This window comes from Streptomyces sp. NPDC047853 (assembly GCF_043204535.1).
GTDB lineage: Bacteria > Actinomycetota > Actinomycetes > Streptomycetales > Streptomycetaceae > Streptomyces.
The window spans coordinates 1-113,888 of sequence record NZ_JBIDCI010000006.1 but is presented as its reverse complement, the minus strand read 5'-3'; the positions used below and the strand labels follow the sequence as shown (position 1 = coordinate 113,888).

Annotated in this window: 92 protein-coding genes, 1 tRNA gene and 4 pseudogenes (1 of these 97 running past the window's edge); 44 read left to right on the top strand and 53 right to left on the bottom strand. The window is 73.1% G+C overall.

Annotated elements, in window-relative coordinates:
- On the top strand, positions 1-707 hold the 3' portion of the coding sequence (locus tag ACGF5T_RS14015) for a HAMP domain-containing sensor histidine kinase (RefSeq protein WP_366767278.1). 730 nt of this gene lie to the left of the window's left edge; 707 of the gene's 1,437 nt are visible here — the last part of the coding sequence; its start codon lies off the left edge, out of view; the stop codon is at positions 705-707.
- Positions 708-849: 142 nt separating this feature from the next.
- On the opposite strand, the gene ACGF5T_RS14010 is transcribed toward ACGF5T_RS14015, so the two are convergent.
- The 4 genes from ACGF5T_RS14010 to ACGF5T_RS13995 all read right to left on the bottom strand — a co-directional run bounded on the left by ACGF5T_RS14010 (position 850) and on the right by ACGF5T_RS13995 (position 5,680).
- Positions 850-2,289 carry a GH1 family beta-glucosidase gene (locus ACGF5T_RS14010; protein ID WP_356603684.1) on the bottom strand — a complete coding sequence of 480 codons (1,440 nt, stop codon included), beginning with the start codon at positions 2,287-2,289 and terminating at the stop codon, positions 850-852.
- 125 nt (positions 2,290-2,414) lie between these two features.
- Positions 2,415-3,326: a carbohydrate ABC transporter permease gene (locus ACGF5T_RS14005; RefSeq protein ID WP_356603682.1), complete on the bottom strand. Its 912-nt coding sequence runs from the start codon at positions 3,324-3,326 to the stop codon at positions 2,415-2,417.
- Between the two features lie 12 nt (positions 3,327-3,338).
- Complete coding sequence (locus ACGF5T_RS14000; RefSeq protein ID WP_356603977.1) at positions 3,339-4,349, bottom strand: sugar ABC transporter permease; 1,011 nt, start codon at positions 4,347-4,349, stop codon at positions 3,339-3,341.
- A 5-nt stretch (positions 4,350-4,354) separates the two neighbouring features.
- On the bottom strand, positions 4,355-5,680 hold the full coding sequence (locus ACGF5T_RS13995; protein WP_356603680.1) for an extracellular solute-binding protein: 1,326 nt from the start codon (positions 5,678-5,680) through the stop codon (positions 4,355-4,357).
- Between the two features lie 364 nt (positions 5,681-6,044).
- Between ACGF5T_RS13995 and ACGF5T_RS13990 the strand changes: the two genes are divergently transcribed.
- Positions 6,045-7,100 carry a LacI family DNA-binding transcriptional regulator gene (locus ACGF5T_RS13990; protein WP_356603678.1) on the top strand — a complete coding sequence of 352 codons (1,056 nt, stop codon included), beginning with the start codon at positions 6,045-6,047 and terminating at the stop codon, positions 7,098-7,100.
- A 97-nt stretch (positions 7,101-7,197) separates the two neighbouring features.
- Here the strand turns inward: ACGF5T_RS13990 and ACGF5T_RS13985 are convergent.
- The 4 genes from ACGF5T_RS13985 to ACGF5T_RS13970 form a co-directional block, all read right to left on the bottom strand.
- Positions 7,198-7,270 (bottom strand) — tRNA-His (locus ACGF5T_RS13985).
- Between the two features lie 123 nt (positions 7,271-7,393).
- Positions 7,394-7,996: an oligoribonuclease gene (orn, locus tag ACGF5T_RS13980; RefSeq protein ID WP_356603676.1), complete on the bottom strand. Its 603-nt coding sequence runs from the start codon at positions 7,994-7,996 to the stop codon at positions 7,394-7,396.
- Positions 7,997-8,441: 445 nt separating this feature from the next.
- The gene (locus tag ACGF5T_RS13975) at positions 8,442-9,632 is read right to left on the bottom strand and encodes a helix-turn-helix domain-containing protein (protein WP_356603674.1); all 1,191 of its coding nucleotides are present in this window, start codon (positions 9,630-9,632) and stop codon (positions 8,442-8,444) included.
- Positions 9,633-10,019: 387 nt separating this feature from the next.
- Positions 10,020-10,370, bottom strand: a complete 351-nt coding sequence (locus ACGF5T_RS13970) for a hypothetical protein (RefSeq protein WP_356603672.1) — start codon at positions 10,368-10,370, stop codon at positions 10,020-10,022.
- 293 nt (positions 10,371-10,663) lie between these two features.
- Between ACGF5T_RS13970 and ACGF5T_RS13965 the strand changes: the two genes are divergently transcribed.
- Both ACGF5T_RS13965 and ACGF5T_RS13960 read left to right on the top strand, forming a co-directional pair.
- Positions 10,664-11,191 carry a universal stress protein gene (locus ACGF5T_RS13965; protein WP_053131343.1) on the top strand — a complete coding sequence of 176 codons (528 nt, stop codon included), beginning with the start codon at positions 10,664-10,666 and terminating at the stop codon, positions 11,189-11,191.
- 127 nt (positions 11,192-11,318) lie between these two features.
- A complete protein-coding gene (locus ACGF5T_RS13960) occupies positions 11,319-11,888 on the top strand; it encodes a GPR1/FUN34/YaaH family transporter (RefSeq protein ID WP_356603670.1) in 570 nt (189 codons plus the stop codon).
- A gap of 120 nt (positions 11,889-12,008) precedes the next feature.
- Here ACGF5T_RS13960 and glmS read toward each other — a convergent pair whose 3' ends face one another.
- From glmS to ACGF5T_RS13945, 3 genes are all read right to left on the bottom strand, one after another.
- The gene (gene glmS, locus ACGF5T_RS13955) at positions 12,009-13,826 is read right to left on the bottom strand and encodes a glutamine--fructose-6-phosphate transaminase (isomerizing) (RefSeq protein ID WP_356603668.1); all 1,818 of its coding nucleotides are present in this window, start codon (positions 13,824-13,826) and stop codon (positions 12,009-12,011) included.
- Between the two features lie 33 nt (positions 13,827-13,859).
- A complete protein-coding gene (locus tag ACGF5T_RS13950; protein WP_004987724.1) occupies positions 13,860-14,117 on the bottom strand; it encodes a hypothetical protein in 258 nt (85 codons plus the stop codon).
- 88 nt (positions 14,118-14,205) lie between these two features.
- Positions 14,206-15,090, bottom strand: coding sequence for a DUF4429 domain-containing protein (locus tag ACGF5T_RS13945; RefSeq protein ID WP_356603666.1), 885 nt, complete (start codon positions 15,088-15,090; stop codon positions 14,206-14,208).
- Between the two features lie 98 nt (positions 15,091-15,188).
- Between ACGF5T_RS13945 and ACGF5T_RS13940 the strand changes: the two genes are divergently transcribed.
- Positions 15,189-16,793, top strand: coding sequence for a beta-N-acetylhexosaminidase (locus tag ACGF5T_RS13940; RefSeq protein ID WP_366767279.1), 1,605 nt, complete (start codon positions 15,189-15,191; stop codon positions 16,791-16,793).
- A gap of 69 nt (positions 16,794-16,862) precedes the next feature.
- Here ACGF5T_RS13940 and ACGF5T_RS13935 read toward each other — a convergent pair whose 3' ends face one another.
- From ACGF5T_RS13935 to ACGF5T_RS13890, 10 genes are all read right to left on the bottom strand, one after another.
- Positions 16,863-18,635: an IucA/IucC family siderophore biosynthesis protein gene (locus ACGF5T_RS13935; protein WP_361010851.1), complete on the bottom strand. Its 1,773-nt coding sequence runs from the start codon at positions 18,633-18,635 to the stop codon at positions 16,863-16,865.
- Positions 18,632-19,186, bottom strand: coding sequence for a GNAT family N-acetyltransferase (locus tag ACGF5T_RS13930; protein ID WP_356603660.1), 555 nt, complete (start codon positions 19,184-19,186; stop codon positions 18,632-18,634). Before ACGF5T_RS13930 ends, ACGF5T_RS13935 begins: the two co-directional genes overlap by 4 nt.
- On the bottom strand, positions 19,183-20,463 hold the full coding sequence (locus ACGF5T_RS13925; protein WP_356603658.1) for a lysine N(6)-hydroxylase/L-ornithine N(5)-oxygenase family protein: 1,281 nt from the start codon (positions 20,461-20,463) through the stop codon (positions 19,183-19,185). Before ACGF5T_RS13925 ends, ACGF5T_RS13930 begins: the two co-directional genes overlap by 4 nt.
- The gene (gene desA, locus ACGF5T_RS13920; RefSeq protein ID WP_356603656.1) at positions 20,447-21,889 is read right to left on the bottom strand and encodes a lysine decarboxylase DesA; all 1,443 of its coding nucleotides are present in this window, start codon (positions 21,887-21,889) and stop codon (positions 20,447-20,449) included. The genes ACGF5T_RS13925 and desA overlap by 17 nt, the downstream gene beginning before the upstream one ends.
- A gap of 182 nt (positions 21,890-22,071) precedes the next feature.
- A complete protein-coding gene (locus ACGF5T_RS13915; RefSeq protein ID WP_366767280.1) occupies positions 22,072-22,932 on the bottom strand; it encodes a siderophore-interacting protein in 861 nt (286 codons plus the stop codon).
- A gap of 26 nt (positions 22,933-22,958) precedes the next feature.
- Positions 22,959-24,002, bottom strand: coding sequence for an ABC transporter substrate-binding protein (locus ACGF5T_RS13910; protein ID WP_366767281.1), 1,044 nt, complete (start codon positions 24,000-24,002; stop codon positions 22,959-22,961).
- Positions 24,003-24,120: 118 nt separating this feature from the next.
- Positions 24,121-25,281, bottom strand: coding sequence for an acyl-CoA dehydrogenase family protein (locus ACGF5T_RS13905; RefSeq protein ID WP_356603651.1), 1,161 nt, complete (start codon positions 25,279-25,281; stop codon positions 24,121-24,123).
- 4 nt (positions 25,282-25,285) lie between these two features.
- Positions 25,286-26,233: a hydroxymethylglutaryl-CoA lyase gene (locus ACGF5T_RS13900; protein WP_356603649.1), complete on the bottom strand. Its 948-nt coding sequence runs from the start codon at positions 26,231-26,233 to the stop codon at positions 25,286-25,288.
- The gene (locus tag ACGF5T_RS13895) at positions 26,230-28,170 is read right to left on the bottom strand and encodes an acetyl-CoA carboxylase biotin carboxylase subunit (RefSeq protein ID WP_366767282.1); all 1,941 of its coding nucleotides are present in this window, start codon (positions 28,168-28,170) and stop codon (positions 26,230-26,232) included. Before ACGF5T_RS13895 ends, ACGF5T_RS13900 begins: the two co-directional genes overlap by 4 nt.
- Positions 28,171-28,207: 37 nt before the next feature.
- A complete protein-coding gene (locus ACGF5T_RS13890) occupies positions 28,208-29,824 on the bottom strand; it encodes a carboxyl transferase domain-containing protein (RefSeq protein ID WP_356603645.1) in 1,617 nt (538 codons plus the stop codon).
- A gap of 98 nt (positions 29,825-29,922) precedes the next feature.
- On the opposite strand from ACGF5T_RS13890, the gene ACGF5T_RS13885 reads away from it, so the two are divergent.
- The 4 genes from ACGF5T_RS13885 (at position 29,923) to ACGF5T_RS13870 (ending at position 33,745) form a co-directional block, all read left to right on the top strand.
- A complete protein-coding gene (locus tag ACGF5T_RS13885) occupies positions 29,923-30,588 on the top strand; it encodes a TetR/AcrR family transcriptional regulator (protein ID WP_356603643.1) in 666 nt (221 codons plus the stop codon).
- A 97-nt stretch (positions 30,589-30,685) separates the two neighbouring features.
- The gene (locus tag ACGF5T_RS13880) at positions 30,686-31,843 is read left to right on the top strand and encodes an acyl-CoA dehydrogenase family protein (RefSeq protein WP_356603641.1); all 1,158 of its coding nucleotides are present in this window, start codon (positions 30,686-30,688) and stop codon (positions 31,841-31,843) included.
- Positions 31,844-31,887: 44 nt separating this feature from the next.
- The gene (locus ACGF5T_RS13875; RefSeq protein ID WP_356603639.1) at positions 31,888-32,760 is read left to right on the top strand and encodes an acyl-CoA thioesterase II; all 873 of its coding nucleotides are present in this window, start codon (positions 31,888-31,890) and stop codon (positions 32,758-32,760) included.
- 4 nt (positions 32,761-32,764) lie between these two features.
- Positions 32,765-33,745, top strand: coding sequence for a cation diffusion facilitator family transporter (locus tag ACGF5T_RS13870; RefSeq protein WP_366767283.1), 981 nt, complete (start codon positions 32,765-32,767; stop codon positions 33,743-33,745).
- 24 nt (positions 33,746-33,769) lie between these two features.
- Here the strand turns inward: ACGF5T_RS13870 and ACGF5T_RS13865 are convergent, their stop codons facing one another.
- Both ACGF5T_RS13865 and ACGF5T_RS13860 read right to left on the bottom strand, forming a co-directional pair.
- A complete protein-coding gene (locus tag ACGF5T_RS13865; RefSeq protein ID WP_356603635.1) occupies positions 33,770-34,558 on the bottom strand; it encodes a phosphatase in 789 nt (262 codons plus the stop codon).
- 82 nt (positions 34,559-34,640) lie between these two features.
- Positions 34,641-36,344: a helix-turn-helix domain-containing protein gene (locus ACGF5T_RS13860; protein ID WP_366767284.1), complete on the bottom strand. Its 1,704-nt coding sequence runs from the start codon at positions 36,342-36,344 to the stop codon at positions 34,641-34,643.
- A gap of 195 nt (positions 36,345-36,539) precedes the next feature.
- Between ACGF5T_RS13860 and ACGF5T_RS13855 the strand changes: the two genes are divergently transcribed.
- From ACGF5T_RS13855 to ACGF5T_RS13845, 3 genes are read left to right on the top strand one after another with little or no spacing between them, the layout of a single operon-like run.
- Positions 36,540-38,015, top strand: a complete 1,476-nt coding sequence (locus ACGF5T_RS13855) for a sodium:solute symporter (protein ID WP_361010824.1) — start codon at positions 36,540-36,542, stop codon at positions 38,013-38,015.
- Positions 38,016-38,067: 52 nt separating this feature from the next.
- Complete coding sequence (gene speB / locus ACGF5T_RS13850) at positions 38,068-39,039, top strand: agmatinase (protein WP_366767285.1); 972 nt, start codon at positions 38,068-38,070, stop codon at positions 39,037-39,039.
- Positions 39,036-40,721, top strand: coding sequence for a thiamine pyrophosphate-binding protein (locus ACGF5T_RS13845; RefSeq protein WP_366767286.1), 1,686 nt, complete (start codon positions 39,036-39,038; stop codon positions 40,719-40,721). Before speB ends, ACGF5T_RS13845 begins: the two co-directional genes overlap by 4 nt.
- Positions 40,722-40,737: 16 nt before the next feature.
- Here the strand turns inward: ACGF5T_RS13845 and ACGF5T_RS13840 are convergent, their stop codons facing one another.
- From ACGF5T_RS13840 to ACGF5T_RS13825, 4 genes are all read right to left on the bottom strand, one after another.
- Entirely contained in the window at positions 40,738-41,571 is an 834-nt protein-coding gene (locus tag ACGF5T_RS13840) for an endonuclease (protein WP_366767287.1), read from the bottom strand.
- Between the two features lie 148 nt (positions 41,572-41,719).
- Positions 41,720-43,849 (bottom strand): glycosyltransferase family 39 protein, encoded by a 2,130-nt coding sequence (locus ACGF5T_RS13835; RefSeq protein WP_366767288.1) that lies wholly within the window; start codon positions 43,847-43,849, stop codon positions 41,720-41,722.
- Positions 43,850-43,924: 75 nt separating this feature from the next.
- A complete protein-coding gene (locus tag ACGF5T_RS13830) occupies positions 43,925-44,536 on the bottom strand; it encodes a hypothetical protein (RefSeq protein WP_356603621.1) in 612 nt (203 codons plus the stop codon).
- 174 nt (positions 44,537-44,710) lie between these two features.
- On the bottom strand, positions 44,711-45,082 hold the full coding sequence (locus ACGF5T_RS13825) for a hypothetical protein (RefSeq protein WP_356603619.1): 372 nt from the start codon (positions 45,080-45,082) through the stop codon (positions 44,711-44,713).
- Positions 45,083-45,172: 90 nt separating this feature from the next.
- Between ACGF5T_RS13825 and ACGF5T_RS13820 the strand changes: the two genes are divergently transcribed.
- The 4 genes from ACGF5T_RS13820 (at position 45,173) to ACGF5T_RS13805 (ending at position 52,069) form a co-directional block, all read left to right on the top strand.
- Entirely contained in the window at positions 45,173-46,186 is a 1,014-nt protein-coding gene (locus ACGF5T_RS13820) for an esterase-like activity of phytase family protein (RefSeq protein ID WP_366767289.1), read from the top strand.
- Positions 46,187-46,299: 113 nt separating this feature from the next.
- Positions 46,300-50,040 carry an ABC transporter ATP-binding protein gene (locus tag ACGF5T_RS13815; RefSeq protein ID WP_366767290.1) on the top strand — a complete coding sequence of 1,247 codons (3,741 nt, stop codon included), beginning with the start codon at positions 46,300-46,302 and terminating at the stop codon, positions 50,038-50,040.
- A gap of 95 nt (positions 50,041-50,135) precedes the next feature.
- A complete protein-coding gene (locus ACGF5T_RS13810; RefSeq protein WP_366767291.1) occupies positions 50,136-50,528 on the top strand; it encodes a hypothetical protein in 393 nt (130 codons plus the stop codon).
- 116 nt (positions 50,529-50,644) lie between these two features.
- Entirely contained in the window at positions 50,645-52,069 is a 1,425-nt protein-coding gene (locus tag ACGF5T_RS13805; RefSeq protein ID WP_366767292.1) for a S28 family serine protease, read from the top strand.
- A gap of 43 nt (positions 52,070-52,112) precedes the next feature.
- Here the strand turns inward: ACGF5T_RS13805 and ACGF5T_RS13800 are convergent, their stop codons facing one another.
- The 3 genes from ACGF5T_RS13800 to ACGF5T_RS13790 form a co-directional block, all read right to left on the bottom strand.
- The gene (locus ACGF5T_RS13800) at positions 52,113-52,778 is read right to left on the bottom strand and encodes a hypothetical protein (RefSeq protein ID WP_366767293.1); all 666 of its coding nucleotides are present in this window, start codon (positions 52,776-52,778) and stop codon (positions 52,113-52,115) included.
- Positions 52,779-52,901: 123 nt separating this feature from the next.
- Positions 52,902-54,749, bottom strand: coding sequence for a glycoside hydrolase family 3 protein (locus ACGF5T_RS13795; RefSeq protein WP_366767294.1), 1,848 nt, complete (start codon positions 54,747-54,749; stop codon positions 52,902-52,904).
- Positions 54,750-55,133: 384 nt separating this feature from the next.
- Positions 55,134-56,087: a LysR family transcriptional regulator gene (locus tag ACGF5T_RS13790; protein ID WP_366767295.1), complete on the bottom strand. Its 954-nt coding sequence runs from the start codon at positions 56,085-56,087 to the stop codon at positions 55,134-55,136.
- A gap of 125 nt (positions 56,088-56,212) precedes the next feature.
- On the opposite strand from ACGF5T_RS13790, the gene ACGF5T_RS13785 reads away from it, so the two are divergent.
- Positions 56,213-57,181: an EamA family transporter gene (locus tag ACGF5T_RS13785; protein ID WP_356603606.1), complete on the top strand. Its 969-nt coding sequence runs from the start codon at positions 56,213-56,215 to the stop codon at positions 57,179-57,181.
- Entirely contained in the window at positions 57,178-57,864 is a 687-nt protein-coding gene (locus tag ACGF5T_RS13780; protein WP_366767296.1) for a GNAT family protein, read from the top strand. Before ACGF5T_RS13785 ends, ACGF5T_RS13780 begins: the two co-directional genes overlap by 4 nt.
- Here ACGF5T_RS13780 and ACGF5T_RS13775 read toward each other — a convergent pair.
- Together ACGF5T_RS13775 and ACGF5T_RS13770 are read right to left on the bottom strand one after the other, a co-directional pair.
- Positions 57,848-58,648 (bottom strand): sugar phosphate isomerase/epimerase family protein, encoded by an 801-nt coding sequence (locus tag ACGF5T_RS13775; protein ID WP_356603602.1) that lies wholly within the window; start codon positions 58,646-58,648, stop codon positions 57,848-57,850. The genes ACGF5T_RS13780 and ACGF5T_RS13775 overlap by 17 nt on opposite strands.
- 168 nt (positions 58,649-58,816) lie before the next feature.
- A complete protein-coding gene (locus ACGF5T_RS13770) occupies positions 58,817-59,863 on the bottom strand; it encodes a LacI family DNA-binding transcriptional regulator (protein ID WP_356603600.1) in 1,047 nt (348 codons plus the stop codon).
- Positions 59,864-60,067: 204 nt separating this feature from the next.
- Between ACGF5T_RS13770 and ACGF5T_RS13765 the strand changes: the two genes are divergently transcribed.
- From ACGF5T_RS13765 to ACGF5T_RS13755, 3 genes are read left to right on the top strand one after another with little or no spacing between them, the layout of a single operon-like run.
- The gene (locus ACGF5T_RS13765; RefSeq protein WP_356603598.1) at positions 60,068-61,219 is read left to right on the top strand and encodes a Gfo/Idh/MocA family oxidoreductase; all 1,152 of its coding nucleotides are present in this window, start codon (positions 60,068-60,070) and stop codon (positions 61,217-61,219) included.
- On the top strand, positions 61,216-62,367 hold the full coding sequence (locus ACGF5T_RS13760) for a dihydrodipicolinate synthase family protein (protein WP_366767297.1): 1,152 nt from the start codon (positions 61,216-61,218) through the stop codon (positions 62,365-62,367). Before ACGF5T_RS13765 ends, ACGF5T_RS13760 begins: the two co-directional genes overlap by 4 nt.
- 32 nt (positions 62,368-62,399) lie before the next feature.
- Positions 62,400-63,215 carry a sugar phosphate isomerase/epimerase family protein gene (locus ACGF5T_RS13755; protein ID WP_356603973.1) on the top strand — a complete coding sequence of 272 codons (816 nt, stop codon included), beginning with the start codon at positions 62,400-62,402 and terminating at the stop codon, positions 63,213-63,215.
- A 212-nt stretch (positions 63,216-63,427) separates the two neighbouring features.
- Here ACGF5T_RS13755 and rbsD read toward each other — a convergent pair whose 3' ends face one another.
- The 6 genes from rbsD to ACGF5T_RS13725 all read right to left on the bottom strand — a co-directional run bounded on the left by rbsD (position 63,428) and on the right by ACGF5T_RS13725 (position 70,157).
- Entirely contained in the window at positions 63,428-63,817 is a 390-nt protein-coding gene (rbsD, locus tag ACGF5T_RS13750) for a D-ribose pyranase (RefSeq protein WP_356603594.1), read from the bottom strand.
- A complete protein-coding gene (locus ACGF5T_RS13745; RefSeq protein ID WP_366767298.1) occupies positions 63,814-64,719 on the bottom strand; it encodes a ribokinase in 906 nt (301 codons plus the stop codon). Before ACGF5T_RS13745 ends, rbsD begins: the two co-directional genes overlap by 4 nt.
- 112 nt (positions 64,720-64,831) lie before the next feature.
- Positions 64,832-66,787 (bottom strand): substrate-binding domain-containing protein, encoded by a 1,956-nt coding sequence (locus tag ACGF5T_RS13740; protein ID WP_366767299.1) that lies wholly within the window; start codon positions 66,785-66,787, stop codon positions 64,832-64,834.
- Positions 66,777-68,381 (bottom strand): sugar ABC transporter ATP-binding protein, encoded by a 1,605-nt coding sequence (locus tag ACGF5T_RS13735; protein WP_366767300.1) that lies wholly within the window; start codon positions 68,379-68,381, stop codon positions 66,777-66,779. Before ACGF5T_RS13735 ends, ACGF5T_RS13740 begins: the two co-directional genes overlap by 11 nt.
- Positions 68,378-69,466 (bottom strand): LacI family DNA-binding transcriptional regulator, encoded by a 1,089-nt coding sequence (locus tag ACGF5T_RS13730; RefSeq protein WP_356603586.1) that lies wholly within the window; start codon positions 69,464-69,466, stop codon positions 68,378-68,380. Before ACGF5T_RS13730 ends, ACGF5T_RS13735 begins: the two co-directional genes overlap by 4 nt.
- Positions 69,467-69,668: 202 nt before the next feature.
- On the bottom strand, positions 69,669-70,157 hold the full coding sequence (locus ACGF5T_RS13725; protein ID WP_356603584.1) for a carboxymuconolactone decarboxylase family protein: 489 nt from the start codon (positions 70,155-70,157) through the stop codon (positions 69,669-69,671).
- A gap of 183 nt (positions 70,158-70,340) precedes the next feature.
- Here ACGF5T_RS13725 and ACGF5T_RS13720 point away from each other — a divergent pair, with 183 nt between their 5' ends.
- Together ACGF5T_RS13720 and ACGF5T_RS13715 are read left to right on the top strand one after the other, a co-directional pair.
- The gene (locus ACGF5T_RS13720) at positions 70,341-71,291 is read left to right on the top strand and encodes an RNA polymerase sigma-70 factor (protein ID WP_392888042.1); all 951 of its coding nucleotides are present in this window, start codon (positions 70,341-70,343) and stop codon (positions 71,289-71,291) included.
- Positions 71,292-71,365: 74 nt separating this feature from the next.
- Positions 71,366-71,983: a TOPRIM nucleotidyl transferase/hydrolase domain-containing protein gene (locus ACGF5T_RS13715; protein ID WP_356603580.1), complete on the top strand. Its 618-nt coding sequence runs from the start codon at positions 71,366-71,368 to the stop codon at positions 71,981-71,983.
- A gap of 141 nt (positions 71,984-72,124) precedes the next feature.
- Here ACGF5T_RS13715 and ACGF5T_RS13710 read toward each other — a convergent pair.
- Positions 72,125-72,367, bottom strand: a pseudogene (locus tag ACGF5T_RS13710) (ATP-binding protein); the annotation flags it as partial.
- Between the two features lie 94 nt (positions 72,368-72,461).
- On the opposite strand from ACGF5T_RS13710, the gene ACGF5T_RS13705 reads away from it, so the two are divergent.
- Positions 72,462-74,714, top strand: coding sequence for an ATP-dependent RecD-like DNA helicase (locus ACGF5T_RS13705; RefSeq protein WP_366767302.1), 2,253 nt, complete (start codon positions 72,462-72,464; stop codon positions 74,712-74,714).
- 241 nt (positions 74,715-74,955) lie between these two features.
- Positions 74,956-76,245: a citrate synthase gene (locus ACGF5T_RS13700; protein WP_053131172.1), complete on the top strand. Its 1,290-nt coding sequence runs from the start codon at positions 74,956-74,958 to the stop codon at positions 76,243-76,245.
- 638 nt (positions 76,246-76,883) lie between these two features.
- Here the strand turns inward: ACGF5T_RS13700 and ACGF5T_RS13695 are convergent.
- Both ACGF5T_RS13695 and ACGF5T_RS13690 read right to left on the bottom strand, forming a co-directional pair.
- Positions 76,884-79,232 carry a heavy metal translocating P-type ATPase gene (locus tag ACGF5T_RS13695; RefSeq protein ID WP_366767303.1) on the bottom strand — a complete coding sequence of 783 codons (2,349 nt, stop codon included), beginning with the start codon at positions 79,230-79,232 and terminating at the stop codon, positions 76,884-76,886.
- Positions 79,233-79,315: 83 nt separating this feature from the next.
- The gene (locus ACGF5T_RS13690) at positions 79,316-79,555 is read right to left on the bottom strand and encodes a heavy-metal-associated domain-containing protein (protein ID WP_356603573.1); all 240 of its coding nucleotides are present in this window, start codon (positions 79,553-79,555) and stop codon (positions 79,316-79,318) included.
- Positions 79,556-79,711: 156 nt separating this feature from the next.
- Between ACGF5T_RS13690 and ACGF5T_RS13685 the strand changes: the two genes are divergently transcribed.
- Positions 79,712-80,749: a zinc-dependent alcohol dehydrogenase family protein gene (locus ACGF5T_RS13685; protein WP_366767304.1), complete on the top strand. Its 1,038-nt coding sequence runs from the start codon at positions 79,712-79,714 to the stop codon at positions 80,747-80,749.
- A 292-nt stretch (positions 80,750-81,041) separates the two neighbouring features.
- Here the strand turns inward: ACGF5T_RS13685 and ACGF5T_RS13680 are convergent, their stop codons facing one another.
- Entirely contained in the window at positions 81,042-81,233 is a 192-nt protein-coding gene (locus ACGF5T_RS13680; protein ID WP_366768979.1) for a MerR family transcriptional regulator, read from the bottom strand.
- A 560-nt stretch (positions 81,234-81,793) separates the two neighbouring features.
- Here ACGF5T_RS13680 and ACGF5T_RS13675 point away from each other — a divergent pair.
- From ACGF5T_RS13675 to mmsA, 3 genes and pseudogenes are all read left to right on the top strand, one after another.
- Positions 81,794-81,938: pseudogene (locus ACGF5T_RS13675) on the top strand (5-deoxy-glucuronate isomerase); the annotation flags it as partial.
- Positions 81,937-82,137 (top strand): annotated as a pseudogene (locus ACGF5T_RS13670) (hypothetical protein); the annotation flags it as partial. The pseudogenes ACGF5T_RS13675 and ACGF5T_RS13670, both read left to right, overlap by 2 nt.
- 14 nt (positions 82,138-82,151) lie before the next feature.
- Entirely contained in the window at positions 82,152-83,654 is a 1,503-nt protein-coding gene (gene mmsA, locus ACGF5T_RS13665; protein WP_356603569.1) for a CoA-acylating methylmalonate-semialdehyde dehydrogenase, read from the top strand.
- Positions 83,655-83,706: 52 nt separating this feature from the next.
- Here mmsA and ACGF5T_RS13660 read toward each other — a convergent pair whose 3' ends face one another.
- The gene (locus ACGF5T_RS13660; RefSeq protein WP_366768980.1) at positions 83,707-84,570 is read right to left on the bottom strand and encodes a hypothetical protein; all 864 of its coding nucleotides are present in this window, start codon (positions 84,568-84,570) and stop codon (positions 83,707-83,709) included.
- A 344-nt stretch (positions 84,571-84,914) separates the two neighbouring features.
- Between ACGF5T_RS13660 and ACGF5T_RS13655 the strand changes: the two genes are divergently transcribed.
- The 5 genes from ACGF5T_RS13655 to ACGF5T_RS13635 all read left to right on the top strand — a co-directional run bounded on the left by ACGF5T_RS13655 (position 84,915) and on the right by ACGF5T_RS13635 (position 93,854).
- Positions 84,915-86,339, top strand: coding sequence for an APC family permease (locus ACGF5T_RS13655; RefSeq protein ID WP_366768981.1), 1,425 nt, complete (start codon positions 84,915-84,917; stop codon positions 86,337-86,339).
- A 125-nt stretch (positions 86,340-86,464) separates the two neighbouring features.
- Positions 86,465-89,122, top strand: coding sequence for an alpha/beta fold hydrolase (locus tag ACGF5T_RS13650; RefSeq protein WP_366768982.1), 2,658 nt, complete (start codon positions 86,465-86,467; stop codon positions 89,120-89,122).
- Positions 89,119-90,000: an ABC transporter permease gene (locus ACGF5T_RS13645; protein ID WP_356603545.1), complete on the top strand. Its 882-nt coding sequence runs from the start codon at positions 89,119-89,121 to the stop codon at positions 89,998-90,000. The genes ACGF5T_RS13650 and ACGF5T_RS13645 overlap by 4 nt, the downstream gene beginning before the upstream one ends.
- Before the next feature lie 247 nt (positions 90,001-90,247).
- Entirely contained in the window at positions 90,248-91,810 is a 1,563-nt protein-coding gene (locus ACGF5T_RS13640; protein ID WP_366768983.1) for a von Willebrand factor type A domain-containing protein, read from the top strand.
- Positions 91,811-91,925: 115 nt separating this feature from the next.
- Positions 91,926-93,854 carry an AMP-dependent synthetase/ligase gene (locus ACGF5T_RS13635; RefSeq protein WP_366768984.1) on the top strand — a complete coding sequence of 643 codons (1,929 nt, stop codon included), beginning with the start codon at positions 91,926-91,928 and terminating at the stop codon, positions 93,852-93,854.
- An 88-nt stretch (positions 93,855-93,942) separates the two neighbouring features.
- Here the strand turns inward: ACGF5T_RS13635 and rdlB are convergent, their stop codons facing one another.
- The gene (gene rdlB / locus ACGF5T_RS13630; RefSeq protein WP_356603539.1) at positions 93,943-94,344 is read right to left on the bottom strand and encodes a rodlin RdlB; all 402 of its coding nucleotides are present in this window, start codon (positions 94,342-94,344) and stop codon (positions 93,943-93,945) included.
- A gap of 260 nt (positions 94,345-94,604) precedes the next feature.
- Here rdlB and rdlA point away from each other — a divergent pair, with 260 nt between their 5' ends.
- From rdlA to ACGF5T_RS13615, 3 genes are all read left to right on the top strand, one after another.
- A complete protein-coding gene (gene rdlA / locus ACGF5T_RS13625; RefSeq protein WP_356603537.1) occupies positions 94,605-94,997 on the top strand; it encodes a rodlin RdlA in 393 nt (130 codons plus the stop codon).
- A 287-nt stretch (positions 94,998-95,284) separates the two neighbouring features.
- Complete coding sequence (chpD, locus tag ACGF5T_RS13620) at positions 95,285-95,512, top strand: chaplin ChpD (protein WP_356603971.1); 228 nt, start codon at positions 95,285-95,287, stop codon at positions 95,510-95,512.
- A gap of 124 nt (positions 95,513-95,636) precedes the next feature.
- Positions 95,637-96,410 (top strand): chaplin, encoded by a 774-nt coding sequence (locus ACGF5T_RS13615; RefSeq protein WP_361016603.1) that lies wholly within the window; start codon positions 95,637-95,639, stop codon positions 96,408-96,410.
- Positions 96,411-96,503: 93 nt separating this feature from the next.
- Here the strand turns inward: ACGF5T_RS13615 and ACGF5T_RS13610 are convergent, their stop codons facing one another.
- Positions 96,504-97,805 carry an ATP-grasp domain-containing protein gene (locus tag ACGF5T_RS13610; protein ID WP_356603533.1) on the bottom strand — a complete coding sequence of 434 codons (1,302 nt, stop codon included), beginning with the start codon at positions 97,803-97,805 and terminating at the stop codon, positions 96,504-96,506.
- Between the two features lie 142 nt (positions 97,806-97,947).
- On the opposite strand from ACGF5T_RS13610, the gene ACGF5T_RS13605 reads away from it, so the two are divergent.
- Positions 97,948-99,177: a glycosyl hydrolase gene (locus ACGF5T_RS13605; RefSeq protein WP_366768985.1), complete on the top strand. Its 1,230-nt coding sequence runs from the start codon at positions 97,948-97,950 to the stop codon at positions 99,175-99,177.
- Between the two features lie 25 nt (positions 99,178-99,202).
- Here the strand turns inward: ACGF5T_RS13605 and ACGF5T_RS13600 are convergent, their stop codons facing one another.
- From ACGF5T_RS13600 to ACGF5T_RS13565, 8 genes and pseudogenes are all read right to left on the bottom strand, one after another.
- Entirely contained in the window at positions 99,203-100,297 is a 1,095-nt protein-coding gene (locus tag ACGF5T_RS13600; protein ID WP_356603969.1) for a GNAT family N-acetyltransferase, read from the bottom strand.
- 83 nt (positions 100,298-100,380) lie between these two features.
- Positions 100,381-101,112: a lipopolysaccharide biosynthesis protein gene (locus ACGF5T_RS13595; protein ID WP_366768986.1), complete on the bottom strand. Its 732-nt coding sequence runs from the start codon at positions 101,110-101,112 to the stop codon at positions 100,381-100,383.
- The gene (locus tag ACGF5T_RS13590; protein WP_366768987.1) at positions 101,109-102,269 is read right to left on the bottom strand and encodes a glycosyltransferase; all 1,161 of its coding nucleotides are present in this window, start codon (positions 102,267-102,269) and stop codon (positions 101,109-101,111) included. The genes ACGF5T_RS13595 and ACGF5T_RS13590 overlap by 4 nt, the downstream gene beginning before the upstream one ends.
- 1 nt (position 102,270) lies before the next feature.
- Positions 102,271-102,960 carry a polysaccharide deacetylase family protein gene (locus tag ACGF5T_RS13585; protein ID WP_356603967.1) on the bottom strand — a complete coding sequence of 230 codons (690 nt, stop codon included), beginning with the start codon at positions 102,958-102,960 and terminating at the stop codon, positions 102,271-102,273.
- 58 nt (positions 102,961-103,018) lie between these two features.
- The gene (gene murJ, locus ACGF5T_RS13580; protein WP_392887868.1) at positions 103,019-104,842 is read right to left on the bottom strand and encodes a murein biosynthesis integral membrane protein MurJ; all 1,824 of its coding nucleotides are present in this window, start codon (positions 104,840-104,842) and stop codon (positions 103,019-103,021) included.
- Positions 104,839-106,311: an O-antigen ligase family protein gene (locus tag ACGF5T_RS13575; RefSeq protein WP_366768988.1), complete on the bottom strand. Its 1,473-nt coding sequence runs from the start codon at positions 106,309-106,311 to the stop codon at positions 104,839-104,841. The genes murJ and ACGF5T_RS13575 overlap by 4 nt, the downstream gene beginning before the upstream one ends.
- A 5-nt stretch (positions 106,312-106,316) precedes the next feature.
- Positions 106,317-107,765 (bottom strand): exopolysaccharide biosynthesis polyprenyl glycosylphosphotransferase, encoded by a 1,449-nt coding sequence (locus tag ACGF5T_RS13570; RefSeq protein WP_366768989.1) that lies wholly within the window; start codon positions 107,763-107,765, stop codon positions 106,317-106,319.
- 290 nt (positions 107,766-108,055) lie between these two features.
- A pseudogene (locus ACGF5T_RS13565) lies at positions 108,056-109,375 on the bottom strand (glycosyltransferase); the annotation flags it as partial.
- 391 nt (positions 109,376-109,766) lie between these two features.
- Between ACGF5T_RS13565 and chpG the strand changes: the two are divergent.
- The 6 genes from chpG (at position 109,767) to ACGF5T_RS13535 (ending at position 113,772) form a co-directional block, all read left to right on the top strand.
- Positions 109,767-110,006, top strand: coding sequence for a chaplin ChpG (gene chpG, locus ACGF5T_RS13560; protein WP_356603521.1), 240 nt, complete (start codon positions 109,767-109,769; stop codon positions 110,004-110,006).
- A 273-nt stretch (positions 110,007-110,279) separates the two neighbouring features.
- On the top strand, positions 110,280-111,020 hold the full coding sequence (locus ACGF5T_RS13555; RefSeq protein WP_356603519.1) for a hypothetical protein: 741 nt from the start codon (positions 110,280-110,282) through the stop codon (positions 111,018-111,020).
- Between the two features lie 251 nt (positions 111,021-111,271).
- On the top strand, positions 111,272-111,553 hold the full coding sequence (locus tag ACGF5T_RS13550; RefSeq protein WP_356603517.1) for a hypothetical protein: 282 nt from the start codon (positions 111,272-111,274) through the stop codon (positions 111,551-111,553).
- Between the two features lie 64 nt (positions 111,554-111,617).
- Positions 111,618-112,133, top strand: coding sequence for a hypothetical protein (locus ACGF5T_RS13545; protein ID WP_366768990.1), 516 nt, complete (start codon positions 111,618-111,620; stop codon positions 112,131-112,133).
- A 261-nt stretch (positions 112,134-112,394) separates the two neighbouring features.
- A complete protein-coding gene (locus ACGF5T_RS13540) occupies positions 112,395-112,922 on the top strand; it encodes a tyrosinase family oxidase copper chaperone (protein WP_361016577.1) in 528 nt (175 codons plus the stop codon).
- Positions 112,906-113,772: a tyrosinase family protein gene (locus tag ACGF5T_RS13535; RefSeq protein ID WP_366768991.1), complete on the top strand. Its 867-nt coding sequence runs from the start codon at positions 112,906-112,908 to the stop codon at positions 113,770-113,772. The genes ACGF5T_RS13540 and ACGF5T_RS13535 overlap by 17 nt, the downstream gene beginning before the upstream one ends.
- Positions 113,773-113,888: the final 116 nt, after the last annotated feature.

Here is a 113,888-nt window from a genome sequence, read left to right as displayed (position 1 = left end):
ACCGCCTGCGCACCCCGCTGACCGTGCTGCGGCTCAACGCGGCCTCGCTCGGCGAGGGTCCGGCCGCCGAGCAGACCCGGGCCGCCGTCGAACAACTGGAGCGCGAGGTCGACACGATCATCCGCACCGCCCGGGACGCCAAGCCGCAGACGGCCGCGGCCGGTCCCGGCGCCGGGTGCGACGCGGCCGAGGTGGTGCGGGAGCGGATGGGGTTCTGGTCCGCGCTCGCCGAGGACGAGGGCCGCAAGTGGCGCGTGGCCGGGGCCGACCGGCCGGTGCGCATCCCCGTGGCCCGCGCCGATCTGGCCGCCTCCCTCGACGCCCTGCTCGGCAACGTCTTCCGGCACACCGCCGAGGGCACGGCCTTCGCCGTCGACCTGCACAACGGGGAGGACGCGGTGATCGTGCTGGTCTCGGACGCGGGGCCCGGCATACCCGACCCCGAGGCGGCGATGGCCCGCGGCCGGGGTTCGGGCCACGACGGGTCGACCGGCCTCGGCCTGGACATCGTGCGCGGGCTGGCGGAGTCCACGGGCGGCGACGTCCGGATCGGCTCCTCCGTGCTCGGCGGCACCGAAGTACGCATCTGGATACAGCTGGACGGACGGGCGGCGCCGGCCCGGCGCGGGCACCGGGGCACCGTCCGACGCCGCCGCACCCCCCGGCTGATCCCCTCCCTCAGGTCGACGACGCCACCCAGCTCGTGAGGTTCGCCGAGCCACAGGGGACTCGGCCGGCTGTCGAAGAAGGCCCTCGCCGCCCATGAGTGAGCGCGGAGCACGCACAGCGGGGCGCGGCACCCCCCGGATGCCGCGCCCCGCCACCGCTCCCCCCCTCGGGTGCGGTGGTCTACTCGGTCGCGTCCACCGGCGGCAGCGTCCCCGTGCGGGCCGCCCGCCCGTACCAGAGGGCGCTCGACTTCGGGGTGCGCTGCTGGGAGGCGTAGTCGACGTACACCGCGCCGAACCGCTTCTCGTAGCCGTAGGCCCACTCGAAGTTGTCCAGCAGCGACCACAGGTAGTAGCCGCGCACGTCGGCGCCGTCGGCGATGGCCCGGCGCACCGCCCTCAGGTGGCCGTCGAGGTAGGCGACCCGCTCGGGGTCGTGCACCGTACCGTCCGCGCCGGGCTTGTCGTCGTAGGCGGCACCGTTCTCGCTGATGTACAGCGGCAGGCCCGGGGCCTCCCGGCTGTAGCGCATGATCAGCTCGTGCAGACCGGTCGGGTCGACGCTCCAGCCCATCTCCGTGCGCTCGCCCGGCGGCTGGTGGAAGGCGACGTCCTCGGCGGCGGGCCACGGCGAGTGGTCGCTCGCGCCGTGGCCGTCGGCCCGCGGGGCGCGCGAGTCGGCGTCGGCGGCCGACACCACGGTGGGCGTGTAGTAGTTGAGGCAGATCGCGTCGATCGGCTGGCGGATCAGGCCCAGGTCGCCGTCCTCGACGAAGGACCAGTCGGTGACCGGCGCCGTCGCCTCCAGCAGCGTCTGCGGATAGGCGCCGTGCAGGATCGGGCCGTGGAAGATCCCGCCGGAGAGGTCGTCGATCTTCCGCGCCGCCGCCAGGTCCGCGGGCTGCCGCGACAGCGGCCGGACGACGGAGGTGTTGAGGCTGATCGCCACCGAGTTGCGGGCCGGCATCACCGAGCGCAGGGCCACCGTGCCCAGGCCGTGGGCCAGGTTCAGGTGGTGCGCGGCGCGCAGCGAGGCCAGCGGGTCGGTCCGGCCGGGCGCGTGCACCCCGGAGGCGTAGCCCAGGAAGGCCGCGCACCAGGGCTCGTTGAGCGTGATCCACTGCTCCACCCGGTCGCCGAGCGCCTCGCCGACGATCTGCGCGTACTCGGCGAACCGGTACGCCGTGTCCCGCGCGGGCCAGCCGCCCGCGTCCTCCAGCTCCTGCGGCAGGTCCCAGTGGTAGAGGGTGACGGCCGGCTTGATCCCGGCGGCCAGCAGCTCGTCCACCAGGCGGCGGTAGAAGTCCAGGCCCCGCTGGACGGCGGGCCCGCGGCCGGTCGGCTGCACCCGCGGCCAGGAGATGGAGAAGCGGTACGCGCCCAGCCCCAGCTCCGCCATCAGGGCCACGTCGTCGCGGTAGCGGTGGTAGTGGTCGACAGCGATGTCACCGTGGTCCCCGCCGGCGGTCTTCCCTGGCGTATGGCTGAAGGTGTCCCAGATCGAGGGGGTACGGCCGTCCTCCCGCACCGCGCCCTCGATCTGGTACGCCGAGGTGGCGGCTCCCCAGAGGAAGGCGGGCGGGAAGGTCACCGGGGTCACCGGCGTTGCGGACTCAAGCATGGAAGCGCTCCCATAGCAGGTCGTGACGGGTCGTGGAAGACCGACGGGTGGGAAGGACGAGGGGGGAGGACGGGGCCGGGGGGACGGGGCCGGGACGACGGTGACCCGGCCCCCGGGGTGGGGTGTCAGCCCTTGACGGCGCCCTGCATGATGCCGCCCACGATCTGCTTGCCGAAGATCGCGAAGACCAGCAGCAGGGGCAGCGTGCCGAGCAGCGCGCCACCCATGATCAGTGCCTGGTCCGGGGTGAAGCCGCGGCCGAGGCCCGCCACCGCCACCTGCACGGTCGGGTTGCCGTTCTGCGTCAGCACCAGGAACGGCCACAGGAAGTCGTTCCACACCTGCACGAACATCAGCATGCCCAGCACGGCCATCGCGGGCCGCGCCGCCGGGAACACCACGTGCCAGATCACGCGCCAGCTGCCGGCCCCGTCCACGCGCGCGGCCTCGATGATCTCGTCCGGCAGCGCCTGGAGCAGGTACTGCCGCATGAAGAACACGCCGAACGCGCTGACCAGCGACGGGAAGATCACCGCCTGGAGCTGGTCGGTCCAGTCCAGCTCGGCCACCATCATGTACAGCGGAATGATGCTGAGCTGCGGCGGGATCATCATCGTGCCGACCACGGTCAGCATCAGCGCGTTGCGGCCGCGGAACTTCAGCTTGGCGAAGGCGAAGCCGGCGATCGTCGACAGGAAGACGACGGTGACCGCCGAGATCCCCGCGACGATCGTGGTGTTGAGGATCGCCTCGCCCATGTTGGCGTCGGTCCAGGCGATCTCGATCTTGTCGAAGAGGTTGCCGCCGAACCAGAACGGCGGCGGCGTCTGGGCCAGCCGCTGGTTGTCGCGGGACGCGGCGATCGCCGTCCACACCAGCGGGAACAGTGAGCCCAGGGTGAACAGGGCGAGGATGATGTACGCGATCGGACCGGCGTGCATCTGGCCGCCGGCCCGGGCCGACTTGGACCGGCGCCGGCCCCGCCTGGGCGGCTCGGGCACCGGCTCGGCCGGGGGTTTCGTCAGGGTCGTCGTCACGGCCGGTTCTCCTTAACTACTGGCGCGCAACCGGCGCGAGATGACGTAGTTGACGATCCCGATCACGATGAGGATCAGGAACATCGTCCAGGCGATCGCGGAGGCGCGGCCCAGGTGCTGGTTGATCCAGCCCTGCTCGTACAGGTACAGGCCGAGCGTCTGGAACTGGTGCTGGGAGCCGCCCGAGGCGCCCTTGTTGGCGTCGAACAGCAGCGGCTCGCCGAACAGCTGCGAGGCGCCGATGGTCGACACGACGACCGTGAAGAGGATCGTCGGACGCAGCTGGGGCAACGTGACGTGGATGAACTGCCGCCACCTACTGGCCCCGTCCAGCGCCGCCGACTCGTACAGGTCCTGCGGGATCGCCTGCATCGCGGCCAGGTAGATCAGCGCGTTGTAGCCGGTCCAGCGCCAGATGACGATCGACGAGACGGCGATCTGGGACGGCCACTTGTCGCTCTGCCAGTCGATCTTGTCGAGGCCGACCAGGTCGAGCGCCCAGTTGATCATGCCGTAGTCGCGGCCGAAGAGCAGCACGAAGACCAGCGACGCGGCGGCGATGGACGTCGCGTACGGCGCCAGCATCACGACGCGGTAGAACGTGGAACCGCGCAGCTTGTAGTTGAGGATGTGCGCCAGGCCCATCGCCATCAGCAGCTGGGGCACCGTGGAGATGACGCCGATGGTCAGCGTGTTCTGCGCGGCGTTCCAGAAGAACTCGTCGTCGAAGATCCTGGTGAAGTTGTCCAGGCCCACCCACTTCATGTCGGTGGGCGCGGTCAGCTCCACCGTGTGCAGCGAGGCCCAGCCGGTGTAGAGCAGCGGGAACAGGCCGAAGGCCGCGAAGAGCAGGAAGAACGGGGAGACGAAGGCGTACGGGCTCCAGCGCAGGTCCCGCTGCCAGCGGCGGGAGAGCCGGGCCCGTTTCCTCGCCTCCTCGGGGGAGGCCGCGTCACCGGGCGGCCGGCCCGGGGCCGCGCCCCCCTTGTCGGGGGGCGCGGCGGTGTCGTGCCGGGTGGTCATTCCGGTCACTTCTCCAGGTTGTTGTCGATGGTCTTGGTGGCGTTCTCCCAGGCCTCCTTGGGCGACTTGCCCTGGGTGACGAGGATGACGCCGTTGTCCGTCAGACCCTGCTGGATGATCTGGTCCTTCGGGCCGATCACCTGGGCCGGGATGGCCTCGGCGGCCTTGGCGAAGATGTCGCCGATCGGCGAGTCACCGGTCATCTCGTTCTTGGCGCTCTTCACCTGCGGCATCTCGTACGCGGCCGGCGCGCTCGGGAAGCTGCCCTGCACGGCGAAGAGCTTGGCCTGCTGCTCCGGCGCGGTCAGCCAGGCGACGAACTTCTGCGCCTCCTCGACGTTCTTGCCGCTCTTGGGCACGCCCAGGAAGGAGCCGCCCCAGTTGCCGGCGGTGGGTGCCGCGGCCACGTCCCACTTGCCGGCCGCGTCGGGCTGGGACTTGCCCTTGATGGTGCCGATCATCCACGGCGGGCAGGCCACGGTGGCGAACAGGTTGTTGGAGATGGTCTGCTCCCAGGACGGCTGGAACTGGGTCTGCGCCTGGACCAGGTCCTTCTCGGCCGCCTCCGCGGTCAGGTCGAAGGCCTCCTTGACGGCGGGGTTGTCCTTGTAGATGACCTTGCCCGAGGCGTCGTAGAACTTCTCCTCTTCACCGCCGAGGATGGCGTTGATCAGGCCGCCGGGCGAGTCCATGAAGTAGGTGTCCTTGCCGGCGCCCTTCTTGTACTTCTCACCGGCCGCGATGAACTTCTTCCAGTCGCCCGCCCACAGCGCGCTGACCTCGTCCCGGTCGGTCGGCAGACCCGCCTTCTCGAAGAGGTCCTTGCGGTAGCAGATGGCCATCGGGCCGATGTCGGTGCCCAGGCCGACCGCCTGGCCGTCCTTGGTGACACCCTGCTTCCACTTCCAGTCCAGCCAGCCGGCGGGCTGCACGCCCTCGACCTTGGACAGGTCGACGAACTTGTCGGCCTGGGTGTTGACGACCTCGGCTATGTTGCCGACCTCGATGGCCTGGACGTCCTGGAGGCCGCTGTCGGTGGTGAGGTGGTTGACCAGAGCGGGGTAGTAGTTCTCGTTCCGCTCGGTGACCGTCTCCTCGATGTTGATGTCCGGGTTGAGCTTCTCGTACTCCTCGTAGAGCCCGGCCTCCTTGAAGCCCATGGTGCCGAACAGGCCGAGGGTGATGGTGGTCTTGCCGCTGCTGTCGCCCGAGGAAGACTTGTCCTCGTCCTTGCCGTCGTCGGCACAGCCGGCCAGCAGCCCGGCGCCCAGCGACGCGACGGCCGCGATGACCACCGCTCTGCGGGCGGTTCGTGTGCGTGCTGCTCGCATTGCGTCCTCCTGTTGCCCTGACGTGCCGACCCCCCGGCCAACTCCTGGGTTGGACCCGCTGCTTCATGTGGTTCGTTCGACGCTGCGGCTCGGGCGGGGAACGTGCGGGATGTGTATGTGCCAGGTAGTGTGGGAGCGCTCCCACAAGTGATGTGTTGAAGAGTCGTCGGTCCGGGCGGGGGTGTCAAGGGAACGGACGCGACGAAGTGCGTTCAGTTATCGGCCTGTTAACTGGACGTTGCGAGCGGCGATGGGACACCTCCCGGCGACGGGTGACGGGCCCGGAGCCGGTCATTAGACCCGACCGGCCTGTTAAATTCCAGGCCAGCCGCAGAGTGCGGGGTCTCGACGGGAGGCGGAGCCGATGGCAAGCCACGGAGCGCGTGGGCGGAGCGGTGGCCGGCCCACCCTCGAAGAGGTGGCGGCACGGGCGGGCGTCGGCCGCGGCACGGTCTCCCGGGTGATCAACGGCTCCCCCCGGGTCAGCGACGCGACCCGGGCGGCCGTCGAGGCGGCGGTCGCGGAGCTGGGCTACGTCCCGAACACGGCGGCCCGTGCGCTGGCCGCCAACCGCACGGACGCGATCGCGCTGGTCGTGCCCGAGCCGGAGACGCGCTTCTTCGCGGAACCGTACTTCTCGGACATGCTGAAGGGTGTCGGCTCCGAGCTGGCCGACACCGAGATGCAACTGCTGCTGATCTTCGCGGGCAGTGACCGGGAGCGGCAGCGCCTCGCCCAGTACCTGGCGGCACACCGGGTGGACGGGGTGCTGCTGGTCTCGGTGCACGCCGACGACCCGCTGCCCGACCTGCTGTCCCAGCTGGAGATCCCGGCGGTGATCAGCGGCCCGCGCTCGGCCGCGGAGTCGCTGGCGTCGGTGGACTCGGACAACTTCGGCGGCGCCCGCTCGGCCGTCGAGCACCTGCTGGCCCGGGGGCGTCGCCGCATAGCGCACATCACCGGCCGCCTCGACGTCTACGGCGCCCAGCGGCGCGTCGACGGCTACCGGGAAGCCCTGCGCGACGCGGGCCACGAGCCGGACGAGGGGCTGATCGAGGCGGGGGACTTCACCGAGGAGGGCGGGCGCCGCGCCATGGCGGAGCTGCTGCGCCGCCGCCCCGACGTGGACGCGGTCTTCGCCGCCTCGGACGTCACCGCGGCCGGCGCGGGTCAGGTCCTGCGCGAGGCGGGCCGGCGCATCCCGGACGACGTGGCGCTGGTCGGCTACGACGACTCGGCCATCGCCCGCCACATGGAGCCGCCGCTGACCAGTGTGCGGCAGCCCATCGAGGAGATGGGCCGCGCGATGATCGACCTGCTGCTGACCGAGATCGCGGACCGCCGGCCGGCGGCCTCGCGCGGCCTGGACCGCCATCAGGTGGTGCTGGCGACGGAGCTGGTGGAGCGCAGGTCGTCGTGAGGGCGGGGGAGGGGGCCGCGCGGCGCCGCGGCCCCGGCGGCCCGGGAACGCGATCAGCCGGTGCCCCTCTTGCGAGGGGCACCGGCTGATCTTTCAGGGTGAGTGACGGGACTTGAACCCGCGGCCACCTGGACCACAACCAGGTGCTCTACCAACTGAGCTACACCCACCGAGGCCGGTGCTGGAATCCCGTGTGGTGGGCTTCCCCGACCGGCTGAGAAAAAGTGTACAGGGTCCGAAGGGGTGCTCGCGCCAGCCTTTTCCCGGCGCCGCCGCGCGCCGGGCCGGTGCTCCTACGGGGCGCGCACCACGTGCTTGGCGGCGATCGCCTTCGCGGTGTCGGAGTCGGGGCCCGGCTGCGGGACGAAGACGGCCTCGCGGTAGTAGCGGAGCTCGGCGATGGACTCGCGGATGTCGGCGAGCGCGCGGTGGTTGCCGTTCTTCTCGGGGCTGTTGAAGTACGCCCGCGGGTACCAGCGGCGGGCCAGCTCCTTGATCGAGGAGACGTCGACGATGCGGTAGTGGAGGTAGCTCTCCAGCGTGGCCATGTCCCGCAGCAGGAAGCCGCGGTCGGTGCCGACGGAGTTGCCGCACAGCGGGGCCTTGCCCGGTTCCTTCACGTGTTCGCGCACGTACGCGAGGACCTGCGCCTCGGCGTCGGCGAGGGTCGTGCCGCCGTCGAGCTCGGCGAGCAGGCCGGACGCGGTGTGCATCTGACGCACCACCTCCGGCATCGTCTCCAGCGCCCGCTCCGGCGGACGGATGACGATGTCGACACCCTCGCCGAGGATGTTCAGCTCGGAGTCGGTGACGAGGGCGGCAACCTCGATGAGCGCGTCGTCGGACAGCGAGAGGCCGGTCATCTCGCAGTCGATCCACACCATGCGATCGTTCATGCGGACACCCTACGGCGGGCGCCCGCGGTCCGGTCCCCCGGCGTCGGCGTCGGCCTGGGCCGAGGCCGACGCCCCGGGTCCCCAGTCCCGGTCCCGCCCCTGTGCCGCACCCCGGGTACCGCCCCCGCGCCCCTGCCCCGCATCCCGCCGCGAGCGGGCGGAGTACCCGAAGGACTGAGGGCGCCGGACGGGCCGGGTGCCCGACGAGCCGGGGTGCCGGATGCGCGGGGCACCCGATGGGCCGGGGTGCCCCACGAGCCGGGGTGCCCGACGGGCCGGGAATGCCGGACGGCCCGGGTGCCCGAAGGGCCGGGCCCCCGACGGCCGGGGGTGCCCGACCGGGCCGTAGCCCTCTACGGGCCGTAACCCCCAACGGGCCATAGCCCCCCACAAGCCGCCGTGCCGGACGGCCCGGGTGGGGTCGTCCGGCGTGGGCGGTGTCATGTCACGGTGCGCTGCGTGGCCCCGGCAGGCCGGCCGCCGCCGGCATCGGTGGTGCCGTGCGGCGGGTCTGGTACGGGACCGCGCCCTCCGACGGCAGGGCCCCGTTCTCCGGTGGCACGGGGGCCCGGGAGACCCCCTCGGCGCCGGACTCCGGGTCCACCGGACGCTCGCCCTGGGGGCGGCGCGCCCGGTAGGCGGCCCGGTAGGCGGCCGGGGACGAGCCGAGCTGCCGGCGGAAGTGGCCGCGCAGGGCGACCGGTGAGCGGAAGCCGCAGCGGCCCGCGACCTCGTCGACCGAGTAGTCCGACGTCTCCAGCAGGCGCTGCGCCTGGAGCACCCGCTGGGTGATCAGCCACTGCAACGGCGCGCTGCCGGTCAGCGAACGGAACCGCCGGTCGAAGGTGCGCCGGCTCATGTACGCGCGGGCCGCCAGCGTCTCCACGTCGAACTGCTCGTGGAGGTGCTCCAGCGCCCAGGCGACGACCTCGGCGAGCGGGTCGGCGCCGATCTCCTCCGGTAAAGACCGGTCGAGGTAGCGCTCCTGCCCGCCCGCGCGGCGCGGCGGTACGACCAGGCGGCGGGCCAGCGCGCCGGCCGCCTCGTTGCCGTGGTCGGTGCGCACGATGTGCAGGCACAGGTCGATGCCCGCGGCCGTGCCCGCCGACGTCAGCACGTCCCCGTCGTCCACGAACAGCTCGCGCGGATCGACATGGACCGACGGATAGCGCTTGGCCAGCGTCGGCGCGTACATCCAGTGGGTGGTGGCGGGCCGGCCGTCGAGCAGCCCGGCCGCCGCCAGCACGAACGCGCCGGTGCACAGGCCGACGATGCGGGCACCCTCCTCGTGCGCCCTGCGCAGGGCGTCGAGGGCTTCCTCGGGTGGCGGCGAGGTGATCGACCGCCAGGCGGGCACGACGACCGTCCCGGCGCGGGCGATCGCCTCCAGCCCCTGGGGCGCGGTGAGTTCCAGTCCCCCTGTGGTCCGCAGGGGGCCTTCCTCACCGGCGCACACCAGGAGTCGGTAGCGCGGTACGCCGGCGTCCTGGCGGTCGATCCCGAACACCGACAGCGGTATGGAACTCTCGAAGATGGGACCGCCGCTGAACAGCAGCACTGCGACGATCTCCTTGCGGCGTCGCCCGGAGAGCTTCCGGGCCGCGGCTTCCGGCGCGGCAGTGGAGTCGTGGCTCATAACTGCTAAGCCCCCCTCGGTGGTCGCGGCGCCCCTAACTGGTCGGGCCTGTCGCTCCAGCACGTTTCCCCTCGGTCCTGCACGAGTCCCCCGCCGTAGACAGTCAAGATCGAATCTACTGTGTCCGGTCGTGCCGAGGTGGCCGGTTCGGCACTTGGGACATTGTCGACATGGCAACTTGGCGTGAAGCAGTCGATCACGAAGCGTTGCACTCCGGGGCGCCACAGGGAAGTGCGCCTTGTGTCAGTGGCCAATCCCCGTAGGGTGCGCAGGGCCCCTGAGACCCTTTCCGTGCAGGTGGAACGGGGGATGGGGGGTGGTGAGGGGCAGGGATGAGCCACCCCTGGAAGTTGGCTGAAAAGGAGCGGACGTGTGCGCGGAAACCGGTCAGTCGACCGGTGTGTTTTCCCCGGCGTGCCGTCCGCCCCGTCGCGCGGCCGGTGCGGCGCGGTGCCGGTGCCCGGCCCGCGCACCGCGGGCCGGCCCCGTCTGCCGGGCCGCGACCCGTTCGGACCGGCGCAGCAGCAGACGGCAGGCGCCGGTGACGGCGGCCAGGCCCAGGGCCGTGCCGGCGGTGCCGGCCAAGGAGGCGCCGTACCAGAGGAGCACCAGCGGGACGAGGAAGCAGCTGAAGGCCGCCCAGCGGACGAGATCGGTGACGCCGTCCCGGGGCGGCGCGGCGGGCGCGGGTGCGGTCGCTCCGGAGGGCGGCCGGGCGGTGCGGTGCGGTCCGGACATGCGTGCTCCCTGGGGCTGGCGGCACGGAGATCAACGCCCGGGGAGTGCGTCGGTCACGATCGATCACGGACAGTTGAATCCTGCGCAAACCGCCTGTACAGCGCAGCAACCATTGCGTTACGGGCGCCCCTCGTGCATGCTCCGGTGAACCCCGCGGCGGACCATCCGCGGGATCCGGGCGAAGGAGGCGTGGCCCCGTACCCTTGGGGGTATGGGCTTGGGAAGACCATTCCCGGACACAGCTCCGCCGCTCACTCTCGTCCCCCATAGAGGATAAAAACGCCGAGACAGCCATGGCCGGTCACTCATTCTTCGAACCCGCGGACCGCAAGCGGCCCGTCGCCGAGCCCACGGCGGCCGAGCCCCTGGCGGCCGAAGAGCCACGCCAGTCCTGCGACCCAGCCTTCAAGCACGGTGTCGTCGTGGGCTTCGACGGCTCCACGTCCAGTGAGCGAGCCCTCGCCTACGCCATCGGCATGGCCTGCCGGCTCGGCTCGGGTCTGGTCATCGTGCATGTCGCCAACCGGCTGCCCACCACGGTGTGGGCCGGCTGCGAGCCGCCCGTCTTCGTCGACGTGCCGGACCACCGCACCGAGGTGCTGGGTCTGGAGCTGGCGTGCGCGGACTACCTCTCCGAGGTGCCCTGGATCCTGGTCGAGCGCGGCGGCGACATCTGCCACGAGCTCGAGGAGGTGGGCCGGGAGTACGAGGCGGACGCCATCGTCGTCGGGTCCAGCCACGGCCTGGTGGGCCGGCTGTTCGGCTCCGTCGCCGGACGGCTCGCCAAGCGGGCGCAGCGGCCCGTGGTGGTCATCCCGTAGCGGACTCGGCGGCGAGCCGGTCCCTTCCCGTCATGCAGCGTGAACCTACCGACGCGTAGGGGTGTTTGTGCCCTTGTGAAGGGCATATGGTGCACCGCACCACGCACCTGCACGAAGGGAGCCCGCCGTGGACAACGACGTCTCCGCGGGAAGCACCACCACCACCATCGTCGTCGGCCGACTCGCCCTCGGCATCACCCTGCTGGCCTTCGGCCTCGGTCACACCGGCGTGATCGACGGCGTGACGGCGGCGGACGCCGTGACCCTCGCTCAGTACGTCGGCGGGGTCGCGCTGTTCGTCGCCGGTCTGCTGGCCCTGCGCTACCGGGACACCGTCACCGGCACGGCCTTCGCCGTACTCGGCGCGCTCTGGTTCACCTGGGCCGTCTCGGCCGGCCACCAGGCCTCCGCCAACGCCTCGGGGCTCTTCCTGCTCCTGTTCGCGCTGGTCGCCCTCTCCCTGACGGCCGCAGGCGGCGACCTGCTCGGGCAGGCGACGCACGGGCTGCTCGGCGTGTCCCTGCTGCTCCTCGCGATCGCCGTCCTCGCGGACGGCGAGGTGCTGGGCAAGGCGGGCGGCTGGCTCGCGGTCGCCGCGGGGGCGGTCGCCTGGTACGCGGCGACCGCGGCCCTGGCCCACTGGCCGACGGCCGTCCCGCGACGCGCCGGGCGCCGGGGTGTGACGGCCACCGGCTAGCCGCGCGGGCCGGGGGGCGGGCGGCTCCCCGGCGACGAGGACGGGCCCCCGGTGCGTGGTGGCGCACACGGGGGCCCGTTCCGGGCGGCCGGCCGGTTCGGGAGGGCCGGTCGGGGAGACCTACTCCACCGTCACCGACTTGGCGAGGTTGCGCGGCTTGTCGATGTCCCGGCCGAGGGCCAGGGCCGTGTGGTAGGCGAGGAGTTGCAGCGGGATGCCCATCAGGATGGGGTCCAGCTCGTCCTCGTTCTTCGGGACGACGATGGTGTGGTCGGCCTTCTCCTGCTCCTGGTGGGCGACCGCGAGGATCTGGCCGCTGCGGGCCTTGATCTCCTCCATCGCCGCGCGGTTCTTCTCCAGCAGGTCGTCGTCCGGCACGATCGCGACCGTCGGCAGGGCCGGCTCGATCAGCGCGAGCGGGCCGTGCTTCAGCTCGGAGGCCGGGTAGGCCTCGGCGTGGATGTAGGAGACCTCCTTGAGCTTCAGGGAGGCCTCGCGGGCGACCGGGTAGCCCCGGACGCGGCCGATGAAGAGCATCGAGCGGGCGTCGGCGTACTGCGCGGCCAGCTTCTTGACGTCCTCCTCCTGCTCCAGCATCTCGGCGATCTGCGCGGGCAGCTTGCGCAGGCCCTCGATGATCCGCTTGCCGTCGCGCACCGAGAGGTCGCGGGTGCGGCCGAGGTGCAGGGCGAGCAGCGCGAAGGCCACGCAGGTGTTGGTGAAGCACTTGGTGGAGACGACGCAGACCTCGGGGCCGGCGTGCACGTACATGCCGCCGTCGGCCTCGCGGGCGATCGCCGAACCGACCACGTTGACGATGCCGAGGACGCGGGCGCCCTTGCGCTTCAGCTCCTGGACGGCGGCCAGCACGTCGTACGTCTCACCGGACTGGGAGACCGCGATGTACAGGGTGTCGGGGTCGACCACCGCGTTGCGGTAGCGGAACTCGGAGGCGGGCTCGGCGTCCGCGGGGATGCGGGCCAGCTCCTCGATCATCTGGGCGCCGATCTGGCCCGCGTGGTACGAGGTGCCGCAGCCGAGGATCTTCACCCGGCGCACGGCCCGCGCGTCGCGGGCGTCCAGGTTGAGGCCGCCGAGGTGCACGGTGGAGAAGCGGTCGTCGATCCGGCCGCGCAGCACGCGGTCCACGGCCTCCGCCTGCTCGTGGATCTCCTTGTGCATGTAGGTGTCGTGGCCGCCCATGTCGTAGGAGGCGGCCTCCCACTCCACGGTGGTCGGCTCGGCGGTGGTGCGGGTGCCCTCGGTGGTGTAGGTGCGGAAGTCGTCCGCCTTGAGGGTGGCCATCTCGCCGTCGTCGAGGGTGACTATCTGGCGGGTGTGGGCGACCAGCGCGGCGATGTCCGAGGCGACGAACATCTCCTTCTCGCCGATGCCGAGGACGACCGGCGAACCGTTGCGGGCGACGACGATGCGCTCGGGGAAGTCGGCGTGCATCACGGCGATGCCGTAGGTGCCCTCGATGACCCGCAGGGTCTCGCGGACCTTGTCCTCCAGCTTCGCCGCCTCGGAACGGGCGATGAGGTGGACGAGGACCTCGGTGTCGGTCTCGGAGAGGAACTCGACGCCGTCCGCCTCCAGCTTGCGGCGCAGGTCGGCGGCGTTGTCGATGATGCCGTTGTGGACGACGGCGACCTTCTGGTCGGCCGACATGTGCGGGTGGGCGTTGGCGTCGGACGGGGCGCCGTGGGTGGCCCAGCGGGTGTGGGCGATGCCGGTGGTGCCCTTGAAGCGCGCCGGGACCTTGGCCTCCAGGTCGCGGACCCGGCCCTTGGCCTTGACCATCTTCAGGCCGGTCGCCTTCGGGGAGGTGACGACGATGCCCGCCGAGTCGTAGCCGCGGTACTCCAGTCGCTGGAGGCCCTCGAGGAGCAGGGGCGCGACGTCACGCTTGCCGATGTATCCGACGATTCCGCACATGTATACGTAAACCTCGTGTTCCTCTTCGGCTTCTCAGCCGTAGACGATGCGGCGCAGCTGGCGGAGCGACAGCTCCGGCGGTGCGACCGCCCGGTATTTCAGGTCCGCCTCGATCCGTTCGAAGATCGTCGCGTTCACCAGGCCCTGGGCCTGGAGTTCGCGGTGGCGGCGACGGACGTACTCCTCGGTCGTCTCGTCGAAGTAGGCGAGCACGTCCTGGACCACGCGCAGCGCCTCGCCCCGGCTGAGGGGCGTGGACCGCGTCAGATGATCAACGAGTTCGTCGTGCACCCGGTAGATCCTGGGGTACCGGTGAGGGTTTCGCAAGAATCCTGCCCGATTTCGGGCAGGCGTGCTGTCGGCTGGTCGGTGAGCGCCGCTACATGCGCTTCAGCACCGCCTGTTTGGCGAGGGTGAACTCCTCGTCCGTGAGCACCCCGGAGCGGTGCAGTTCGCCCAGCTCCCGCAGCCGGCGCAGCAGCGCGTCGTGGTCGTCCTCGGCGGCTGCGGGGGCCGGGGCCGGCGGGTCCTCGGCCGGCCGGGCGTCCTCCAGGGCCGCGGGGGCGGACGGATGCGGAAGGCGGGCCTGTACGGCCGCGGCGACCAGGGCCATCAGCGGGTCCCGCTTGAACCCCCACAGCTCCACGGCGTTGGGGTCGTACTTGGGCGGCACCTTGCTCGGCGCGGCCCGCACGGTGAAGCGGAGGTGGCCGTTCTCCAGGCCGACCGTCGGCTGCCACTCCACCGCGACGATGTCGGCGAGGGGGAGGGTGCGCGGACCGGCGGCCGACTTGGCGTCCTCCGCCTGCCATTTCCACTCCAGGCGGACGCGCTCCCCGTCGAAGCTCGCGACGCCGTCCCCGGCGGACACCGACAGCGGCACGGAGGGCCCCGGCAGCAGGTAGGCGTCGACCGGCCCGGACGGAACCTGGTCCAGGAGCAGGGCGTTGCGCACCTCGTCGGTGAAGTACTCGGCGACGCCGTACCGGTCGGCCTCCACGGTCAGCTGGTACGGGTCGTGCGGCTCGGCCAGCCGGCCGCCGGTGGCGTGCAGCAGCGGGTCGGCGCCGTCCCGCAGCCGCAGCCGCAGCCGCCCGGACTTCTTGCCCTGCTCGAACGATATGCCCGCCAACGCCGCCAGCGGGACGCTCAGTTCACCCAGCTCCCGGCGGAGCAGGCTGACGTTCTTGTCCCGTCCGGGAGTCAGCCGCAGGGTGTCGCCGTCGAAGACCCACGTGCCGTCCTTCTGGATGATTTCCGCCATGTGGAGATTGTTCCATCGTCGTGGCGCGGGGTGGTGGTGCGGGACCGTGGTCCATACCCTCTGGGACACATCTCTGTACGCCTCACGAGGGAGCGCACGTGAGACCTCATCGACGGCACCACAGCACGACCCCCCGACTGACCCGTCTGCTGGGCTCGTTGCTGTTGGTCGCGACGGCCTGCGCCGTCACCACCGGCGCGGCGCCGACCCGGGCGACGGCGGCGACCCCCCTGCACCAGGTGATCCCGGCCCCGGCCTCGGTGGACCCGGGCGGCGCCCCGTACCGCATCACCGGCGGCACCCGCATCCGCGTGGACGACTCACACGGGGCGCGCCGGGTCGGCGACTACCTCGCGGACGTCCTGCGGCCCTCCACCGGCTACCGACTGCCCGTCACCTCGCACGGCCAGGGCGGCATCCGGCTGCGCCTGGCGGCGGGACCGTACGGCGCCGAGGGGTACCGCCTCGACAGCGGCCGCGCCGGTGTCACCATCACCGCCCGGGAGACGGCCGGCCTCTTCCACGGCGTCCAGACCCTCCGCCAGCTCCTGCCCGCCGGGGTCGAGAAGGACTCCGTGCAGCCCGGCCCCTGGCTGGTGGCGGGCGGCACCATCGAGGACACCCCGCGCTACGAGTGGCGGGCCGCCATGCTGGACGTCTCCCGGCACTTCTTCGGCGTCGACGAGGTCAAGCGCTACATCGACCGCATCGCCCTCTACAAGTACAACAAGCTCCACCTGCACCTCAGCGACGACCAGGGCTGGCGCATCGCCATCGACTCCTGGCCGCGCCTGGCGACGTACGGCGGCTCCACCGAGGTGGGCGGCGGCCCCGGCGGCTTCTACACGAAGGCCGACTACAAGGAGATCGTGCGGTACGCCGCCTCCCGCCACCTGGAGGTCGTCCCGGAGATCGACATGCCCGGCCACACCAACGCGGCCCTCGCCTCCTACGCGGAGCTGAACTGCGACGGCGTGGCACCCCCGCTGTACACCGGCATCGAGGTCGGCTTCAGCTCGCTCTGCGTCGACAAGGAGGTCACCTACGACTTCGTCGACGACGTCGTCGGGGAACTGGCCGCCCTCACCCCGGGCCGCTACGTCCACATCGGCGGCGACGAGGCGCACTCCACCCCGCACGACGACTACGTGAGGTTCATGGACCGGGTCCAGCCGATCGTCGCCGCGCACGGCAAGACGGTCGTCGGCTGGCACCAGCTGGCCGGGGCGAACCCGGCCGAGGGCGCGCTGGTCCAGTACTGGGGTCTGGACCGGACCAGCGACGCGGAGAAGGCGCGGGTCGCCGAGGCCGCGCGGAACGGCACCGGGCTGATCCTGTCCCCGGCCGACCGGACGTACCTCGACATGAAGTACACCAAGGACACCCCGCTGGGCCTGTCCTGGGCGGGCTACGTGGAGGTGCGGCGCTCCTACGACTGGGACCCGGGCGCCTATCTGCCGGGTGCCCCGGCCTCCGCGGTGCGCGGGGTCGAGGCGCCGATGTGGACGGAGACCCTGGAGAACCCGGACCAGCTCGACTTCATGGCCTTCCCGCGGCTGCCGGGCGCAGCCGAGCTGGGCTGGTCCCCGGCCTCGACGCACGACTGGGACACCTACAAGGTGCGGCTCGCCGCGCAGGCCCCCCGCTGGGAGGCGATGGGCATCGACTACTACCGGTCACCGCAGGTCCCCTGGGCCGACTGACGGCACACGCCGAAGCGGGCACCCCGGAGGACCGTCTCCGGGGTGCCCGCTCGTCCGTGGGGGCCTTCGCTACCGGCCCGCGAGGGGGTTCTTCAGGGTGCCGATCAGCTGGAGCGCGCCGGACGGGTCGGCGAGGTCCACCATCTGCTTGTTGTTGCGCAGCTGGAGCCGGTTGAGGCACGACAGCGCGAACTCGGGCGCGAACATGTCGTACCGCTCGAACTTGTCGGCCAGCTCCGGCACCGACTCCTGGTACGCGCGGGTGACCTCGGCCACCGTCCGCCAGAAGGCGTCCTCCTCGACGATCCCCTCGCCGGCCAGGTTCGCGGCGAGGAAGCGGAAGAAGCAGTCGAAGACGTCCGTGAAGATCGACAGCAGCTTCTTGTCCTCGGGGACCTCGACCGCGATCCGGGAGACCTCCGGCGGCAGCACCGCGTCCGGGTCCATCACCGCGATCTCCTCGGCGATGTCCTTGTAGATCGCCCGCTGCACGACGCCGTCCTTCAGGACGAGGATGACGTTCTCGCCGTGCGGCATGTAGACCAGGTCGTAGGCGTAGAAGCTGTGCAGCAGCGGGACGAAGTAGGCCCGCAGGTAGTGCCGCAGCCACTCGGTGGGCGTGAGCCCCGACCGCTCGATCAGCGCGCCCGCGAAGGAGGCGCCCCGGTGGTCGACGTGGACGAGCGAGGCCATGGTGGCGAGCGTCTCGCCCTCCTGGAGGGAGGGGACCGGGCTCTCCCGCCACAGCGCCGCCAGCATCTTGCGGTACGGCGAGTAGCGGTCGGTGGCCCGCTCGTACTCCAGGTGCCGGTAGCCGACGGCCGCCCGCTCCCGGATGATCGTCAGACCCGTCGACTTGAGCACCGGGTCGCCCTCGATGAGCTGGGCGAGCCAGTCGTTGATGGCCGGGGTCGCCTCCATGTACGCCGCCGACAGGCCGCGCATGAAGCCCATGTTGAGAACGGACAGGGCCGTCTTCACGTAGTGCTTCTCGGGGTGCGAGGAGTTGAAGAAGGTCCGGATGGACTGCTGGGCCAGGTACTCGTCGTCGCCCTCGCCGAGGCAGACCAGGTGCCCGCGGGCGACCTCGGCGGCGAAGGTGACGGTGAGCTTGTTCCACCACTGCCAGGGGTGGACCGGGATGAACAGGTAGTCGGCCGGGTCCAGGCCCCGCTCGCGCAGCACCCCGTGGAAGCGGTCGACGGTCCCCTCGCCCAGTTCGTCGCGGACGAAGGACTCGTACTCGATGCCCACGCCCGCCGTGAACGCCGCCCGCGAGCGGTGCGCGGCCAGCCACACCAGGCGGACCGGGCTCGCGGTCTCGGGGGCGTACGAGAGGTACTCGTGGATGCCGAAGCCGAGCCGCCCGTTGTTGGCGACGAAGCAGGGGTGGCCCTCGGTCATGCCGGTCTCGATCGCCTGGAAGCCGCTGTCCACCAGCTCGGCCGAGGTGAGCTTCGGCTTGGTGAGCTTGTAGCAGGTTCCGGAGAGGGTGGAGGAGATCTCCTCCAGGTAGACGGGCAGGATCTCGTCGCTCAGCCCCAGCGTCTCCTTCAGCTCGACGAAGAAGTCGAGCGCCGCGAGGGGCAGGTCCGCGCCGTCGCGGTGCCGGGTGATCGAGCCGGCGTCCACCTGCCAGTGGTCCAGGGCCCGGACGGTGGCGGTGAAGCGGTACTCGGTCCCGCCGTCGTCGCCGCGGACGACGTAGGCGTCGCCGGCGGTGTGCTCCGGCGTGAGCAGCCGCTCGTGCGTGAACTCGGCCAGGGCCTTGCGGATCAGGAGGCGGTTGGCCTGCTCCCAGCGCTCGGGGGAGAGGTGGGCCACGGCGTCGGCGAGGCTCATGCGGACACCGCCTTCTCGAACTGCTCGCGGGTGCAGAAGCTCAGCAACGCCTTCTTCTCCGGCTTCTGGATCTCGCGCTCGGGCACGAATCCGACGGCTGCGTTCAGGGCGTGGACGGCCTTGTTGTCGACGTCCGGTTCCACGACGACCCGGGCGGTCGCCGGGTCGGCGAACAGCTCGGCCATGACGGCGGTGATGACGGCCCGGGTGAAGCCGTGCACGGGGCGGTCGGTGGGGGCGACCAGGAAGTGCATGCCGACGTCGCCCGGCTCGGGCTCGTACAGACCGGTCAGCTCGCGGTGGGCCGGGTCGTACTTCTCCATCAGGAAGGCGGGGACGCCGTCGTGCAGGCCGATGAAGGCGTGGTGGTGCTCGTCGGCGGCTATCTCCATGTACGCGCGCTCGACGTCGACCAGTTTCGCCTCCTGCATCATCCAGAACGCGGACTTGGGGTGCGTGACCCAGCCGTGCAGGAGGGCGGCGTCCTTCAGCGGGTCGAGGGGGCGGATGGTCAGGGCGCCGAGGCCGGCGGCCTTCGTGGGGGTGGTCATGCGCTGAACTCCTGGAACGCGATCGACTTCTCGACCGGGTAGTACTCGGTGCCGAGCAGCTCTCGGATGATGTAGCTGTTGCGGTAGGCACCCATGCCCAGATCGGGGCTGGTGATGCTGTGCGTGTGGACACCCGCGTTCTGCAGGAACACGCCCTGCCCGGTGACGTCGACGGCGTAGTTGCGGGCGACGTCGAAGTTGCCCCGCGCGTCGTGGCGCAGCCGGTCCCGGACGGGCTTGAGGAACTCCGGCTCGGCGTACTTGTAGCCGGTGGCCAGGACCAGGCCCTGGGTCTCGATCTCGAAGTCCCGGCCCTGCTCCTCCTGGCGGAAGGCGAGCGTGTACGTGCCGTCCGCGTACCGGGCGTCGGTCAGGGCGGAGTTGGTGAGCAGCCGGGTGGGGACCGGACCGCCGAGCTTCTTCTGGTAGAGCAGGTCGAAGATCTCGTTGATCAGGTCGCCGTCGATGCCCTTGAAGAGGCCCTTCTGCTCGGCCGTGAGCCGGTAGCGGGTGTCCTCCGGCAGCGCGTGGTAGTAGTCCACGTACTCCGGGGAGGTCATCTCCAGGGTGAGCTTGGTGTACTCCAGCGGGAAGAAGCGCGGGGAGCGCGTCACCCAGTTGAGCCGGTACCCGTGGACGTCGATCTCGCTGAGCAGGTCGTAGTAGATCTCGGCGGCGGACTGGCCGCTGCCGACCAGCGTGATCGAGTCCTTCTTCTGGAGCTCGGCCTTGTGCTGCATGTAGCGCGAGTTGTGGAGGAAGTCCCCCGCCAGACCGCGGCAGGCGTCCGGGATGTGCGGCGGGGTGCCGGTGCCGAGGACGAGGCGGCGGGCGCGGTAGGTGTCACCGCCGGTGGTCGCGACGACGTACAGCTCGTCCCGCTCGTCGTAGGTCACCTCGGTGACCGTCGTGGAGAAGCGGACGCAGCTCAGCTTGTTCGCGGCCCAGCGGCAGTAGTCGTCGTACTCGACGCGCAGCGGGTAGAAGTTCTCCCGGATGTAGAACGAGTAGAGCCGGCCCTTCTCCTTCAGGTAGTTGAGGAAGGAGTACGGGGACGTCGGGTCGGCGAGCGTGACCAGGTCCGACATGAACGGGGTCTGGAGGTGGGCGCCGTCCAGGAACATGCCGGCGTGCCACTCGAAGTCCGGCTTGGACTCCAGGAAGACGCCGTTCAGTTCGGCGATGGGCTCGGTCAGGCAGGCCAGGCCGAGGTTGAAGGGGCCGAGGCCGATCCCCACGAAGTCGTACGTCGTGGTGGACTCAGGAAGCGCGGTCAAGGGACTCTCCCAGGTACTGCTCGGCGTGGCCGGCGATCAGGTCGAGGACGGCGGCGATGTCGGCCGTGGTCGTCTCGGGGTTGAGCAGGGTGAACTTCAGGTAGTGGCGTCCGGCCACCTTGGTGCCCGCGACCACGGCGTCGCCGGAGGCGAACAGGGCCTTGCGGGCGTACAGGTTGGCGCGGTCGATCTCGGCGGGGTCGGTGACGGCCGCCGGGATGTAGCGGAAGACCAGGGTGGACAGGCTCGGCTCGACGACGACGTCGAAGCGCGGGTCGGCGGCGAGCAGTCGCCAGCCCTCGGCGGCCAGGTCGCACACCTCGTCGAAGAGCTGCCCGATGCCGTCGGCGCCCATCACGCGCAGCGTCATCCACAGCTTGAGCGCGTCGAAGCGGCGGGTGGTCTGGAGGGACTTGTCCACCTGGTTGGGGATACGTTCCTGCACCATGCGGCGCGGGTTGAGGTACTCCGCGTGGTAGGTGGCGTGGCGCAGCGTGGCCGCGTCCCGGACCAGCACGGCGGAGGAACTCACCGGCTGGAAGAAGGACTTGTGGTAGTCCACGGTGACCGAGTCGGCCCGCTCGATGCCGGTCAGCCGGTCCCGGTACTTCAGGGAGGCGAGCAGCCCGCAGCCGTAGGCCGCGTCCACGTGCATCCACACGCCGTACTGCTCACACAGTCCGGCGATCTCCGGCAGCGGGTCGATGGAGCCGAAGTCGGTGGTGCCGCTGGTGGCGACGACGGCCATGGGGACGAGGCCGTCCTGCGCGCAGCGCTCCAGTTCGCGGGCGAGGGCGACGGTCTGCATGCGCTTGTCGTGGTCGACGGGGATCGAGACGACGGCGTCGGGGCCGAGGCCGAGCAGTTTCGCCGACTTCTTCACGCTGAAGTGGCTGACCTCGGAGGCGAAGACGCGCAGGTCGGCGAGGTTCTCGGTCTTCGCCTCCTCGCGGGCCAGGAGCAGCGCCTGGAGGTTGGACTGGGTGCCGCCGGAGGTGAACACGCCGTCGGCGGCGGGGCCGAGGCCGATGCGGGCGGTGGTCCAGTCGATCAGTTTGCGCTCGATGAGCGTGCCGCCGGCCGACTGGTCCCAGGTGTCCAGCGAGGAGTTGACGGCGGACAGGACCGCCTCGCCGAGCACGGCCGGGATGACGACCGGGCAGTTGAGGTGGGCGAGGTAGCGCGGGTGGTGGAAGTAGACGGCGTCGCGGAGGTAGACGTCCTCCAGCTCGTCGAGGACCGCGGTCGTGTCGTGCAGCGGCCGGTCGAGGTCGATCTCGTCGATGCGGGGGGAGAGGGCGTCGACCGCGATGCCGGTGAACGGGCGGTCGGTGGTGGCGATTCTGGCGGCCACCCGCTCGACTCCTTCGGTCACGGAGCGGCGGTACTGCTCCGCGGTGGCGTCGTTGAGCAGGTGCGAGCGCATGGGGGGGTCCTCCGGTGGGGACAGGTCCGAGAGGGGCGGGAGAGGGGCGGGAGCCCTCGGTTCACTTAGGTTAGCCTAACCTAACTCTCTTCGATCGCGTGCATGCCAGGACGTGACAGCCGTCACTCTGGTCTCAACCGTGTGTCACTGAGAGTGAGTTGAGAAGCCGGTGGTGTCGGGCGTCAGCCCTGCTCGCGGAGTTGTTCCTCCGTCAGGCCTTGCCGCCAGTAGCCGACGAAGGTGACGCGGCGGCGGTCGACGCCGCGCTCGCCCACGAAGTGCCGGCGCAACTGCTTGACGCGGCCGGACTCGCCGGCGATCCAGACATAGGGGTTCCCGGCGGGCGGGAGGTGCGCCGCGCGAAGCGTCGCCAGGGTGGCCTCGGGGCCGTCGGAGGCGTCCCGGACCAGCCAGGTGACCTCGGCGTCCGCCGCCGTCCGGAGGTCCTGGACGTCCTCGGCGTGCGGGACCTCCAGCCAGACCCGGGCGCGGGTGCCGGCCGGCAGGGACTCGACGATCGCGCAGGCGGCCGGCACGGCGGTCTCGTCGCCCCAGACGACCACCAGGTCGGTGTCCTCGGGCGGGCGGAAGCGGATCGCCCGGTTGTCGGCGACCGCCGGGCCGAGCAGCAGGACCCGGTCGCCGGGGGCGGCGCCCGCGGCCCAGCGGGCGGCGGGGCCCGCCTGGACCGGCGAGGCGGGGTCGACCCCGTGCAGCACGAAGTCGACGTCGATCTCGACGGTGTCGCCGTCGGCGTCCCGGCGCAGCGCCCGCAGCGTGTACGAGCGCATCACCGCCCGCACGTCGTCGGGGAGTTCACGCCACCCCTGCCACCAGCCGTCTCCCAGCTCGACGGGAACGGCCGGCTCCGACTGCCCCGGGTGCGGCAGGAACAGCGACAGGGACTGGTCCCGCCCGTCGGAGTGGAAGGCGCTCAGGTCGGGGCCCGCGAAGGTGACCCGGGCCAGAGACGGACCGAGCCGCCTCGTCCGTACGACCTGGAGGGAGAAGAAGCGGAACGGGGCGGCTACGGCCGTCGTCATGGCGGGCTCCGGGGAGAAGGGGAGGGTCAGCCGACCTTCTTGGCGTTCTCGATCGCCTCGGCCAGGTTGTCGAGCAGCGGCGTGCACTTGTCGTAGGACAGGATCGGCTCGGGGGAGCGGGCGATGACCTGGCCGGCCTTGACCGCGGGGAGCTGCTTCCAGGTGCCCTCGGCGATGTCCGCCGGCTGGATGGTGGAGGCGCGGTCGTCCATGATGATGACGTCGGCCGGGTACTTGTCGACGTTCTCCCAGCTCAGGGACTCGAACCAGCCGCCGGTCGCCTTCTTGGCGTCCTCCGAGGGCTCGACGAAGTTCACGCCGAGGGCCTTGAAGTACTCCAGGTCGACGGAGAGGTTGGTGCCGGAGACGTAGAACAGCTCGGCGCTCGCGGAGCCGGCCAGCACCCGGATCTCCGGCTTGGCCTTGGCGGCGGCGCGCAGCCGGGCCGCGGCCTTCTCGAAGGCGGCCTTGGCGTCGGTGACCTTCTTCGCCTTCATGTCGGCGCCGAGCGACTCGGCCAGCTCCCACATGCGCTGGAGCGGCTGGGTGAGCTGGCGGTCGAAGACGGAGATGGCGACGCTCGGGGCGAGCTTGGCGACCTTGTCCTTGGAGTCCTCGGGAACGGACCACAGGGTGCCCGCGGTGTCGAAGGTCGTGGTGACGAGCAGCTCGGGGGCGAGGGTGGCGTACTTCTCGACGTTGAGCTTGCCCCACTCGTTGCCGAGGACGGTGACCTTGGCGACGTCGAGGTCGCCGGCCTGGACGTCGGGCTTGCCGTCCTTGGTCGTGGTGGGGCCGAAGACGCCCTTGACCTGGACGCCGTAGTCGTGGAGGGCGGCGGCGACGCCGGTGAAGGCGACGATGCTCGTGGGGGCCTTCTCGAGCTTCACGGTCGTGCCGCGGTCGTCCTTGAAGGACCAGGGGCCGGACTCGGCGGCCGCCTTGTCGTCCGAGCCACCGCTCTTGGCGTCGTCGTCACCGCAGGCCGTGAGCGCGGCGCCGAGGCCGAGGGCGCCGCCCGCGGCGAGGATTCCGCGGCGGGTCAGGTGGGTAGCTCTGGCGTTGGGCATGGTGTGGCTGCTTTCGAACGGTGCGGAGCCTCCGCGGGACAAGTTCAAGGTAGGTTAGCCTAACCTCAGATCTTGTCCAGTGGCGGGGCTGTGACCGCCCCGCCCCGCCGTCCGGCGCCTAGCCGACCAGGCCCAACTCCCGGGCGATCAGCATCCGCTGGACCTCGCTGGTGCCCTCGCCGATCTCCAGGATCTTCGCGTCCCGCCACATCCGGGCCACGGGGTACTCGTTCATGAAGCCGTAGCCGCCGTGGATCTGCGTCGCGTCCCGGGCGTTGTCCACCGCGACCGTCGACGAGTACAGCTTCGCCAGCGCCGCCTCCTTCTTGAAGGGCTCGCCCGTCACCAGCCGGGAGGCCGCGTCGCGCCAGGCGAGCCGGGAGGTGTGGGCCTTCATCTCCATGTCGGCGATCTTGAACTGGATGGCCTGGTTGGCGCCGATCGGCTTGCCGAAGGCGTGACGTTCCTTCGCGTAGGCGACCGACTCGTCCACACAGCCCTGCGCGAGCCCCGTGCCCAGCGCGGCGATGGCGATCCGCCCCTCGTCCAGGATGCGCAGGAACTGGGCGTAGCCCCGGCCCTGTTCGCCCAGCAGGTTCGCCGCCGGGACCCGGACGTCGGAGAAGGACAGCTCACGGGTGTCCGAGGCGTTCCAGCCGACCTTCGAGTACGGGGCGGCCACCGTGAAGCCCGGGGTGCCGGAGGGGACGATGATCGCCGAGATCAGCGGACGGCCGTCCGGCTTGCGGCCGGTGACCGCCGTGACGGTCACCAGGCCCGTGATGTCCGTGCCCGAGTTGGTGATGAAGCACTTGGTGCCGTTGATGACCCACTCGCCGGTCGCCTCGTCCAGGCGGGCCGTCGTCCGCGTCGCCCCCGCGTCCGAACCGCCGTCGGGTTCGGTCAGGCCGAAGGCGCCGAGGATCTCGCCGGAGCACAGCCGGGGCAGCCACGCGCGCTTCTGCTCCTCGGTGCCGAACAGGTGCAGGGGCATCGCGCCCAGCGAGACGCCCGCCTCCAGGGTGATGGCCACCGACGAGTCGACGCGGGCCAGCTCCTCCAGGGCGATGCCGAGGGCGAGGTAGTCGCCGCCCATGCCGCCGTACTCCTCCGGGAACGGCAGGCCGAACAGGCCCATGCGGCCCATCTCCCGGACGATCTCGTACGGGAACTCGTGCCGCTCGTAGAAGTCGCCGATCTTGGGCGCCACGACGTCGTGGGCGAACGCCTCCACCGTGCGGCGGAGGTCCTCGAGTTCGGGGGAGAGCTTGTGGTCCATGCTGTCACTGCTCCTGGTGGGAGAGGGCTCGAACGGTCCGGGACGGGCTGGGTCGGCCCAGGTGGGCGGCCATCCAGACGCTGGTGGCGACGAGACGGCCGAGGTCGATGCCGGTGTCGATGCCGAGGCCGCGCAGCATCCACACGAGGTCTTCGGTGGCGAGGTTGCCGGTGGCGGACTTGGCGTAGGGGCAGCCGCCGAGCCCGCCGGCGGAGGCGTCGACCGTGGTGACGCCGTGCCGCAGCGCGGTCAGCGTGTTGGACAGGGCCTGGCCGTAGGTGTCGTGGAAGTGGACGCCGAGCGCGTCCACCGGGACACCGGCGCCGGTCAGCGCGGTGAGCAGGGCGCCGACATGGCCCGGCGTCGCCACCCCGATGGTGTCGCCCAGGCTGAGTTCGTCGCAGCCCATGTCCAGCAGGGCCCGGCACACCTTCACCACCTGCTCGACGGGGACCGGCCCCTCCCACGGGTCGCCGAAGCACATCGAGAGGTAGCCCCGTACGTGAAGGTCCGCCTCCTTCGCCCGCGCCACCACCGGCGCGAACATGGCCAGCGCCTCGTCCACCGTGCGGTTGAGGTTGGCCCTGGCGAAGGACTCGGTGGCGCTGGCGAAGACCGCGACGCGGCGGGCGCCGAGCGCCAGCGCCCGGTCGAGGCCCCGCTCGTTGGGGACCAGCACGGGCAGGTCCACCGGCAGACCGGCCACCGCGGGGAACAACTCCTCCGCGTCGGCCAGCTGCGGCACCCACTTGGGGTGCACGAAGCTCGTCGCCTCGATGGTGGTCAGGCCGGTGCCGGCCAGCCGGCGGATGAACTCCGCCTTCACCTCCACCGGGACGACCGCCTTCTCGTTCTGCAGGCCGTCGCGCGCACCCACCTCGTGGACGCGGACGCGGGCGGGCAGGCCCTCGGCCGGTACGACCATGGGCAGGCCCGTCTCCGGGGTGTTCATGCCGTCTCCTCCTCGCCCTCGCCGGCCGGGGTGATGACCGCCAGCACCTGGTCCATGGCGACCGTCGTGCCCGGCGCCACGTCCAGTTCGGCGACGGTGCCGGCATGCGGGGCGGAGATGACGTGCTCCATCTTCATCGCCTCCACGACCAGCAGGCTCTGCCCGGCGGCCACCTCGTCGCCGACGGCGACCTTCACCACCGTCACCGTGCCCGGCATGGGCGCGGTCAGCGAGTCGGCGCCCGCGTGGGCGGCGCCCGTGAGGGAGGCGGCGACCGGGTCGTGGTCGCGCACGTGCCAGGCGTCGCCGTCGCGGCCCAGCCAGTCGGCGGCGCGGTGGAAGGTGTGCCGGACGCCGTCCAGGGTCACCGACACGCGGTCCTCGGTGACGGTGTGGGTGCCGCGCGGAGTGTGTTCCACCGGATCGGTGACGCGCAGGGGGAAGGCGACCGGCTTCGGCTCGCCGCCCGTGCGCCAGCCGCTCGGCACGGAGAACGGGTCGATCCAGCCGTCCCCGCGCGGACGCAGCGCGTCCAGCCGGACGGCCGCCGCCGCCTCGTACACCTCCTCCGGTACGCCGGTGGGCACCAGGCCGTCGACCTCGCGCTCCACCAGCCCGGTGTCCAGCTCGCCCGCCACCACCGCCGGGTGGGCCAGCAGCCGCCGCAGGAAACCGGCGTTGGTCTGCACGCCCAGGGTGACCGTCCCGGCGAGGGCCGCCCGGAGCCTGCGCAGGGCGGTCGCGCGGTCGGGGCCGTACGCGATCACCTTGGACAGCATCGGGTCGTAGAGGCTGCCGACCTCGCTGCCCTCGCTGAGCCCCGAGTCGGTGCGCACGCCGTCGCCCTGGGGCTCGTGCAGCCGCAGGACCGTGCCGCCGGAGGGGAGGAAGCCGCGCGAGGGGTCCTCCGCGCACAGCCGCGCCTCGACCGCGTGCCCGGTCAGCCGTACGTCCGCTTGCGTGAACCCGAGCGGCTCGCCCGCCGCCACCCGCAGCTGCCACTCCACCAGGTCCAGGCCCGTGACCAGCTCGGTCACCGGGTGCTCCACCTGGAGGCGGGTGTTCATCTCCATGAAGTAGTACTGCGAGGGGTCGCCGCCCGGCACGATGAACTCCACCGTGCCCGCGCCCCGGTAGCCGCAGGAGCGGGCCGCCTGCACGGCCGCCTCGCCCATCGCGGCGCGGGTCGCCTCGTCGAGGAGCACGCTGGGCGCCTCCTCGATGATCTTCTGGTGGCGCCGCTGGAGCGAGCACTCGCGCTCGCCCAGGTGCACCACGTTGCCGTGGCCGTCGGCCAGCACCTGGATCTCGATGTGCCGGGGCCGGTCGATCCACCGCTCCACGAGCAGCGTGTCGTCACCGAAGGAGGCGCGGGCCTCGCGGCGGGCGGCGGCGATCTCGTCGGCGAGCGCGGCGGCGTCCCGCACCAGGCGCATGCCCTTGCCGCCCCCGCCGGCCGACGGCTTCAGCAGCACCGGCATCCCGATCTCGCGGGCCGCCTCGGCGAGCTGCCCGTCCGTCAGCCCGCTGCCGCTGGAGCCGGGCACGACCGGCACCCCGGCCGCCTTCACCGTCTCCTTGGCGCGGATCTTGTCGCCCATCAGGGCGATGGCGTCGGCGGGCGGTCCGATGAAGACCAGCCCCGCCTCCTCGCAGGCCCGCGCGAAGGCGGCGTTCTCGGCGAGGAACCCGTACCCCGGGTGCACGGCCCGCGCCCCCGTCCGGGCCGCCGCCTCCAGCAGCCGCTCGACGGACAGATAACTCTCCGCCGCCGGCGCCGGGCCGATCCGTACCGCCTCGTCGGCCTCCCGCACGTGCCGCGCGTCCGCGTCGGCGTCGGAGAAGACCGCCACCGAGCGCACACCCAGCGCACGCAGCGTCCGGACGACGCGCACCGCGATCTCCCCGCGGTTGGCCACCAGAACCGTGTCGAACATCAAGCTCCCCATCGCGCTTCCCATCGAAGTCCCCTCCTCACATCCGGAAGACGCCGAACCGGGGCTCACCCAGCGGCGCGTTGGCACACGCGGTCAGGGCCAGACCCAGCACCTGCCGGGTGTCGGCGGGCTCGATCACCCCGTCGTCCCACAGGCGGGCGGTCGCGTAGTAGGCGTTGCCCTGGTGCTCGTACTGCGCGCGGACCGGCGCCTTGAAGGAGTCCTCCTCCTCGGCCGACCACTCCTCGCCCCGGGCCTCCAACTGGTCCCGCTTGACCGTGGCCAGCACGGACGCGGCCTGCTCGCCGCCCATGACGGAGATCTTGGCGTTGGGCCACATCCACAGGAAGCGCGGCGAGTACGCCCGGCCGCACATCGAGTAGTTCCCCGCGCCGTACGACCCGCCGACGACCACCGTCAGCTTCGGCACGCGCGTGCACGCCACCGCCGTCACCATCTTGGCGCCGTGCTTGGCGATGCCGCCCGCCTCGTAGTCCCGGCCGACCATGAACCCGGAGATGTTCTGGAGGAAGACCAGCGGGATGCCGCGCTGGTCGCACAGCTCGATGAAGTGGGCGCCCTTCTGGGCGGACTCGGAGAAGAGGATGCCGTTGTTGGCGACGATGCCGACCGGGTGGCCGTGGATGCGGGCGAAGCCGGTGACCAGGGTCTGCCCGTACTCGGACTTGAACTCGGCGAACCGGGAGCCGTCCACCACCCGCGCGATGACCTCGCGCACGTCGTAGGGGGTGCGGGAGTCGACCGGCACCGCGCCGTACAGCCCCTGCGGGTCCACCTTGGGCTCGACGGCGGGCTCCACACCCCAGGGGAGCGAGCCGCGCGCGGGCAGCGTGGAGACGATCTGCCGCACGATCCGCAGCGCGTGCGGGTCGTCCTCGGCCAGGTGGTCGGTCACCCCGGACACCCGGGAGTGGACCTCGCCGCCGCCCAGCTCCTCCGCGGTGACCACCTCGCCGGTGGCCGCCTTCACCAGCGGCGGGCCGCCCAGGAAGATCGTCCCCTGGTTGCGGACGATCACCGCCTCGTCGCTCATCGCGGGGACGTACGCGCCGCCCGCCGTGCAGGAACCGAGGACGGCGGCGATCTGCGGGATGCCGGCGCCCGACATCCGGGCCTGGTTGTAGAAGATCCGGCCGAAGTGCTCCCGGTCGGGGAAGACCTCGTCCTGCATCGGCAGGAAGGCCCCGCCCGAGTCGACGAGGTACAGGCACGGCAGCCGGTTCTCCAGCGCCACCTCCTGCGCCCGCAGGTGCTTCTTCACGGTCATCGGGTAGTACGTGCCGCCCTTGACGGTGGCGTCGTTGGCGACGATCACGCACTCCCGGCCGCTCACCCGTCCGATCCCGGCGATCACGCCCGCGGCCGGGGCCTGTCCGTCGTAGAGCCCGTCGGCGGCGAGCGGCGCCAGCTCCAGGAACGGCGAGCCCGGATCGAGCAGCGTGTCCACGCGGTCGCGGGGCAGCAGCTTGCCGCGCGCGGTGTGCCGGGCCCGGGCCCGCTCGCCGCCGCCCAGCCGGGCCGCGGCCAGCTTGGCGCGCAGCTCGTCCACGAGGACGCGGTGCGCCTCCTCGTTGGCCCGAAAGGCCTCTGAGGCGGGATCCGCCGCCGTCGTCAGCTCCGGTGCCTCGTGCATCCTGCGGTCCCCTCACCCGATGGTCGATCAGTTAATGAGCGTTAACGCATGTCCCCACAGGTTAACGACCGCTAACCTCCCTGTCTAGAATCGGCACCATGACCACCAGGACCGACGCCCCCACCCGCCGCGAGCAGATCCTCAAGGAGGCCGCCCGGCTCTTCGCCGAGCGCGGCTTCCACGGCGTCGGCGTCGACGAGATAGGCGCCGCGGTGGGGATCAGCGGCCCCGGTCTCTACCGGCACTTCGCCGGCAAGGACGCGATGCTCGCCGAGCTGCTGGTCGGGATCAGCGACTCGCTGCTGACCGGGGCGAAGCGGCGGCTGGCGGAGGCCGGGGCCGAGGGGATGGCGGGGGTGACCGGCTCCGGAGCCGGTGCCGGGTCGGGCGGGGGTGCGGAGGCGGTCCTCGATTCGCTCATCGAGGGGCACATCGACTTCGCCCTCGACGACCGCCCGCTCATCACCCTGCACGACCGCGAGCTGGACCGCCTCCGGGACGCCGACCGCAAGATGGTGCGGCAGTTGCAGCGGCAGTACGTCGAGCTGTGGGTCGGGGTGGTGCGCGAGGTCTACCCGGCCGTCGCCGAGCCCGCCGCCCGCTCCGCCGTTCACTCGGTCTTCGGCCTCCTGAACTCCACCCCGCACCTCGGCCGCCCCGGCGTCCTCCCGGGCCGCGCGGCCACGGCGGCGCTGCTGCACCGGATGGCGCGGGGGGCGTTCGCGGCGGTGGGGGAGGGCCGGCGCCCGGGCGGCGGGGAGTGACGAGGGTTACCCACCTCCCGCTCTGGACGCCTCTCCCTACCCGCCGGTACGGTGAAGTCTGAGCAAGCGCTTAGACACGTATCCTGGAGGTGGCGCTGTGCGCCGTACGGTGTTCAACGAGGACCACGAGGCGTTCCGGGAGACCATCCGCGCCTTCATCGAGGCCGAGGTCGTCCCCGTCTACGACGAGTGGTTCGCCGCCGGCCAGGCGCCGCGAGACTTCTACTACAAGCTCGGCGAGCTGGGCATCTTCGGCATCAACGTGCCGGAGGAGTTCGGCGGCGCGGGCATGGACAGCCACAAGTTCGAGGCCGTCCTCTACGAGGAGACCGCCCGCGCGGGCGTGCAGTTCGGCGGCTCCGGCGTGCACGTGCTGCTCGCGCTGCCCTACATCAACATGCTCGCCTCCGACGAGCAGAAGAAGCGCTTCCTGCCGAAGTTCGTCTCCGGCGAGGAGATGTGGGCCATCGCGATGACGGAGCCGGGCACCGGTTCCGACCTCGCGGGCATGAAGTCCACCGCGAAGCTCTCCGAGGACGGCAGCCACTACGTCCTCAACGGCGCCAAGACCTTCATCACCGGCGGCGTGCACGCCGACAAGGTGATCGTCTGCGCCCGCACCGCCGCGCCCACGGCCGAGGACCGCCGCCACGGCATCTCCCTGTTCGCCGTGGACACCAAGTCCGAGGGCTACTCGGTGGGCCGCAAGCTGGACAAGCTGGGCCTGCGCACCTCCGACACCGCCGAGCTGGCCTTCGTCGACGTCAAGGTCCCCGTGGAGGACCTGCTCGGCGAGGAGAACAAGGGCTTCTCCTACCTCGGCCACAACCTGGCCTCCGAGCGCTGGGGCATCGCCTTCGGCGCCTACGCCCAGGCCAAGGCCGCCGTCCGGTTCGCCAAGCAGTACGTGCAGGAGCGCACCGTCTTCGGCAAGCCGGTGGCCGCCTTCCAGAACACCAAGTTCGAGCTGGCCGCCTGCCAGGCCGAGGTGGACGCCGCCGAGGCCGTCGCCGACCGCGCGACCGAGGCCCTGGACGCCGGCGAGCTGACCCCCGCCGAGGCCGCCAGCGCCAAGCTGTTCTGCACCGAGGTCGCCCACCGCGTCATCGACCGCTGCCTCCAGCTGCACGGCGGCTACGGCTACATGAACGAGTACCCGATCGCCCGCCTGTACGCGGACAACCGCGTCAACCGCATCTACGGCGGCACCAGCGAGGTCATGAAGATGATCATCGCGAAGGACATGGGCCTGTAGAGCGTCCGAGGACCACCGAGCCAGGACCCACAGAACCACAGGACATGAGCGAAGCACTCCAGTCCCTCCTCGACCTGCTCGACCTCGAGCGGATCGAGGAGGACATCTACCGCGGCCGCTCCCGCTCCGCCGTCGTCCCCCGGGTCTTCGGCGGGCAGGTCGCCGCCCAGGCGCTGGTCGCCGCCGGGCGCACGGTCCCCGAGGACCGGCTCGCGCACTCCCTGCACGCGTACTTCCTGCGCCCCGGCGACCCCGGTGCCCCCATCGTCTACAACGTCGACCGCCTGCGCGACGGCCGCTCCTTCACCACCCGCCGCGTGGTCGCCGTCCAGCACGGCAAGCCGATCTTCGGCCTGTCGGCGTCCTTCCAGACGTACGAGGAGGGCCTGGACCACCAGGCCCCGATGCCGGCCGCGCCCGACCCGGCGACGCTGCCCACCGGCGAGGAGCGGCTGCGGAGCTACCCGCACCTGCCCGCCGACACCGTGGAGCGTTTCCTCCAGGCCCGGGCCGCGGTGGACCTGCGGTACGTCGACGACCCGCCCTTCGGCGCCTTCGGCACCCCCCGCGAGCCGCACTCCCAGGTGTGGTTCCGCACCAACGGCAAGCTCGCCGACGACCCCCTGCTGCACGTCGTCCTCGCCACGTACGTCTCCGACATGACCCTCCTCGACTCGGTGCTGCTCGCGCACGGCCGGGGCGGCTGGGCCGTCGGTGACGTCGTCGGGGCCTCACTGGACCACGCCATGTGGTTCCACCGGCCGTTCCGCGCCGACGAGTGGCTGCTCTACGACCAGGAGTCGCCGTCGGCCTCGGGCGGCCGGGGCCTCGGCCAGGCGCGCATCTACACACAGGACGGGCGGCTCGCCCTCACGGTCATCCAGGAAGGCGTGGTGCGCGTCCCTCGGGAACACTGAGGGCATGGCGGAACCTGCGCGCGGGAGACCTGAGACGGACGGCGGCGAGAGCACCTTCACGGTGCTCGTCGCCGCCTTCGCCAATCTGGGCATCGCCATCGCCAAGGCGCTCGCCGGCGTGGTCAGCGGGTCCAGCGCGATGCTGTCGGAGGCCGCCCACTCGGTCGCCGACACCGTCACCGAGGTACTGCTGCTGACCTCGCTGAAGCGCAGCGTGCGCCCCGCCGACGAGGACCACCCCCTCGGCCACGGCCCCGAGCGCTACATCTGGGCGCTGCTCGCCGCCGTCGCCACCTTCGTCGGCGGCGCGGTCTTCGCCCTCTACGACGGCGTCCACACCCTCACCCACGGCGAGGAACCCGGCGACCCCCTGGTCGCCTACCTGGTCCTCGCCGTCGCCTTCCTCCTGGAGGGCTACTCCCTGCGCACCGGCCTCCGGCAGGCGCGCGGGGAGGCCCGCCGCCACAAGGTGCCCTTCGGCCGCTATCTGCGCCGCACCCCCGACACCGCCGTCAAGGCCGTCGTCCTGGAGGACTCCGCCGCCCTGGCCGGGCTGCTGCTCGCCGCCGGGGGCCTGCTCGGCGGGCAGCTGACCGGCTCCGGCGTCTGGGACGGCGTCGCCTCCCTCTGCATCGGCGCCCTGCTGCTGTACGTCGCCTGGGTGCTGGGCCGCTCCAACGCCGAGTTCCTCATCGGCCGCCCGCTGCCCCGCAGCGTCCGGGACCGGATCCGGGCGGAACTGCTGGCCGTGGAGCACATCGAGGCCGTACTGGAGCTGACCACCCTCCTCCAGGGTCCGCGGGAGGCGCTGGTCGCCGCCAAGGTCGACTTCCGGGACGTGTCGACGGCGGCGCAGGTCGAGTGGGCGTGCGAGCGGGCCGAGCAGCGGCTGCGGGAGGAGTTCCCGGTGGTGCGCCGGGTCTACCTGGACCCGACGCCCGGTTTCGCGCAGCGCCGCTCCGAAGGGCTGAACCCCTGGCCGTGACGGCGGGCCGGACGAGCCACCGGCTCAGCGCAGTCCCGCCTCCGCCAGCAGGTAGGCCGTCATGGGGTCGTAGTGGCGCGGGCTGACCACGTGGTCGTCCAGCGGCACCGCCACCTGGAGGATGCCCTCGGACTCGGCCAGGAAGAGGGCCGGGTCGTTGCAGTCGGCGTAGCCCACGGAGTCGACGCCGTGCTGACCGGCGTACCCCGCCCAGCCGTGGTCGGCGACGACCAGGTCGGGCAGCGGGCGGCCCGCACGCTCCAGGCCGGTCAGGATCGCCTTCATCGGCTCACCCGAGTGGGTGTGCCACAGCGAGGCGCCGTGCTCCAGCACCGCCACGTCCGCGAACTGCTGGACGTACCCCTCCTCCGTCGTCAGCCCCTCGGGGATCACGACGATCTCGCAGCCGGCGGCGCGCAGCGCGTCGGCCGTCGCGCGGTGCACGTCGAGCAGGCCGCCCGGGTGGCCGGTCGCGAACAGGACGCGCTGCCCGCCGTCCGCCGCCTTGCGCAGCCGGCCGGCCATGCGCTCCAGCGCGGCCACCGTCAGCTCGGGGTCGATGGTGTCCTGCCCGAAGCGGTGCTCCGGGTCGTCGTTGACACCGACCCGCTCCGCCATCACCGCGAGCACGTCCTGCTCGTCCGTCCAGCGGTCGCCCAGCTCCAGACCGAGCCAGAAGTTGCGGTCGCCGTTCGCCAGCTTGCGGTAGTGGGAGAGGTTGTTCTCGCGGGGCGTGGCGACGTCGCCCGCGATACGCGTCCTGACGAGGTGTTCGGCGAGTTCGGCGCGGCTGGGTGTCCCGGATATCGGCATGGCTCCATTGTGGGGCAGCCGACCGCCGCGAGTCTCCGGCGCGGCGCCCGCTGGGACACGGGTCACCTCCCCGCCCCGCCGGTCACGTCCGGCGCAGCGCGAACCACAACTCCATGCGGACGTCCGGGTCGTCGAGGTCGGCGTCCAGCAGGGCCGCGCAGCGCGCGATGCGCTGCCGCACGGTGTTGCGGTGCACGGACAGGGCGACGGCGGTGCGGTCCCAGCTGCCGTGCAGGGACAGCCAGGCGCGCAGGGTCTCGGTGAGCGCCGGGACGGCCGCGATCGGCCCGAGCAGCGCCCGGGCGTGCGCCTCGGCCTCGCCGTCCGGCACGAGGTCGGCGAGCGCGGGCCGGTCGGCGTGCCGGACCAGCGGCACCCGCGTCGCCCGCGCCCGGGCCAGCGCACGCGCCGCCTGGGCGTCCGCGGCCGGCCACTCGCCCGGGGCGACGGGGACACTGACGCCGAGCGTCCAGCCGGGCTGGGGGGCGGGGGTCTGCCGCGGGGCGGGGGCGGGGCTGGGGTTGGTGGCGGCCGGGTTCGGGTCGGCGGCGGCCCGGGGGGTGGGGGCCGTCCGAGGGGCCGGGGCGCCAGGGTCCCCGTCGGAGGTGGAGGCCGGGGGCCGGGGAGCGGGAGCGGGTGCCGGTGGGGCCGGGACGAGTACCCGTACGACGTCCCCGGCGGGGTCGACCAGGGGCGAGCCGAGGGCCGCGCCCAGGGCGGAGGCGGAGATCGGGTCGGGTGTGCCGGTCGTGGGACGGGCGTGCACGACGTACCAGTGGGCGCGGTCCTCACCGTCCGCCGTACCCAGCAGCGGCGCGACCTCCTCCGGGCGGGCGCCCAGCAGCAGCCGCACCAGCGCCGAGGAGCGGGCCGCGCCGGTGCCGCTGCGCTGCTCGCCGGTCAGGAGGGAGAGCAGCACGGCGGCGACCGACGCGATCGTGTGGTCCCCGGGCTCCCGCTGCGGGGCCGCCACTCCGAGGACGAAGTCCTGCCCGGCGCCGAGGGCGTAGACGGCGAGCCGGGTGCCGGCGACCGTGTCCGTGGCGGTGGTGGAGGCGTGCCCGGTGACGAAGCGGGCCAGCCCCGCCAGCGCCCGCCGTGCCTCCCCCGCGGGCTCCCGCCCCGCCGCCGCGATCTCCGCCCCCTCCGGCCCGTACAGCACCGCCCGCCCGTCGAGCCGGCCGGCGAGCCTGCGCAGCACGGACGGCACCGGGTCCGGACGGGCGGCCGCCGCGGCCAGGGCCTGCTGGGCCTCGGAGACCCGGCGCAGCTCGGCCGTCCTGGCCCGGCCCATCAGCTGCCACACCGCACGGGCCACGCCCGAGAACGTCGTCCGCGGCGGCACCTCCACCAGCGGCAGCCCGTGCCTCTCACAGGCCGCGACCAGCTCCGCCGGCACGGTGTCGTGCACCGGCGCCACCCCGAAGCCGAGCGCCGCGCCGCCCGCCGCGACGATCCGGGACACGTAGGCGTCGAAGTACCCGGCCCCCGCGTCGCAGCCGGCCCCCGCCCCGTCCGCGGACCCCGCGTCGCGCCCGCCTCCCGCGCCCGCCCCCGGCGGGATGTGCACGCCCGCCGTCAGCAGCAGCTCACCGCCCAGCAGGTACGGGTACGGGTCGGACATCTCCGAGGTGTGCGCCCCGTGGACCGTCACGTCCGCCGCCGGGCCGCCGGTGACCTGGCGCAGCCCCAGGTCCTCGCGGGCCAGCAGGGCGGCCAGCGGCACGGGAGGGGTGGGGGGCGTGGCGGGCGTCACGGGCCGGGAGGGAACGACCGGTTCCGGCATGGTGGACCATTCCTCCAGTCCAGCGGCGGCAAGTGGATGAAACGTACACTTCGCAGTCGCATTTCAGCCACCTAGGGTCAACCTCGACCGGCGGCCGCGGGTACGGGCGGATGTCCCCGCGACCAGCCACCGGACACGTCCCCACACGTCCCACTGCACGACACGCCACCGAGAGTGCGCGAAGGAGGCCCCCTCATGGCCGTCGACTACATCGTGATCGTCGTCTATCTCGCCGGCATGCTGGCCATGGGCTGGTGGGGCATGCGCCGCGCCAAGTCGAAGAGCGAGTTCCTGGTGGCCGGGCGCCGCCTCGGACCCGCCATGTACTCCGGCACCATGGCGGCGATCGTCCTCGGCGGCGCGTCCACCATCGGCGGCGTCGGGCTCGGCTACCAGTACGGCCTGTCCGGCGCGTGGATGGTCGTCACCATCGGCCTCGGCATCCTCGCGCTGTCCGTCTTCTTCTCCGCCCGCATCGCCCGGCTGAAGGTGTACACCGTCTCCGAGATGCTCGACCTGCGCTACGGCGGCCGGGCCGGCATCATCTCCGGTGTCGTCATGTGGGCGTACACGCTGATGCTGGCCGTCACCTCCACCATCGCCTACGCCACGATCTTCGACGTCCTCTTCGACGTGAACCGCACCCTGGCGATCGTCCTGGGCGGCTCCATCGTCGTCGCGTACTCCACGCTGGGCGGCATGTGGTCCATCACGCTCACCGACATGGTGCAGTTCGTGGTGAAGACCATCGGCGTGCTGCTCCTGCTGCTGCCCATCGCGGTCGTCAAGGCCGGCGGCTTCGGCGAGATGAAGGCGCAGCTGCCGACCGAGTACTTCGACCCGCTGGGCATCGGCGGCGAGACCATCTTCACGTACGTGCTGATCTACACCTTCGGCATGCTCATCGGGCAGGACATCTGGCAGCGCGTCTTCACCGCGGGCAGCGACCGCACCGCCAAGTGGGGCGGCACCGTCGCCGGCACCTACTGCCTGGTCTACGCCGTCGCCGGCGCGATCATCGGCACGGCGGCCAAGGTCCTCTACCCGAAGCTCTCCAGCCCCGACGACGCCTTCGCCACCATCGTCAAGGACGAGCTGCCCATGGGCGTGCGCGGACTCGTCCTGGCCGCCGCCCTCGCCGCCGTGATGTCCACGTCGTCCGGCGCCCTCATCGCCTGCGCCACCGTCGCCAACAACGACATCTGGTCGCGGCTGCGCGGCGTCGTGCGCGGGACGCAGGGCGAGGCGGACGAGCCGCACGACGAGGTGAAGGGCAACCGCGCCTTCATCCTCGCGATGGGCGTCGCGGTGATCCTCATCTCGATCGCCCTCAACGACGTCGTCGAGGCACTCACCGTCGCCTACAACCTCCTCGTCGGCGGCCTCCTCGTCCCCATCCTCGGCGGTCTGCTGTGGAAGCGCGGCACCGCACAGGGTGCCCTCGCCGCCGTCGCGGTCGGCGGCCTCGCCGTCGTCGGCCTGATGGCGGGCTACGGCATCCTCGCCAACGAGCCCGTCTACTACGGTCTCCTGGCCTCCCTCGCCGTCTACGTCGCAGTGTCCCTGACGACCCGGCCCACCGACGAGGCGACCCTCGCCGCCTGGCGCGAACGCCTCGCCGGCCGGGCGCCCGAACCCCAGTCCGAACCGGCTGTCCCGGCTCCCCAGTAGAGTCGGACGGCGGTAGTACATACGCGACGAAGCGTAAGAAGGAAGGCAGTACATGAGCAGCAACGAGACGCCCCGCGGCCCCGTCGACTCCTCCCGCGTCCCGCGGTACGCCGGACCCGCGACCTTCGCCCGGCTGCCCCGGCTGGACGAGGTCGGCACGGCCGACGTCGCCGTGGTGGGCGTGCCGTTCGACTCGGGCGTCTCGTACCGGCCCGGCGCCCGCTTCGGCGGCAACGCCATCCGGGAGGCCTCCCGCCTGCTGCGCCCGTACAACCCGGCGCAGGACGCCTCCCCCTTCGCCCTCGCCCAGGTCGCGGACGGCGGCGACATAGCCGTGAACCCGTTCAACATCAACGAGGCCGTGGAGACCGTCGAGGCCGCCGCCGACGACCTCCTCGACACCGGCGCCCGCCTGATGACCCTCGGCGGCGACCACACCATCGCCCTCCCGCTGCTCCGCTCGGTCGCCAAGAAGCACGGCCCGGTCGCCCTGCTGCACTTCGACGCCCACCTGGACACCTGGGACACGTACTTCGGCGCCGAGTACACCCACGGCACCCCGTTCCGCCGCGCCGTCGAGGAGGGCATCCTCGACACCTCCGCCCTCTCCCACGTCGGCACCCGCGGCCCGCTGTACGGCAAGCAGGACCTCACCGACGACGAGAAGATGGGCTTCGGCATCGTCACCTCCGCGGACGTCTACCGCCGGGGCGCCGACGAGGTCGCCGACCAGCTGCGCCAGCGCATCGGCGACCGCCCGCTGTACATCTCCATCGACATCGACTGCCTGGACCCCGCCCACGCGCCCGGCACCGGCACTCCCGAGGCCGGCGGCATGACCTCCCGCGAGCTGCTGGAGATCCTGCGCGGCCTGGCATCCTGCAACCTGGTGTCGGCCGACGTCGTCGAGGTCGCCCCGGCCTACGACCACGCGGAGATCACGTCGGTGGCGGCCTCGCACACCGCGTACGAACTGACCACGATCATGTCCCGCCAGATCGCCCAGGAGAAGGCAGCGCAGTGACCCACGACCACGACCTGGTACTCCGTCCGACCGCCGCCCAGACGGAGGCCGCACTGCATCCTCCCGGCGGCCGCAACGGCGGGGACCTGGTCGTGGAGACCCTGGCCGGGCTCGGCGCGACCACCGTCTTCGGCCTGCCCGGCCAGCACGCCCTCGGCATGTTCGACGCGCTGCGCCGCTCGGACCTGCGCTACATCGGCCTGCGGGTGGAGAACAACGCCGGTTTCGCGGCGGACGCCTACGGCCGGATCACCGGCGAGGCGGCCCCGCTGCTGCTGTCCACCGGGCCCGGCGCGCTCACCTCGCTGGCCGCGCTCCAGGAGGCGCGGGCGGCCTCCGCGCCCGTGCTGGCGATCAGCAGCCAGATCCCCACGGCGGGTCTGGGCGGGGGCCGCCACGGCTACCTGCACGAGCTCCCCGACCAGTCGGCGTCCTTCCGGGGCGTGGTGAAGTCCGTCCACACGGTCCGCACCCAGTCGCAGATCCCGTCGGCGATCGCGGAGGCGTGGACGTCCGCGCTGACCGTCCCGCACGGCCCGGTGTGGGTGGAGATCCCGCAGGACGTCCTCCTGGCCGAGACGCCGATCCCGGTGGTGACCGGAGGCGACGCCTTCCCCGAGGAACTGCCCCCGCGCCCCGAACTGACGGCGGTCGCGGCCGACCTGCTCTCCCGCGCCGAGCGCCCCGCGATCATCGCGGGCGGGGGAGTCGTCCGCGCGGACGCCTCGAAGAAGCTGCGGCAACTGGCCGAGCGGCTCCAGGCCCCCGTCGTGACGACCTTCGGCGGCAAGGGCGCGTTCCCGTGGACGCACCCCCTCTCCCTCCAGTCCTGGCTGGAGGACCGCCACACCACGGACTTCCTGGAGGACGCCGACGTGCTCCTGGTCGTCGGCTCGGGCCTCGGCGAACTCTCCTCGAACTACCACACCTTCAAGCCCCGCGGCCGGGTGATCCAGATCGAGGCCGACCTCGGCAAACTGGAGTCCAACCACCCGGCCCTCGGCATCCACGCCGACGCCCGCCTCGCCCTCCAGGCGCTGCTGGAGACGGTGGAGGAGCGCACCGACCCGGCCGCCCCGGAGCGCGTGAGGGACGTCCTGGACCGGGTCCGCGAGCGCATCGCCGCCCAGGAACTCACCCTGGAGCAGGACGTCCTGGCGGCCGTCCGGGCAGCCCTCCCGTCCGGCGCGCCGTCCTTCTGGGACATGACCATCCTCGCCTACTGGGCGTGGTCCGCCTTCGACGCCGGGGCGCCCAACACCATGCACTCGGCGCAGGGCGCGGGCGGTCTCGGCTACGGCTTCCCGGCGGCACTGGGCGCCGCCGCGGCCGACCCCACCCACCCGGTGCTGGCGGTCTCCGGCGACGGAGGCGCCCTGTACTCCATCGCCGAACTGGCCACCGCTCGCCAGTACGACCTGAACGTCACCTGGCTCATCGTCGACGACGGCGGCTACGGCATCCTGCGCGAGTACATGACCGACGCCTTCGGCCGGCCCACGGCGACGGAGCTGACCCGGCCCGACTACGTGGCCCTGGCGGAGTCCTTCGGCGTGCCGGGCGTACGCACCTCCGCGCGGACCCTGGAGGCGGACCTCGCGAAGGCGCTGGCCTCACCGGGGCCGTCGGTGGTCGTCCTCCCGGCCGTGCTGCGGATGTTCGCGCCGACGCACCTGGACTGAGCGCGGCCCGGAGGGCTCACCAGATCGCCTCGACCCACTCCGGGTGGTCGATGAACGGGTTGCGGTTGTGCTGGTAGGTGTCGTGGATGACCTCGTTGCGGCGCTGTTCGAAGGCGTCCGGCGGGTCCTGGTCGTTCCACTCCTTCAGCACGTCGAGCCTGCCCATGTACGGGTCGCTGCCGTTGTCGACGCTGCCGTTGACCTCCAGGTCGGCGAAGCCCTCGCCGCCCTCGTAGCGGACCGCCATGTAGAAGACCATGCGGGCCACGTCGCCCTTGACGGCGTCGCGGGGCTCGAAGGAGTCGGCGTCGGTGAGGCTGCCGCCGGCGTCGGTGAAGCCGCTGCCGCCGTTGTCGAAGTCCTTGTTGTCCCGCACGCTGTTGACCCGGACGTCCTCGGGGCGCAGGTGGTGCAGGTCGGTGCCGGGGCCGGTCGAGGTGCCGAAGTCGCCGTGGGACTTGGCCCACACGTGCTCGCGGTTCCAGTCGCCGGTGTCGCCGCCGTTCAGCGACTTGGCGCGGGAGATGCCGGAGTAGAGCAGGATGACGTTGCCGCTGTCGGCCGGGTCCTGGTCGGTGACCTTCAGGGCGTCCCAGACCGCCGCGTACGAGAGCTTCGTCTGGTCGCTGATGATGGTGTGGAGTGCGGACTTGAGGGCGCTGCCCGTCTTGCCGGCCGCGTCCTCGTAGTACGCCGGGTCGTGGTCCGCGGTGGCGGCCGCGGTGGCGGGCGGGTTCGTGGCGGAGGCCGTGGCCGGGGTCGCGGCCAGGGACGGGGCGGCGAGGCCGGCGAGGACGGCGGCCGTGGCGAGGGCGACCGCTTTCCGGCGCCGTGTGCGTATCGCGAGCATGTGGGGTGTCCGATCTACGCGGGTGGAGTGGAGCGGTGGGACGAGCGTGGCATGGACATGTTGGAGGCCGGGTGGACGGTGCGTGGCGATTGCGTGATGAGGGCCCCGGCCGTCACGGCCGGGGCCCGTCATGCGTCTCCCGCGCGCGTCAGCTCAGGTCCGACGGGTCCAAGCGGTAGAGGCCCGAGGTGATCCCGGTCGAGGACGTCGAGCCGTACTCGCTCGCCTCGACGGCCGTACCGTGCTCCCGCACCCACGCGGTCACTTCGGAGCCGATCCCGGAGCCGCCGCCCATACCGCCGCCCGTGCCCTGGCCGCCGACCTGGACGTAGTGCAACTCGCCCTTCCCCACCAGGTCCTTGAGGCGGGCGAGGGTCATCGCCCGGTCGCTGCCGGACCAGCCCCACATCGAGATGACCGGCTCCCCGCTGCTGAGGACGAGCTGCGCGGCGTTCTGCGAACCGGACACCGCGAGCAGCCACTTGGCGCCGTCCCGGTGCTTCTTCAGGTAGGCGACCAGCTCGGCGCTCGCGCCGCCCGTGCCGCCGCCCCCGCTCGTAGTGCCACCCGTACCCGAGCCGTCGCCGGTGGTCGGGGCGCCACCCTGCGGGGGTGTGCCGTTCGGGGGTGCGGCGTCGGCCGCGTCGGTGCCGTCGGGTGCCTGGCCGCTGCCCGGGAGGGAGCCGTCGGCCGAGCCGTCCCGGCCGTCCCGCGGCTGCCCGCCGGGTCCCTCGCCGCCCCCGCCGGGGAAGGCGCCCGCACGGCCGCCCCCTCCGCCCGGGCCGCCCATGCCGCCGCCCGTCGACGGGCCCGCGGTCGGGTTGGTGCCGCCCATGCCACCGCCCGAACCGGCCGGTACCGACCAGGCGTACGCCGCCGGGCCGGCCACCCCGGCGACGACCGCCGCGGCCACGGACACCGCAAGCAGCCGTACCCGGCGCCCCGAACGGAAGACCAGCAGCCCCGCGATCGCCAGCGCCATGACCACCGCGATCGTCGGCCACAGCCAGGTGTTCCAGCCGGAGGCACGGCGCAGCAGCACGACGGCCCAGACGCCGGTGACGCCGAGGGCGAGGGGCAGTACCCACGCCCACCGCCGGTCGGTCCGCAGGGCGCGCAGCAGCATGGCACCGCCGCCCCCGCACAGCGCCGCGATGCCCGGTGCGAGCGCCGTCGTGTAGTACGGGTGCATGGTGCCCTCGGCCAGGGCGAAGGTCAGGTAGTGCAGGACCGTCCAGCCGCCCCACAGCACCAGCGCGGCGCGGGTGAGGTCGGTGCGGGGGGCCCGGCCGCGCAGCGCCAGGCCGCCGACGAGCGCGATGCCGGCGAAGGGGAGCAGCCACGAGATCTGGCCGCCGAGGACGTCGTTGAACATCCGTCCGATGCCCGCGGCGCCCGAGAAGCCGCCGCCTCCTCCGCCGCCCATGGTGCCGTCACCGCCGAGGATCCGGCCGAGCCCGTTGTAGCCCATGATCAGGTCCCAGGCCGTGCCGTCCGTCGAACCGCCGATGTACGGCCGCTCGGAGGCGGGCACCAGGGACACCGCCGCCGCCCACCAGAAACTGGAGACGGCCAGGGCGACCGCCGCGAGGAGCAGGTTCCTGATCCGCTTCGTCCAGCCGAGGTCCGTCGCGTACAGGTACACGACGAAGACCGCCGGCAGCGCGATGTAGCCCTGGAGCATCTTCGTGTGGAACGCGAACCCGAAGCAGGCCGCCGCGCCCAGCAGGGGCAGCAGCCGTCCGCCGCGGACCGCGCGCAGACCGAGGGCCGCCCCGCCCACCATCAGGAACACCAGCAGCGTGTCCGGGTTGTTGTCCCGGTTGATGGCGACCGTGATCGGGGTCAGCGCCAGCACCAGCGCGGCGACCGCCGCCGCACCGTGGCCCCACACCCGCCGCACACAGCTGTGGAGGATCCGGATCGTCGCCAGCGCGGCCAGGACCAGCGGCAGCATCATCTGCCAGGTCCCGTACCCGAACAGGCGGCAGGACAGCCCCATGACCATCAGGGCGAAGGGCGGCTTGTCGACGGTCAGGAAGTTCCCCGCGTCCAGCGAGCCGAAGAACCACGCCTTCCAGCTCTCGGTGCCGCTGAGCACGGCGGCGCTGTAGAAGCTGTTCAGGCCGGATGCGGACAGGTTCCAGGAGTACAGCCCCGCCGCGAGGGCGAGGATCGCCAAGAGGGCCGGCAGCGACCAGCGGGGCGCGCGGGGCGCCGGGGACGAGGGTACGGGCGGCTCGGCGGCCGCTTGCGGTGGAGCGGTGGCAGATGTCACCACACCACCGTCTCCACGGCTGATGGGCAGGGGCTGTGCTCCGACTGGGGGTGAGCTGTGCATCGCGGCCCGGGGTCACTCGGGCGCGGTGGCCCACGGGGCGAGCAGGTCACGCAGGAGTGCGGCGAAGGCGTCGTCCAGGGCGCTCTCCCGTTCCCCGTCGCCGACGGCCTCCGGACAGAGGGCGGCGGGACAGGCGATCCAGAGGACCTTCCAGGGCACCTCGTGCAGCGCGGGGTCGCTCCACACCCCGCCGCGCGGGGCGAGGGGGTGCAGCAGATCGCTGACGGCTTCCGTCACCACCCGCGCCAGGGCACCGTCCGTCGCGGTGTGCGCCCGCAGGACCGCCGCGGGGGAGGTGCGGGCGACGGCCGCGGTCGTCGGATGGCGCCGGACGCCCCGCACGACCTGCGCCAGGTGATCGACGATGCCCCGTACGGTGCCGTCGCTGGGGTGGGTGCGGTCCGCTACGACGAAGAGGTGCGCCAGTTCGGCGACCAGCGCGCGTCGATGCAGCGCGGAGGCGGTCCTCCAGTTGGCGTAGAGGAAGTTGCGGGAGGTTCCGCAGGCGCGGGCGATGGCGGTCAGGGACACGTCCAGGCCGTCGGCGCGCATCAGAGTGCGCACGGTGCCGATGACGTTCCCGGTGCTGAGGGGGTCGCGGTCGTGCCAGGGGGCGGGGCTCATGGACTCATGCTCGGGAAAGCGTGAGCGATCGAGGACCGAATGCTCACTGAGCACTCAGATGAGCGACGGGAGGACAGCGAGGGCCGCAGTGTTCACGCTTTCGAGCAGGAAGCCTTCCGTCCCGCGCGACGCCGGCCGACGACCGACGACCGACGACCGACGACCGACGGCCCGTCACCGGAGCACTTCGGGCAGCGCCTCCTGGAGCGCGGTGAGCTGCGCGCGGTACCCGGCGTTGAACTCGGTCAGGTCCCACTCGCCGAGGTTCTTGTCGAGCGCGGCCTTCCGCGGAGGCACGACGGCCGGCAGGGCACGGAACACCTCGCCCATCGCCGCCGCGTGCCGTCCCTCCTGGACCGCGGTCACCAGGTCGGCGAAGAGGTCCACCCCGAGGGCCTGGATCCGGTCGCGCGGACTGTGCTTGTCCTTCAGCTCCTCCGAGACGGTCGGCCTCGGGACGCCCGTACGCGCGAGGAACTGCAGCACCCGCAGCGTCGCGTACAGCCGCCCGGCCACCCTCTGACCGCTTTCCCTCTGTTCTGGCATGGCTCATTACTTGCCAGCGGAACGCCCCCGCATCCCACCCTTCGAAAAGCGGCCAACTTCCGTCCACACCCGCGCCCTAGGGTGACGCCCATGCGCCCGAGAACCCTCCGCACCGCACTCGCCACCCTCACCGCGGGGCTCGCCGCGGCCGGCTGCCTCACCGCCGCGGGACCGGCCACCGCGCGTGAGAGGCCCCCGGGGAACGAGTGCTCGCCCTCCGTCTCCCTCACCGGCTTCTCCGACGCCCTGGACAAGACCACCTACCCGGGCACCCACGCGGACAGCCACGCGGACACCTTCGTGGGCAACCTCTCCGCCCTCTCCCAGGACCGGCACGGCTCCCTGGCCGCCCTGTCCGACCGTTCCGTCCTCTTCCGGCTGGACGCACGGACCCTGGAACCGCGCGGTGCGCTCCCGCTCGCCGACGAGCAGGGCGCCGCGCTCGACTCCGAGGGACTCGTCGTGGACCGCGACGGCACCTACCTCGTCTCCTCCGAGACCGAGCCGTCCGTACGGCGCCACTCCCGCACCGGCGAGATCCTCGGCCGCCTCCCCGTGCCGGACGACCTGCGGACCGCCCCGGAGGGCCGCGCCCGGGCCAACGGCAGCTTCGAGGGGCTGACGATGCTCCCCGGCGGCCGGACCCTGCTCGCCTCCATGGAGTACCCGCTCGCCGGCGATCCCGCCGACCTGGTCCGCTTCCAGACCTGGCAGCGGACGGGGCGCGGCGACTTCCGGCTCGGCGCCCCGTACACGTACCGCACCGACACCGGCCTCGGCGTCTCCGAGACCACCGCGACCCCGGACGGGCGCCTGCTCGTCCTCGAACGCGGCTTCACCGCCGGCGTCGGCAACACCGTCCGCCTCCACCTGGCCGAGCGGCGTGGCACGGCCCTCCGCAAGTTCCTCCTCGCCGACCTGGCCCACTGCCCGTCCCTCGGCGCCACCGCCCGGCAACCCCAGCCCAACCCGCTCCTCGACAACTTCGAGGGGATGACCGTCACCGGCCGGACGGGGAGCCGCCTGGACGTCCTGATCGTCAGCGACGACAACCAGAGCGCCGCACAGACCACCCGCTTCCTCAGGCTCCGGGTCCGGGTCTGAACGGTGCGGCGGGATGAGATCCCCTTTGTTGCGGCGGGATGAAATCCCCGCTCGCCCGCGTTGGTGCCTTCCGGTAGATCAGGTGAGCAGGACGACCGACCGGAGGGCACGGCGTGGACGCGCAACGGGGATGGGCACGACGACTGGCGGCGTACGCCTGGCGCTATCCCAAGGACGTCGTCCTCGCCCTCGGCGCCTCGCTGGGCGGCATGGCCGTCATGGCCCTGGTGCCCCTGATCACCAAGGTGATCATCGACGACGTGATCGGCGACAAGACCAGGGACATGGCCCTCTGGGCAGGTCTCCTGATCGGCGCAGCGGTCGTCGTCTACGTCCTCACCTACATCCGCCGCTACTACGGCGGCCGGCTCGCCCTCGACGTCCAGCACGACCTGCGCACCGACATGTACGGGACGATCACCCGGCTGGACGGGCGACGGCAGGACGAGCTGTCCACGGGGCAGGTGGTCGGGCGGGCGACCAGCGACCTCCAGCTGATCCAGGGCCTGCTGTTCATGCTCCCGATGACCATCGGGAACATCCTGCTCTTCCTGATCTCCCTGGTCATCATGGCGTGGCTGTCCCCGCCGCTCACGCTCGTCGCCCTCGCCGTGGCCCCGGCGCTGTGGTTCATCGCCCGCCGCAGCCGCACCCGCCTGCACCCCGCGACCTGGTACGCCCAGGCGCAGGCCGCCGCGGTCGCGGGCGTGGTCGACGGCTCCGTCAGCGGCGTCCGCGTGGTGAAGGGCTTCGGGCAGGAGGACCAGGAGACCGGGAAGCTCAGGGAGGTCGGACGGCGGCTCTTCGCGGGGCGGCTGCGCACGATCAGGCTGAACGCCACCTACACCCCCGCCCTCCAGGCCGTCCCCGCCCTCGGGCAGGTCGCCATGCTCGCCCTCGGCGGCTGGCTGGCCGTGCACGGGAACATCACGCTCGGCACCTTCGTCGCCTTCTCCACGTACCTCGCCCAGCTCGTCGGCCCGGTCCGCATGCTGGCCATGGTCCTCACCGTCGGCCAGCAGGCCCGGGCCGGCACCGAACGCGTCCTGGAGCTGATCGACACCGAGCCCGCGATCGAGGACGGCACCCGGGACCTGCCCGCCGACGCGCCGGCGACCGTCGAGTTCGACGACGTGTCCTTCGGCTACGCGTCGGACACCGGGGAGGACACCCTCGTCCTCGACGGCCTCTCCTTCGAGATCCGGGCCGGTGAGACGCTCGCCGTCGTCGGCTCCTCCGGCTCCGGCAAGTCCACCGTCTCCCTGCTCCTGCCGCGCTTCTACGACGTGAGCCGCGGCGCCGTCCTGGTCGGCGGGCACGACGTGCGCGAGCTGACCCTCGACTCGCTGCGGGCCGCCATCGGGCTCGTGCCCGAGGACTCGTTCCTCTTCTCGGACACCGTGCGCGCCAACATCGCGTACGGCCGCCCCGACGCCACCGACGAGGAGACCGAGGCCGCCGCCCGGGCCGCGCAGGCCCACGGGTTCATCACGGACCTGCCCGACGGCTACGGCACCACCGTCGGCGAACACGGCCTGACCCTCTCGGGCGGCCAGCGCCAGCGCGTCGCGCTCGCCCGCGCGATCCTCACCGACCCCCGGCTGCTGGTCCTCGACGACGCCACCTCCGCCGTGGACGCCCGCGTCGAGCACGAGATCCACGAGGCGCTCAAGGAGGTCATGCGGGGCCGCACCACGCTCCTCATCGCCCACCGCCGCTCCACCCTCGGCCTCGCCGACCGCATCGCCGTCCTCGACCGCGGCCGCCTCGCCGACCTCGGCACCCACGACGAACTCCAGGAGCGCTCCGCCCTCTACCGGCGCCTGCTGACCGACCCCGACGAGCTGGGCGGGGTGTCGCCGGGGCACGCCCGGCCCGCGGCACCCGCCGAGGACACGTCGGTACGGGAGGAGCTGGACGCCGAGTTCGACGCCGAGCGCGGGGTCACCCCGCGGCTGTGGACCGGCGACCGCACGCCGAAGGACACCGCCCTCGCGGGCACCCCGGCCACCCCGGAGCTGCTCGCCCAGGTCGACGCGCTGCCCCCGGCCGACGGCACCCCCGACGTCGACGAGGCGCGGGCCGTGCAGCCGGAGGAGTCGTACGGCCTGCGCCGCCTGCTGCGCGGTTTCCGCACACCGCTGCTGATCAGCCTCGCCCTGGTCGCCGTGGACGCCGGCATGGGGCTGCTGCTGCCGGTGCTGATCCGGCACGGCATCGACGAGGGCGTCACGCAGGCCGCCCTCGGCGCGGTCTGGGCGGTCTCGCTGCTGGGGCTGCTCGCCGTGTTCGCCCAGTGGGCCGCGCAGACCGGCGAGATCAGGATGACCGGCCGGACGGGGGAGCGGATCCTGTACTCGCTCCGTCTGAAGATCTTCGCCCAGCTCCAGCGGCTCGGCCTCGACTACTACGAGCGGGAGCTGACCGGGCGGATCATGACCCGCATGACCACGGACGTCGACGCGCTGTCGACGTTCCTGCAGACGGGACTCGTCACCGCCTTCGTCTCGATCGTCACCTTCTTCGGCATCATGGTCGCCCTGCTGGTGATCGACGTGCAGCTGGCGTTCGTCGTGTTCGCGACGCTGCCGCCCCTGATCATCGCCACCTACTTCTTCCGCAAGGCCAGCGTGAAGGCGTACGAGCTGGCCCGCGAGCGGGTGTCCACGGTCAACGCCGACCTCCAGGAGTCGGTGGCGGGGCTGCGGATCGTGCAGGCCTTCCGGCGCGAGCACGACGGCGGACGACGCTTCGCCGAGCGCAGCGACAGCTACCGGCAGGCCCGCATCAGGGGCCAGTGGCTGATCTCGATCTACTTCCCGTTCGTGCAGCTGCTGTCCTCGGCCGCCGTCGTCGCCGTGCTGGTCGTCGGCGGCGGACGGATCGACGCGGCGACGCTGTCGACCGGCGCGCTGGTGGCGTACCTGCTGTACATCGACCTGTTCTTCGCCCCCGTCCAGCAGCTCTCCCAGGTCTTCGACGGCTACCAGCAGGCGTCCGTCTCCCTCGGCCGCATCCAGGAACTGCTGCGGGAGCCGACCTCCACCCGGGCGCCCGAGAAGCCGTCGGACGTCACGTCCCTGCGCGGGGAGATCGCCTTCGAGGACGTGCACTTCTCGTACGGCGGTGCCGACGGGGCCGAGGCGGCGCTCACCGGCGTCGACCTGCGCGTCCCCGCCGGGCAGACCGTCGCGTTCGTCGGCGAGACCGGCGCGGGCAAGTCGACGCTGGTCAAGCTGGTGGCCCGGTTCTACGACCCCACGGGCGGCCGGGTCACCGTCGACGGCCGGGACCTGCGCGACCTCGACCTCACCGCCTACCGGCACCGGCTCGGCGTCGTCCCGCAGGAGGCGTACCTCTTCCCCGGCACCGTGCGGGACGCCATCGCCTACGGCCGCCCGGACGCCACCGACGCCGAGGTGGAGGCCGCGGCGCGGGCGGTGGGCGCGCACGAGATGATCGCCGGGCTCCAGGGCGGGTACCTCCACGAGGTCGCCGAGCGGGGCCGCAACCTCTCCGCCGGGCAGCGGCAGCTGATCGCACTGGCCCGCGCCGAACTGGTCGATCCCGACGTCCTGCTCCTCGACGAGGCGACGGCCGCCCTGGACCTGGCCACGGAGGCGCAGGTCAACCAGGCCACCGACCGCATCGCGGGCCGGCGTACGACGCTCGTCGTCGCCCACCGGCTGACCACGGCGGCCCGCGCGGACCGGGTCGTCGTCATGGACGCCGGGCGGGTCGCCGAGGACGGCACCCACGACGAACTGCTGGCGCTCGGCGGACGGTACGCGCGGCTGTGGCGGACCTTCGTCGGAGCGGCCGAACCCGAGGAGCCGGTCGGCGCGCGGCGCTGACACCCGCGCAACCATTCGACAGGCGGCGAGCGTCCGTACATCCGTACGTCAGTGATCGCCGTACGGCGGGGACGGAGGGGGCCGCAGTGGGCGCAGTGGGTCAGAGGAGCGCCGCCCTGCGCCGGCGGCTGGCACTGGGGACGGCCGTACTCACCGCGGCCGGGCTGCTCGCCGTCGGGGTGCCCGGGGAGGCGGAGGCCGCCGCGGCGTGCCCGGGCCGCCAGGTGCGCACCCTGCCGTTCTCCACCGGATCGGTCCTCGTCTACAAGCGCGGCGGCTACGTCTGTGCCGTCACCGTCCCCGTGAAGGCGGGCAAGAAGCGGCAGATGTCCGTCAGCGTGCAGGCCCGCGGCGGCCGGCCGGTCGTCGACTCGGGGCGGTACGCCTACCGGGCCGGACCGGTCACCGTGCATGCCGGGAAGCGCTGCGTGTGGGTGAAGGGCGCGGTGGCGAAGGGGTCGGTCAGCTCCGGCTGGATCCTCTGCTGACCCGGCGCCGCCCGGGCGCCGACCTGGCCCGTGGCGGCCATTTCCTCATCTCCCCTGGTGCGCGGGTGACTTGCTCCGATAGCTTCCGGCGCACATCTGTTTCACAGGGAGGGTGCATGCGCAAGGCGCTCAGATGGCTGCTGGCGCTCGTGGTGCTCATAGGTACCGTCAGCACGGCGAGCGCGGCCACCGCCGCCGAGCCGAAGGCCGTCGACATCAAGGACCGGCTGCTGTCCATACCGGGCATGAGCCTGATCGAGGAGAAGCCGTACACCGGCTACCGCTTCTTCGTCCTCAACTACACGCAGCCGGTCGACCACCGGCGGCCGTCCAAGGGCACGTTCCAGCAGCGGATCACCGTGCTGCACAAGGACGTGAGCCGCCCCACGGTCTTCTACACCGGCGGCTACAGCGTCTCCACGACGCCCAGCCGCCGCGAGCCGACCCAGATCGTGGACGGCAACCAGGTCTCCATGGAGTACCGCTACTTCACCCCGTCCCGGCCCGATCCGGCCGACTGGTCCAAGCTGGACATCTGGCAGGCGGCCAGCGACCAGCACCGCATCTTCAAGGCGCTCAAGCCGCTCTACTCCAAGAACTGGCTCTCCACCGGTGGCTCCAAGGGCGGCATGACCGCCACCTACTACGAGCGCTTCTACCCGCGCGACATGGACGGCGTCGTCGCCTACGTCGCCCCCAACGACGTGGTGAACCGCGAGGACAGGGCCTACGACCGCTTCTTCGCCCGGGTCGGCACCGAGGAGTGCCGCGACCGGCTGAACGGCGTGCAGCGCGAGGCACTGGTACGCAGGGCGCCGCTCAAGGAGAAGTACGAGGCGTACGCGGCCGAGAACGGCTACACCTTCGGCACCATCGGCAGCCTGGACCGCGCCTACGAGGCCGTCGTCCTCGACTACGTGTGGGGCTTCTGGCAGTACAGCACCCTGAAGGACTGCGCCGACATCCCGGCCGACGCGAAGAACGCCACCGACGACGAGATCTGGACCTCCGTCGACACGATCTCCGGCTTCTCCTTCTACACGGACCAGGGCCTGGCCCCGTACACGCCGTACTACTACCAGGCGGGCACCCAGCTGGGCGCGCCGACGATCCACTTCCCGCACATCGAGAAGAAGTACATCCGCTACGGCTACCAGCCGCCGCGCAACTTCGTACCCCGGTCGATCCCGATGGAGTTCGAACCGTGGGCGATGCGGGACGTCGACACCTGGGTGAAGCACAACGCCCGCCGGATGCTCTTCGTCTACGGCGAGAACGACCCCTGGGGCGCCGAGCCCTTCCGCCTCGGACACGGCGCGCGTGACTCCTACGTGCTCACCGCGCCCGGCATGAACCACGGCGCCAACGTCGCGGGCCTGGTGCCCGAGGAGAAGGCCCTCGCCACGGCCCGCATCCTGGACTGGGCCGGCGTCGCCTCCGCCGAGGTGCGGACCGACCCGTCGGCGGCCGCGCCGCTGGCGGCGTTCGACGCCAGGCTGGACAAGCGGGACGTGCAGCGCGAGCCCGCGCTGCGCCCGTAGCACGGACGGCTGCGCCCGGCCGCCGCTGAGAGGCCCCAGGGACTCACAGCGGCCGGGCGCAGCCCACCGGGCGTTCGCCGCCCAGCCGGACGTAGAGACCGGTCGAGGCGGGGCAGTCCGCCCGGGCGGTGACCGCGTCGACCACCTTGAACTGCGGCTGTCTGCGGCCCTTGCCGTCGCACGCGGTCTCGCGGACCTTGCCGTCCCCGGCGTCGTGGACGCAGTCGCCGACGACGGTGCGCGGACCGCCCCCGCCGCCGGGATCGCCGGGGTGCGGCGGCAGGAGCTTGCGCATGCAGGCGTAGCCCTGCGGCACGGCACCGTCGCCGTCCTCGTCGGCGGAGGGGCGCTGCTCGCTGATGTGCAGGACGAAGTCGGTGGTGGCGGGGCACGGCGGCCCGTCACTCGCGCGACCGTCCTCGCGGGCCACGACCCGCGCCGCCGCCCGTTCGCTGCCGCACGGCACCTCGGTGAAGCGGACCGTGCCGAACGAGCTGCACTCGTCGACCGCGAGGAACACCGTCCCGTACCCGGACGGCCGCACGGCCACCGGGCCCGCCGCCGTCCCCGCGCCGGACCGCCCGTCCCCGCCCGCACCCGGGGAGCCGGCGCCCGCTGGGCCGGACGGGCTCTGGCATCCCGCCAGCAGTACGGCAGCACACAGCGCCGACAGGGCGCAGAGCACCCCCGCGGACCGTCTTCCACGCATCGCCGTCCCCCCGCATCCCCGGTCCAGCGTGGCCCGCGGCAGCGGGCGCACGCCAGACGCGCGGGGGGCTTCGCGACCGGCGGACGGGGGCGCCCCCGGCGCGTGGCGTACGCCGCGCTCCGCCTACGACCGGTAGGACAGCCCGTGCCCGAGGGGGTACAGCACCGTCGCCGGATCGTCCGCCCGCACCACCGGCACCGGCAGCTTCCCGCGCGGCCGCACCCGGCCCGCGATCACCCGGGCCGCCGCCCGTACCTCGACGTCGGTCCAGGAGTAGGCGGCGAGGCAGGCGCGGACGTCCGGGAGGTGCGCCACGTCGTAGGGGTTGCGGATCGCGACCGCGACGACCGGCCTGCCCGTCGCCAGCAGCCGGGCGACGAGCGTGCGCTGGCTGCTGCCCGCCGTGACGTTGTACGTGGCGACCACCACCGCGTCGGCGTCCCCGGCCGCCGCGACCGCGCGGTCGATGACGGCGGTGGAGGGGGCGGTGCCGGTGGACAGGGCGGTGGCGGTGAAGCCGAGTTCCGTCAGCGCGCCCGCGAGGACGCCGGTGGGCGGCCCGGTGGTGCCCGACGGGGAGGCGGGGTCGGCGCCCACGACGAGCAGCCTGGGGTGCTCCCGACGCGACAGCGGCAGCAGCCGCCCCTCGTTGACCAGCAGTGTGGTGGTCCGCTCGGCGACCCGGTCGGCCGCCGCCAGGTGTCCCCGGGTGCCGACGGTGCGGTCCACGTCCCGCCGGCTGGTGTACGCATCCCGGAACAGCCCCAGTTTCGCCTTCAGGCGCAGCACGCGCAGGATCGATTCGTCGAGCCGGGCCTCGGTGAGTTCCCCCTCGCGTACGGCGGTCAGCACCGCGTTCCAGGCGAGGTCGAGGTTCGGCGGGTTGAGGAGCTGGTCGACGCCCGCCTTCAGCGCCAGCACGGGCACCCGTTCGTCGCCGTACTTGGTCCGCACGCCCTCCATGCCGAGGGAGTCGGTGACCACGACCCCGTCGTAGCCGAGTTCCTCGCGCAGGATGCCGGTGAGGATGGGGCGGGAGAGGGTGGCCGGGTCGCCGGAGTCGTCGAGCGCCGGGACCACCAGGTGGGCGGTCATGATCGCGTCGATGCCCGCCTCGATCGCGGCCCGGAAGGGCGGCGCGTCCAGCTCCTCCCACTGCTCGCGGCTGTGCGTGATGACCGGGAGCCCGGTGTGGCTGTCGGTGGCGGTGTCGCCGTGCCCGGGGAAGTGCTTGGCGCAGGCGGCGACGCCCGAACGCTGGTACCCCGTCACCTCGGCGGCCACCAGCTCGGCCACCGCCTCCGGGTCGGCGCCGAAGGAGCGTACGCCGATCACGGGGTTGGCCGGGTTGACGTTCACGTCGGCGTCGGGCGCGTAGTCCTGGCGGATGCCCATCGCGCGCAGTTCGGCGCCCGCGATCCGGCCGAGCGTGCGGGCGTCGGAGCGCGAGCCGCCGGCGCCGATGGCCATCGCGCCGGGGAAGAGCGTCGCCGGCTCGCCCACCCGGGCCACTATGCCGTGCTCCTGGTCGGTGGAGATCAGCACCGGCAGGCCGCGCGGCTGCTCGAGGGACGCCTTCTGGATGCCGTTGGACAGGTCGGCGATCTGGTGCGGGTCGCGGGTGTTGTGCGCCCAGGCGAAGTAGATGATGCCGCCGACCCGGTACCGGGCGACCAGTTCGGCGGCCGTGCGGACGCCGATCTCCTTGAGGTTGGCGTCGATGTCGGCCTGGTCGGGGGCGGTGGCGGAGTGGCCGTACACCCGCATGACGAAGAGCTGGCCGACCTTCTCCTCCAGCGTCATCCGGGAGACGAGGGCGCGGAGCTTGTCGTCGTCGGGCCCGCGGGGGTCGGCGTGGGCGGTGCCGCCGCCGGCCGCCAGGGACGCGGTGACGACCGCGGTGGCGGTGAGGACCGTGCGTCTGGAGGGCTGTGCGCTGCTTCCCTTGCCGGCCGTGCTGCTGTGGTGCACGTGCGCTCCTTCCGGAGTGATCCGCTGGGGAATCGCTGGAGAGCTGCTGAAGGAAACTTCCAAGGAGTCACCAATATCCGGGAAGTTTCTGCCAGTCAAGGGAGCGCACAGGAGTCACCCGAAGCGGTGAGGGCTGGCCGGGAACGTCCGGGAGGGGCCGCCGCCGGCGTCAGGGAGGGTGGACGCCGACGGCGGCGGGCTGCCGGCCGCGGTACGGCGGAGAGGGTGGTCGGCGACCGCAGTCGGCGGCGAGGCCGACACCGCACCGCGAGGACTCGTCCGGCAGCGTCGCGGATGGGACGAGCGGAGCGGGAGCGGGGTTCCCGGTTCGGACGCCGTTTCCCGAGTCGGTGCGCGAGGGCCGGGTGAGACACCCGGGCCGGGTCAGTCGGCCTGGACGGACGCCGTCGTGCGGGGTGCCGCCGTGGTCGTGCGGGCCGAGGCGTCCGGCCAGTGGGCCCGTAGCGTGCGCACCGTCTCCGCGATCGCCGGCCGGCGGGCCGCGCCCGCGCGCCACAGCGCGTACAGCCGGCGTACGGGCATCGGGTCCAGCGGCACCTCCACCACCCCCGCGGGCAGCGGGCCGCGCCCCAGCCGGGGGATCAGGGCGATGCCCAGCCCGGCCGCGACCAGCGCCACCAGCGTCGGGTTCTCCTCGGCCTGGTGGACGACGTCCGGCTCGTGGCCCGCGCCCCGCAGGGTCCGCAGCAGCCAGTCGTGGCAGACCCGACCGGGCGGCTGGCAGATCCACCGCTCCCCGCCCAGTTCCGCACGCCGTACGCCCGCCCGGCCCGCGAAGCGGTGCCCCTCGGGCACGAGCAGATCGCACAGGTCCTCCCCGATGGCCGCCTGCTCCACCCCGGCCGGGGCGGGCAGCGGGGCGATGTCCCAGTCGTGCGCGACGACCAGGTCGACGGCGCCCTTCGCCACCAGGTCCACGGACACATGCGGATCGACCTCCGTCAGCCGCGCGTCGAGCGCGGGGTGGCGCGCCGCCAGGTCCGCCAGTACGGACGGCAGCAGACCACGCGCCGCGGACGCGAACGCGGCCACGGTCAGCCGCCCCGCCGGAACCCCCCGCCGCTCCTCCAGCCGGGTCTCCGCCCGCTCGACGAGCGCCAGCAACTCCCGCGCGGTGGCGGCCAGCTGCCACGCCTCGTCGGTGAGCCGCACCCCGCGTCCCTCCCGCTCCAGCAGCACCGTCCGGGTCTCCCGTTCCAGCTTGGCGATCTGCTGGGACACGGCGGAGGGCGTGAAGCCCAGCGCGGTGGCGGCCGCGCCGACGGTGCCGTGCACGGAGACGGCGTGCAGCGCACGCAACCGCTGGAGATCGAGCATGGGACGGGCTCCCGGCCTCGGACGGACTAAGCGAGCGGCGAACGCGCAACAGGTTAGCGCTGCTTCATCCGACCGTGCAGCAATCATCGCTGGTGCTACATGGTCTGGGCGGCGATCCTCGATCCATGCGACCTTCCCACCTCCTCCTCGCCGTGCTCGTCGCCGCCACCTGGGGCGTCAACTTCACGGTCATCGAGATCGGCCTCGACCACTTCCCGCCGCTGCTCTTCTCCGCCCTGCGCTTCCTGGCGGCGGCCCTGCCCGCGGTCTTCCTCGTGGGCCGCCCGAAGGTGGCGTGGAAGTGGATCGTGGCGGTGGGACTGGTGCTGGGGGTCGCCAAGTTCGGCCTGGTCTTCCAGGGCATGGACGCGGGCATGCCGGCCGGGCTGTCGTCCCTCGTCCTGCAGATCCAGGCGGTGTTCACGGCGGTGATCGCGGCGGCGGTCCTCGGCGAACGGCCCACCGGCGTACGGGCCCTCGGCATGGTCGTGGCCGTCGCGGGCATCGGTGTGGCCGCCGTCGACGAGGGGGCCTCCGGACCGCTGGGCGCCTTCCTGATGGTCGTCGGCGCCGCCGCCGCGTGGGGCCTGTCCAACGTCCTGACCCGCAGGGCCTCGCCGCCCGACGCGCTGAACTTCATGGTGTGGGTGTCCACCGTCCCGGTGCTCCCGCTGCTGGCCCTCTCCCTCCTGGTCGAGGGGCCGTCACGGGACCTGGCGGCCCTGCGCGGTCTGGACTGGCAGGGCGCGGGCACGATCCTGTTCGTCGCGTGGATCTCGACCGTCTTCGGCTTCGGCGCCTGGGGGTGGCTGCTGCACCGTCACCCGGCCTCGACGGTCGCGCCGTTCTCCCTCCTGGTCCCGGTGTTCGGCATGTCCTCGGCGGCTGTCTTCCTCGGCGAGTCGGTGACCCCGCTGCGGTGGTGCGCGGCGGCCCTGCTGGTGGGCGGAGTGGCCCTGACGACACTCACCCCGGGCGCCTCCCGGCGGGCCCGCACCGGCCGCGTGCCGGTGCCGGTGCCGGACGCGGTGGGAGCGGCTCCGCCGGAATCGGCTGGACGGCTCTGTGCCCCGGCGGCAGAATCCGGCCGATGACGTTCACGTTGAAGGGCCCGGCCCTCGAAGGAACCCTGGTGCGGCTGGAGCCGCTCGGCCCGCACCACGCGGCCGACCTCGCGGCGGCGGCCGAGGGGGAACGCGGCAGCTACGCGTTCACCTGGGTGCCGCGGGCGGACGAGGTCGGTGCCTACATCGACGCCCAGTCGGCCCGGGCGGCCACGGGACGGCTCGCCCCCTACGCGCAGGTGTCCCTCGCCACCGGCAGGGCGGTCGGCGCCACGGCCTACTGGGAGCCCCGTTCCTGGCTGACGGACGACGCCCTGGACGCCGTCGAGGTCGGCTTCACCTGGCTGGCCCGCTCGGCCCAGGGCACCGGGGTGAACGCCGAGGCCAAGCTGCTCCTGTTCCGCCACGCCTTCGAGGTCTGGCACGTGTCCCGCGTCGACCTCAAGACGGACGCCCGCAACAGCCGCTCCCGCGCCGCGATCGAGGCGACGGGCGCCCGCTTCGAGGGCGTTCTGCGCAACTGGTCCCGCTCCTGGGCGCCGGGCGAGGACGGCCGGCTGCGGGACTCCGCGATCTACTCGGTCACGGCGGCGGAGTGGCCCGGGTGCCGGGAGCGGCTGGAGCGCAGGGTGCGGTCCGCCGCGGCCGCCGCGTCCCCCGCCTCCGTGGCTGCCGAGGCGCCCGCGGCGCAGTCCCTCACGCCGCGTCGCTGAGGAGCCGGGCGAGGTGCTCGCGGCCCCCGTCCAGCAGCTCGGGCAGCGGGGCCGCCGACTCGTACCAGCGCTTCTCGTACTCCCAGCACAGCCACCCGTCCCAGCCGTGGCGGGAGAGGACGTCCACCACCTCCGTGAGCGGCAGCACGCCGGTGCCCAGCGGGAGCGGGGTGGTGTCCTCGGCGGAGGCGATGTCCTTGACCTGGACGTACCCGAGGTGCGGGGCGAGGGCCAGATAGCTCTCCGCGGGCTGCTCGCCACCGAGCCAGGTGTGCATCACGTCCCACAGCGCGCCGACCTGGCGGTGCCCGACCAGACCGAGGACGCGCATCGCGTCGGCGCCGGTGCGGTGCGAGTCGTGCGTCTCCAGCAGGATGCGTACGCCGAGGTCGGTGGCGTACTCGGCGGCCGTGCCCAGGCGCCGGGCGGCGACCGCGTCGGCCTCCTCGGGGCTCTGCCCTTCGGCGCCGCCGGGGAAGACCCGGACGTACGGGGCGCCCAGGTCGCGGGCGAGCTCCAGCAGTCCGCGCAGCTCGGCGAGGACGGCGTCGTCGTCACCGGGAGCGGCGACGCGCGCGTAGCCCGCGAGGCCCAGCAGTTCGACACCGGACGCCTTGAACCGGGCGGCCACCGCGGCCCGTTCGTCGGGGGCCAGGCCCGGGTGCACCGGTTCTTCGGGGTGGACGCGCAATTCGACACCGTGGTAGCCGTGCGCGGTGGCGAGCCCCAGCACGTCGGTCAGGGGCAGGCCGGGGACACCGAGGGTGGAGAACGCCAGCTTCATGACCACGGAGCGTACCCGGCAGCGCCGCGCCCACTCCTCCTCACCACCCGGTGTCGCCACCCACCCCACGAGCCCCGCCCCCACCCCGCGCCCGGCCTCACCTCCGCACGCGAGCCCCCACCCGTCCAGTCCGGGCCCCCACCCGGGTCACCGCGAGACCGACGGCGCCTACTCCCGTGGCCGTCCGGAGGACCCCCGCACCGTCAGCTCCCCCCGCACCGTCGCGATCCCCCCGTCCGGCGCCTCCTCGCGCCCCATCGCGATGCGCCCCGCCCGGGCCCCCGCCTCCGCGAGCGGCAGCCGGACCGTGGTCAGGGCGGGCACCGCGTCGATGCTGAACGGCAGGTCGTCGAAGCCGGCCACCGACACGTCCTCCGGAATCCGCAGCCCGGACTCGCGCAGCGCCGCGCACGCCCCCAGCGCGACGGAGTCGTTCGCGGCGACCACCGCCGTCAGGGACGGGTCCCTGCGCAGGAGTTCGAGCGTCGCGTCGTAGCCGGACCGCCGGTCGTAGCGGCCGTGGACCGTCCAGCGGGGGTCCTCCTCGATGCCGTGCGCGGCGAGCGCGGCCCGGTGGCCCTCCAGCCGGTGCCGGGTCGTGGTCCGCTCCTCGGGTCCCGCGATGTAGCCGAGCCGCCGGTGCCCGAGCCCGATCAGGTGCTCGGTCAGTTCCCGGCCGCCCCCGCGGTTGTCGAAGGTCAGCGCGATCGCCCCGGTCCGGGGCGCCGGCGGGCGCCCGCACAGCACCACCCGCGTCCCCGCCTCCGTCAGCCTGCCGAGCTTCGCCGCCACGGCCGCCTGGTGCGCGGCGTCCTCCATCGCGCCGCCGGTCAGCACGACGGCCGCCGCCCGCTGCCGTTGCAGCAGCGTGAGGTAGGTCAGTTCACGCTCCGGGGAGCCGCCCGTGTTGCAGACCACCGCGAGTCTCTCGCCGCCCGCCCTGCCGCCGGGGCCCCCGATCTCGGACTGGATCGCACCGGCCATGATGCCGAAGAAGGGGTCCGCGATGTCGTTGACCAGGATGCCCACCAGGTCGGACGTGGCCGCCGCCAGGGCGCTCGCGGGCCCGTTGAGCACGTAGTCCAGCTCGTCGACCGCCTTCAGCACGCGTTCCCGGGTGGAGGCGGCCACGGGGTAGTTCCCGTTCAGCACGCGCGACACCGTCGCGGGGGAGACCTGCGCTCGGGCCGCCACGTCCGCCAGGGTCACCGTCATGTCCTCGTCCTCCGCCTCACGCGTGTGCCGTACGCCGTCTCGGCCGTCCCGGGTGACCTTACGACCGCCGCCCGCCGTTGTTCGCCCCGTCGAACAACTCGCCCGGACGACGCTCTTGTCCAGACCACGGTCCACAGGCTAGCTTCGTACCGTATAGAAAGCGCTTGCTGTACTCCCCGCATTGCTCGCTTCGAAGGGAACGACGTGACACGCAAGACGGTGCGTATCGCCATGAACGGTGTGACCGGGCGCATGGGCTATCGCCAGCACCTCGTCCGCTCCATCCTGGCCCTCCGCGAACAGGGCGGCCTCGACCTCGGCGACGGCACCGTGCTGTGGCCCGAGCCGATCCTGCTGGGCCGCCGCGAGCACGCGTTGCGGGCGCTGGCCGAACGGCACGGCCTGGAACACGTGTCGACCGACGTCGACGCGGTCCTCGCCGACCCGTCGGTGGACATCTACTTCGACGCCCAGGTCACCTCCGCCCGCGAGGAGGCGATCCGCAAGGCGATCGCCGCGGGCAAGCACGTCTACACGGAGAAGCCGACGGCCACCGGCCTCGACGGCGCCCTGGAGCTGGCCCGGCTGGCGAACGCCGCCGGCATCAAGCACGGCGTCGTGCAGGACAAGCTCTTCCTGCCGGGCCTGCTGAAGCTCAAGCGCCTCATCGACGGCGGCTTCTTCGGCCGCATCCTGTCGGTGCGCGGCGAGTTCGGCTACTGGGTGTTCGAGGGCGACTGGCAGGACGCCCAGCGCCCCTCGTGGAACTACCGCGCCGAGGACGGCGGCGGCATCGTCGTCGACATGTTCCCGCACTGGGAGTACGTGCTGCACGAGCTGTTCGGGCGGGTGAAGTCCGTCCAGGCGCTCACCGCCACCCACATCCCGCAGCGCTGGGACGAGAACGGCAAGCCCTACGACGCCACCGCCGACGACGCCGCCTACGGCGTCTTCGAGCTGGACGGCGGCACGATCGCCCAGATCAACTCCTCCTGGGCGGTCCGCGTCCACCGCGACGAACTCGTCGAGTTCCAGGTCGACGGCACCGAGGGCTCCGCCGTCGCCGGTCTGCGCGACTGCCGGGTCCAGCACCGCAGCGCCACCCCCAAGCCGGTGTGGAACCCGGACATCCCCGCCACCGAGGTCTTCCGCGACCAGTGGCAGGAGGTCCCGGACAACGGCGACTTCGACAACGGCTTCAAGGCCCAGTGGGAGCTGTTCCTCAAGCACGTCTACGCCGACGCCCCCTACCACTGGGACCTGCTGGCCGGCGCCCGCGGCGTGCAGCTCGCCGAGCTGGGCCTGCGCTCCTCGGCGGAGGGCCGCCGCCTCGACGTACCGGAGATCGCCCTGTGACCCTGCACCTGCCCGGCGCCGACGGACGCCTGCGCGCCCACGAGCCCCGCACCGAGCCCTTCGCCCCGACCGGAGGAGGCGCCTTCTCCTCCCGTACGGTCTTCTCGGCGGCGCACGTCGTCGCCGACCCGTACGCGGACACCACGCCCGACGGGCCCGCCGCCGTCGACTGGGACGCCACCCTCGCCTTCCGCCGCCACCTGTGGTCCCACGGCCTGGGCGTCGCCGAGGCGATGGACACCGCCCAGCGCGGCATGGGCCTGGACTGGGCGGGCGCGGCGGAGCTGATCCGCCGTTCCGCCGCCGAGGCGAGGGCGGTCGGCGGCCTGATCGCCTGCGGCGTCGGCACCGACCAGATCACCGCCGGCACCCTCGCCGAGGTCCGGGCGGCCTACGAGGAACAGCTCGCGGTCGTCGAGGAGTCCGGCGCGCAGGCCATCCTGATGGCGTCCCGCGCCCTCGCCGCGACGGCGAAGAGCCCGGACGACTACCTGGAGGTCTACGGCCACCTCCTCCGCCAGGCCACCGAGCCGGTGATCCTGCACTGGCTCGGCCCGATGTTCGACCCGGCCCTGGAGGGCTACTGGGGCTCCTCCGACCTCGACGCGGCCACGGACACCTTCCTGGAGGTCATCGCCGCCCACCCCGACAAGGTCGACGGGATCAAGGTCTCCCTGCTCGACGCCCGGCGCGAGGTCGACCTGCGCCGCCGCCTCCCGCGGGGCGTGCGCTGCTACACCGGCGACGACTTCCACTACCCCGAGCTGATCGCCGGCGACGAGCAGGGCTTCAGCCACGCCCTGCTGGGCATCTTCGACCCGCTCGGCCCGCTGGCGGCCGAGGCGGTCCGGGTCCTGGACACGGGGGACACGCAGGGCTTCCGCGCCCTCCTCGACCCCACCGTCGCCCTCTCCCGCCACCTCTTCCAGGCCCCCACCCGCTTCTACAAGACGGGCGTGGTCCTCCTCGCCTGGCTGGCCGGCCACCAGTCCCACTTCACGATGGTCGGCGGCCTCCAGTCGGCGCGCTCCCTGCCGCACTTCGCCCGCGCCTACGAACTCGCCGACGGCCTCGGCCTGTTCCCCGACCCCAAGCTCGCGGAGGAACGCATGAGGACCCTGCTGCACCTGTACGGAGTGACCCCGTGACCGCCGGCCTCGCGCGCTTCAGCATCAACCAGATGACGGTCAAGCAGCTCCCGCTGCCCGAACTGACCACCGCCTGCCGCGAGCTGGGCATCGGCAACGTGGGCCTGTGGCGCGAACCCGTCCAGGCGTACGGCGTCGAGGCGGCGGCGAAACTGGTCCGCGACGCGGGCCTCACCGTCACCACCCTGTGCCGCGGGGGCTTCCTCACGGCCACCGACGCCGGGGAGCGCGCGCGGGCCCTGGCCGACAACCGCCGCGCCGTCGACGAGGCCGCCGTCCTCGGCACCGACACCCTCGTCCTCGTCTCGGGCGGCCTGCCGGCCGGCGACAAGGACCTGCACGGCGCCCGCGAACGCATCGCCGACGCCCTGTCGGAGCTGGCCCCCTACGCCGAACGGCACGGCGTCCGGCTCGCCATCGAGCCCCTGCACCCCATGTACGCCGCCGACCGCTGCGTGGTCTCGACGCTCACCCAGGCCCTGGACCTCGCCGAACGCTTCCCGGCCCACCAGGTCGGCGTCACCGTCGACACGTACCACCTCTGGTGGGACGACCGGGCGCCGCGGGAGATCGCCAGGGCGGGCGCGGGCGGCCGCATCCACACCTTCCAGCTCGCCGACTGGACGACCCCGCTGCCCGAGGGCGTGCTCAACGGCCGCGGACAGATCGGCGACGGAGCGATCGACATGCGGGAGTGGAAGGGGTACGTGGACGCGGCCGGCTACACCGGCGCCATCGAGGTCGAGCTCTTCAACGAGGGGCTGTGGGCCCGGGACGGCCGCGAGGTGCTGGCCGAGACGGCGGCCCGGTTCGCCGCGCACACGGGGGAGGCGGGGTCCGGAAAATAATTCCGGCGGCCCGTGCAACCGTTGGGCCGCCCCGCGGGTCGTACTGGGCATCGGAACCCATGTCGGGGGACCCGGGGGGGATCGCGGGGTTCCGAAGGGGTGGGGAAACCCGAGGGGGCACGGTCGTCGCGACCGTGCCCCTTCGAAGTTCCCCGGGCCGCCGTCCGCGGCCGCGGGGGAGGCGTCCCGGGGGAGGCGTCACGGGAGCGGGGTCAGAAGAAGACCCCGCAGCGCAGCAGCACGTTCGCGTACGGCCGGGCCTCCCCGGTGCGCACCACCAGCCGTGCTCGCGCCGACAGTTCCTTCAGCCTCTCGTGCGGGACCAGCGTGAGGGCGGGCAGGCCGGCGTCCAGCAGCGCGGCCGCCTCCGGGTTGGCTCCGCGGATCTCCGTCGCCGCCGTCGCGCCCTCCACCACCAGCTCGTCGAGCAGCCCGTGCAGGACCTCGGCGAAGGACGGCACCCCGGCGCGGAAGGCCAGGTCCACGACGCGCGGGCCGTCCGGGATCGGCATGCCCGCGTCGCACACCAGGACCTCGTCCCCGTGGCCCAGGGCGGCCAGGGCACCGGAGAGGTGACGGTTGAGTATCCCGGCCTTCTTCACAGTGCCTCGGCCTCCGCCGCCGTCGGGTAGGACTCCTGCGCCCCGGCCTTCGTGACGGCCGCCGCGCCGACCCGGGCCGCGTACGCCGCCGCCTCGGCGAGCGACTCACCCGTGCCGAGCCGCCAGGCCAGCGCCGCGGTGAACGCGTCGCCCGCGCCCGTAGTGTCCACGGCGTCCACCTTCACCGCGTCGACGCGGGAGACGCCCTCGGCCGCCGACGCCACCAGCGCGCCCTCGGCGCCGAGGGTCACGACCACCGAACGCGGGCCCTTGGCCAGCAGGACGCGCGCCCAGTCCTCGGGGCGGTCGCCGACCCGCGCGTCGCCCAGGATCACCTTCGCCTCGTGCTCGTTGACGATGAGCGGGTCGCAGGCGTCCAGCACCTCCTGCGGCAGTGGGCGCGGCGGTGACGGGTTGAGCACGAACCGGCTGCCCGGGGCGAGGCTCCGGACCACCTCCACGACCGTCTCCAGCGGGATCTCCAACTGCGTGGAGACCACGCGCGAGGCGTGGAAGAGGCTCGCGGCGGCGCGCACGTCACCGGGGCTCAGGCGGCCGTTCGCGCCCGGCGAGACCACGATGCTGTTGTCCCCCGACGGGTCGACGGTGATCAGCGCGACGCCGGTCGGCGCCCCGCCCACCAGCACGCCGACCGTGTCGACACCGGCCGTCCGCTGCGAGTCCAGCAGCAGCCGCCCGTGGTCGTCGTCGCCGACCCTGGCCAGCAGGGCCGTGCGGGCACCGAGCCGGGCGGCGGCGACCGCCTGGTTCGCGCCCTTGCCGCCCGGGTGGACGGCCAGGTCGGAGCCGAGCACCGTCTCACCGGCGGCCGGCCGCCGCTCCACGCCGATCACGAGGTCGGCGTTGGCCGACCCCACCACCAGGAGGTCGTAGTCGTACATGAATCGCTCTCCGATCCGAGTGAAACCCCGTGCACCTGCATCCGAGTGAGGCGGGCGGGCGGCCACCGGGGCCACCCGCCCGCGCGCACTCCCGCGCGCCCGTCCGCCCGCGTCAGCCCTCGAAGCCGGCCACGTTCTCCTCGGTGACCACCTTCACCGGCACCTTCACCATCTTCTCCACCTTCTCGTCGTCGGCGGCGCGCAACGCGTTCTCCACCGCGATCCTGCCCAGTTCCCTGGGCTGCTGCGCCACGGACGCGAACAGCGAGCCGTCCCGCACCGCCTTCAGCCCGTCCGGCGTGCCGTCGAAGCCGACGACCTGCACGGACCTGCCGGCCTTGGAGCCCAGCGCCTTGATCGCGCCGAGCGCCATCTCGTCGTTCTCGGCGAAGACGCCGTCGACGTCGGGGTGCGCCTGGAGCAGGTTCGTCATCACGTCCAGGCCCTTGGTGCGGTCGAAGTCCGCGGGCTGCTTCGCGACGACCTTGATACCCGGGTACTCCTTGAGGCCGGCCGCGAAGCCCGCCCCGCGCTCCCGGCTGGCGGAGGTGCCGGCCTGGCCCTGGAGGATGACGATGGTGCCCTTGCCGCCGAGCTTCTCGGCGAGCGCCTTGGCGCCCAGCTCACCGCCCTCGACGTTGTCGGAGGCGACCAGCGCCGACGTGTCCGCCTTGTTGACGCCGCGGTCCACGGCGATGACGGGGATGTCGTCCTTGTTCGCCGCGCGCACCGAGGGACCCGCGGCGTCGGAGTCCACCGGGTTGACGATGATCGAGGACAGGCCCTCGCTGGTGAAGTTCTGCAGCTGGTTCGCCTGCTGGGAGGCGTCGTTCTGCGCGTCCGTGACCGTCAGGTCCACGCCCAGCTTCTTCGCCTGCTCCTCGGCGCCCGCCCGGATCTGCACGAAGAACGGGTTGTTGAGCGTCGACAGCGACAGACCGACCTTCCGCGTCTTCCCGTCCGAGGACCCGCTGTGCAGCAGCGAGGTCGCGCCGACCACGGCGACGGCGACGACGGCCGCGATGACGTAGGTGAGAGCCTGTTTGCCCCGGTTGCCCCCGCCGGACGCACCGGCCGCCGGAGTGGTCGCCCCCGCCTTGCGGCGCAGGGTGTCCAGCAGCACCGCGAGCGCGATGACGACACCGATGACGACCTGCTGCCAGAACGCGGAGACGGACAGAAGGTTGAGGCCGTTGCGCAGCACCGCGAGGATCAGCGCGCCGATCAGCGTGCCCGACGCCTTGCCGGTGCCGCCCGCGAGCGAGGCACCGCCGATGACGACGGCGGCGATGGCGTCCAGTTCGTAGCCCTGCGCGGCCTGCGGCTGCGCGGAGGAGAGCCGGGAGGCGAGCACGATGCCCGCGGCGGCCGCGAACAGGCCGGAGAAGGCGTAGATGGCGAGCTTCTGCCGCTTCACCCGCAGCCCGGACAGCCGCGCGGCCTCCTCGTTGCCGCCGATGGCGTACATGGAGCGGCCGATGTAGGTGCGGCCGAGGACGAAGGCCGTGATCAGACCCATCACGATCATCACGAGGACCGGCACCGGCAGCCAGCCGCCGAGCGTGTCACCGAGGTGGGAGACCGAGTCCGGGAAGGCGATCGGCGAACCCTGCGAGATGACCAGCGACAGACCGCGCCCGACCGACAGCATGGCGAGCGTCGCGATGAACGGCGGCAGCTTCCCGTACGAGATGAGGAAACCGTTCACCAGGCCGCACGCGATGCCCGTCGCGACCGCCAGCAGCACGGCCAGGAAGACCGGCACCCCGGCCTCGGTGGCACTCCAGGCCAGCACGGTGGCCGACAGCGCGGCGACCGAGCCGACCGACAGGTCGATGCCCGCCGAGACGATGACGAAGGTGACGCCGAAGGCGAGGATCGCCGTCACGGCCGCCTGGACACCGACGTTCAGCAGGTTGTCGGCGGTCAGGAAGTCCCCGGACAGCGCCGACATGGCGATGACGAGGACGATCAGCGCGGTCAGCGCGCCGTTCTCCAGCAGCAGGCGGCGCACACCGCCCGGGGCGCTCTGCGCGCCCGGCTTGCTCTTGAGCGTGTCAGTGGCCACCGGAGGCCTCCGTTCCGTCGCTGTGGGGGGTGTTGTCGTGGGAGGTTTCGCCCGGGGAGGCGCCGCTCGGGGAGGCGCCGCCCTGGGAGCCGGCGCCCTGGGGCGTGCTGACGGCGAGCGCCATCACGGCGTCCTGGGTCGCCTGGTCGGCGGGGAGTTCACCGGCGACGCGGCCCTGCGCCATGACCACGACCCGGTCGCTCATGCCGAGCACCTCGGGCAGGTCGCTGGAGATCATGAGCACGGCGGCACCGGCGGCCGTCAGCTCGTTGATGAGCTGGTAGATCTCGACCTTGGCGCCGACGTCGATCCCGCGCGTCGGCTCGTCGAGGATCAGCACCTTGGTGTTCGCCAGCAGCCACTTGCCGATGACGACCTTCTGCTGGTTGCCGCCGGACAGGGTGCGCACGTGCTGGCCGAGCCCGGCCATCCGCACGCCGAGCTGCCCGGCGATGCGCTCCGCCGACTCGTGCTGGCCCTTGAGGTCGACGAGTCCCGCGCGGGAGGTCGACCGGAGGGTGACCAGCCCGAGGTTCTCCTCGACGGAGGCGTCCAGCACCAGCCCCTGGCCCTTGCGGTCCTCGGGGACGAGACCGATGCCGGCGGCCATCGCGGCGTTCACGTCGTGCCCCCGGAGCCGGGCGCCCGAGACGTGCACCGTCCCGGAGTCGTAGGGGTCGGCGCCGAACACCGCCCGCACGACCTCCGTGCGCCCGGCACCGACGAGACCGGCGATGCCGACCACCTCACCGGCGCGCACCTCGAAGCCGACGTCGTGGAAGACACCGTCGCGGGTCAGCCCTTCGACCTTGAGCAGGGCCTCGCCGGCGCCGGGGCGCTCGCGCGGGTACTGCTGCTCGATCGACCGCCCGACCATGAGCCGCACCAGCTCGTCCTCGGGCGTCGAGGCGGGCACCTGGCCGACGCTGCGGCCGTCCCGGATCACGGTGACCCGGTCGCCGAGGGCGGCGATCTCCTCCAGGTGGTGCGTGATGAAGACGATGCCGACCCCGTCCTCGCGCAGCCGCCGCACGATCGCGAACAGCTTCTCGACCTCGTCGGAGGTGAGCACGGCGGTCGGCTCGTCCATGATGAGCACCCGCGCCTCCAGGCTGAGCGCCTTGGCGATCTCGACCATCTGGAGCCGCGCGATGCCCAGTTCACGCACCCGCGCCCGCGGCGACACGTTCACGCCGACCCGCTTCAGCAGCACCTCAGCGTCCGCGTCCATCTTCTTCCGGTCGATCATCCCGAGGCGGCGCGGCTGCCGCCCGAGGAAGATGTTCTCGGCGACCGACAGGTCGGGCACCAGGTTGAACTCCTGGTAGATGGTCGCGATCCCGAGCCGCTCGGAGTCCTGCGCACCGTGGATGCGCACCTCCTCGCCGTCGGCCAGGATGCGCCCGGCGTCGGGGGTGTAGGCGCCGGAGAGCATCTTGATGAGGGTGCTCTTGCCCGCGCCGTTCTCACCGAGGAGCACATGGACCTCGCCCCGGCGCAGGTCGAAGTCGACGCTGTCGAGCGCGACCACGCCGGGGAAGGTCTTGCGGATGCCCTCGATGCGCAGCAACTCGTCCGGACTGCGGCTGCTCACGGCGTACTCCTTCGTACGGGGGACGGGGACGGGGACTGTGTCGGGGTAGGGGTCGGGGTCGGGGCCGAGGACCGGCCCGGAGGTTCTCGGTGGGCCGTCTCGCCGCAGGAGCGGCGGATCACCAGCCGCGCGGGGAGGGTGACGGACTCACCGGTCCGCCCCCCGATCCGGTCGACCAGCGCGCGTACGGCGGCCCGTCCGAGATCCCGTGTGGGCTGGGCGATCGCCGTGACCGGCGGATCGGTGTGCACGAACCAGCGGATGTCGTCGAACGCGGCGAGCGCGATGTCCTCGGGCACCCGCAGGCCGCGCGCCCGTACGGCGTCCAGCGCGCCGAGCGCCATCAGGTTGTCGGCGGCGAAGACGACCTCGGGCGGCTCGGGCAGGTCGAGGAAGCCCTCGGTGACCCGGCGTCCGCTGTCGGCCTGGAAGTCGCCCTGCCCGATGTAGGCGTCGGGGAGCGGGAGTCCGTACGCGCCGAGCGCCTCGCGGAAGGCGTCGACGCGCTCGCGTCCGGTGGTGGTGGCGGCGGGCCCGGCGATGATCGCGAGCCGCCGGTGCCCGAGGCCGTGCAGGTGCGCCACGAGGTCCCGTACGGCCCCGCGCCCGTCCGACCTGACGACGGGCACGTCCACGCCCGGGATCCACCGGTCGACGAAGACCATCGGCGTCCCGGCCCGCGCGGCGTCCAGCATCCGCGGGGAGCCGCCGTCGGTGGGGGAGACGAGCAGCCCGTCGATACGGCGGTCCAGCAACGTCGTGACGTGGTGGTCCTGGAGGTCGGGGCGCTCGTCGGCGTTGCCGATGATGACGCTGTAGCCGAGGGCGCGGGCCTCCTCCTCGACGGAGCGGGCCAGCTCGGTGAAGTACGGGTTCATGACGTCGCTGATGACCAGGCCGAGCGTGCGGGTCTGGTCGGTGCGCAGCGACCGGGCGACGGCGTTCGGCCGGTAGCCCAGCGCCTCGACGGCGGCCAGTACACGCGTACGTGCGTCCGCGCTGACGGACGGGTGGCCGTTGAGCGCCCGCGAGACCGTCGCGGCGGACACACCCGCCTCGGCGGCGACATCCTTGATGCTCGCCATCGCCGGTTCCACCTCCTCGTGGAATCGATTACATGAAGGATTGGAATCGATTACACGAGGGGTTGGCAAGAGGGGGAGGACGTGACGAAACTCAATCGTGACCAGGGGCGGGCGTCACGTCACCGCGGCGCCGCCCATGCCGCGGCCCGGCCCCGGGGCGAAGGCCCGGGGCCGGGCCGGAGGGGGCGCCGGTCGGCTCGGCTCAGTGCTCGAGTGCGGCCTTGAACATGCCCGCCTCGTAGGAGCCGCCCTTCTGGTGCGTGATGACGGCCATGCGGTTGGCCGCGTTGATCAGGGCGACCAGGCAGACCAGCGCGGCGATCTGGTCGTCGTCGTAGTGCTTGCGCACCTGGGCCCACGTCTCGTCGGAGACGCCCTGGTGGGCGTCGGCGAGCCGGGTGCCCTCCTCGGTGAGCGCCAGCGCGGCCTGCTCGGCCTCGGTGAACACCGTGGATTCGCGCCAGGCGGCGACCAGGTGGAGCCGCACCGGGCTCTCGCCGGCGGCTTCGGCCTCCTTGGTGTGCATGTCGATGCAGTGGCCGCAGCCGTTGATCTGGCTGGCGCGCAGCGACATCAGCTCCTGCGTGGCGTGCGGCAGCGACGCCTGCTGGAGCACCACGGCGGTGCCCGCGAACCGCTTGGCGAACTTGTTGCCGATCTCGTTCTCGAACAGGTTGAATCGGGATTCCATGATCTCGTCCTCACTCGGGAAGCCGTGCTCAAGCCGTGCTGACGACCACAAGATGCCGACCGCCCGCCCCCTGTGACGGGGCGCCGCTGTGACGAGAGCCACCGCCGCCGGGTGTCACAGAACGGCGGTGGCCGGCGTCCTGTGCGCGTGACACCGTGGGAAGCGGACGAGCGGAAGCAGCCGATGATGAGCGAGCACGACGGGCACGCCGAGAACGCCGGGAACGACAGGCACGGAGCAGGCGGGGCCGGACGCGCGGACCCCGCCACCGAGGCCTTCGTCGCCCACCGCAACCTGCTCTTCACGGTCGCCTACGAGATGCTCGGGTCGGCCGCCGACGCGGAGGACGTCCTTCAGGAGACCTGGCTGCGCTGGTCGGGCGTGGACCTCGAAACGGTCCGCGACCGGCGCGCGTACCTGGTGCGCGTCACCACCCGGCAGGCGCTGGGCCGGCTGCGTACGCTCGGCCGCCGCAAGGAGTCCTACGTCGGCGCCTGGCTGCCCGAGCCGCTGCTCACCTCGCCCGACGTGGCCGAGGACGTGGAGCTGGCCGACAGCGTCTCGATGGCGATGATGCTGGTCCTGGAGACGCTCGCGCCGACCGAGCGGGCGGTGTTCGTGCTGCGCGAGGTGTTCGAGTTCGGTTACGACGAGATCGCCGACGCCGTGGGCAAGAGTCAGGACGCGGTCCGGCAGACCGCCCACCGGGCACGCGCCCACGTGGCGGCCCGCCGCCCGCGCGGGACCGTCACCCCGACCCAGACGCGGGACGCGTTCTCCGCGTTCCGGCGGGCCGTGACGACGGGGGACGTGCAGGGCCTGCTCGACGTCCTCGCGCCGGACGTGGTCCTCGTGGGCGACGGCGGCGGCATCAAGCAGGCCGTGCTGCGCCCCGTCACGGGGGCCGGGAAGGTGGCCCGCCTGATGATCGGCGGACTGGTCAAGCAGGGGGCCGCGGTCTCGCTGGAGCCCGCCGAGGTCAACGGCTTCCCGGCACTGATCCTCCACCTCGACGGCGAGCTGGACACGGTGCTGGCGATGCGTTTCGACGACGGCCTCATCACCGGCCTCTACGCGGTGCGCAACCCGGAGAAGCTCTCGCACATGCGCGAGGCGACCGCACTGGGCCGCTGAACCCGCGCCCTCCGCACCCGCCGGAAGCGCGATATTCACTTCCGCCCGGGACGTTCAGGACGGAGACTCGTGCCATGGCGGACATGGGGGCGTTCCGGGATGCGGTCACCGCGTGGGCGGCCGGTGGCCCCGGCGGCCCCGCGCGCGAGTTGGCGACGAGTCTGTCGGTCCGTACGGCCGTCCTCCTCGAAGGGCCGAGCGACTCGGCGGCGGTGGACGCGCTGGCCGCGACCCGCGGCCGGGACCTCGCGGCGGAGGGCGTCTGCGTCCTGCCGATGGGCGGCGCGATGAGCGTCGGCCGCTACGCCTCCCTCCTCGGACCGTCCGGCCTGGACCTGCGTCTCACGGGCCTGTGCGACGAGCGGGAGAAGGGCTTCTACGTCCGTGCTCTCGACCGGGCGGAGGCGGCGCCGGGCGGTCTCTTCGTCTGCGCGGCCGACCTGGAGGACGAGCTGATCCGCGCGCTGGGGGTGACGCGGGTGAAGGAGCTGGTCGAGGCCGAGGGCGACCTGCGCCCCCTCCAGACCTTCCTCCGTCAGCCCGCGCAGCAGGACCGCACCGCCCAGCAGCAGCTCCGCCGCTTCTTCGGCACCAAGAAGGGCCGCAAGATCCATTACGGCCGCGTCCTCGTCGAGGCGCTGGACCCCGCCTGCGTCCCCGCCCCGCTCTCGGGGCTGTTCGCGGGTCTCTGACCGGCGCCCCACCCACTCCTGTCGGCAAGACCGTGAGCACTTGAGGCCTGTCTGTACTTCAGGTGCTCGTATGAGCACAGGGATGACGGTCGGCGGATGAATGTCTTCGTTCTCGAGGGGAGTACTGACACCCGGGCCAGGTCAGGCGGCGGCCACCTCGCACCACACGTACTTGCCCCGGTTGCCGTGTCTGGCCAGCGGATGCCAACCCCACACGTCGGCGCACGCCCGCACCAGCGCCAGCCCGCGCCCCTCCTCCAGATCCTCCACCCGCCCGAACGTAACCGGCGGCCGAGGCGGCTCGGGGTCCGCGTCCCACGCTCCGATCCGCCACGTGCCCGGCGGTGACCAGCGGATACGGAGGGCCGCGGGGCCCTTGGTGTGCACCTCCGTCTCCTCAGACGTCAGTTCCGGCAGCCTGGCGGAGAAGGACGGGTAGCCCCCGCGCGCTGTCACACCCCACCGGTACCGTCGCACCATGCCCAACCAGTCCGAGGCCGCCCCCGGCGAACGGCGGCTCGCCACCCTCGAAGGCGTCCTGGAACGCATCACGTACGCCAACGAGGAGAACGGCTACACGGTCGCCCGCGTCGACACCGGCAGAGGCGCCGGCGACCTGCTCACCGTCGTCGGCGCGCTGCTCGGCGCCCAGGCCGGCGAATCCCTGCGGATGGAGGGGCGCTGGGGGTCCCACCCGCAGTACGGCAAGCAGTTCCACGTCGAGAACTACACGACCGTCCTCCCGGCCACGGTCCAGGGCATCCGGCGCTACCTCGGCTCGGGCCTGGTCAAGGGCATCGGCCCCGTCTTCGCCGACCGGATCACGCAGCACTTCGGCGTGGACACGCTCCAGATCATCGAGGAGGAGCCCAAGCGGCTCATCGAGGTCCCCGGCCTCGGTCCCAAGCGGACCAAGAAGATCGCCGACGCGTGGGAGGAGCAGAAGGCGATCAAGGAGGTCATGCTCTTCCTCCAGACCGTCGAGGTGTCCACGTCGATCGCGGTCAGGATCTACAAGAAGTACGGCGACGCGTCCATCTCCGTCGTGAAGAACCAGCCCTACCGGCTGGCGTCCGACGTCTGGGGCATCGGATTCCTCACCGCCGACAAGATCGCCCAGTCCGTCGGCATCCCGCACGACAGCCCGGACCGCGTGAAGGCGGGCCTGCAGTACGCCCTGTCGCAGGCCACCGACCAGGGACACTGCTACCTCCCCGAGGAGAAGCTCATCGCCGACGCGGTGAAGCTGCTCCAGGTGGACACCGGGCTCGTCATCGAGTGCCTCGCCGAGCTGGCCGCCGAGCCCCAGGACGGCGAGGATCCCGGCGTCGTGCGCGAGAAGGTGCCCGACCCGCAGGGCGGCGACCCCGTCACCGCCGTGTACCTGGTCCCCTTCCACCGCGCCGAGCTGGCCCTCTCCGCCCAGCTCCTGCGCCTCCTGCGCACCGGCGAGGACCGGATGCCCGGTTTCCGGGACGTGGCCTGGGACAAGGCGCTGACCTGGCTCAAGGCCCGTACCGGCGCCGATCTCGCCCCCGAGCAGGAGGCCGCCGTCAAGCTGGCGCTCACCGAGAAGGTCGCCGTCCTCACCGGCGGGCCGGGCTGCGGCAAGTCGTTCACCGTCAGGTCGATCGTCGAGCTGGCCCGCGCCAGGAAGGCGAAGGTGGTGCTCGCCGCGCCCACCGGCCGCGCGGCCAAGCGCCTGGCCGAGCTGACCGGCGCCGAGGCCTCCACGGTCCACCGCCTGCTGGAGCTCAAGCCGGGCGGCGACGCGGCCTACGACCGGGACCGCCCGCTCGACGCCGACCTCGTCGTGGTCGACGAGGCCTCCATGCTCGACCTCCTGCTGGCCAACAAGCTGGTCAAGGCCGTGCCCCCGGGCGCCCACCTGCTCTTCGTCGGGGACGTGGACCAGCTGCCCAGCGTCGGCGCGGGCGAGGTGCTGCGGGACCTGCTGGCCCCCCGCAGCCCCGTACCGGCCGTGCGGCTCACCCGGGTGTTCCGCCAGGCCCAGCAGTCGGGCGTCGTGACCAACGCCCACCGGATCAACGCGGGGCAGCACCCGCTCACCGACGGCATGAAGGACTTCTTCCTCTTCGTCGAGGACGAGACCGAGGAGGCGGGGCGGCTCACGGTGGACGTCGCCGCCCGACGCATCCCCGCGAAGTTCGGCCTCGACCCGCGCCGCGACGTGCAGGTCCTCGCGCCCATGCACCGGGGCCCCGCCGGGGCCGGCGCGCTGAACGGGCTGCTCCAGCAGGCCGTCACCCCGGGGCGGCCGGACGTGCCGGAGAAGCGGTTCGGCGGTCGGGTCTTCCGGGTCGGCGACAAGGTCACCCAGATTCGCAACAATTACGACAAGGGTGAGAACGGCGTCTTCAACGGCACCGTCGGCGTGGTCACCTCGCTCGACCCGGTGGACCAGCGCCTCACCGTGCTGACGGACGAGGACGAGGAGGTTCCGTACGACTTCGACGAACTGGACGAGCTGGCCCACGCCTACGCGGTGACCATCCACCGCTCCCAGGGCAGCGAGTATCCGGCGGTGGTGATCCCCGTGACGACCGGCGCCTGGATGATGCTCCAGCGGAACCTGCTGTACACGGCGGTCACCCGGGCCAAGCAACTGGTCGTCCTCGTCGGCTCCCGCAAGGCGATCGGACAGGCGGTGCGTACGGTCTCGGCCGGCCGACGCTGCACGGCGCTCGACTTCCGGCTGACGGGCTCCTGATCCACAGACCCTCCCGTGACCCGCCCCGCCCTGTGAAAAAATGATCGATCAAACGAGTCGGAAAGGTCACAGAGCACTTCCGGAAGGGAAGGAGAGGGGGCAGGATGAGCAAGTTGGCGGCACTGAGTGCCGCCAATAGGCCCGATGGTCGACCCCGAGTGCACTCTCCTGAGCCAAGTGGGGGATGGTAGAGACAGTCAGGGCACCTCGAAGATGAGGCACTACGTCGGTGAGGGAAGACGTGAGCGACAACTCTGTAGTACTGCGGTACGGCGACGGCGAGTACACCTACCCGGTGATCGACAGCACCGTCGGCGACAAGGGCTTCGACATCGGGAAGCTCCGCGCCCAGACCGGTCTGGTGACGCTGGACAGCGGTTACGGCAACACCGCCGCCTATAAATCCGCCATCACGTATCTGGACGGCGAGGCGGGCATCCTCCGCTACCGCGGCTACCCGATCGAGCAGCTGGCCGAGCGCTCCTCCTTCGTGGAGGTCGCCTACCTGCTGATCAACGGCGAGCTGCCCACGGTCGACGAGCTCACCGCGTTCAAGAACGAGATCACGCAGCACACCCTGCTGCACGAGGACGTCAAGAACTTCTACAAGGGCTTCCCGCGCGACGCCCACCCGATGGCCATGCTGTCGTCGGTCGTCTCGGCGCTGTCGACGTTCTACCAGGACAGCCACAACCCGTTCGACGAGCGTCAGCGCAACCTCTCCACGATCCGGCTGCTCGCCAAGCTCCCGACGATCGCGGCGTACGCGTACAAGAAGTCGATCGGCCACCCGTTCGTCTACCCGCGCAACGACCTCGGCTACGTCGAGAACTTCCTGCGCATGACGTTCTCGGTGCCGGCGCAGGAGTACGAGCTCGACCCGACGGTCGTCTCCGCCCTGGACAAGCTGCTGATCCTGCACGCGGACCACGAGCAGAACTGCTCGACCTCCACGGTCCGCCTGGTCGGCTCCTCGCAGGCCAACATGTTCGCGTCGATCTCCGCGGGCATCAACGCCCTGTGGGGCCCGCTGCACGGCGGCGCCAACCAGTCGGTGCTGGAGATGCTCGAGGGCATCCGCGACAACGGTGGCGACGTCGACACCTTCATCCGCAAGGTGAAGAACAAGGAGGACGGCGTCCGCCTGATGGGCTTCGGCCACCGGGTCTACAAGAACTTCGACCCGCGCGCCAAGATCATCAAGGCCGCCGCGCACGACGTCCTCTCCGCTCTCGGCAAGTCCGACGAGCTGCTGGACATCGCGCTGAAGCTGGAGGAGCACGCGCTCTCCGACGACTACTTCGTCTCGCGCAGCCTCTACCCGAACGTCGACTTCTACACCGGCCTGATCTACCGGGCCATGGGCTTCCCGACCGAGATGTTCACGGTCCTGTTCGCCCTCGGCCGGCTGCCGGGCTGGATCGCCCAGTGGCACGAGATGATCAAGGAGCCGGGTTCCCGTATCGGCCGCCCGCGCCAGATCTACACGGGCGTCGTGGAGCGCGACTTCGTGCCGGTCGAGGAGCGCTGAGCGTCCTCTTCGAGGCTTGCGGACCCCGTACCCGACCCCCCGGTCGGGTACGGGGTCCGTTGCTTTCCCGTGGTTCCGGACGTTCCCATGGGCCGGGCACGGCCGGGAAACAGCGAAAGGCGCCCCGGCGCCGGTCCCCCCACGGGCCGACGAACCAGGGCGCCTTCCCATGTCCCGGTGCGGATTCCCCCCACGGGATCCGGCCGGGCGTCTGTGAGGACAGCGCCTGAATCGCTGTGCTGAACCGGCGGGCGAACCCGCCCGCCTGTCGTGTGCCTGTCGTGTGTCCGTCGAATGTCTCGTGCGGTCTGCCGGGACAGCGCACGACCGGGAGGGCCGCTCAAAGCTTCCCGGTGTACGTGTCCCGGCAACGCAGCTCTGGGAATGTCCCCCAAGACGTCCCCAGATGTCAGGTGGCGCCCCCCAAGACGCTGCCTGACATCGCCAACTTAGACCTTCGAACCCCTTAGATGGTTACGTTCGCATCACTGTGATCTGCGTCTCTTGCATATGTCCGTTAGGTGCGCAAGGGCCCCGATACGTCGAACGGTACCCAAGCGTAAGGAAGATGCGCGAGCCTTGTGAAGAGCTTATGTGAGGCGCGCGCAGGACTCCAGAGGGGTCCGGGCATCGAGACCTCAGCGAAACGCCCGCAGCCGGAGGCTGTTGGTGACGACGAAGACCGAGGAGAACGCCATCGCCGCCCCCGCGATCATCGGGTTCAGCAGTCCGGCGGCGGCCAGTGGCAGCGCGGCCACGTTGTAACCGAAGGCCCACACGAGATTGCCCTTGATCGTCGACAGGGTCCGCCGGGAGAGCCGGATCGCGTCCGCGGCCGCCCGCAGGTCCCCGCGCACCAGCGTCAGGTCGCCCGCCTCGATCGCCGCGTCCGTCCCCGTGCCCATCGCCAGCCCCAGATCGGCGGTGGCCAGCGCGGCCGCGTCGTTGACGCCGTCCCCGACCATCGCGACCGTACGGCCCTCGGCGCGCAGCCTCTCCACCACGGCGACCTTCTCCTCGGGCAGCACCTCGGAGATCACCTCGTCGACGCCGACGGCCCGGGCGACCGACTCGGCCACGCGCCGGTTGTCGCCGGTCAGCAGGACCGGGGCGAGCCCCAGCCGGCGTAGCTCGGCCACCGCCTCCGCGCTGGTCTCCCTGACCGTGTCCGCCACGGCGACGACCCCACGCGCCACGCCGTCCCAGCCGACCACGACGGCCGTACGGCCCCGCCTCTCGGCCTCGTCCCTGGCCCGGGCGACCTCGGGCGGCAGGACGTCGTAGAGGCGCCCCACGGCCACCTGGAGGCCGTCCACGCGCCCGCGTACGCCGCGACCGGGGACGTTCGTGAAGTCCTCGACCCCGGGGAGCGGGCCGAGGCGCTCCTCGGCGCCGGCCGCGACCGCGCGGGCCACGGGGTGCTCGGAGGCGTGCTCGACGGCGCCCGCGAGCCGCAGCACCCGTTCCTCGTCGGTGCCCTCGGCGGCGTACACCTCGTGCAGGGTCATGCGGCCCGTGGTGACGGTGCCGGTCTTGTCCAGCACGACCGTGTCCACCCGCCGCGTGGACTCCAGGACCTCGGGGCCCTTGATGAGGATGCCGAGCTGGGCGCCGCGGCCCGTGCCGACCATCAGGGCCGTCGGCGTGGCCAGGCCCAGGGCGCAGGGGCAGGCGATGATCAGCACGGCGACGGCGGCGGTGAACGCGGCGACCGTGTCACCGGTGGCGCCCAGCCATCCGCCGAAGGTGGCGAAGGCGATCAGCAGCACGACGGGTACGAAGATCCCGGAGATCCGGTCGGCGAGCCGCTGCACCTCGGCCTTGCCGCTCTGCGCGTCCTCGACCAGCTTCGCCATCCGGGCCAGCCGCGTGTCCGCGCCCACCCGGGTCGCCTCGACCAGCAGCCGGCCCGCGGCGTTGACCGTCGCGCCGGTGACGGTGTCGCCGACCGCCACGTCCACCGGCACCGACTCGCCGGTCAGCATGGAGGCGTCCACGGCCGAGGCACCCTCGACCACCGTGCCGTCGGTGGCGATCTTCTCCCCGGGCCGTACGACGAACCGGTCGCCGACCGCGAGCCGGGCCACCGGGACGCGTACCTCGCGCCCGTCCCGCAGGACCGCGACGTCCTTCGCGCCCAGCTCCATCAGCGCCCGCAGCGCGGCCCCGGCGCGGCGCTTGGAGCGGGCCTCCAGCCAGCGGCCGAGCAGCAGGAAGGCGGTGACACCGGCGGCGGCCTCCAGGTAGATCGCGGAGGCGCCGTCCGTGCGGGAGACGGTGAGGTCGAAGCCGTGCCGCATGCCCGGCATGCCCGCGTCGCCGAGGAACAGCGCCCACAGGGACCAGCCGAACGCCGCGAGCGTGCCGAGCGATACGAGGGTGTCCATGGTGGCCGCACCGTGCCGGAGGTTCTTCCACGCGGCGCGGTGGAAGGGCAGCCCTCCCCACACGACGACGGGCGCGGCGAGGGTGAGCGAGAGCCACTGCCAGTTGTCGAACTGGAGCGCCGGGACCATGGCCAGCAGCACGACGGGCGCCGCCAGCAGGGCGCAGACCACGAGGCGCCCGCGGAGGGCGGCCGGCCCAGGGTCGCCGTCGTCGCCGGCGTCAGCGTCCGGGTCGCCCGCCGCGTCGGCCGGCTCCGGGGGCGGCGCGGGCTCCTCGGCGGTGTACCCGGTCCTGACGACGGTCGCGATCAGGTCGGCGACCCCGGTGGTCGCCGGGTACGTGATCCGGGCCTTCTCCGTCGCGTAGTTCACCGTGGCGGTGACGCCGTCCATGCGGTTGAGCTTCTTCTCGACGCGAGCCGCGCAGGAGGCGCAGGTCATCCCGCCGATGAGCAGTTCGACCTCGGCGAGGTCCGGCGCGGCGGCCGGGCCGCCCGTGGACGCCTCCGCGGTGGCACCGCGGGCGGCGGTGTCGGGCGCGGTGGTGCCGGACGCGACGGCGTCGGACGCGGTGGGGTCGGGCGCGGTGGTGCTGGTCATGGTCCAGGCTCCTGACGGCCGGCCGGACCGCGCGCGGCCCGGCCGGAGGGGCTGTGGGTGCTGCCGGGGTGCGGCGGTGCCGCTCAGGCCCTGCCGACGAGTTCGAAGCCCGCCTCGTCCACGGCGGCGCGTACCGCCTCGTCGTCGAGGGCGGCCTCGGAGACGACGGTGACCTCGCCGGTCGAGGCGACGGCCTGCACCGAGCCGACGCCCGGGATCTCGGAGATCTCGCCGGAGACGGCGCCCTCGCAGTGTCCGCAGCTCATTCCGCTCACCTTGTAGACGGTGGTGACGGAGCCCTGGGTGTCGGTCTGGGCGGTCATGTCGTTACTCCTCGTCGGGGCGTGCCGGGCGGGTACCCGTGATCCGGCGTGGACCACGTACCCCCACTGTACCCCTAGGGGGTATGGGCTTCGCAGGGCCTGCCGTGTGATGGGGGACGGGTAGCGGGAGTGCCGGTACGGGAGTGAGGGTGGCGGATGCGCGCGGTGGTGTTCGAGCGGTTCGGGGAGCCGGCCGAGGTGCGTGAGGTGCCCGACCCGGAGCCCGCCGCGCACGGCGTCGTGGTCCGCGTCGGGGCCACCGGGCTGTGCCGCAGCGACTGGCACGGATGGCAGGGCCACGACCCGGACATCGCCCTGCCGCACGTGCCCGGGCACGAACTCGCCGGTGTCGTCGAGGCGGTCGGCGACCGGGTGACGGGATGGCGGCCCGGTGACCGGGTGACGGTGCCCTTCGTCTGCGCCTGCGGAAGCTGCGGTGCCTGCGCGGCGGGCGACCACCAGGTGTGCGAGCGGCAGACCCAGCCGGGCTTCACCCATTGGGGGTCCTTCGCCGAGTACGTGGCGCTCGACCACGCCGACGTCAACCTCGTCGCCATACCCGAGGACATGTCCTTCGCGACGGCGGCCTCGCTCGGCTGCCGGTTCGCCACGGCGTTCCGGGCCGTGGTCCAGCAGGGGCGGGTCGCGGCGGGGGAGTGGGTCGCGGTGCACGGCTGCGGCGGCGTGGGCCTGTCCGCGGTGATGATCGCCGCCGCCTCGGGCGCGCGGGTCGTCGCCGTGGACGTGTCGGCCCGGGCGCTGGAGCGGGCGCGCGAGTTCGGCGCGGCCGCGTGCGTGGACGCGACCGCCGTGCCCGACCCCGCGGAGGCGGTGCGCGAGCTGACCGGCGGGGGTGCCCACCTCTCCCTGGACGCCCTCGGCTCACCGGTCACCTGCGCCGCGTCCGTGAACGGCCTGCGCCGCCGTGGCCGGCACGTGCAGGTCGGCCTGCTGCCCTCGCCGACCGGCACCACGCCGGTCCCCATGGCCCGCGTCATCGCCCTGGAGCTGACCCTCCTCGGCAGCCACGGCATGGCCGCGCACACCTACCCGCCGATGATGGAACTGGTCCGTACGGGGGTGCTGCGGCCCGAGCGGCTCGCGACGGCCACGATCCCGCTGGACGCGGCCCCCGCGGCCCTCTCGGTCATGGACACGGCACCCGGGGCGGGCGTGGTGGTCGTCCTGCCGTGACCGCGGCCCCCGGGTCCTCGCGGCCGGGCCCCCGGGTCCTCGCGGGCGGGCCCGCGGGGCGCCCGCGGTGGGCGGCCCACTCGGCGTCGAAGGCGGCCGTCAGTAACTCGTCGACCCGCGCGCGTCCTGCCGCTCCGCCTCCCGCCGCGCCCCCTTCACCGTCCCGCACGGCCGCAGGGCCGTCCTGCGGCCGTGCGGGACGGGTCCCAGCGGGCAGTCCACGGGCGGCACCGCGCCCCACCGGGCGGTGGAGCGCGGAACGCCCTTCCGGCCGTGCGGGGCGCCGGCCGGCCTATCGCTTCCGGTTGCGGGGCCGGGAGGCCACCCAGGCCCGGATCGTGTCCGCGTACCAGTAGGGCTTTCCGCTCTCCACGTGGTCGGGCGGGGGCAGCAGCCCGTGCTTGCGGTACGACCGCACGGTGTCCGGCTGTACCCGGATGTGGGCCGCGATGTCCTTGTAGGACCAGAGCCTTCGGTCGGTCACGTGCACCTCCCCGCGCGCACCGCGGCGGCGACCGGGGACGGCCGCCAGGGGGGAGCCGGGCGCTGCGCTGGCGATCACCAAGCCTGTGCGGAGAGAACGACGTCGGGTGAGGGGCGGTCAGGGGCCGTTCCCGGGTGTGACGGAAGACCCGCGTGCGCGTGACATCCGTGACGGGAGGGGCGTCTTTGTGACAGGGATGCCGCAAAGGCGTAAGCCGGAGTCCGGGCGTGGCGCGTTGACTTGGGCGGCCGGCGGTGTTCCCCGCGCCCGGGCGGGCGGCCACCCGGAGCATGTCGCTCGCTCTGTCGTCCGAATGTCCGGACAAAACATTGACAGGGCGCACGCACGGGGCTAGAAACCGGGGGAGACGCAACGGCGGACGGGCGGACGGGCGGACGGACGGGCGGACGGACGGACGACGGCGGGCACGACCGCCAGGACCGCCGAGACCGCCTGGACTGCCTGAACCGCCTGAACCGCCTGAACCGCTACGACCGGTACGACGTGCACGACGGGCACGAAGGGGAACGCGATGGCGCGCACTACCTGGCCGCCGGGGCCGGGATGCGCGCCCGCCGGTTCCCCCACGAAACGCCTCCGGCGCGGGAAGGCCGCTTCGCCCTGGCAGGAGCGAGGCACGAGCGCCGACTCCCCGCTCGCACCGGCCCCGCGCCGGAGGTTCCCGCGTCCCGCCGGCGTGCCGGCCGCCCGCACTGCCCCAGGTGTCTACGCGGACACCCGAACCGCATACACAGTGTCGGGCGCGTCCCGAGCGCCCGGCTGCTGGGATGGACCCATGGCCGAGACCATGGCCCGATCGCCGCGGACCGCGCGCCGATCGTCGCCGGTCACGGCCCGTGAGCTGGACCAACGGCACGTCTCGACCCGTCGCCGCCATCTGTGAAGGAGTTCTCGGTCATGACGAACATCGTCAACCACTGGATCGGCGGCAAGACCGCCGAAGGCGCCTCGGGATCGTACGGGCCGGTGACGAACCCGGCGACCGGCGTGGTCACCACGAAGGTGGCCTTCGCCTCGGTCGACGAGGTGGACGCCGCGGTGGCCGCGGCCAAGGACGCCTACCTGACGTGGGGCCAGTCCTCGCTGGCGCAGCGCACCTCGATCCTCTTCTCGTTCCGGGCGCTGCTGGACGCCCACCGCGACGAGATCGCCGGCCTGATCACCGCCGAGCACGGCAAGGTGCACTCCGACGCGCTCGGCGAGGTCGCGCGCGGCCTGGAGATCGTCGACCTGGCCTGCGGCATCACCGTGCAGCTCAAGGGCGAGCTGTCGACGCAGGTCGCCACCCGCGTCGACGTGGCCTCGATCCGCCAGCCGCTCGGCGTGGTCGCCGGCATCACGCCGTTCAACTTCCCGGCGATGGTGCCGATGTGGATGTTCCCCCTCGCCATCGCCTGCGGCAACACCTTCGTGCTCAAGCCGAGCGAGAAGGACCCGTCGGCCGCGATGAAGATCGCCGAGCTGCTCTCCGAGGCCGGTCTGCCGGACGGCGTCTTCAACGTCGTGCACGGCGACAAGGTGGCCGTGGACCGGCTGCTGGAGCACCCGGACGTCAAGGCGGTCTCGTTCGTCGGCTCGACGCCCATCGCCCGGTACATCCACACCACCGCCTCCGCGAACGGCAAGCGCGTCCAAGCCCTCGGCGGCGCCAAGAACCACATGCTGGTGCTGCCGGACGCCGACCTCGACGCGGCGGCGGACGCGGCCGTGTCCGCGGCCTACGGCTCGGCCGGCGAGCGCTGCATGGCGATCTCCGCGGTCGTCGCGGTCGGCGCCGTCGGCGACGAGCTGGTGCGGAAGATCCGCGAGCGCGCCGAGAAGATCAAGATCGGTCCGGGCGACGACCCGGCCTCGGAGATGGGCCCCCTCATCACCGCGGCGCACCGCGACAAGGTGGCGTCCTACGTCGAGGGCGCGGCGGCCGAGGGCTGCGAGGTCGTCCTGGACGGCACCGGACTCACGGTCGACGGGCACGAGGACGGCCACTGGATCGGCATCTCCCTGCTGGACCGGGTGCCGACCACGGCCAAGGCCTACCAGGACGAGATCTTCGGCCCCGTCCTGTGCGTGCTGCGCGCCGAGACCTACGAGGAGGGTCTGGCCCTCATCAACGCCTCGCCGTTCGGCAACGGCACCGCGATCTTCACCCGGGACGGCGGCGCGGCCCGCCGCTTCCAGCTGGAGGTCGAGGCCGGCATGGTCGGCGTGAACGTGCCGATCCCGGTCCCCGTGGGTTACCACTCCTTCGGCGGCTGGAAGGACTCGCTCTTCGGCGACCACCACATCTACGGCAACGACGGCACGCACTTCTACACCCGCGGCAAGGTCGTCACCACCCGCTGGCCGGACCCGTCCGACGCCCCGGCGGGCGTCGACCTGGGCTTCCCGCGCAACCACTGAGCCACCGCGGTGCCCGTGTCCCGGCCGGGGACACGGGCACCGTCACGCCGTCTCAGCCCTGCTGCGCCCCGGCGTCCTTCACCTCCTGGGTGAGGTCGCCGGTCTGCGCGGCGGGCGGGGCCACGATCTCCTTGGTGGCGCCGAACTTGTCGAAGTCCATGGTGACCTTCATGGCGCCGAACTCCTGCGTCATGCGCACCGGGAGGTCCTTGCCGCCCACCCAGACGTCCATGGTGACGGTGGTGGAGCCGCCGGTCATCTGGCCGAACAGGTTCCCCTCGTCGCCGTAGGCGTTCTTCAGCCTGCCCATGTCGTCCTGGTCGAGAACGGCCCGGTAGTGCGTCGTGGAGCGGCCGTTGACCGTCTCCCGACCGAGGTCCTCGACATCGTCGGCGTACTTCAGCCCCTTCATGGACGCGGACGGGCTGCCGCCGGCCGACCCGCTGAGCGCGTCCGCGCCCGCGTCGCCGAACACGGCCGACCCGTCGATCCGCATCCACTCCTTGCCCGCGAGCGGGCCGGACGGCTGCGGGTCGATGTCGTAGTAGTAGGCGCCGTCCACGAACAGCGTGCGGACCGTCGGGGAGGCCGTGAGCGCCTGCATCTGCGCGGCCTCGGTGTCCATCTCGACGTCGAAGGCGTAGCCGTCGCCCCACGAGTACGTGCCGTCCATGGAGATCGGCTCGCCCGGGCCCAGATCGGTCGACATCCGGACCTCCGCGGAGCCCAGCTCCTCGGTCCGGTCGGTGGCCCGGGAGAGCGCCGCCATGATCGTGTCCGTCCGGCTCACGGCCGTGTCGGCCGCCTTGTCGGCGGTCTCCGCCGCCGTCTTCGCGCCCTGCGAACCGCACGCCGTCGCCGCGACCATCGCCGCCGCGGTCAGCCCCACCCAGGACGCGGTGTACCTCAGCTTCATGAGTCCCCACCCAGTGCCGTGTTCCTGTGATTCACCTGTGCCGAGGACTGTACCGGGCACCACCGACAGCGTCCGGATACCGGACGACGGCACCTTTTTTTGCCCCGCCCCCTACGGTTCCCGCACGCCGCAAAGGTCTTCTGACTCAAGGGGCATCGTGCGGTTTACCGGTGTCCAAGCGGCTTGGAACAACGGTTTCCGTAGGTAAACAGCCATTGACGCGGCGGTTTTCGTCGGGATTCCATCTGGCGTCGGGAGCGGACGAGAACCACGTACGAGCAAGCCGCCGGAGGCGATAGCGCTCCCGCCCGAACCACGCCGCCCGAGTCGATCGGAACCGCTCCATGACCGACACGCTCCGCCCCGCCGAGACCGCAGCCACAGCGCCCCCCGACCTTCCGGCACCGCCGGAGTCACGGACGCTCAAGCGTTCCATCGGGGTCGTCGGCGGCACTCTCCTGACGCTCTCGTGCGTGACCCCCGCCTCCACGCTGTTCGTGGTGGTCCCCGACCTGTTCGGCTCGCTCGGCACCGCCACCGCCCTGACCATCGCCATCGGCTCCCTCCTCTGCATCGCCGTGGCGTTCTGCTACTCGGAACTGGGCACCCTCATCCCCAGCGCGGGCGGCGAGTACGCCATGGTGTCGACCCTGGCCGGGCGGCTGGCGGGCTGGCTGGTCTTCGTGCTGTCCCTGCTGGTCGTCATGATCGTGCCGCCGGTGATCGCGATGGGCACGGCCGACTACCTCGCCCCGATCGTGCACCTCGACCCGTCCGTGGCGGGCGCCGGCGTCATGCTGCTCGCAACCCTGGCAGGCCTCCTCGACCTGCGGGCCAACGCCTGGATCACCGGCGTCTTCCTCGTCCTGGAGGTCATCGCCGCCGCCGTCGTCGCGGTGCTGGGCTTCGCCCACGCGGAGCGCGGTCCCGGCAGCCTCGCCTCCCTGGAGGTGGCCGGCGCGGACGGCGGCGCGGACCCCGTGACGGCGATGCTGGTCGTCTCCGGGCTCGCCATCGCCCTGTTCGTCACCCAGGGCTTCTCCACCGCCGTCTACCTCTCCGAGGAGTTGGAGAACCCGCGCCGCAACGTCGCCCGCACGGTGTTCGCCACCCTCGCCATCTCCGCCGTGATCATCCTGGTCCCGGTCGTCGCCATCACCCTCGGCGCCTCCGACCTCGCGGAGCTGACCGGCGGCGACATCGGCGCCATGGTCACCGCCTGGTCCAACTCGGCCGTCGGCACCTTCGTCAGCCTCTGCGTCGCCCTCGCCATCATCAACGCGGGCATCGTCATGGTCATCCAGAACTCACGCGTCCTGTTCGCCTCGGCCCGCGACAAGGCCTGGCCCGCCCCGGTGAACGGCGTCTTCTCCAAGCTCGGCCGCTTCGGGTCCCCTTGGGTCGCCACCCTCGCCGTCGGCGTGCCGGGCGCCCTGCTGTGCTTCGTCGACCTGGACACCCTGTACGGGGTCACGGGCGTCTCCGTCACCGGCATGTACCTGCTCGTCGCGGTCGCCGCCCTGCTCTGCCGGCGCGGTGCCCACCGGCACGCGCACGCGTGGCGCATGCCCCTGTGGCCCGTCGTGCCGGTCCTGCTGATCGTGGTCCTCGCCTACATCCTGACCCAGCAGGAGACCGGCCACCTGCTGTGGACCGGCGGCATCACCGCCGCGGCCACCCTGTACTGGGCCCTGTACCTGCGCCCGCGCCGCGACACGCGCTGGCTGGTGACCGTCCCCGACGACGTCCGGGAGCCCGCCCGGCCGTGACGCCGTCCGCAAGCCGCCCTACCGCGCCCGCGGTACGCGGGACCGGCCGCGTACTTCCCTGGGAGGGGCGGAGGTTCGGCCCCCGGACTGCCCCGGTTGTCGGCGGCGGCCCGTACCGTTGACACATGGATCTTCGACTGCCCCGCGTGCGAGGGCTGCTACGGGGGCCGCGGCGGATTCTCTGCGCCGCGGCCGCCGTCGTCGTACTCGCCGGAGCCGGGACCTGGACGGCCGTCGCCGGCGACGACCCGCCCCCGGTGCACCGCACCGACCGGACCCTGGCGGTGGGCGACGGAGTGCGCCTGGACACCTCGTACTTCACGGCGGGTTCCGGCGGCCGGCGCCCGGCCGTCCTGCTCGCGCACGGCTTCGGCGGCAGCAAGGACGACGCACGCGAGCAGGCGAAGACCCTCGCCCGCGACGGGTACGCGGTGCTGACCTGGTCGGCGCGCGGCTTCGGCAGGTCCACCGGCAGGATCGGGTTGAACGCGCCGGACGGCGAGGTCGCCGACGTGTCCCGGCTGATCGACTGGCTGGCGAAGCGGCCGGAGGTCCGGCTGGACCGGCAGGGCGACCCGCGCGTGGGCGTGGCCGGCGGTTCGTACGGCGGGGCCGTGGCCCTGCTGGCCGCCGGGCACGACGCCCGGGTCGACGCCATCGCCCCCGCCATCACCTACTGGAACCTAGCGGACGCCCTCTTCCCGAACGGCGTCCTCAAGAAGCTGTGGGCCGGCCTCTTCGTCAACCTGGGCGGCGGCTGCGAGGAGCTCGACGCCACCCTCTGCCGGATGTACCAGCGCGTCGCCGAGCAGGGGGCGCCGGACGCCGAGGCGGTGAAGCTCCTGGAGGAGCGCAGTCCGCAGGCCGTCGGCGACCGCATCGACGTGCCCACGCTGCTGATACAGGGACAGACCGACTCCCTCTTCCCGCTCGGCCAGTCCGACGCCGCCGCGAAGGCGATCCGGGCCAACGGAGCCCCCGTCGAGGTCGACTGGGTCTCGGGCGGGCACGACGGCGGCGACATGGAGACGGACCGCGTCCAGGACCGCATCGGGACGTGGTTCGACCGCTATCTGAAGGACGACGAGTCCGCCGGCACCGGCCCCGCCTTCCGCGTCACCCGCACCCTCGGCGCCGGCACCGGCGACGGAGAACCGCGCCTGGAGGGCGTGAGCGCCGACTCCTACCCCGGCCTCACGAGCGAGCCGCAGGCGATCGCCCTGCGCGGACGCGAGCAGCGCTTCGACAACCCGGCCGGCGCCAGTCCGCCCGCCGTCTCCGCCGTGCCCGGCATCGGCGGCTCCGGCGGCCTCTCCCGGCTCTCCTCGCTCGGCGTCGGCATCTCCCTGGAGTTCCCCGGCCAGTTCGCCGCCTTCGAGTCGGCGCCCCTGGAGGAGGATCTCCAGATCACGGGCTCGCCCACCGCGACCGTGCACGTGAAGTCCACCCGCGACGACGCCGTGCTCTTCGCCAAGGTGTACGACGTGGGGCCCGGCGGCACCCAGCAGATCCTCCCCGCCCAGCTCGTCACGCCCCTCAGGGTGGAGGACGCCAAGGCCGGCAAGGACGTGACGATCACCCTGCCGGCCGTCGACCACGAGGTCGAGGACGGCCACCGGCTGCGCCTGGTCCTCTCCTCCACCGACCTCGCCTACGCCTCTCCGGCAGCCCCCGCCACCTACACCGTCTCCCTCAAGGGCGACCTGAAGGTGCCGACGGCGCTCGGCGGGACCGGCCAGGTGGCCGGGCTGCCCGCCTGGGTCTGGTGGGCGCCCCTCGCCGGAGCGGCGGTGGCCGCGGCCCTGCTGCTGACGGCCCGCCGGCGCACCACGGCCCCGCCGCCCGACCCCGCGCTGGCCGGCGTGCCGCTCCAGATCACCGACCTGACCAAGCGGTACGCCAGGTCCACCGACCGGTACGCGGTCCGGGACCTGTCCTTCCGGGTGGAGCAGGGCCAGGTACTCGGCCTGCTCGGACCTAACGGCGCCGGCAAGACGACGACCCTGCGCATGCTGATGGGCCTCATCACGCCCGACGGCGGCGAGATCCGCGTCTTCGGCCACGCCATCGCGCCCGGCGCCCCCGTGCTCTCCCGCGTCGGCGCCTTCGTCGAGGGCGCGGGCTTCCTGCCGCACCTGTCCGGCCGCGAGAACCTGGAGCTCTACTGGCGGGCCACCGGCCGCCCGCCCGAGGACGCCCACCTCGACGAGGCCCTGGAGATCGCCGGCCTCGGCGAGGCACTCGCCCGCGCCGTGCGCACCTACTCCCAGGGCATGCGCCAGCGCCTCGCCATCGCCCAGGCCATGCTCGGCCTTCCCGACCTGCTGATCCTGGACGAGCCGACCAACGGCCTGGACCCGCCGCAGATCCGCGAGATGCGCGAGGTGATGATCCGCTACGCGGCGGCCGGCCGCACCGTGATCGTCTCCAGCCACCTGCTGGCCGAGGTCGAGCAGACCTGCACCCACCTGGTGGTCATGGACCACGGCCGGCTGGTGCAGGCCGGCCCGGTCGGCGAGATCGTCGGCTCCGGCGACACGCTGCTGGTCGGCACCACCGCGCCCGTCGACGCGCCCCTCGTCGAGAAGGTCGCCGCCCTGCCGGGCGTGGCCTCGGCCGTCCGCACCGACGAAGGCCTCCTGGTCCGCCTCGACGCCGCCGCCGAGGGCACCGCCCGCCGCCTGGTCGCCGACCTCGTACGCCTGGACGTGCCCGTGGAGTCGGTGGGCCCCCACCGCCGCCTCGAGGACGCGTTCCTCACCCTGATCGGAGACCCGGCATGAGCACGCTGGCCGAACGCGCCGAGCCCGCCGGCCCCCGGGAGGTCGCCGAGGGCTACCGCGCGGGCCGCACCCTGCCCGTGCGGGTGGAGCTGGTCCGGCAGCTCAAGCGGCGGCGCACGCTCGTCATGGGCGGCATCCTGTTCGCCCTCCCGTTCGTGCTGCTCGTCGCCTTCCGGGTCGGCGGCGGACCGGAGGGCGGCGGCAACCAGGTCAGCCTGATGGACTCGGCCACCGCCTCGGGGGCGAACTTCGCCGCGGTCAACCTCTTCGCCTCCGCGGGCTTCCTCCTCGTCGTGCCCGTCGCCCTGTTCTTCGGGGACACGGTCGCCTCGGAGGCGAGCTGGTCCTCGCTGCGCTACCTGCTGGCGGCGCCGGTGCCCCGGGCCCGTCTGCTGTGGTCCAAGCTGGTCGTCGCGCTCATCCTCAGCCTCGCCGCCATCGTCCTGCTGCCGCTGGTCGCGCTCGCCGTCGGCACGGTCGCCTACGGCTGGGGGCCGCTGGAGCTGCCCACCGGCGGCAGCCTCCCCACCGGCACGGCGGCCGAGCGCCTCGCCATCACCGTGGCGTACGTCTTCGTCTCGCAACTGGTCACCGCCGCCCTGGCGTTCTGGCTGTCCACGAAGACGGACGCACCGCTCGGCGCGGTCGGCGGCGCGGTCGGCCTGACCATCATCGGAAACGTCCTGGACGAGGTGACCGCCCTCGGCGACTGGCGGGACTTCCTGCCCGCGCACTGGCAGTACGCCTGGCTCGACGCGGTCCGGCCCCAGCTGGACTGGACCCGCCTCATCCAGGGCACCTCGCTGTCGGTGACGTACGCCCTCGTGCTGTTCGCCCTGGCCTTCCGGGGGTTCGCCCGCAAGGACGTCGTCTCCTAGCGCCGGTCGGACAGGCCCTGGCCCCCGCCCTCCCGCCGCGCACACACGGGTGCCCCTCCCGGGGCGCCCGTCGGCGTCGACGCGCGAAGACACCGACCCGGTCACCGGAGGGTCACCCACCGGTCTCGGCCGCCCGCCGCCGTGCCCCTTTCGAGACGCACCCGTGACGCCACGCACCGCACGTTCCGCCCCGCCGCGCCGTCACCGTCACGTACACCGGCGTCAACGGAACCAGGGGGCACGGAAGATGAAGCGGTACCGGACACGAAGGCCGATCGGCGCGCTGCTCGCGCTCACGGCGGCGGGCGGCCTGCTGCTCACCGGCTGCCAGGGCGACGACGCGGCACAGGGAGCGAAGGACACCGCGTCCGACTCCCGGGGAGGTTCGGCCCCGCTCCCGGCGCCCGACCGCCCCCGCGGCGAGGACGGACAGCGCCCCGACGGAGGCGACACCCCACCCGGGACGGGAGAGGCGCGTGACGCCGCCCCCGACCACCTCTCCACCTTCGCCCTCGACGTCGACACCGCCTCCTACGGGTACGCCCGCCGCACCCTCTCCGAGGGCCGGCTGCCCGATCCGTCGACGGTCCGCCCCGAGGAGTTCGTCAACAGCTTCCGTCAGGACTACGACCGTCCCGGCGCCGACGGCTTCTCCGTGACCGTGGACGGCGCCCGCACCGGCGAGGAGGACTGGTCGCTGGTCCGGGTGGGGCTGGCCACGCGGAGCGCCGAGCGGGAGGGCGAACGCCCGCCCGCCGCCCTCACGTTCGTCATCGGCGTCTCCGGCTCCATGGCCGAGCCCGGCCGCCTCGACCTGGCCCAGGAGTCCCTCGGCACGATGACCGACCGGCTGCGCGTCGACGACTCGGTCGCGCTCGTCACCTTCAGCGACGAGGCCGAGACCGTGCTGCCCATGACCCGGCTCGGCGACCACCGCGGCCGGGTGCACAAGGCCATCGACAGCCTGGAGCCGGCCGACTCCACCAACCTCGGCGCGGGCGTCGACACCGGCTACGCCACGGCCGTCGAGGGCCGCCGCGCGGGCGCCACCAATCGCGTCGTCCTCGTCTCCGACGCCCTCGCCAACACCGGCGACACCGACGCGGACGCCATCCTCGAACGCATCGCGGACGCCCGCCGCGAGCACGGCGTCACCCTGTTCGGCGTCGGTGTCGGCAGCGACTACGGCGACGCCCTGATGGAGCGCCTCGCCGACCAGGGCGACGGCCACACCGCGTACGTGTCGGACACCGAGGACGCCCGCGAGGTGTTCTGCGAGCAACTGCCCCGCCACATCGAGCTGACCGCCCGCGACGCCAAGGCCCAGGTCGCCTTCGACCCCGAGGCGGTCGCCGAGTTCCGCCTCGTCGGCTACGAGAACCGCGAGGTCGCCGACGACGACTTCCGCGACGACCGCGTCGACGGCGGCGAGGTCGGCCCCGGCCACACGGTCACCGCCCTGTACGCCGTCCGCGTCCGGCCCGGCGCCGACGGCCGGCTCGCCACGGCCACCGTCCGCTGGCTCGACCCCCGCACCAGGGCCCCGCACGAGGAGTCCGCCGACATGGAGACCGGCGACCTCGACGACTCCGTCTGGGAAGCGGACCGGGGCCTGCGCGTCACGGCGACCGCCGCGTACTTCGCCGACGCGCTGCGCTCCTTCGGCGACGACCGGCACGGCTCCCTGCCGGGCGCCCCGGGCCTCGGCCGGCTCGCCGAGCACGCCGGGACACTGGCCGACCGCACCGAGGACGAGGACGTCCGGCGACTGGCCGAGGCGATCGCGACGGCGGACCGCCTGACGACCTGACACACCGCGCCCGGGTTGACTCTTCCTTACGCTCCAGTAAGTTTACTCTCGAGTAAGTAAGTGGAACGAACACGGCACGACAGCACCTCCGTCCGATCCGCGACCGGGAGCCGACATGGGCGTACACAGGGACCTGAAACGGGCGAGGAAGCGCGGTGGCCTGGCGTCCCGCACGACGACCGAGACGGTCAGGGACGAGAGCGGCACCGTCCGCGAGGCCCGTACCGCGCCCCTCGCCCCCCGCCCCACCACGGGCAGCACCGCCGACATCCCCTTCACCAACGCGTCCGAGGCCCCGGACGCGGTGGTCCTGCGCCGCGAGGTGGACGGAGTCTGGCGGCCCGTCACCGCGGCGGAGTTCGCCCGCGAGGTGACCGCCGTGGCCAAGGGCCTGATCGCCGCCGGCCTGGAGCCCGGCGGCCGGGTCGCCGTCATGTCCCGCACCCGTTACGAGTGGACGGTCCTGGACTTCGCCGTCTGGTCGGCGGGCGGCCAGACCGTCCCCGTCTACCCCACCTCCTCCGCCGACCAGGTCGAGTGGATCGTCCGCGACTCCGGCGCCGCCCACGTCGTCACCGAGACGGCCGCCCACACCGCCACCGTCGTGGCGGGCACGGCCTCCCACCCCGAACGCCCGCGCACCTTCGAACTCGACGCCGGTGCGCTCGCCGACCTCACCGCCCTCGGCCGGGACGTCAGCGACAAGGAGGTCACCAAGCGCCGCACCGCCCTCACCCCCGACACGGTGGCCACCGTCTGCTACACCTCCGGCACCACCGGGCGCCCCAAGGGCTGCGTCCTCACCCACGCCAACCTGCACGCCGAGGCCGCCAACACGGTCGAGCTGCTCCATCCGATCTTCGAGGAGGTCACCGGCCAGACCGCCTCGACCCTCCTCTTCCTGCCCCTAGCCCACATCCTCGGCCGCACGATCCAGATCGCCTGCCTGCTGGCCCGCATCGAGGTCGGCCACTTCCCGAGCATCAAACCCGACGAACTCCGCCCGGCGCTGAAGTCCTTCCGCCCGACCTTCCTGGTCGGCGTCCCGTACCTCTTCGAGAAGATCCACGACACGGGCCGCGCGACCGCCGAGAAGATCGGCCGCGGCGCCTCCTTCGACCGCGCCCACCGACTCGCCGTCCGCTTCGGCGCGGCGCACCTGGAGCGGTTCCTTGGCCGCGGCAAGGGGCCCGGCCCCGCCCTGCGGGCCGGCTGGGCCCTGTACGACCTGCTGGTCTACCGCCGGGTCCGCGCGGAGCTCGGCGGCCGGATGCGCTACGCCATCAGCGGCGGCTCCCCGCTCGAACGCGACCTGAACCTGTTCTTCTACGCCGCCGGAATCATGGTCTACGAGGGCTACGGCCTGACCGAGACCACCGCGGCCGCCACCATCGTCCCGCCGCTCGGCCCCCGCCCCGGCACCGTCGGCCCGCCCGTCCCCGGCACGTCCGTGCGCATCGCCGACGACGGCGAGGTGCTCGTCAAGGGCGGCATCGTCTTCGGCGCCTACCGGAACGACCCGGCGGCCACCGACGCCGTCCTGACCGACGGCTGGTTCGCCACCGGCGACCTCGGCTCCCTGGACGCCGACGGCTACCTGACCATCACCGGCCGCAAGAAGGACATCCTGGTCACCTCCGGCGGCAAGAACGTCTCACCGGCCGTCCTGGAGGACCGGCTGCGCAGCCGCCCGCCCGTCGCCCAGTGCCTCGTGGTCGGCGACAACCGCCCCTTCGTCGCGGCCCTGATCACCCTCGAACCCGACGCCGTCGCCCACTGGTTGTCGGTCAGGGGGCTGCCCGCCGACACCCCGATGTCCGAGGTCGTCCGGGACGAGCGGATGCGAGCCGACGTGCAAAGGGCCGTCGACCACGCCAACGCGGCCGTCTCCCGGGCCGAGTCGATCCGCGCCTTCCGCCTCGTCGAGGGCGAGTTCACCGAGGAGAACGGGCTGCTGACCCCCTCCCTCAAGGTGAAGCGGCACGCGGCGGCCGCGGCGTACGCCGACGAGATCGAGGCGCTGTACGCCACGCCGGGCCGCTGACCCGGGCGGCGGCGGGGCGCGGCCCGGCCGCCGGCATGCGAAAGGGGCGGACCGCCGGTGCACCCGGCGGCCCGCCCCTCGGCCGATGTCAGCCCTTGCCGCCCTCGCTGTTGGAGGACAGGATCGAGACGTCCTCCAGGAGGTGCGCCAGCGCGCCGTCACGCTTGGCCTGCGTGGAGTTCTCGGAGCACTGCTGGTTCATGTCGTCGCCCAGGACGTTGAGGTCCTGGATCGGGACGATGCCGATGACGCTGACCGGAATGTCGCTGACGGCGAGGCAGGGCTTGTTGAAGGAGCCCTGGATGAGCGCCATCTGCGGGCTCATGTTGCCGTGGGTCGCCGAGTTGCCGAAGTACTGCGAGGCGCCGTTCCCGTTCGCGGAGACGGGGCCGCTGTCGTCGCCGATCGCCATCGCCTGCGGGGCCGCGGCAGCGGAGGCCCCCATGACGGAGGCGGCGATCGCCGCGTAGGCAACAACCTTCTTGATCACTGGCCAGTCCTTTCTCAGAAACCCCGTCCACCGGAGCCCTCTGGTCAACTCCGTGAGTGCAGTCGGGTTTCTCCCGTTCACTCCGTCGGCCGACAACGGGAAATGTGTACGTATCCACGGGCCGCCCGGCATTCCGGCGGATTTTCCAGGGCTTTTGAGATCCCGTGCGGGCCAACCGGGTGAACGCCCGCAACCAATCACTCCGCACCGGGTTGATGAGGCCGTAGGACAGTGCGTCGCTACGACGAAAGGAACGCGAAGTGCTCAAGAAGGCAATGGTCGCCGCGGCGGCTGCCGCTTCTGTGATCGGCATGTCCGCTGCTGCCGCGCCCCAGGCGCTTGCCATCGGGGACGACAACGGGCCGGCCGTGGCCAACGGCAACGGCGCCTCGTCGTCGTTCGGCAACTCGGCGACCGACGGCGACATGAGCCCCCAGCTCTCGCTGGTCGAGGGCACGCTGAACAAGCCGTGCGTCGGCCTCGAGGACATCAACGTCGCCGTCATCAACATCGTCCCGATCCAGGACGTCAACGTCCTGGCGGACGACCTGAACCAGCAGTGCGACGACAACTCCACGCAGGCCAAGAGGGACGGTGCGATCTCGCACGTCCTCGAGGACCTGTCGGTGCTGTCGGCCAACGGCGAGGGCTGAGCCTCATCCCGCTCGGTCCGGGCGGGCCCGCTGACCTCTCCGCGGGCCGCCCGGTCGCACGGGCCGGTTTTTCGCCGGGCGAGCGGAACGACGTCGTCGCTCTCCTGGAGGTACGGCCGTAACGGATCGTAGGGCATTCGAGTGAATATCTCGGGTCCCCGCGTTCGGTAGTTTCCCCGGCCGTCAATTCCTCGTTTGCAGGCTGCAGGTCATGGTGCGAGCCGTCAATGCTGTGCTCGCGCGGTTTCGGCCGTCATTCAGGCATGACCGCAGAGAAGGGAAAGTTCATGAAGAAGAGCGCTGCTGTCGTCGCGGGCGCGATCATGGCCCTCGGCATGGCCGCCCCGGCCTTCGCCGATGCGGGCGCCGAGGGTGCCGCTGTCGGCTCCCCGGGTGTCCTGTCCGGCAACGTGATCCAGGTCCCCGTGCACGTTCCCGTCAACGTGTGCGGCAACACGATCAACGTTGTTGGTCTGCTGAACCCGGCGTTCGGCAACCAGTGCGAGAACGACTGACGTCGTTCCGCACCGACCGGCTGCGTCACGGCCGGCCCTGGCCAACTCGTTTGGTTCGGGGCCGGCTTCTCCCCTTTCTGCAGCCCGTTCTCCAGCCATCTCTACCAGCAGGAAGACAACGAGAGTGCGACAGACCCTGAGCAGGGGGATGGTCGCGGCAGCCGCCGCGACAGGCATCCTGTCCCTGTGCGGCAGCCCCGCCCTTGCCGACTCGCATGCGGACGCGACCGCCACGAACTCGCCCGGCGTCGCGTCCGGCAACGCCGTCCAGGTCCCCCTCGACGTACCGGTGAACGCCTGCGGCAACACCGTCGACGTCATCGCCGCCCTCAATCCGGCCTTCGGCAACGAGTGCGAGAACAGCTCGGACGAGAAGACCGGCGGCCCCGGTTACGGCACCGGCCAGGACACCGGGTACGGCACCGGACCCGGTGAGGACGTCCGGGTGCCGTCCGGGTCCCACGCGAGCGGTGAGGCCGTGGGCTCACCCGGCGTCGGCTCCGGGAACAACGCGCAGGTGCCGGTCGACGTGCCGCTGAACCTCTGCGGCAACACCGTCGACGTCATCGCCGCGCTCAACCCGGTCTTCGGCAACTCCTGCGACCAGGCGCAGGAGGAGCCCCCGGGCTACGGCGAGGAGGAGCCGCCGCCTCCCACCACGCCGCCGACCGACGAGGAGCCGCCGCCGCCCGGTGAGGAGAAGCCCCCGCCGCCGGCCGGCGAGGAGGAGCCCCCGCCCGCGAGTGAGGAGGAGCCGCCCGCCCCGCAGACGGAGAAGCCGCCCGTGCTCGCGGAGACCGGCAGTGCGGGCGCGCCGGCCGCCGCGGCCGCCGGTGCGGCGATGATCGCCGGTGGCGCGATCCTCTACCGCCGCAGCCGGGTGGCGGCCCGCCGCTGACCCCGGCGCTCCGCCGCCCGACGCCCCCGGCCGACCCCTGCGGTCCGCCGGGGGCGTCGCGCTGCCCGCCCCCTTGGGCGGCGGGCAGGCGGGTCAGCGGCTGCCCGCCCGCTCGTCGTCCGGGCGGTCGGAACGGTCGGTGCGCCCGGTGGCGTCCGGGGCGGGGGCCTGCCGTACGACTCGGGCCGCGGGCGCGGGCCCCGCGGCCGGGCGGCGGTCCCTGCGGCGCGCGCGGTCCAGCAGACGGCCGCTCGCGTGCCGTCCCCACAGGGCCCACAGGGCCCGTCCCGGGGCGCGGTCGTCGGGGGCGTGCCAGGCCAGCTCGCGTCCGTCGGGGGCCGGACGCAGGGCGCTCAGCGGCGCGTAGTTCTCCACCACGAAGGTCCGCCCCGGCCGCGGCGCGCCCTCCGGCAGCGCGCGGTGGGTCAGGTCCAGGTGCAGGGCGCGTACGACGTCGAGGCCCGCGGTGTCGGTGAACAGCCGGAACTGGGCGCCGGGACGCGGGTTGAAGTCGAGCAGGTGGTAGTGGCCCGTGGTGCCGCAGCGGCGGAAGTCGAGGTCGAAGATGCCCCGGTAGCCGAGTTCCCCGGTGACCCGCTCGGCGAGCGCCTGCACCCGCGGGTTCGGCGTCCAGCGGCCGACCGCCGTCAGACCGGCGCCGCGCGGCCTGGCACGCGTCTTGCGGCCGGGACCGCCCGCCCGGACCGTGCCCGAGCGGTCGGCGTACCCGTGGAAGAACCAGTCGCGGTCCGGCCCCGGCGCCAGGAACGCCTGGAGCAGCAGGCGGCTGCCCGCCTCCTCGGCCCGCCGGTACAGTTCCCGCGCCTCCTGCGCCGAACGCACCAGCACGGTGCTGCGCAGCCCGCCGCCCGGGGGCAGGAGCCAGGGCCGGCTCCACTTCGCCACCACCGGCAGCCCCAGCCGCCAGGCGGCGCGGGCGGCCTCCGCCTCGTCCTCCGGGACCAGGGTCTCGGGGTGCGGCAGGTCCAGGGAGGCGCACACACCGGCCAGCTCCGCCTTGTCGGCCACCCGCTCGGACAGCGCGCCGGGCAGCTCCGGCAGCAGGTACACGGGCGCCAGCTCCGCCCGCAGCCGCGCCACCGCGACGGCGCACGCGTCGTCCATCGGGATCAGTACGGCGGGCCGCGCGACGCGCGCGGCGACGCGGCGCAGCGCCGCCGCGATGTCGTCGGACGACGCGCCGGGCGGCGGGGGAGTGTGCAGCCCGCTCAGATAGCGGGAGGCGCGGACCGGGCTGCGGGAGCAGTCGGCGACCACGTGCACGTCCACGCCCGCGCGGCCGAGGGAACGCACCGCGCCCAGCGTTCCGTGGTGGAAGGGATTGCGGTCGGTCCGCAGCAGAACGGCCGGGACTCGGGTGTCGAACAACGGCACGGGCTTTTTCCTTCGTTCTTCGGTTCGGCTCACCGGTGTGGGCGATCGGCGCACTCGAAAGCCGTAACGGCGGTGGCGTGATGGCATTTCATATGACTGAGTGTCAGTAGACGGGGATCCAGAGCGAGGAAAGGAGCCGGACATGGCCGTACGGCAGTCATGGACCCGGTCCGCACGGCCGGCGCGCGTCGTCGCGGTACTCGCGGCGGCGGTGTTCCTGACCGCGTGCCCGGGGGTCGCCGTCGGCGACCCCGTGCCGCCCGCGCCCGCCCCGCCCGCACCGGCGCCCGCGGTCCCCGCCCCGGCGCCCGCCGCCGCCCCCGCGTTCGGCGCGTACCTGGACTACGGTCCGCGCGGCGTGGCCAGGATGGCCGAGCTGAGCCGGTGGCTGGGCGACGCCGAGCTGCGCGTCGGCCACACCTACCTGCCCGGCGACCGCTGGAGCAACATCGAGGGCGCCCCCGGTTTCCTCGACGTGTGGGCCGACTGGCGCACCCGCAAGGCCGACCGGACGCTCGTCCTCAACGTGCCCATGATGGAACGCAACGAGGAGGGCGTCGACGACGACGAGGTACGGGAGTTGCTCCGCAGGGGAGCCGCCGGGCACTTCGACCACCACTTCAGGGCCCTCGCCGAACGGCTGGTCGAACTGAACGTGCCGGACACCGTCCTCGTCCTCGGCTGGGAGATGAACGGCACCACCTACACCCACCGGTGCGGGCCGGACCCGGAGGCCTGGAAGACGTACTGGAACAGGATCGTCACCGCCATGCGTTCCGTGCCGGGCCAGAAGTTCCGGTTCGACTTCACGCCCAGCCGCGGCCGGGACGCCGTGCCCTGGACGCAGTGCTATCCCGGGGACGACACGGTCGACATCATCGGCATGGACTCCTACGACCAGCCACGGGGCATGGCGTTCGACGAGCAGGTGACGGAACCCTTCGGGCTCCAGGCGCACGTGGACTTCGCCAAGGCCCACGGGAAGCCCATCTCCTATCCCGAATGGGGGCTGTTCCGCAACGGCGACAACGCCGAGTACATGCGGCGCATGCTCGCCTGGATGGACGAGCACCGGCCCGTCTACAACACGCTCACCGACTACTGCCCGCACGGCGTGTGGCAGTGCGACGACAATCCCCGGTCGACCGCGGTGTACCGGTCCGTGCTCTTCGGCCGCACCGACGCGCCGGCGCCGAGTGCCCCGGAGCCGACCGCACCCCCCGCACCCACCGCACCGCCCGTGCCCGCGGTGCCGCCCACCGCGCCCCGGCCGCAGGCCGGCTGCTCGCCGCTGGAGCTCGGCGACTGGGTCGAGTACTGGCTCGGCGGAAAGCTCTGCATGCGCCTCGACTGGTACACGCGCAACAGATAGCGGCCCGCGGTGGCGGCGGGGCCGGTCAGGTCCTGCCGCCACCGTCGCCCTCCCTCCGCTCCCGCCACCGGTGCAGCAGGTCCTTGCCCCGCCGGCGCGCGGCGACGTCGCCGAGGGCGGCCGCCAGCAGCGGGGCCGTGCGCCGGCGGGCGAGCAGCAGGCGCTGGTTGCCCACCGGCTCCGGACGCCAGTGGTGCTTGTACGGCTCGTCCCCGCGCAGCAGGCTCAGCGTGGAGCGCCCCGGGGCCCGGGCGTGCTCGGCGCACGCGGCCAGCAGCATCACCGCCACGTCCGCCTTCCGCTCCCGCAGCCGGGGATGGGCGCCGTACAGGTAGCCGCCGGCCAGCCGCCGGGACAGCAGCGTCACGTCCACGGCCACCACCTCGCCGTCCATCCGGAACTCGGTGACCACCGCGTCCCCCGCACGCACCATCGGCCCAACCGCCCGCACCAGATGCTCACGGAACCGCGTCCGCAGGTGCTCGCCGGTCACCTTCCGGCCCTGCCACTGCAGCAGGTGCAGCTCCAGCAGCCGGTGCAGCGCCGCGTCCACCTCACCGGCGGGCACGGTGCGGCTCCCCACCCCCAGCGCGTCCAGCCTGCGCAGCTTGGCGCGTACCCGCTGCTGCGCCTTGGCCGAGGGCAGCCGGGCGACGAGGTCGTCCATGGGTACGGCGGGCAGCTCCAGGCAGGGCGAGTCGGGCACCCGGCGCCGGGGGCCGCGCCAGTGGTCGTAGACGCGTTCGGCGGCGGCGCCCGGCCGCACCTCGCGCAGGTCGATCAGCGCCGTGCGGGCCGCCGCGCCCAGCGCCCCGGTGAGCGCGGCCACCGCGCCCTGGCCGCGCTCGTCGTCCAGCAGGACGTCCCCGTAGTCGGAGATCGCCCCGCCCAGCGGCACCAGCGCCGGCACCGGGCCTCCCGCCCGCATCAGCGGCGCGGCGGCGACCAGCTCGCGCCCCTCGCGGGCCAGCAGCAGCCGCAGCCGGCCCGGGGTGCCGTAGGAGCGCCACCACGAGTGCAGCCAGGCGTGGCTCTGGAACGGGGTCGCGGCGGCGCACCGGCGGTACAGCCGGCCCCAGTCGGCCGCCAGCTCGGTGAAGCCGCGTTCGTCGGTGACCAGTTCCGCCGTGTACGCCGCGGCGGGCGGCGGGTGCGGGGCCCGGGACCTGGTCGTGGTCGCGACCGGGCCCGTCGCCTGGTACGTCACAGCCGGCCGCGGACGTCGGCCGCCGGGGCGGGACCGGGGAGGGCCGCCCCCGCGCGACCGGGTCCCCGCGCCGACCGCCGGGGCCGGACCAGCAGAGCCAGCCCGCCCAGCAGTCCGCCCGCGCTCGCGCCGACCAGCGCGGTCACGGCGGTGGAGGCGGAGGATTCCTCGGTGGGCTCGGTGGCGCGCGCGAACTGACGCAGTTCCACGTGGGTGTCGTCCGCGGCGGCGTCCGCGTGCCGGGTCAGCGCGCCGGCGACGGCGTTGGCCATGTCGGCGGCCTCGCCGGGACGGGAGGAGGTGGCCGCCACCGAGACCATCGGCGCGTCGGGCGAGGTCGCGGTGCGCACGCTCTCGCGGAGCGTCGCCACCGGCACGTCCGCCCACATCTGGGCGTCCCCGAGCACCGCGAGCTGGGTGGCGACCCGGCCGTAGGCCTGCGCGAAGCCCAGCGCGGACGCCGGGTCGGACTTGTCGGTGGGGACGGCGACGACGTAACTGGTCGCCGTGTACTGCGGGGCGGTGACCAGGCCGTAGGAGGCGCCGAGCAGGCCGCCGGCGAGGACGCCGGCCGCGAGCGGGGACCAGGGCGGCAGGGCGCGCAGGCGGTGCAGGGCGGGGCCCAGCGGGGTGCGGGCGCGGTGCGCGGGCCGGTCCGGCCGGGCTGCGGCGTGCTTCGCGTACTCGGTGCCGGGTTCGGCCGGGGTCTGGGTGAGGGGCTCGGTCATGCGGAACTGACTCCCTGGGGTGCCGGGGACAACGGGTGCGTGAGGGTGGCCGCGTACACGTCCGTCAAGCGGGCGGCGCTGCGCGTGACGCAGTAGTGGCGGGCGGCCTCGGGCGCGGTGCGCGGGCCGGGCCCCGGGCCGCTGTCCGCGCGGACCTCGGCGAGGGCGCGGGCGAACTCCTCGGCGCCGCCGGTGACGCGCCGGGCCGAGGGCGCGGCGTCCGGGGGCAGGTCCTCGATCGCCGGGCAGGAGGAGTGGAGCACCGGCAGCCCCGACGCGAGCCCCTCCACGACCGCCAGGCCGAAGGCCTCCTCGGCCGACGGCGAGGCGAGGACGTCCATGGCCGAGGCGAGCGCGGGCAGGTCGGGGCCCGGGGAACCGTCGGGCAGGCAGGGGCGTTCGCCGGTGAGCAGGACACGGTCGGCGACCCCGGCCTCGTGGGCGGTGCGGCGCAGCGTGTGCTCCTCCGGGCCGCCGCCGACCAGCAGCAGCCACCAGTCGTCCGGGAGCCGGGCCAGGGCACGGACCAGCACCTCGAACCGCTTGCCCGGTGCCAGCCGGCCGACGCCGCCGACGACGTACGCGCCCTCCGGCAGGCCGAGTCGGCGGCGGGTGCGCTGACGGGCCACGGGGTCGAAGCGGAACCGGTCCAGGTCGATGCCGTTCGGGACGACCTCGATGCGGGGCGCGGGCACGCCCCAGCGCCGCAACCGGTCGGCGACGGTGGGGGAGACGGCGACCGTGGCGCTGCCCAGCCGCTCCCCGGCCAGGTAGAGGGCGCGGACGCCCGGGGTGAGCGGGCGGCCCTCCATCTGGGAGTCCCCGAGGGAGTGTTCGGTGGCCACGATCGCCCGGACGCCGGCCAGCCGCGCGGCGAGGCGGCCGTAGAGGCAGGCGCGGTAGAGGTGGGTGTGCACGAGGTCGTAGCCGCCGCGGCGGATGAGTCGGGTCAGGCGGGGCAGCGCGGCCAGGTCCCGGTTGCCGGCCATGCCGAGGTGGACGACGCGTACGCCGTCGGCCCGCAGCCCCTCGGCGACCGGGCCCGGGTTGGTGAGTGTCACGACGTCGCAGTCGACGGGAAGGTGGCGCAGCAGCAGCCGCAGTTGCTGCTCGGCACCGCCCACCCCGAGGCCGGTGATGACGTGCAGTGCCTTCATCTCACACCCCAGCGCCGGCGCGGCGGCGCAGGCGGTGCAGCCGTGTCTTCAGCAGCAGCCGCAGCGACCCGTCGCTCTGTCCGACGTGCACCCGCGGCAGGGCGTGCGGGCCGGTCAACGGGCCGGGGTCGATGGCGCAGGCGTACGCGTAGCCGGCGGCCCGCACGGCCTCGACGGCGCGGGCGTCGACCGTGCCGTACGGATAGCAGAAACCGGTGACCGGAGCACCGATCAGATCCGCGAGCAGTGCTCTGCTCTCGGCGGTCTCGGCCCGCAGCGCGGCGTCGTCCGCCTCGGTCAGGTCGATGTGGGTGAGCCCGTGCGAGCCGATCTCGACGCCCTCGGCGGCGGCGTGCCGGATGCCGTCGGCGGTCAGCAGCGGCTTGCGCGGACCCAGCGGGTCCCAGGCGTTGTCGCCGCCCAGCCGGCCCGGCAGCACGAAGAGGGTGGCCCCGCAGCCCCAGCGGCGCAGGCACGGCAGCGCGTGCTCGACGAAGTCGGCGTACCCGTCGTCGAAGGTCAGCCCCACCAGCCCGCGGCCCGCGCCCCGCGCCCGGGCGGCCAGCAGCTCGCTGACCGGTACGCCGCGCAGTCCGCGCCGCCGCAGCCAGCCGAGCTGCGCGTCCAGGCGGTCGGGCGTGACCGTGATGCCGTACGGGTCGGCCGAGCGGTCGCCGACGGAGTGGTACATCGCCACCCACGGGACGGTGCCCAGGCGGGCGCGGACCCCGCCGCGCGTGGCGGCGGCGTCAACGGAACCGACGGGGCCGACGGGAGCGGGAACGGAGGCGGGAACGGGGGCGGGAACGGAAGCGGAAGCCGAAGCGGCCATGCGAGAGCCTTCGTGAGACGGAGCGGGGAAGGGGAGGGAGGCGGAGGAGACGAGGGAGGCGGGGGAGGCGGCGGAGCCGGGGGTGGCCGAGGGACCTGAGGGCAGCGGCGACACCCGGGACGCCCAGGGCCAGGCCGAGGACGACGAAGACCGCGACGACGGTCGCCGCACCGGCGGCGAGGGACACGGCGGGCCCGTCGAACCCGGCCGCGGCCGCCGCGCCCGCGAGGGTCGCCCCGGCCGCCGCCGGCACCGCCCTGCCCAGGTCGCCCAGGACGCGCCGGACGCGGACCGGCACACTGCGCGGACCCATCCCGGCGAGCAGCAGGGCCGCGGTGACGGTGATGCCGGCGGCGTTGGCGGCGGCGATGCCGGTCACGCCCCACGGGCCCACCGCACCGGCGCCGATGCCCGCGGTGGCGGCGATGCCGGCAGCCATCGCGCCCAGCGGGTACCAGCTGGCGCGGCCCGCGGAGAAGTACGAACGGGCGAGCGCGCCCACCACGGTCTGGCCGAGCAGCCCGAGCGCGTACACGCGCATCACGTTCGCGGTGACCGCCGTGTCGGCCGAGGTGAAGGCGCCGCGCTGGAAGAGGAGTTCGATCATCTGCGGTGCGCAGGCGATGACGGTGGCCGCGCCCAGCAGCACCAGGCAGGCCGCCAGTGCCACGTCCCGTTCGACCCGGTCGCGGGCGCGTTCGGTGTCGCCGTCGGCCAGCGCCCGGGCCACCACCGGGAAGGTGACCGTGCACAGCATCAGCGACAGCGTCATCGGGATCTGGGCCACCTTCTGCGCGTAGTTCAGGTGCGAGATGGCCCCGGAGGGGAGCCCGGAGGCGAGGAAGCGCTCGATGAGGACCTGGGACTGGCGGCACAGGGCGAAGAGCAGGACGGTGGTGAACAGGGCGAGGGCGAGGGGGCGGGCCGGGTCGGACGCGGTCGCCCGCGCCGTGCCGGCCCCGTCCCGGCACCGCAGCCGGCGCAGCAGCGACGGCAGTTGCGCCGCCACCATCAGGAAACCGCCCGCCGCGACCCCGACCGCCGCCGAGCGCACCCCCCAGCGCCCGCCGAGCACGAACATCGCGGTGATGATGCCGGTGTTGTAGGCGACGTAGATCGCGGCCGGCGCCAGGAACCGGCGGTGCGCCCGCAGGGCCGCGCTGCAGTACCCGGCGAGCCCGAAGCTGAGCACGCAGGTGGCGGTGAGCCGGGTGCAGTCCACGGCCAGGGCGTGCTCGGGCAGACCCGGGGCCAGGGCCCGGACCAGCACCGGCGCGGTGACGACGACCAGCGTGCCGACGGCGAGGAAGGCCACCGCCAGGCGGGGCAGGGTCGAGGCGACCAGCGCGCGGACCGGATCGCCGGGGGCGCCCTGCGCGCGGCGGGCCAGCGCCAGGCTGAACATCGGGACCAGCGCGAAGGCCAGACCGTCCTCGATCAGCAGCGTCGCCGCGAACTCCGGGACCGTCCACGCCACCAGGAAGGCGTCCGTCTCCCCGCCGGCCCCGAACAGCCGGGCCAGCGCCTGGTCCCGGGCCAGCCCGAGCACCGACCCGGCCACCGACAGCACGGCCGTGAGCAGCGCGGCCCGGGCGAGGAAACTCCGGGAGGAACGGGGCTCGGGGGTGGGGGCGGGCGCGGTAGTGGACGTGGGGGTGGGTGCGGGGGGTGACGTGGGCGTGGTGACTCTGGCGGGCGGGACGGACGCCCCGTCCGTGGCACGCAGCGGGGTCGGCTTCACCGGGCCGGCACCTCCTCGGAGCCGGCTTGCGTACGGGCTCCCGTCCCGGTCCCACGGCAGGCTTCCGTGCCGTGTCCCGCGCCGGGTTCAGCGCCGCGCCCCGCATCGGCTCCCGCGCAAACTCCCGCCGCTTCCGCTTCCGCTTCCGCTTCCGCTTCCGCTTCCGCTTCCGCCCCGGACCCGAGCGCCCACCAGGCCGCCAGGCCGAAGCACACCGCCGTCAGCACGGTCGAGGGCCCGCCGATGTCGGCGTACGCGAAGTCGGTCAGCTGCCACACGAGCAGCCCGCAGGCGACCAGCCCGCAGTCCGCCCCGGCCCGCCCGGTGCGCCGTACGGCACGGAGCCCGCGCAGCCCCAGGACGAGGAGCGCCAGCCAGCTCCCCGCGAGCGCGAGCAGCCCGAGCAGTCCCTGCTCCGCCAGCACCAGTAGGTACATGTTGTGCGGGGACAGCAGCGGCTGCCGGAGGTACCCGGCGCCGGCGCCGTCCGTCTCGCTGCCCGAGGACAGCGCCAGCGAGGCGTGGCCGTCGCGGTGTTCCGGGAAGCCCTTGAGCCCCACGCCGGTCAGCGGACGCTCGCGCCACATGCCGACGGACGCCTCCCACATCGTGTAGCGGTCGGTCACCGACTGGTCGGGGGCGTCCGCGACCTGGGTGATGCTGCCGACCCGCTCCTGGAGCATCGTCGTGCCGAGCCCGAACCCGCCCACCAGCACCACACCCGCCGCGAAAGCCGCCGCCCCCACCGCCAGCGCCCTGCGCACCCCGGCGAGCAGCAACTGCGCCGCGCAGGTCACGGCCGTGGCGATCCACGCGCCGCGGCTGAAGGACAGGGCGAGCGGCACCAGCAGGGCGAGCGCGCACCCGGCCGCCAGGGCGCGCTGCCGGGCGGGCGCGTGACCGAGCGCCAGCCCGACCGCGCAGACCAGCCCCAGGGAGACGACGGTCGCCATCCCCATCACGTCCTGCGGTCCGAAGGTGCCCACGGCCCGGACCTGCGCGCCCTGGTACGAGGCGCCGGTCCCGGTGACGTACTGGTGCACGCCGACCGCCCCCTGCCACAGCGCCAGCCCCACCATCGACCGGGCGAGCAGCCGGGCGTCGCCCCGGTCGCGGACCAGCAGCAGGACCGCGGCGGGGACGAGGACGAAGACCTGGAGGTAGCGGCCGAGGCCGGTGACCCCGGCCCCCGGCGACACCGCGCCCATGGCGGCGACGGCCAGCCCGAGCACCGGCAGGCCCAGCACCACCGCCGCCGTACGGGACAGGGGGCGCCGCCGGCCGCGTACCAGGCGCAGCACGCCGTACAGCACCACCAGCGCGGAGACCGCGTCGGCCGGATGCGCGCCGCCCCCGCCGTCCCCGGCGACCGGCAGGGCGAGCAGCGCGACGACGGCGACCACGGCGAGGACGGGCGGCGGCCGCCGGACGCGCGCGGCGGATTGCGGGGGCGGGACGGGACTGCTCACGCGGCTCAGCTTCCCGTCGGGCGGACGAGCGCCACGGCCGTGCGCAGCAGGATGCACACGTCCTGCCACAGGGACCAGTCGTCGATGTAGGCGTTGTCGAAGCGGGCCCGGTCCTCGATGGAGGTGTCGCCGCGCAACCCGTGGATCTGCGCCAGGCCCGTGATCCCGGCCGGCACCCGGTGGCGGGCGGCGTAACCGGGGTGTGCCTGGCTGAACTGCGCCACGAAGTAGGGCCGTTCGGGTCGCGGGCCGACCAGGCTCATGTCGCCCCGGAAGACGTTCCACAGCTGGAGCAGCTCGTCCAGGGAGGTGCGGCGCAGGAAGCGGCAGAACCACGGCATCCGGCGCTCGTCCGCCACGCTCCACCGGGTCGCCGACTCGTGCTCGTCGGCCGGCCGGTGGGTGCGGAACTTCAGCAGCGTGAACGGCCTGCCGTCCTTGCCGACGCGCTCCTGCCGGAACAGGACGCCCGGGCCGCTGATGATCCGCAGGGCCGCCGCGCAGCTCAGCAGCAGAGGGCTCAGCAGCAGCAACAACGCCCCGGAGACCGTCACGTCCAGCACCCGCTTGCCGGTGCTGCGCGGGCGCCGCAGGCCCGACTCCAGAGGTCGGCAGGGGAACCCGGCGAGCCGGTCCGGGCCCGCGTACGAGGGGGCGTCCGCGTCGACCTCCCACACCGCGCAGCCCGACTCGGCCAGCGTCCGCAGCAGGGGCCCCCGCAGGGCCCGTACGGAGGGGTCCACGGCCAGGACGTCGCGCACGCCGTTCTGCACGACGGCACGCCGCACCTCCTCGCCGGTGGTCAGCACGGGCAGCGACGTTGCTCCGCCCGGGTCGTCGGTGACGATCCCGACCGGCCGCATCCCGCAGCGCGGGTGGCGCAGGACCGCCGCGGCCACGCGGTGCGCGGTGGCCGCGGGGCCCACGACGAGGGCGGCGCGCGGGTGGTTCAGCAGCTCGCTGCGGCGCCGCCGGTGCACGACGCCCCGGCCCGCGCAGCCGGACGCGGCGTGCAGGAGGAAACCGAGGATCAGGGTGCGGGCGGACAGCGCGTGCGGTGGGGCGTACGCCGCGACGAGCGCGGCCAGCGCCAGCCAGACCACCGCGATACGGCCGCACAGCGCGGGCAGGTCGTCCAGGACACCCGGCACGCGCCGGGGCGGGCGCGAGCGGGGGCGCAGCAGCAGCGAGCCGGCCACCAGGAGGGCGGCGAGCAGCGGTGGGTGCGGGGTGCCGGTGAGGACCAGCGAGCCCGGCAGGGCCGCCGCGCCGTCCGCGACGAGCAGCGGCAGCGGGGAGTCCGGCCGAAGCGGGAACCCGGGCCGCGGTGCGGGCCGCCCGGCGGGGAACCGGAAGCCCGGCGTGCCGGTGCGCCGCGTCAGCACCGAGACGGGAGAGGAGCCGAGGTCGCGCGGCTGGCCGGCGGGGTTGGGGACGGTGCGTTCCGCGGTCACGGGTGGGTGGGCTCCCTGTACTCGATGGGCGCGACGCCGGCCCGGCACACGGCTGCGGACCCGTCGCCGGGCAGGCGGGACTCGGTGGGCGTCGCCCGGTCGCCGGGCAGGCGGGACACGGCCGGTGCGGGCCGGGTGCCTCGGGGGTCGGGTTCGGCGGGTGCGGGCCGGGTGCCGGGAAGGTGGGGCTCCGGGCCGGTCGGCCGGGAGCGGGGGAGGGCAGACCCGGGGGATGCCGGGCGGGTGTCGGAGGAGGAGGAGAAGGAGGAGGAGGGCTCGGTGGGCGTCCCGGGGGCCGCGGCGGGGTGCTCCGCCGGTGCAGGGTCGCGGTCGTGGTCGTGGAGGGGGTGCGTGCGGCGGTCCGGTCTGCTGTCGGGGTGGTGCGGTGCGGGCCTGGGCGGTCGGTCGCCGTGGACCGTGAGCGGTCCGGTCGTCCCGCCCCGCTCGGCGAGGAGGCCGTCGTAGAGCACGGCGACCGCCGCGGCCGTGTGCCGTACGTCGTGCGTGGACCGCACGTGCGCGCGACCCCGGCGGCCGAGCGACGCGCGCAGCGGGGCGTCGAGCAGCAGCCGGGCGACGGCGTCGGCCAGGGCCGCCGGGTCCTCGGGCGGCACCACGCAGTGCGGCACGAGAGCCGGCGGCAGGCCCTCGCGGGCACCGTCCACGTCGGTCACCACCACGGGCCGCCCGCAGGCCATCGCCTCCAGGGGGGCCAGCGCCATGCCCTCCCAGCGCGACGGCAGCACGACCAGATCGGCGGCCCGGTACCAAGGGCCGACGTCCGCGACGGCACCCGTGAACAGCACGGAGTCCGCCCCGTCCGCCCCGCGGTCGTCCGAGGTCGGCCCGGGGACGTCCGGCCGGCCCGCCGCAGCCCGCCCGGTGAGCCGCGCCCGGTCCGGACCGTCGCCGACCAGCACCAGCCGGGCCCCGGGCACCCGCGCGAGGACCGAATCCCAGGCGGCCAGCAGGACGTCCTGGCCCTTCTGCCGGCACAGCCGTCCCACGCAGACGACCAGCGGGGCGTCCGGACCGGCCGCCCGCGCCCGCTCAGTACCGTCGCCCCCGCCGAAGCGGTCGACGTCGATGCCGTTCGGGATCACCGACCACCGTCCGTGAATCCCGGCCCGCACGCCCCGCAGCCGCTCCGCCTCGCTGACGCACACCGTCCACGCCGCCCACCGTGCGCCCCACCGCTCCCAGCCGAGCGCCAGGGCCGCGGCCACCCCGTCGACCGCCTCGAACGACCAGGCGTGCGGCTGGAACACGGTCGGGACCCGTCCGCGTACGGCGAGCCGTCCCGCGAGGCCGGCCTTCGCGCTGTGCGCGTGCACCAGGTCGGGCCGGACCTCCCGGACCACCCGGGCGAGCCGCCGTACCTCCGGGACCAGGGCCGGGCCCGGCGATCGCGTCGCCGGCCAGTGCCGCACGTCGGCGCCGAGCGAACGGAGCCGGTCCGCGAGATCCCCGTCCGGACAGGCGACCGCGACACGCAGACCGGCGGAGAGCTGGGCCCGCGTCAGGTCCGTCACGACACGGGCGACCCCGCCGTCCACCGGCTGGGTGACGTGCAGGACCCGCGGCCGGGCGTCGGTCGGTGGCAGGTGCATACGCGTTTCCTCGCTCACGGAAAATGCTCGGGACGGGCGGGAACGCGTCTCATCGCAGGCGCCGACCGCGACGCGGCGCACACCGGCGCACGCCGCGTCCTCCTGGGAAACGAGCCGGAAGTCCGGCTGGTCACCGCCGCGTTCGGAGTTCTCGTGGAGCGCCCTCGGCCGAAGTCCCGCACATGGTGCGACAGGGATGCGTCGGATGGTGCGGAACTCTAGCCGCTATCCGTACTAATACGGTGAAACCGGGCATGTGTGTTGAGTCCGTGAACGCCGGGCTCCGGCGACATCACCCTTTCGGCGGCACAACTCACGTGCGTGCCACGCGTTGACACTGCGCCGGGCACCCGCCCGGATGTTTGTGTCAACCCCCAAGGAGCACCTCTCCATGTCGCGTATCGCGAAGGGCCTGGCCCTGACCTCCGTCGCCGCCGCCGCGGTGGCGGGCACCGCCGGTGTCGCCGCCGCCGACGCCGGCGCGCAGGCCGCCGCCGCCCACTCCCCGGGTGTGCTGTCGGGCAACGTCGTGCAGGTCCCGGTCCACATCCCGGTCAACGTCTGCGGCAACACCATCGACGTCATCGGCCTGCTGAACCCGGCGTTCGGCAACGAGTGCGAGAACGACTGACCGTCGGCTCGAACCCTCTGACCGGCCGTCCGTACCGCGGTTCCTCCGCGAGCGGGCGGCCGGTTCGCGTTGCCGCACGGACGGCGGTGTGCGCCCCCGAATGGAGGGTGCGGGCCGCGACACGGAGGCGGGACCTTGACGCGGCGTCCCACCAGGGATGACGTCGACGACGGGTGTCATGGGCGAGCGCAGTGCGTAGCGGAACGGTTGCAGAGCGCCACGGGTGATTCCACGGTGGGCACACGATCCGACGCACCACCGAAAGGAACCCTCATGCGTCTGCCCGCACGGCGAATCGCCACCACCGCCCTCACCGCAGGCCTCCTGATCGGTCTCTCCGGTCCGGCGGTGATGGCGGCCGACGGCGACTCGGTCCGGGAACGCACCCACGCGGCGTCCCGCGCCCCCCTCCCCGACGTGGAGGAACTGCAGGACCAGGTCGGCAGCCTGGCCGGCCTGGGCGGAGTGCTCACGCCGGTCACCGACCTGCTCGGCGCCGTCCTCAAGGCCGACGACGGCCAGCTCGCCGACAAGGACGCGGACGAGTTCGCCGCCGCCGTCAAGGACGCCCTCGCCAAGGCCGAGGCGGCGGACCTGGACGCCGACGACACGGCCACCGCACCGGGTACGACGACGCCCGGCACGAGCACCCCGGCCCAGCCGCCGGTCGTGACCGCGCCGGAGGCCGGGACGCCGGTCACGCTGCCGGCGCCCGTCGTGGCGGACAGCGACGGGGCCACGGTGGGGGACGACCTGGCCGCCGACGCGCACGCCGCCCTCCAGAAGCAGATCGACGCCCTGATCCAGGCCACCACCTCCGGCAGCGCCGAACAGGTGACCCCGGCCGTCCAGGAAGTGGTCGACGGCGTCGTCAACGTCGTCGCCGCCACGCTGGTGGGCAGCGGCCTGCCCGCCGCCGACCTGGCCGGTCTGCCCGCCCTGCCGAGCGCCCCGGAAGCCGCCACGCCGGAAGCCGCCGCACCGGCCAACCCGCTTCCGGCCGACCCTTCCTGACGCCCACGGCGTCCAGGGGCCGTTGCGCCATCCCTACCGGGGTGACGCAACGGCCTTTTCCTTTTGTCGAAGCAAATGTTCTTGGCAGGTGGTCTCCGGTGTCCGAGATGTTCTCCGGAGATCTCATATGTCTTCCGCAAGCGGGGTTTCCGGGCCCGGTGCGGGTCGTTAGGCACGGCGTCAGCATGTCCTCCGGTCTCCCCGGGCCGCCTGGTCGCCGGGTCACCGGGTCGCCGAAGAAAGGAAGCACGATGAAGTCCCTCAAGGCCGCCGCCGTGGTCGCCGGATCCCTGGTCGCCGTCGGCTCCGCCGCGCCCGCGTTCGCCTACGACGCCGAGGCCCTCACGCCCACCAGCCTCAACGGCGCCGTGAACGCGCTCACCGCCGAACCCATCGACGTGATGCCGCTCAAGCACCAGTCGGAGGCGCTGGACACCGAGAACAAGGACTCCGTGCTGCACACCGTGAAGGGCGCGACCACGCAGCTGAATTCCAAGGGCGGCCTGCTCGGCGGCCTTCCGCTGCGCGGCTGACCCGCATTCCCCACCGCTTTCCTCCGCTCTCCTTCTCGCCTTGATGAAAGGGACCGTGCCCGACATGAAGTCGACCACCAGACGAACCCTGGCCGCCGTCGTCACCGGTGTGGCGGCCGCCGTGGGCGTAGCGGCGGCCCCCGCCGTCGCGGCCGGCGCGATCCCCGTGCCCGTACCGCTCGGCGGCGCGGAGACGGCGCTCGGCATGGAACTGCCCCACGTGGCCGGCGAACTGCCCGTGCCGACAACGGGCGCGCCCGAGGGGCCGCGGTACGCCGAGGGCCGGCTGCTGCCGGAGCGGACGCTTCCGCAGCTGCCGGTACGCAGCGGGCTGCCGGGGGTCGACCTGCGCCAGCCCCTGCCGCAGGTCCTCGGGGACGAATTCGACCACGCCGCCGTCCAGGCCCCGGCCGCAGAGCTGCGCGCCCTGGCGCCAGGTCTCTCCCTGGACGCCCCGCTCAGCGCGCCCGACGGCGGCGGTTTCGGCCTGCCGACCGCGAAGCTGCCCCAGGCGGGCGTACTCACCCCGGTCGTCCAGACGGTGCCCGCGGCCGACCTGGGCGTCGGCCCCGGACTGTAGTCCCGCCGCGGGCCCTCACGCGCGCGTCAGCCTTACGGGCCCCGCGCGCGTCGTCCGTACGCCCCGTCGCCCACCCGGCGCGTACCCGCTCCCGCGCCCCCGGAGCGCACGACGCTCCGCGCCCCCGGAGCGCACGGCGTTCGCGCGCCGTCGGTCGTTCCGTCGCGGCGCCCGGTGCCTCGTGTGGCCCTGCGGGCGGTGACCGCGGGGCCCGCCGCTCGGTTACCGGTACGAATCACCGAACCGGACGAGGAGCGAGCCATGGTCGTCAACCTGGGCGGAACACCGAGCGGCAAGGAGCGGGAGGCGGACGTCCCGGCGAGAGGCGGACCGGCGCACGGCACACGGCGGCAGATGATGCGGGGGCTGCTCGCCCCGGCGCTCGCCGTGAGCCTCGCGCCCCTGGTCGCCGCCTCCCGGCCCTCCCGGGCCGCCGCCACCGGCGCGGGCGGGCAGCCCGCGCGCCCCGAGCCGCGCATCGAGGAGGCGGCCGGCGGCGCCTCGTTCGACGAGACCTACCGCGGCCGCCGCATCCGCGGCATCCGGTCCGCCGCGGGTCGCGCCGTCGGCGCCGGCTCCTGGCACGTCACCGTGGACGGCCGGCCCCTGCACCTGATGCGCCGGGCCGACGGCAGCTGGCTCAGCATGATCGACCACTACCGCTCGTACCCCACCCCCCTCGCCGCGGCGCGCGGTGCCGTCGACGAACTCGGCCCTGGCGAGCACCTGCGCGACACCCCGGCCGCCGGTCAGGAGCACTCCGGGGGGCACCATGGCGTACACGCGTAAGGACGTCAGCACCCTCACCGCCACCGAGAGGCGACGGTTCGTCAAGGCGCTGCTGGAGATCAAACGGCGCGGCGAGTACGACGAGTTCGTGCGCACCCACATCGAGTACTACGTCTCCGACGGTGAGGACGGTCTCCGCACGGCGCACATGGCGCCGTCCTTCCTGCCCTGGCACCGCCGGTTCCTGCTGGACCTGGAGGAGGCGCTGCGCCGGGTCGACGCCTCGGTCACCGTGCCCTACTGGGACTGGACCAAGGACCGCACCACCTCCTCCGCGCCCTGGAGCGCCGACCTGCTGGGCGGCACCGGGCGGCGCTCCGACCACCGGGTGACCACCGGACCGTTCGCCCACGCCGAGGGCAACTGGACTCTCAAGGAGAACGTCACCGACACCGAGTACCTCACCCGGGACCTCGGACGGGCCGCCGACCCCCTGGCGCTGCCCACCAAGAGCGACCTGGAGTGGGCCCTCGACGACCCCGTGTACGACACCACGCCCTGGGACTCCACGGTCCGCAAGGGGTTCCGCAACAAGCTGGAGGGATGGGGGACCGGCCGCGGCAGTGTCTCCTGGCGCAACCACAACCGCGTGCACCGCTGGGTCGGCGGGGCCATGGTCGGCGGCGCCTCCGTCAACGACCCGGTCTTCTGGCTGCACCACGCCTTCGTGGACCTCCTGTGGTCCCGCTGGCAGGCCCGGCACCGCGGGGCCCGCTACCTGCCCGCCGAGCCACCCGGCCGGGGCGGCGCGCAGCACGGACGGATCGTCGCGCGGCACGAGAAGCTGCCGCCGTGGGACGTGACGCCGGACGAGTTGGAGGACCACAGCCGGATCTACCGGTACGCCTGAACGCGCCGGAGGGACGGGACAGGGGGGGGTGCCCCTATGAGTTTGGTCAAGCTGATGGGGCGGGTTGGGGTTCGTAGAAGGTGCCGTCGCGGAGCATCGCGAAGAGCACGTCGGCT

Bases quoted from the DNA above. Each gene is read 5' to 3' on its own strand.
- ACGF5T_RS13590 (WP_366768987.1), bottom strand. From the start codon at position 102,269: ATGAAGGCACTGCACGTCATCACCGGCCTCGGGGTGGGCGGTGCCGAG.
- desA (WP_356603656.1), bottom strand. From the start codon at position 21,889: ATGCGCTCGCACCTGCTCAACGACGCCACCGCGGAGCAGTACCGCCGC.
- ACGF5T_RS13690 (WP_356603573.1), bottom strand. From the start codon at position 79,555: ATGACCGCCCAGACCGACACCCAGGGCTCCGTCACCACCGTCTACAAG.
- ACGF5T_RS13975 (WP_356603674.1), bottom strand. From the start codon at position 9,632: ATGAGCCACGACTCCACTGCCGCGCCGGAAGCCGCGGCCCGGAAGCTC.
- ACGF5T_RS13830 (WP_356603621.1), bottom strand. From the start codon at position 44,536: ATGAGCCCCGCCCCCTGGCACGACCGCGACCCCCTCAGCACCGGGAAC.
- ACGF5T_RS13705 (WP_366767302.1), top strand. From the start codon at position 72,462: ATGCCCAACCAGTCCGAGGCCGCCCCCGGCGAACGGCGGCTCGCCACC.
- ACGF5T_RS13730 (WP_356603586.1), bottom strand. From the start codon at position 69,466: ATGGCGAGCATCAAGGATGTCGCCGCCGAGGCGGGTGTGTCCGCCGCG.
- ACGF5T_RS13755 (WP_356603973.1), top strand. From the start codon at position 62,400: ATGACGGTCAAGCAGCTCCCGCTGCCCGAACTGACCACCGCCTGCCGC.
- ACGF5T_RS13640 (WP_366768983.1), top strand. From the start codon at position 90,248: ATGAAGCGGTACCGGACACGAAGGCCGATCGGCGCGCTGCTCGCGCTC.
- ACGF5T_RS14010 (WP_356603684.1), bottom strand. From the start codon at position 2,289: ATGCTTGAGTCCGCAACGCCGGTGACCCCGGTGACCTTCCCGCCCGCC.
- ACGF5T_RS13865 (WP_356603635.1), bottom strand. From the start codon at position 34,558: ATGCCGATATCCGGGACACCCAGCCGCGCCGAACTCGCCGAACACCTC.
- ACGF5T_RS13900 (WP_356603649.1), bottom strand. From the start codon at position 26,233: ATGAACACCCCGGAGACGGGCCTGCCCATGGTCGTACCGGCCGAGGGC.
- ACGF5T_RS13800 (WP_366767293.1), bottom strand. From the start codon at position 52,778: ATGCGTGGAAGACGGTCCGCGGGGGTGCTCTGCGCCCTGTCGGCGCTG.
- ACGF5T_RS13595 (WP_366768986.1), bottom strand. From the start codon at position 101,112: ATGACCGAGCCCCTCACCCAGACCCCGGCCGAACCCGGCACCGAGTAC.
- ACGF5T_RS13550 (WP_356603517.1), top strand. From the start codon at position 111,272: ATGAAGTCCCTCAAGGCCGCCGCCGTGGTCGCCGGATCCCTGGTCGCC.
- orn (WP_356603676.1), bottom strand. From the start codon at position 7,996: ATGAACGATCGCATGGTGTGGATCGACTGCGAGATGACCGGCCTCTCG.
- ACGF5T_RS13745 (WP_366767298.1), bottom strand. From the start codon at position 64,719: ATGTACGACTACGACCTCCTGGTGGTGGGGTCGGCCAACGCCGACCTC.
- ACGF5T_RS13720 (WP_392888042.1), top strand. From the start codon at position 70,341: ATGATGAGCGAGCACGACGGGCACGCCGAGAACGCCGGGAACGACAGG.
- ACGF5T_RS13695 (WP_366767303.1), bottom strand. From the start codon at position 79,232: ATGACCAGCACCACCGCGCCCGACCCCACCGCGTCCGACGCCGTCGCG.
- chpG (WP_356603521.1), top strand. From the start codon at position 109,767: ATGTCGCGTATCGCGAAGGGCCTGGCCCTGACCTCCGTCGCCGCCGCC.
- ACGF5T_RS13780 (WP_366767296.1), top strand. From the start codon at position 57,178: ATGACGTTCACGTTGAAGGGCCCGGCCCTCGAAGGAACCCTGGTGCGG.
- ACGF5T_RS13605 (WP_366768985.1), top strand. From the start codon at position 97,948: ATGGCCGTACGGCAGTCATGGACCCGGTCCGCACGGCCGGCGCGCGTC.
- ACGF5T_RS13585 (WP_356603967.1), bottom strand. From the start codon at position 102,960: ATGTACCACTCCGTCGGCGACCGCTCGGCCGACCCGTACGGCATCACG.
- ACGF5T_RS13655 (WP_366768981.1), top strand. From the start codon at position 84,915: ATGACCGACACGCTCCGCCCCGCCGAGACCGCAGCCACAGCGCCCCCC.
- ACGF5T_RS13540 (WP_361016577.1), top strand. From the start codon at position 112,395: ATGGTCGTCAACCTGGGCGGAACACCGAGCGGCAAGGAGCGGGAGGCG.
- ACGF5T_RS13805 (WP_366767292.1), top strand. From the start codon at position 50,645: ATGCGCAAGGCGCTCAGATGGCTGCTGGCGCTCGTGGTGCTCATAGGT.
- ACGF5T_RS13915 (WP_366767280.1), bottom strand. From the start codon at position 22,932: ATGACGACGGCCGTAGCCGCCCCGTTCCGCTTCTTCTCCCTCCAGGTC.
- mmsA (WP_356603569.1), top strand. From the start codon at position 82,152: ATGACGAACATCGTCAACCACTGGATCGGCGGCAAGACCGCCGAAGGC.
- ACGF5T_RS13930 (WP_356603660.1), bottom strand. From the start codon at position 19,186: ATGACCACCCCCACGAAGGCCGCCGGCCTCGGCGCCCTGACCATCCGC.
- ACGF5T_RS13725 (WP_356603584.1), bottom strand. From the start codon at position 70,157: ATGGAATCCCGATTCAACCTGTTCGAGAACGAGATCGGCAACAAGTTC.
- ACGF5T_RS13995 (WP_356603680.1), bottom strand. From the start codon at position 5,680: ATGCGAGCAGCACGCACACGAACCGCCCGCAGAGCGGTGGTCATCGCG.
- ACGF5T_RS13885 (WP_356603643.1), top strand. From the start codon at position 29,923: ATGACCACCAGGACCGACGCCCCCACCCGCCGCGAGCAGATCCTCAAG.
- ACGF5T_RS13910 (WP_366767281.1), bottom strand. From the start codon at position 24,002: ATGCCCAACGCCAGAGCTACCCACCTGACCCGCCGCGGAATCCTCGCC.
- ACGF5T_RS13935 (WP_361010851.1), bottom strand. From the start codon at position 18,635: ATGAGCCTCGCCGACGCCGTGGCCCACCTCTCCCCCGAGCGCTGGGAG.
- ACGF5T_RS13790 (WP_366767295.1), bottom strand. From the start codon at position 56,087: ATGCTCGATCTCCAGCGGTTGCGTGCGCTGCACGCCGTCTCCGTGCAC.
- ACGF5T_RS13685 (WP_366767304.1), top strand. From the start codon at position 79,712: ATGCGCGCGGTGGTGTTCGAGCGGTTCGGGGAGCCGGCCGAGGTGCGT.
- ACGF5T_RS13770 (WP_356603600.1), bottom strand. From the start codon at position 59,863: ATGACGGTGACCCTGGCGGACGTGGCGGCCCGAGCGCAGGTCTCCCCC.
- ACGF5T_RS13965 (WP_053131343.1), top strand. From the start codon at position 10,664: ATGGCCGGTCACTCATTCTTCGAACCCGCGGACCGCAAGCGGCCCGTC.
- ACGF5T_RS13715 (WP_356603580.1), top strand. From the start codon at position 71,366: ATGGCGGACATGGGGGCGTTCCGGGATGCGGTCACCGCGTGGGCGGCC.
- ACGF5T_RS13535 (WP_366768991.1), top strand. From the start codon at position 112,906: ATGGCGTACACGCGTAAGGACGTCAGCACCCTCACCGCCACCGAGAGG.
- ACGF5T_RS13870 (WP_366767283.1), top strand. From the start codon at position 32,765: ATGGCGGAACCTGCGCGCGGGAGACCTGAGACGGACGGCGGCGAGAGC.
- ACGF5T_RS13840 (WP_366767287.1), bottom strand. From the start codon at position 41,571: ATGCTCGCGATACGCACACGGCGCCGGAAAGCGGTCGCCCTCGCCACG.
- glmS (WP_356603668.1), bottom strand. From the start codon at position 13,826: ATGTGCGGAATCGTCGGATACATCGGCAAGCGTGACGTCGCGCCCCTG.
- ACGF5T_RS13970 (WP_356603672.1), bottom strand. From the start codon at position 10,370: ATGTCCGGACCGCACCGCACCGCCCGGCCGCCCTCCGGAGCGACCGCA.
- ACGF5T_RS13855 (WP_361010824.1), top strand. From the start codon at position 36,540: ATGGCCGTCGACTACATCGTGATCGTCGTCTATCTCGCCGGCATGCTG.
- ACGF5T_RS13895 (WP_366767282.1), bottom strand. From the start codon at position 28,170: ATGTTCGACACGGTTCTGGTGGCCAACCGCGGGGAGATCGCGGTGCGC.
- ACGF5T_RS13645 (WP_356603545.1), top strand. From the start codon at position 89,119: ATGAGCACGCTGGCCGAACGCGCCGAGCCCGCCGGCCCCCGGGAGGTC.
- ACGF5T_RS13945 (WP_356603666.1), bottom strand. From the start codon at position 15,090: ATGGCGGAAATCATCCAGAAGGACGGCACGTGGGTCTTCGACGGCGAC.
- ACGF5T_RS13820 (WP_366767289.1), top strand. From the start codon at position 45,173: ATGCGCCCGAGAACCCTCCGCACCGCACTCGCCACCCTCACCGCGGGG.
- chpD (WP_356603971.1), top strand. From the start codon at position 95,285: ATGAAGAAGAGCGCTGCTGTCGTCGCGGGCGCGATCATGGCCCTCGGC.
- speB (WP_366767285.1), top strand. From the start codon at position 38,068: ATGAGCAGCAACGAGACGCCCCGCGGCCCCGTCGACTCCTCCCGCGTC.
- ACGF5T_RS13890 (WP_356603645.1), bottom strand. From the start codon at position 29,824: ATGCACGAGGCACCGGAGCTGACGACGGCGGCGGATCCCGCCTCAGAG.
- ACGF5T_RS13990 (WP_356603678.1), top strand. From the start codon at position 6,045: ATGGCAAGCCACGGAGCGCGTGGGCGGAGCGGTGGCCGGCCCACCCTC.
- ACGF5T_RS13545 (WP_366768990.1), top strand. From the start codon at position 111,618: ATGAAGTCGACCACCAGACGAACCCTGGCCGCCGTCGTCACCGGTGTG.
- ACGF5T_RS13860 (WP_366767284.1), bottom strand. From the start codon at position 36,344: ATGCCGGAACCGGTCGTTCCCTCCCGGCCCGTGACGCCCGCCACGCCC.
- ACGF5T_RS13825 (WP_356603619.1), bottom strand. From the start codon at position 45,082: ATGCCAGAACAGAGGGAAAGCGGTCAGAGGGTGGCCGGGCGGCTGTAC.
- ACGF5T_RS14000 (WP_356603977.1), bottom strand. From the start codon at position 4,349: ATGACCACCCGGCACGACACCGCCGCGCCCCCCGACAAGGGGGGCGCG.
- ACGF5T_RS13905 (WP_356603651.1), bottom strand. From the start codon at position 25,281: ATGGACCACAAGCTCTCCCCCGAACTCGAGGACCTCCGCCGCACGGTG.
- ACGF5T_RS13775 (WP_356603602.1), bottom strand. From the start codon at position 58,648: ATGAAGCTGGCGTTCTCCACCCTCGGTGTCCCCGGCCTGCCCCTGACC.
- ACGF5T_RS13875 (WP_356603639.1), top strand. From the start codon at position 31,888: ATGAGCGAAGCACTCCAGTCCCTCCTCGACCTGCTCGACCTCGAGCGG.
- ACGF5T_RS13660 (WP_366768980.1), bottom strand. From the start codon at position 84,570: ATGAAGCTGAGGTACACCGCGTCCTGGGTGGGGCTGACCGCGGCGGCG.
- ACGF5T_RS13555 (WP_356603519.1), top strand. From the start codon at position 110,280: ATGCGTCTGCCCGCACGGCGAATCGCCACCACCGCCCTCACCGCAGGC.
- ACGF5T_RS13650 (WP_366768982.1), top strand. From the start codon at position 86,465: ATGGATCTTCGACTGCCCCGCGTGCGAGGGCTGCTACGGGGGCCGCGG.
- ACGF5T_RS13785 (WP_356603606.1), top strand. From the start codon at position 56,213: ATGCGACCTTCCCACCTCCTCCTCGCCGTGCTCGTCGCCGCCACCTGG.
- ACGF5T_RS13635 (WP_366768984.1), top strand. From the start codon at position 91,926: ATGGGCGTACACAGGGACCTGAAACGGGCGAGGAAGCGCGGTGGCCTG.